The following is a 108,634-nucleotide window of genomic DNA, read 5'->3' as shown; positions in this document are numbered from 1 at the left end:
AGGACGGCCTGCTGCATGTCACCGAGGTGCGCAAGCTCGCCGGTGGCAAGCGCGTGGAGGACGTCGGAGACGTGCTCTCGGTCGGCCAGAAGCTGCTGGTGCGCATCACGAAGATCGACGACCGCGGCAAGCTGTCCCTCGAGCCCGTGCTCGAGGAGGCTCCGGCCGAGGCCGAGAAGGCCGCGGAGCCCGCTGAGGCGTGATCCGAGCGGATGCCGCTGAACCGGCATCCGGCCGAAAGAGCCCGGTGGCGTGCGAGAGATCGCATGCCACCGGGCTCTTCATCATCGGACGTGACCGGATCGTTACGAGAAGTTGCGACGCACGCCCCGGTCCCGGCCGATACCGCCTGCGCCGTCGCTTAGCCTGTCAGTACGCACGGGGGTGCGTGATCGCAGGATTCTCACGGGGGTGAGGGATGAGGCTCTTCTCGAACGGCACGGCCGAACGGCAGCCGCGCCCTGAGGCAGCCCTCGATGAGCATCCGTCCGCCCCGATCCCCGTGATCGGCCCCGGTGTGGGGGAGAGCATCCGCGTGCCGCTGGGCGAGACGGGCTTCTCGGTGTTCCCGCTCATGCTGGGCGCCGCCGAGTTCGGCTGGAACGTCGACCTGCCGACGAGCCACGTGCTGCTCGACCGCTACCTGGAGTACGGCGGCAACGCGATCCACACCGCGGACGGGTTCTCCGGGGGACGCAGCGAGCACATCATCGGCCAGTGGCTGCGCTCCCGCGGCGCCCGCGATCGGGTCGTGCTGAGCGTGCGAGTGGGATCGCACGCCGACAACCCCGGTCTCGGCTCGGTCAACCTCGTGCGGGCCGTTGAGGGCTCGCTGACCAGACTGGGCGCCGAGCGGATCGATGTGCTGTACCTGGATGCGTCCCTGGACGACGACGCCACCAATCTGGAGGACACGCTGGCCACCGTGGAGTGGCTGCGGGACGCCGGCAAGATCTCGGCCGTGGGCGGCTTCCGCTTCGCACCGGAGCGGCTGGTCGAGGCACGCATCCTGGCATCCGCCGGCTATCCGCGCCTGCACGTGCTCGACGAGCCGTACAACCTGGTGCGGCGCCAGGAGTTCGAGGGCGACCTGCGTCTCGTCGCCGACGCGCAGGGCCTGGCTGTGACGCCCTCCCATGCTCTGGAGCACGGGTTCCTGTCCGGTCAGCACCGCAGCAAGGCGGCCGTCGCGGGCGTGCGCGGCCAGCAGCTGCGCAACCAGCTGAACCGCCGCGGCATCCGCGTGCTTCGTGCGCTGGACCTCGTCGCGGCGGAGCTCTCCGTACCCGTCGCGGCCGTGTCCATCGCGTGGCTGCTCGCGCAGCGCACGATCGTCGCGCCCATCGTGAACGCCTTCGCAGAGGCGCACGTCGACGAACTGATGCAGGGCGCCGGGGTCACGCTCAGTCGCACCCAGCTCGCCGAGCTGAGCCGCGCAAGCGCCTGAGCTCGCGGCACGTGGATGCCGCGACGTCGGCAGCGTGTCCTAAGCTGGAGGCGTCGCGGTGCCGCGGCATGAAGCGAGCAGGGTTGTGACGCACTACATATATCTGGTCAGACACGGTGAACATCAGGATGCCGAGTACGGCATCGATGACGGACCCCTCTCACCACGAGGACAGCGTCAGGCCGAGCACATCGCCGATCGGCTCTCCGGCCTTCCGCTGGACGCCGTGTGGCACTCGCCGCTGCTGCGCGCGGCCGAGACGGCACGTGCGATCGCGGAGCGGCTGCCGTCCGTGGATCCGCAGCCGTCGGCCCTGCTGTTCGACTGCGTGCCGACCGGCATGACCGAGGACACTCCCGCCGCGTACGAGCCGTTCTTCGGCTCCGTCAGCGACGCGGAGATCGAGGCGGGGCGCGCGCAGATGGCGGATGCCACGGGGGAGTTCCTGCGGCGCCGTCACGGCGAGGTGCACGAGGTGCTCATCACCCACAACTTCGTCATCTCCTGGTTCGTGCGCGAGGTGCTGGGCGCACCGGACTGGCGCTGGATGACCCTGAACCAGGCGCACTGCGGCCTGACCGTGATCGCGCAGAAGCAGGGCAGGCCGTGGTCGCTGCTCAGCCACAACGACCTCGGCCACCTGCCCATGGAGCTGCGCACCGGGCTTCCCGACTACGCCTCGGTGTGAACGGCGCCGTCATGCGGCCTGGCCCTGGTCTCGGCGAATCTAGACTGGACGCATGACGACTCAGGTCGCCCTCGTCGGCGGAACAGGCAAGCTCGGGCGCATCATCCATGGGGTGATCGATGACCTCGACGGGTTCGAGGTGCGCAATGTGCTCGGCTCGGCCAGCGACCTCGGCGAGCTCGACGGCGCGGATCTGATCGTGGACGCCTCCACGCCGGCGGTCAGCGTGGAGGTCGTGCGCGCGGCGCTGGAACGCGGCATCAACATCCTCATCGGCACGTCCGGCTGGTCGCAGGAGCGCATCTCGCTGGTGCGTCCGCTGCAGGCATCCGCCGGTACCGGGGTGGTGTTCATCCCCAACTTCTCCATCGGCTCCGCACTGGGCACGGCCCTGGCGGCCACCGCCGCGCGGTTCTTCCCGTTCGCGGAGATCATCGAGACGCATCGCGACACCAAGATCGACTCGCCCAGCGGCACCGCGGTGCGCACGGCCGAGCTGATGGCCGACGCCCGCGAGGCCGAGGGCCCGTTCCACGCGCCGCACGTGGACCAGCGGGCCCGCGGGCAGCAGGTGTCGGGCATCCCCGTGCACTCGCTGCGTCGCCCCGGCGTGATCGCCCGGCAGGAGGCGATCCTCTCCGGTGCGGGCGAGACGCTCACCATCGTGCACGACACCGTCGACTCCGCGGCGGCCTATGCACCAGGCATCCGGCTGGCGCTGCCCTTCGCCCGCGACGCGCGCGAGCTGGTCGTCGGACTGGAGAACGTCATCGACCTCGGCGCGCGCTCGTGACCTCGCGCATCGGCGTCGCCGTGATGGGCGCCGCCCTGCTGCTGTACATCGTGGTCGCGGTGTGGTTCGCCGTGCTGTTCCTCCGCGGCGGCACCGCCGTGTCGATCGGGATGGGCGTGGCGCTGATCGTCATCGCGCCGATCGGCGCGTGGGCGATGATCCGCGAACTGGTGTTCGGCTACGCGGCCGACCGGCTGGGGAGACAGCTGGACGGTGAGGGCGGCATGCCTGAGGCTCCGGCCGAGCTCACGCCCAGCGGGCGTCTGCGCCGTGAGGACGTCGAGCCGATGATCGAGCAGTACACCAGCGCCGCGCAGGCGGATGCCGAGGACTGGCGCGCGCACTACCGCCTGGGCGTCGTGCAGGATGCTGCCGGACGCCGCAAGGACGCGCGTGTCAGCATCCGCCAGGCCATCCGTCTCGCCCGCGTGCGCCCCTAGAACCCGCCAGACAGCGGGGCCGGATCAGGCCAGGCTGGCCTCGAGGGTGATCTCGATGCCGGCGAGGGCCTGCGACACCGGGCATCCGGTCTTCGCGCCCTCCGCGATCTCCTGGAACTTCTCCGGGGTGATGCCGGGCACGGTCGCGTTGACGTTGAGGTGGCTGCCGGTGATGCCGGTGCCGGGCTTGAACGTGACGGATGCCGAGGCGTTGACGCGCTCGGGCGGGGTGCCGTTCTCGGCCAGCGCGTGCGAGAGCGCCATGCTGAAGCACGAGGCGTGCGCGGCGGCGATCATCTCCTCGGGCGTCGTGGTGGTGTCCGAGCCCTCGCTGCGCGCCTTCCAGTCGATGGGGAAGGTGCCCAGGTTGGAGCTCGAGAACGCGACGGTGCCCGAACCCTCCATCAGTGATCCGGTCCAGGTGGCGGCGGCTTCGCTGGTGATGGCCATGGTTCCTCCAGAGGTGGAATTCTGCGGGGCGCGGGTTCGCGTCGCTCCGCAAGCCTACCCACCCGGAGGGTCCTCCGGTACTGTGCTCAGGCTGCCGGAGCGGCGCGGCCGACCAGGCCGGCGCGCTGCAGCAGCAGGTACAGCTGGCAGCCCAGGCAGAAGCCGAAGGCGGCGTTCAGGAAGGCGGCGATGAACGCCATGGCTGTCGCGATCGGAAGGGCCAGCGGCACCCCCGCCAGATGCAGGATCAGGCCCACGGCGACGACGAAGAGCCCCACGCCCTGCGCGAAGCGCGGCGGACGCGGATCCTCCAGCTCGGCCGGCGGCGCCAGACGCGGGCGAACCGCCTTGCGGAACAGCACGCCCCACGGCGCGGTCCTGGGAGAGAGCACACTCCACAGGAACAGCGCGGCGATGACGAGAGCCAGCCAGAACGCCGCGCTGAAGCGGGAACCGCCGATCTCGACCAGACCCAGGAATGTCGCCACCAGCAGCAGCACCGACGTGGTGGTCGCGCCGAAGCGCGGAGCACGCGGGTCGATGCCGCGGGCGGGTGCGGAGTCGGTCATGATGCCTCCTGAAGGGCGGGGAGCTCGGTCAGCACGGCCTCGACGTCGGCGCGGCGCGGTGCGCCGTTGAACCGCGCGACGAGCGCGGCGTCCGCACTGATCACGAACGTCGTCGGGGTGCTCAGCACGCGGTGCCGTGCAGCGAGATCCGGGCGGTGGGTGAGGTCGACGTCGACGTGCTCGACGCCGGGATGAGCGGATGCGATGCCCTGCAGCATCCTGCGCACCTGCGGGCAGCGCGCGCAGGTCTCGGTGCTGAACTGCACGAGCGCGACCCGGCCGACGGTGACGCCGAGGTCTGTCAGATCCACAGCATCCGAACCGCGACGGCGGCGGCCGTCTCGGGCACGCCAGATCACCCCGGCCACGACGGCGACCGCGATCAGCGCCGCCAGCGCGATCAGGGCGGAAAAGAAGGGCATGCCCCCACGATAAGTCGGTCTGCCGGGGGCGGGGCCGGATGTGACAGAGCATGACGATCCACCCCCTGCCGCGCTGTCGCAGGTATCGTTGCAGGCATGAGCGCCGCCGTCCCCACGCCCTATGAAGACCTGCTCCGCGACGTGCTGGAGCACGGCACGCACAAGGACGACCGCACCGGAACCGGAACAACCAGCGTGTTCGGCCGGCAGATCCGTTTCGATCTGTCCGCGGGGTTCCCGCTGATCACCACCAAGCGCGTGCACTTCAAGTCCATCGCGTACGAGCTGCTGTGGTTCCTGCAAGGCTCCTCCAACGTGCGCTGGCTGCAGGAGCACGGCGTCACCATCTGGGACGAGTGGGCGGATGCCGACGGCGACCTCGGCCCGGTGTACGGCGTGCAGTGGCGCAGCTGGCCCGCGCCCGACGGTGCGCACATCGACCAGCTCTCGCAGGTGATCGACCAGATCCGCGCCACACCCGACTCCCGTCGGCTGATCGTGTCGGCGTGGAACCCGGCCGACATCCCGGACATGGCGCTGGCGCCGTGCCACGCGCTGTTCCAGTTCTATGTCGCCGACGGGAAGCTGTCCTGCCAGCTCTACCAGCGCAGCGCCGACCTGTTCCTCGGCGTGCCGTTCAACATCGCCTCCTATGCGCTGCTGACGCTCATGGTGGCGCAGCAGACCGGTCTCGAACCCGGCGACTTCGTCTGGACCGGCGGCGACTGCCACATCTACGATAATCACGTCGAGCAGGTGCGCGAGCAGCTCACCCGCGAGCCGTACCCGTATCCGACGCTGACGTTCGCTCGCACGCCGGACTCGATCCTCGACTACGCCTACGAGGACTTCTCCGTCGAGGGCTACCAGCACCACCCGGCCATCCGCGCGGCGGTCGCGGTATGACGCTCGGCCTGATCTGGGCGGAGGCGCACGGCGGGGTCATCGGCGCCTCGGGCGGGATGCCGTGGCACGTGCCCGAGGACCTCGCGCACTTCAAGCAGATCACCCTCGGAGCCCCCGTCGTCATGGGCAGGCGCACCTGGGACTCGCTGCCGGAGCGGTTCCGTCCGCTGCCGGGCCGGGAGAACATCGTCATCACGCGGCAGGCTGCGTGGACGGCCGACGGCGTGCGCCCTGCGGCGGACGTCGAGGAGGCGCTGGCGGGCCTGGACGATGTCTGGGTGATCGGCGGCTCGCAGATCTTCGGCGCGGTGATCGATCGTGCCGATCGGCTCGAGGTCACCGAGCTCGATCTGGAGGTCGACGACGGCGACGCCTTCGCACCCTCGCGAGCAGGCTGGCGTCTGGTGGACGAGGGGGAGTGGCAGCTCTCCCGCACCGGCATCCGCTTCCGTTTCCTGGGGTACCAGCGCTGATGCCCACCGCACTGATCACCGGAGCCAGCGCGGGCCTGGGCGCCGAGTTCGCCCGCCAGCTGGCGGCGAAGGGCGCCGACCTCGTGCTGGTCGCCCGTGGCGCGGATGCCCTGGAGACCCTCGCCGCGGAGCTGCGCACGCGGCACGGTGTGGCTGTCGAGGTGGTCACCGCCGATCTGTCGGTCGAGGCCGAGGTCGTTCGCGTCGCCGATCGGGTCGCGGATGCCGGGCATCCGATCGACCTGCTGGTGAACAACGCCGGATTCGGACTGCCGCTGCAGTTCGCCGACAACGACATCGATGACGAGGTGCGTCATCTCCGCGTGCACGTGGAGGCGTCCATGCGGCTCATGCACGCCGGCATCCGCGCGATGCGTGGACGGGGCGGGCGCATCGTCAACGTGGCATCCGTCGCCGGCTTCATCTCCCGCTCGACGTACTCGGCCTGCAAGGGCTGGCTGATCGGCTTCAGCCGCTGGGCGAACAACGAGTACTCCGCGGACGGAGTGACCGTCACGGCCGTGTGCCCCGGTTTCACGCACACCACCTTCCACTCCAGGATGGGGCTGGAACCCGGGCACGAGGGCGTTCCCGCGCTGATGTGGCTGGACGCCCCGCTCGTCGTGCGGGAAGGACTGCGGGACGCCGCGCGCGGGAAGGCGGTGTCGATCCCGTCGCTGCGGTACAAGGTCATCGTCGCTCTGACGCGCGTGCTGCCGAGCTCTCTCACGGCGGGCGTGGCCCGTCGCGGACGGGTCTGACACGGATTATCGCGGTCACCGGCTCATCACGGCGCCCGCGACGGGATAATCTGGATGCCATGACGCACACGGACAACCCCTTCGGGCAGGTCATCGTCGCGCTGGTCACTCCGATGACCGCCGACGGCGAGGTCGACTGGCCCGCCGTCGAGAAGCACATGGACGACGTGATCACCGCGGGCGTCGACGGCATCCTCGTCACCGGGACCACCGGCGAGACCTCCACGCTGACCGACCCGGAGAAGATCCGCCTGGTCGAGGTCGGCAAGGACGTCGCCGCGGGCCGGGCCAAGATCATCACCGGCGGCGGGTCCAACGAGACCGCGCACGCCATCCAGCTGTACCGCGACAGCGCCAAGGCCGGCGCCGACGCCATCCTCGTCGTCACGCCGTACTACAACAAGCCGACCCAGGCCGGCGTCCTGACGCACTTCCGCATGGTGGCGGATGCCACGGATCTGCCGATGATGCTCTACGACATCCCCGGGCGCACCGGCGTGCCGATCGAGTACGAGACCATCCTGCGCCTGGCCAAGCACCCGAACATCCTCGCCGTCAAGGACGCGAAGGGGAAGTTCAGCGAGGTCAGCCGGGTGCTGAACCAGACCGACCTGATGTACTTCTCCGGCGACGACGCCAACGTGCTCCCGCACCTGGCCATCGGCGCGACGGGCCTGGTGGGCGTGACGGCCAACATCGCCGCAGCCCCGTACCGCACCATCGTGGATGCCGTGAACCGCGGCGACCTCGCCGCGGCCACCGCCGAGCACCAGCGCCTCGAGCCGCTGGTGCGCGCGGTGATGACCCACATCCCCGGCACCGTCTCGACCAAGTACATCCTGCACGGCCTCGGCCGGATCGGCAGCCCGCGTGTGCGGCTGCCGCTGGTGGGCCCGGAGGAGTGGGAGGCGGCGATCATCGAGGATGAGCTGTCACTGGTCCGCGACGTCCCCGGCGCCGATTTCTCGAACTTCCGCCCCGACCGCAACGCGGCCGCCGGCGGCGCACTGCCGAAGGTGCCAGGCACCACACGATGAGCGCACCACTGCGCTGAACTGCACTATCGGGCACGGGGTGTCCGATTGAGGAGACTGAATGTCCATCCCCATTTCCGCTCCCGAACCGCTCGCCAAGGGCACGCTGCGCGTGTTCCCGCTCGGCGGTCTCGGCGAGGTCGGGCGCAACATGACCGTGTACGAATTCGACGGGAAACTGCTGATCGTCGACTGCGGCGTGCTGTTCCCCGAGGAGTACCAGCCGGGCGTCGACCTGATCCTGCCCGACTTCGAGCCCATCAAGGACCGGCTCGACGACGTCGTCGGCGTCGTGCTCACGCACGGCCACGAGGACCACATCGGCGCGGTGCCGTACCTGCTGCGCCTGAAGAACGACATCCCGCTGATCGGCTCCGGGCTCACCCTCGCACTGGTGGAGGCGAAGCTCAAGGAGCACCGCATCAAGCCCTTCACCCTCACGGTCAAGGAGGGGCAGAAGGAGAAGGTCGGCCCGTTCGACCTGGAGTTCATCGCCGTCAACCACTCCATTCCCGACGCGCTGGCCGTCGCCATCCGCACCCCTGCCGGCCTCGTGCTGGCCACCGGCGACTTCAAGATGGACCAGCTGCCGCTGGACGGACGCATCACCGACCTGCGCGCCTTCGCACGTCTCGGCGACGAGGGCGTGGATCTGTTCCTCGTCGACTCCACAAACGCGGACGTGCCGGGCTTCACGCCCACCGAGCGCTCCATCGGGCCGGTCCTGGACCAGGTCATCGCGAAGGCGCCGCGCCGCGTGATCGTGGCGAGCTTCTCCAGCCACGTGCACCGCGTGCAGCAGGTCATCGACGCCGCGGCCGCCCACGGCCGGCGGGTCGCGTTCCTGGGCCGCAGCATGGTGCGCAACATGACGATCGCCGAGCAGCTGGGCTATCTGCACGTGCCGGACGGCGTGCTCATCGACTACAAGAAGGCCCGCGACCTGCCCGACGACAAGATCGTCTACATGTCCACGGGCTCGCAGGGCGAGCCGATGGCCGTGCTCAGCCGTATGGCCAACCTCGACCACGCCATCGAGCCGGGCCCCGGCGACACCGTCATCCTGGCGTCCAGCCTGATCCCCGGCAACGAGAACGCCGTGTACCGCGTGATCGACGGACTGACCAAGCTCGGCGCGCACGTGGTGCACAAGGCCAACGCCAAGGTGCACGTCTCCGGACACGCCGCGGCCGGCGAGCTGCTGTACTGCTACAACATCCTCACGCCCAAGAACGTGCTGCCCGTGCACGGCGAGTACCGTCACCTGTTCGCCAACGCCGCGCTCGCGCAGAGCACCGGCATCCCGGCCGAGAACACGATCATCGGCTCCAACGGCACCGTGGTCGACCTGAAGGACGGCAAGGCGACCGTGGCCGGTCAGCTGGACATCGGGTTCGTGTACGTCGACGGCTCCTCCGTCGGCGGCGTGACGGATGCCGACCTGAAGGACCGTCGCATCCTCGGCGAGGAGGGCTTCGTGTCCGTCATCGTCGTGGTGGACTCCGCCACCGGGCGCATCATCTCCGGCCCGGAGATCCACGCCCGCGGCGTCGCGGAGGACGACAGCGTCTTCGACGACGTCACCCCGAAGATCGTCGCAGCGCTCAAGGAGGCCGCAGGCAACGGCGTGCGCGACAATCACGCCCTCTCGCAGATCGTGCGCCGCACGATCGGCCGCTGGGTCAACCAGAAGCTGCGTCGTCGCCCGATGATCGTCCCGCTGATCATCGAGGCCTGAGCGACGTCCGCAGAGGCCCGTCGACCTGATGGTCGGCGGGCCTCTGCGCATCCGGAATCCGCGGAAACCCGCGTCATTGCGGGCGGATGTCGGCACCTGGCCGTACCGTGGACACATGGCCAGGAGCACCACGAAGTCTGAGCGCGCGTCGACGACGCCCGCGTCGCGATCCAAGCGGCAGACGACCTCGCGCGCCTCCAAGCCGAAGTCCGCCCCCGCGCCGAAGAAGTACGTCGACGCCGCAGACAAGCCGCCGGTCATCGTGCGCATGTGGCTCGGACTCGCCCATGTCGTCGGAGGCCTGTTCCGTGCATTCGGCCCCGAGGCGCTCGAGAAGGATCAGCGGCGCGACGGCTTCCCGTTCTTCCTGGTGCTGCTGGCCTGCGCGGGTGCGGTCGTGGAGTGGTTCTTCATCGGCGAGCCGGTCGCGCAGACCGTCAGCGCCTACACCTTCGGACTGATCGTCGGCCGCGTGGCGTTCGTGCTGCCCGTGCTGCTGCTGCTCCTGGCCGGCTGGCTGTTCCGGCATCCGGCATCCGTGAACGACAACGGGCGGATCGGGATCGGCTTCGGATTCTTCACCCTGGCCATGGCGGGCTTCTGCCATGTCGCCTCCGGCACCGTCGGCGCGGCCGGCGATCTCGTGCGTCCGCAGCCCAAGGACGGGATGCCCGCACTCAGCGCCGCCGGCGGCCTGTTCGGCTGGCTGCTGGGGGAGCCGCTCGCGCACCTGACGCCGGTGGTCGCGTACATCGTGCTGGCCGTGCTCACCGTGCTCAGCATCCTCATCCTCACCAAGACGCCCCCGAACCGCATCGGCGAGAGGCTGGGCGACCTGTACGCCTGGATGTTCGGCGCGGAGCGCCCGCTGCATGCGGCCGCCGTCGACGAGGCTCCGCAGGACGACGAGGACGGCAAGGACTCGCTGCCCTGGTGGCGGCGCAACAGGACCGGCCGCGAGGAGGATCCCGACGACGGGGACTCGTCGCAGGCCATCACGGCACTGTTCGAGGAGGCCACGGGAGAGGGCGCCTACGATCAGGCCGTGCTCGTCGACGACGACATCCACGACGCCGCCACCGAGGTGCTCACCGACATCAGCGCGCTGACCGGCGGGCTCGGCGAGCAGAACACGACCGCGCTGCTGGACGACGAGGGCTCCACGGGCGAGCTGCCGGGACTGGACGGCTTCGGCACGAACGGCCCGGGCGCGGGTGGCCCGCAGCCTCCCGCCGCACCCTACGTGCTTCCGCCCACCACGATCCTCAAGGCGGGTCCGCCGCCGGTGACGCGGTCGGATGCCACCGATCACACCATCGCGCAGATCACCAGCGTGCTCGAGCAGTTCAAGGTGGACGCCAAGGTCACCGGATTCTCGCGCGGCCCGACGGTCACGCAGTACGAGGTCGAGGTGGGACTGGGCGTCAAGGTCGAGAAGATCCTGCAGCTCAGCAACAACTTCGCCTACGCCGTGGCCTCCAACGACGTGCGCATCCTCTCGCCGATCCCCGGCAAGAGCGCCATCGGCATCGAGATCCCCAACGTCGACAAGGAGACCGTCGCCCTCGGCGACGTGCTGCGCTCGCCCGCGGCGCAGAAGAGCACGCATCCGCTGACCATCGGCGTCGGCAAGGACGTCGGCGGCAAGATCGTCGTCGCCAACCTCGCCAAGATGCCGCACCTGCTGGTGGCCGGCTCCACCGGGTCCGGAAAGTCCAGCTTCGTGAACTCGATGATCACGAGCCTGCTGGTGCGCGCCCGTCCGGCGGATGTGCGGATGGTGCTCATCGACCCCAAGCGCGTGGAGCTCACCAGCTACGCGGGCGTGCCGCATCTGATCACCCCCATCATCACGAGTCCCAAGAAGGCGGCCGAGGCGCTGCAGTGGGTCGTGAAGGAGATGGACATGCGGTACGACGACCTCGCGTCGTTCGGGTACCGCCACATCGATGACTTCAACAAGGCCGTGCGCAACGGTGAGATCCAGTTGCCGGCCGGCAGCGAGCGGGTGCTCAAGCCGTATCCCTACCTGCTGGTGGTGGTCGATGAGCTGGCCGACCTGATGATGGTCGCCCCGCGCGACGTCGAGGACTCGATCGTCCGCATCACGCAGCTGGCCCGAGCCTCCGGCATCCACCTCGTGCTGGCGACGCAGCGACCCAGCGTCGACGTCGTCACCGGTCTGATCAAGGCCAACGTGCCGTCCCGGCTGGCGTTCGCCGTCACCAGCGTCACGGACAGCCGGGTCATCCTGGACTCGCCGGGGGCGGACAAGCTCATCGGCCAGGGTGACGCCCTGTTCTCGCCGATGGGGTCCTCCAAGCCGTTCCGACTGCAGGGCGCGTGGGTCGAGGAGAGCGAGATCGCGGCCGTCGTCAAGCACGTCACGCACCAGGCGCGGCCCGAGTATCGTGCCGACGTGCAGGAGTCGGCCGAGGCGAAGAAGAAGCACGTCGACGAGGACATCGGAGACGATCTCGAGCTGCTGCTGGCCGCCGCCGAGCTCATCGTCTCGTCGCAGTTCGGCTCGACCTCGATGCTGCAGCGCAAGCTGCGCGTGGGCTTCGCCAAGGCCGGTCGCCTGATGGACCTGCTGGAGTCCCGCGAGATCGTCGGACCGTCCGAGGGGTCGAAGGCCCGCGACGTGCTGGTCACCGCCGAGCAGTTGCCCATGGTCATCGCCAAGCTCCGGGGCGACGATGTGCCGGCGCAGAAGCCGGCCGCACCGGCAGCGCCCGCCGCTGTCGAGCACGACCCGTACGGGCACGACCCCGTCGAGCAGCAGTTCGAGGGCATGCCGGTCGTGGAGAGCGAGGACGACGGCGACGAGGACGCCTGGGGCCTGACGGGCCGCGACTGATGGCGATCCCCCGGCAGCTCCCGAATGCGATCACGATCGCCCGCATCCCGCTGGCGATCGTGTTCTTCGTCCTCCTGCTCCTGGCGGGGACCGATGGCTCGGCCGACCTGGCCATGCGGTGGGTCGCCGGTGCGCTGTTCGTGCTGGCCATCTCCACGGACTGGGTCGACGGCTACCTCGCGCGCAGGTACGAGCTCGTCAGCGACTTCGGCAAGCTGTGGGACCCGATCGCCGACAAGCTGCTCACGGGCGCCGGCTTCCTCGGCCTCGCGATCCTCGGCGAGGTGCCGTGGTGGATCGTCATCGTCATCCTGGTCCGCGAGTGGGGCATCACCGTCCACCGGCTGATGATCGTGCACGAGCACGTGGTGGCGGCGGCCTGGACGGGCAAGATCAAGACCACCGTGCAGGGCGTCGCCCTCGGCTGGGCGCTGCTGCCGCTGCACGTGTGGATCGGGATGCCGGTCTGGACGGCCGTGACGCTGGTGCTCATGATCGCGGCCCTCGCGCTCACCGTCGCCAGCGGCATCGACTACATCGTCGCGCAGGTGCGCGGCCGGCGGAGCGCGGCATGAGCGATGCGGCGGAGCTGATCGGCGCGCTGCGGGCGCGAGGGTGGACGCTCGGCGTCGCGGAGTCGCTGACCGGGGGAGCGGTCGCCGCCGAGATCGTGTCCGTGCCCGGCGCCTCCGCCGCGCTGTGGGGTGCGGTGGTCGCGTACGCGACCCCGGTCAAGCACACGGTGCTGGGCGTGGATGCCGATCTGCTGGCCCGGCACGGCCCCGTGCACGCGGAGGTCGCCGTGCAGATGGCCGACGGCATCCGCCGGGTCGTCGCGGTCGACGGACGCGCGGCAGACGTCGGGATCTCCACCACGGGCATCGCCGGTCCCGATTCGCCTGATGGGCAGCCCGTCGGCACCGTCCATGTCGGCGTGGTCACGCCGCGCGAGCGCATCTCACGGCTGCACGTGTTCGCCGGCACTCGAGCCGAGGTCCGGCAGCAGGCGACGGATGCCGCGATCGCCCTGGCACTGGAGACTGTACGGGAATAGCCGGTGCAGATCGGCGGTTGCAGACGATGTGCTCATTCGACGACACATCAGGTCCACTGCCGAAGATTCCCTCACAACTGAAGCACAGCGTGAAACAGTAGATTCAACATCGTCCAGTCGGGTTAGACTGGCGATCCACTCGGGCGGTGCTCCGAGGGGAACCGGGGAGAGGAGGTTCCGATGATCCTTGTCAGACAGGAGATCGGCGATGTGCTGCGGGACTTCCGCCTGCAGAAGGGTCGCACGCTGCGCCAGGTGGCCAGCAAGGCGTCCGTCGCCCTCGGTTACCTGAGCGAGGTGGAGCGCGGCCAGAAGGAGGCCTCCAGCGAGATCCTCGCGTCTGTCGCGGACGCGCTGGATGTTCCCATCTCGACCATCATGCGCGAGGTCGGCGACCGCATCTCGGTGCTCGAGGGCATCAGCGGCTTCCCGGACGTCGTCCCCGACGACCTGGTCGCCTCGGTCGAGCCCGAGCTGTCGCTGCACTGAGCGGCAGCGCACCGGCATGAGACGCAGCGAGTTCCTGCGCGCCGTAGACGACGAGTTCGGCGCGCGCGCGGTCTCGGTCACGCACGACCTGATCCTCAGCGGCCTCGGACTGACGGCGCTGGAGGCGCTGGATGCCGGCGTGCCGCCGAGGGACATCTGGCTGGCGCTGTGCGAGGACGCGGACGTGCCCGCCGAGCGCCGCTACGGCGTGGGACAGCTCGAGCCGAAGCGCCGCTGAACGAATCTTCGGTATTCGCATTCGGCGTGTCGTCGAAGATGCGTTCGATGAGCGCGTATCGTTCTGCACAAGTGGTCGATGTGCGATTTCTCTCCACAGCGGGCTGTTCCGCCGACGCGATGTCGGTGGCACCTCCTACCGTGATGGATGTGGCACAAGCCATGCGCCTTGTCGCAGAGTCACCCCATCCCGGAGTGGCCGCGACAGCCTACAGGCGGCAGCATCCGAGACATTGAGGAGCACGTCATGCCATCCACCGACGACCGCGAGAAGGCACTGGATTCCGCACTCGCGCACATCGAGCGCCAGTTCGGCAAGGGATCGATCATGCGACTGGGCAGCGACGAGCGCGCCCCCGTCGAGGTCATCCCCACCGGGTCCATCGCGCTGGACTCCGCACTCGGCATCGGCGGTCTGCCTCGCGGCCGCATCATCGAGATCTACGGCCCCGAGTCCTCGGGAAAGACCACGCTCACGCTGCACGCCATCGCCAACGCCCAGCGCGCGGGCGGCATCGCGGCCTTCATCGACGCGGAGCACGCGCTCGACCCGGAGTACGCCCGGAAGCTCGGCGTCGACATCGACCAGCTGCTGGTCTCCCAGCCCGACACGGGCGAGCAGGCGCTGGAGATCGCCGACATGCTGATCCGCTCCGGCGCGATCGACCTGGTCGTGATCGACTCCGTCGCGGCGCTGGTGCCCGAGGCGGAGATCAAGGGCGAGATGGGCGACTCGCACGTCGGCCTGCAGGCTCGACTCATGTCCCAGGCGCTGCGCAAGCTCACCGGTGGCCTGAACCAGACCAAGACCACCGCCATCTTCATCAACCAGCTGCGCGAGAAGATCGGCGTCTTCTTCGGATCTCCGGAGACCACGGCCGGTGGAAAGGCGCTGAAGTTCTACGCGTCGGTGCGACTGGACATCCGCCGCATCGAGACGCTGAAGGACGGCGCCGAGGCGGTCGGAAACCGCACCCGCGTGAAGGTCGTCAAGAACAAGATGGCACCGCCGTTCAAGCAGGCCGAGTTCGACATCCTGTACGGCATCGGCATCTCCCGAGAGGGCAGCCTGATCGACTTCGGCGTCGAGCACGGCATCGTCAAGAAGTCCGGCTCCTGGTACACCTACGACGGCGACCAGCTCGGCCAGGGCAAGGAGAACGCCCGCAACTTCCTGATCAAGAATCCGGACATCGCCCTCGACATCGAGACGCAGATCAAGCAGAAGCTCGGCATCGGTGTGCCGGCGGCCGTCGAGGCGCCGGCTGACGAGCTCGCCGAGCGTCGCCCGGCGTGATGTCAGGGCACCGGGAAGGGGGCGAGGAGCACCTCGCCCCCGTGATCCCGCTCTTCGGCGGCGATCGCCGGGGGCCGTCGTCGGCTCACCCCGCTCATGCCGCGAACAGGAGCGGCCGGCGGGGTGAGGCCGAGGCCGATCAGTGGCCCTCCGGGCTGATGGACGGTTCGCATCGTTCGGGATCCGTTCGCGCTGAGCCCGCTCCGTCGAAGGCCGGTCCCGAGGCCGGGGAGCCCTCTGCGGAGGACGACTCCGAGCAGCTCCGCGCCCGTGCCGAAGAGGTGCTGGTGCGCAAGCTGCGCGGCAAGCAGCTCTCCGTCTCGGAGGCACGCACCGTACTGCGCATGACCGACGTCGACCGCGAGGTCGCCGAGTCGATCATCGACGAGTTCCTGCACCGCGGCTACCTCGACGATCGCACCCTGGCCGAGCTGCTGGTCACGTCCGGCGTGGAGCGCAAGGGACAGGGGCGGATCGCTCTGTCCCGCTCGCTCGCTCAGCGCGGCATCCCGCGTGACATCGTCGACGACGTGCTCGGCGAGCTCCCCGACGACGACGCGGAGCGCGCGCTGGACTACGCGCGCGGCAAGGCATCGAGCATGTCCGGGCTCGAGCCGGACACTGCGCTGCGGCGTCTGCTGGGCCAGCTGGCCCGACGCGGCTATGGCGGATCGGTCGCGATGAACGCGGCCCGCACGGCGCTTCGCGAAGCCGGGAGCGGTCGCAGCGGCGTGCGGTTCGTCGACTCGGACTGAACAGCAGCCGATCGAGCGCCGCCGGAGAGCCCTCCGCTTCCTGCGGATCGTAGAATGGCTGGATCATGTCTCTTCTCTCCTCCGAACCGACGATCATCGCGGCCTCACCGGCAGCGATCGATGCCGACGGTCGCCGACGCTCCTACGAGGTCCGCACCTTCGGCTGCCAGATGAACGTGCACGACTCCGAGCGGCTGGCCGGGTCGCTGGAGAGTGCGGGCTATGTAGCCGCGGGTGACGGCGAGGATGCCGACATCGTCATCATCAACACCTGTGCCGTCCGCGACAACGCCGCGGGCAAACTGTATGGCACGCTCGGGCACCTGAAGTCCCGCAAGGACAAGCATGCAGGAATGCAGATCGCCGTCGGCGGCTGCCTGGCGCAGATGGACCAGCAGGCCGTGCTCGACAAAGCGCCGTGGGTGGATGTGGTCTTCGGCACGCACAACATGGGTTCGCTTCCCGGCCTGCTCGAGCGCTCGCGTCACAACCACGAGGCCCAGCTGGAGATCCTCGAGTCACTCGAGGTGTTCCCGTCCACCCTGCCCACCAAGCGCGACTCCGCGCACAGCGGGTGGGTGTCGATCTCGGTGGGCTGCAACAACACCTGCACGTTCTGCATCGTGCCCAGCCTGCGCGGCAAGGAGAAGGATCGTCGCCCAGGCGACATCCTGAACGAGATCCGGCTGCTGGTCGAGGACGGCGCCCTCGAGGTCACGCTGCTCGGCCAGAACGTGAACTCCTACGGCGTCGAGTTCGGCGACCGCCAGGCCTTCAGCAAGCTGCTGCGGGCCACCGGCGAGATCGAGGGCCTCGAGCGCGTGCGCTTCACCAGCCCCCATCCTGCCGCCTTCACGGACGACGTCATCGCGGCGATGGCCGAGACCCCCAACGTCATGCCGCAGCTGCACATGCCGCTGCAGTCCGGCAGCGACCGCATCCTCAAGGCCATGCGCCGCTCCTACCGCAGCGCCCGCTTCCTCGGCATCCTCGACCGCGTGCGCGAGCGCATGCCCGACGCGGCCATCACCACCGACATCATCGTCGGCTTCCCCGGCGAGACCGACGAGGACTTCGAGGACACCCTGCGCGTGGTCGAGCAGGCCCGCTTCTCGGGCGCGTTCACGTTCCAGTACTCCATCCGCGAGGGCACGCCCGCCGCGACCATGGCGGACCAGGTGCCCAAGGAGGTCGTGCAGGAGCGCTACGACCGCCTGACCGCCCTGCAGGAGCGCATCTCGCTGGAGGAGAACGAGAAGCAGGTCGGCCGCGAGGTCGAGGTCCTGGTCTCGGTCGGCGAGGGCAAGAAGGATGCCGAGACGCACCGCCTCACCGGACGCGCGCAGGACAACCGCCTGGTGCACTTCGAGGTGACGCCCGGCTCCGAGCTTCCCCGTCCCGGCGACATGGTGACGGTCACCGTCACGCACGGCGCGCCGTTCCACCTGCTGGCCGACGATCCGACCGGTGCGCCCCTGCGCATCCGGCGCACCCGCGGCGGCGACGCCTGGGAGGGTGCGCAGGCGGCCAGCTGCGGCGTTCCCGCGCACGGCGATTCCGGTGCCGGGCGTCCGGTCTCGCTGGGCCTGCCGACCCTGCGCGCCGGGGTGTGACCGGCATCCCTGCGCTGCACTCGCTCGCCGAGCAGGGCGGGCAGCGATGATCGCGCGAGTCTGGGCGGTCGTCGGAGCGACCGGAACCGGCAAGAGCGAGTTCGCGCTGCAGCTCGCCGAGGCGCTGCGGGCGCAGGGGAACCCTGCGGAGATCGTCAATGCGGATGCCATGCAGCTGTACCGCGGCATGGACATCGGCACGGCGAAGCTCAGCATGCCCGAGCGCCGCGGCATCCCGCACCACCTGCTCGACGTGCGGGAGGCGACTCAGGAAGCGGCTGTGGCGTGGTACCAGCCGCTGGCGCGCGAGGCGATCACCGGGATCCACGCCCGCGGCGGTGACGCGATCCTCGTCGGGGGATCGGGCCTGTACGTCTCCAGCGTGATCTTCGACTTCCGCTTCCCGCCGCGCGATGCCGCCGTGCGCGCACGCCTGGAGGCGGAGCTCGAGGAGTCCGGTGCGGGCGCGCTGTTCGAGCGGCTGAAGGCGCAGGACCCCGCGACGGCCGCGCGCATCGACGCGCGCAACGGCCGGCGCGTGGTCCGCGCGCTGGAGGTGCTCGAGTCAGGCGGAGCCACCCACGGTGCGGCGCTCCCCGAGAAGCCCGAGCTCTGGCATCCGGCCACCGGCATCGTCGGCATGAGCACGCCGCGGGACGTGCTCGTGGAGCGACTGGACCGCCGCGTCGAGGGGATGTGGCGCGACGGGATGCTGGCGGAGGTCGCCGCTCTCCGCGAGCAGGGTCTGGAGCGCGGCGTCACGGCATCCCGGGCCATCGGCTACGCGCAGGCGCTGGCGCAGCTGAGGGGCGACGCCACCGAGCGGCAGGCCATCGCCGAGACTCAGGCGCTGACCCGCCGGTACGCACGCCGGCAGGTGTCCTGGTTCAAACGGTATCCGGGCATCCGATGGGTCGAGAGCGGCGCTGCGGATGCCGCAGCGGTCCTCGCCCGTTCATGAGGGTCTGGCCGATGTCGGCGGCCTCATGCACCATGGAGTGATGACCACCCACTACTACACGGCCTCCAGCCTGGACGGGTTCATCGCGACCGTCGACGAGTCGCTGGAGTGGCTGCTCAAGCAGGACATCGACGACGACGGCCCGATGGCGTATCCGGGGTTCCGCGAAGGGCTCGGAGCGATGGCGATGGGTGCGCACACCTACGAATGGATCATGCGCCACGACGACGACGGCTGGGGCTACACGCTGCCGGCCTGGGTGTTCTCGCATCGCGAGCTCGAGCTGCCGGACGGAGCCGACATCCGGCTCACGCAGGCCGATGTGCGACAGGTGCACGCCGAGATGACCGAGCGGGCGGCGGGGAAGGACCTCTGGATCGTCGGCGGGGGAGAGCTGGTGGGATCCTTCGCGGATGCCGGGCTGCTCGACGAGGTGTGGATCCAGTACGCGCCGGTCACCCTCGGCGCGGGCGCCCCCGTGCTGCCGCGTGCGCTCGATCTGGAGCTCATCGACGTGGCGCGCAACCGCAGCTTCCTGTGCGGACGCTACCGGGTGCTCCGCGCTGAATAGACTGGTTCCCATGGTCGCATTCACCAAGGGGCACGGCACCGGCAACGACTTCGTGATCATCGAGGATGCCGACGGCGCTCTCGACCTGACGCCCGAGCAGGTGCGCGCGCTGTGCGACCGCAACTTCGGCGTCGGAGCCGACGGCGTGCTGCGCGTGGTGCGCTCCACGGCGATCTCCGAGGGCGCGGCGGCACTCGCCGAGGAGCCCGACGCCGAGTGGTTCATGGACTACCGCAACGCCGACGGCTCGGTGTCGGAGATGTGCGGCAACGGCGTCCGCGTGTTCGCGCACTACCTGCTGCGTTCGGGGCTGGCCTCGCTGGAGCCGGGTTCGACGCTGCCGATCGGCACGCGCGCCGGCGTGCGCGATGTGCTGCGCAGCCAGACCGGCTACCAGGTGGACATGGGCCGGTGGCGCCTGGCCGGCGGCGAGCCGCTGGCTCGCGCGGCGGGGCTGTCCGTCGCGCGCCCTGGGCTCGGCATCGACGTCGGCAACCCGCACGTCGTGGTCGCGCTGGCATCCGAGGAGGAGCTGGCGGGCCTCGACCTGAACCCGACTCCGATCCTCGAGCCGGCACCCGCCGACGGTGCCAACGTCGAGTTCGTCGTGCCCGGAGAGCCGCTGGTGCGTGACGGCGTCGGGCGCGTGCGCATGCGCGTGCACGAGCGCGGCTCGGGGGAGACCCTCAGCTGCGGCACGGGCGCTGTCGCCTCGGCACTGGCCGTGCGGCACTGGGCGGGCGAGCGCGCACCGCACGAGTGGCGCGTGGAGGTTCCGGGCGGCACCCTGGGCGTGCGGATGTTCCCGGCCGAGGACGGCGAGCACGTGGCGCTCTCCGGCCCGGCGCAGCTGGTGTTCCGCGGCGAGATCGACCTCGCCTGAGGCTCTCGGCGTGCGCCCGCGCTACTCGGCGATGGCGATGGGTGCGGTCGGCGGGTTGCCGTGCCTGCGCACCTTCAGCACCCGGTAGCCGCGCCCCGTGGCGGCACGGTGCACGCTGAAGCTCGAATCGAACGTCGCCGCCATCCAGCGCTGCAGGGAGTCCGATCCGAGATTGCGCTGCACGACCAGCCACGCGTCGCTGCGCTCGTCGAGTCGCGGGATCCAGCGCTGAAGCATGTCGTGCAGGATGCTCTTCCCGACGCGGATCGGCGGGTTCGAGCGGATCGTGCGGAACACCACGTCGTCGGGAACATCGTCGGGCGTGACGGCGTTGACATTGTCGAGGCCCAGCGACGCGGCAGTGCGTCGCACGAGATCCAGGGCCCGCTCGTTGACGTCGACCGCCCACACCGTGGCGTGGGGCGATGAGAGCGCCATGGTCAGGGTGATCGGGCCCCAGCCGCAGCCGAGGTCGAGGAAATCACCGCTGGGAGGCAGGGGAGGCATGTTGGACAGCAGCACGGCCGTTCCGGCATCCAGGCGATCGGGACTGAAGATTCCACTTGCCGTGGTGACTTCCAGCTCACGCCCCGCGAGGGTGACGTTGATGGTGCGCAGGTTCTCTGCACTTGCCGGGGCCGCGCTGAAGTAGTGGTCGGACGGCATGCAGTGAGCGTACCGGACGGCGGCGCTAAGGTTAAGGCGCCTTGACCAGATTCCGCTGAGGAAAAGGACTAGATGACGAAGACGAACGACCGGGGCACCGCATCGGATGCCGTGGATCGAGTGCTCGCGCACGCCGAATCCCGCACGGAGGCGAGAGTGTTCGGCGCCGCTCAGGCCCTGCAGGACGAGGCGACGGTGTCGCACGCCGCGGGCGACGGCGACCAGTGGGAGCTGGATGATCGTCACGCGCTGCGCCGGGTGGCGGGACTGTCCACCGAGCTGCAGGATGTCACCGAGGTCGAGTACCGGCAGCTGCGGCTGGAGAACGTGGTGCTGGTGGGCGTCTACCCGCAGGGGTCTCAGGACGATGCCGAGAACTCGCTGCGCGAGCTGGCGGCCCTCGCCGAGACCGCGGGAGCGGCCGTCCTCGACGGGCTGCTGCAGCGCAGGCCGCATCCGGATCCGGCGACCTACCTCGGCCGGGGCAAGGCCCAGGAGCTGAAGGACATCGTCGCCGCGGTCGGTGCGGACACCGTGATCGCGGACACCGAGCTCGCGGCAAGCCAGCGCCGCGCTCTGGAGGACGTCGTGAAGGTGAAGGTGATCGACCGCACCACGGTGATCCTCGACATCTTCAGTCAGCATGCCAAGAGCCGCGAGGGCAAGGCGCAGGTCGAGCTCGCGCAGCTGGAGTACCTGCTCCCACGTCTGCGCGGCTGGGGCGAGTCGATGAGCCGTCAGGCCGGTGGTCAGGTCGGCGCCGGGGGAGCGGGCATGGGCTCGCGCGGACCCGGTGAGACCAAGATCGAGCTGGACCGCCGTCGCATCCGCACCCGCATGGCGCAGCTGCGCCGCCAGATCCGCGAGTTCGCGCCGGCGCGCGACGCCAAGCGCGCCGAGCGCAAGCGCAACACGATCCCGTCGGTGGCCATCGCCGGTTACACCAACGCCGGCAAGTCCAGCCTGCTGAACGCGCTCACCAGCGCCGGGGTGCTGGTGGAGAACGCGCTGTTCGCGACACTGGACGCCACCGTCCGCCGCGCCGAGGCGCACGACGGGCGGGTGTACACGCTCACCGACACCGTCGGGTTCGTGCGCAACCTGCCGCACCAGCTCGTCGAGGCGTTCCGCTCCACGCTCGAGGAGGTCGGCCAGGCCGACCTGATCGTGCACGTCGTGGACGGCTCCCACCCCGACCCCTCCGCGCAGCTGCAGACCGTCCGCGATGTGATGGGCGACGTGGGTGCGCGCGACATCCCCGAGATCGTCGTGTTCAACAAAGCCGACCTGGTCGACGAGGATGAGCGCCTCGTGCTGCGCGGGCTGGCGCCCGACGCGCACTTCGTCTCCTCCCGCACCGGCGAGGGCATCGACGAGCTGCGCGCGGCCATCGAGCGGATGCTGCCGCTGCCGGCCGTCGAGATCACCGCGCTCGTGCCCTATGACCGCGGAGACCTGGTCTCCGCCGTGCACGAGACCGGGGTGCTGCTCTCGGCCGAGCACGAGGAGGCCGGCACGCTCGTGCACGCGCACGTGTCCGAGCGCCTGGCCGCGGAGCTCGCGCCCTACGCCGTCGGCTGATCAAGATCCGATCCGTCGTCTGCGATCGACGCGTCAGCTGGCGGCGAAGCGGCCCTCCACGGTCGCGGAGACGGTGATCTCCTCGCCCTGGAACTCCAGCGACGGGCCGGAGTCCATTGCGATGGCGGCGCTGCGCGCCATCATCGCCTTGGGCATGACGGGTGCGCCCTCGGAGATGAGTCCGCGGTCGGCGATCTCCAGCGGCGTCACGGTCGTCAGCCCCAGGGCTTCGGCGTAGGCGCGTGCTCGTGAGACGGCGACGCCCACGGCCCGCGTGGCGACCTCCCGCTCCACCTCCGCCTCCGTCTCGGGCGTGAGGTGCCAGTCGATGGCGCCGATGCTCACGCCGTCCTGCGCGGTGAGCTCGGTGACCCACACCGACAGCTCGGAGAAGTCCGCGAAGGTGCCGGTGAAGTCGATCGAGGCGCGGTACACCGGGGCGAGCCGTCGGCCGTCGCTGTTCCAGGGCCGGTCCGCGTACACGCTCAGACGCTGGCTGGTCCACTCGGTGACCGCGGTCGAGCTCCTGCGGGCCTCCAGCCCCGTTCTGACAGGCTCTGCCGCCGCCAGCGTCCGCTCCACGACATCCGCCCGGTCGGGCCCGTCGAAGGCCACCGACAGGCGGACGGTGGCGCGCTCGGGGGCGACGCGCAGCTCGTGCTCGCCGCGGACGGTGATGATGACTTCGCTCATGGGTGCGACTGTACGGCACGGCGCCGACGCCGGGCGTGGAATGGCGCGAGGCGGGAATACGTTGTAACCTGTGATGCTCGGGTGCGACAGCATCCGATCTGGTAATTCCACAGAGTGACAACGGCTCCTTCGCAAGAAGGTGCACGGGGCTGATCGGTTTCGACGGCGTCTGTGTATCGACGGGAAGCGGGCCGAGGATGCAGGGTTATCTCGTGAACGCCCCCTGCGAAAAAATAGTTGCCAATGCAAAGCGCAACGACTTCGCCCTCGCTGCATAAGCGAGCCCGATAGTCCGTCAGACCGTATGTGATTCCGGTACGGATCCTGGCGTCATCTAGGAATCTCGCTGCGTGACGGCGTCTGGACGTCACGTGGGACTCTTCCCAGGCTGGGCTCGTCGACTTGGATGTCTGTGGCAAAGGTCGGAGCCGAGCAGAACGCTTTCACAGACTGCGCCCGGAGAAGACGTGGATGATCAGCGTCGGACGGGGGTTCGATTCCCCCCAGCTCCACAAGCCGTTGTCACCGCAGCAGAGCCCCGCAGGAATGCGGGGCTCTGCTGCGTCCGGGGTCAGTCGACCAGGATGCTCAGCAGCATCCATCCCTCGGGGATCTGCGCGTCGAGGGCCTCGCGGGTCTCCGCGGTGATCTCCTTGATCGGCGCGATCCGGTAGATGCTCTGCGTTCGCGCGTCCTTCACGTCCCACCCCTCGGGAGTGGCGGCGTGCACCTCGCGGATCAGATCGGTCAGGTCCATCGGCGGGAGGTCGAGGGTTCGGGTTTCGGACGGGCGGATTCGACCTGTGAGCACGGCTCCCAGACTATGCCCGCGCGGAGGGCGCCCGCGGCGCGAGCCCGCTCAGCGCGACCGCGAGGACGTCGTCGGCCAGCCGTTCCGGCTCGACGGGGCCGTCGGCGCGGTACCACTCCACGAGCGAGTTGATCATGCCGAAGATCAGGCGCGTCGCGACGCCGGCATCCAGATCCTGTCTCACGAGCCCCTCGGACTGCGCGGCGCGCACGAGATCGGTCACGGTGTGGTCGAAGCGGCGCCTGCGTGCCAGCGCCGCGGTCTCGATGTCGCTGTTGCCGCGCAGGCGCAGCAGCAGCGTCACCTGAGGCTGGCGTTCGGTGAGCACCAGCACGGCACCGCGGATGATCGCCGTCAGCCGCTGAGAGGCGGTGGGATGCCGCAGGGCATCCGCCAGCGCGTGCTCCAGGCCGCCCAAGGCATCCTCCAGCGCGACCTGCAGGATCTGCTCCTTGGAGTCGACGTGGTGGTACAGCGCCGCCTTGCTGAGGCCCAGGTGCCCGGTCAGGTCGGAGACGGATGTGGCGTCGTAGCCCTGCTCGTTGAACAGCTCGACGCCGGCGCGGATGATGTCGGCCCGGTCATAGCCCGGGCGCCCACGGCGGACGCCGCCTGCGGTGCTCGTCATCGCGTCATCCTCGCCATGTGATCAAATCTAGCCCGGCGCCGGTTCGATTCCGTCGTGGGCGCGGGCCCGGACTCGACTAGGATGGAGTGGTTATCCGACGATCGAGAGGCGTTCGACGTGGTCGACTTCATCGTGTTCATGGTTCTGTTCCTGGGCGGCTTCTACCTGTTCGGCCTGGCATGGAGCGTTCCGGAGGGTCAGGGCTTCGTCTTCTCCGCAGGCATCATCCTGGTGAGCCTCGCCCTCGCGTACGGCATGCGCCAGCGCGGTTCCGCCACCCGCCGCTCCGACAACTGGAACAAGCAGCGCGGCGACAAGTGATCGTCCGGTGCCGCGCTCAGCGCGGCACCGCCTCGTGGCGCCCGAGCGTCACTGACCCCAGGTGATCAGAACCAGTCCCTGCTTGGTGTCCGAGAACTTCACCCAGCCGTCCCCGAACTCGTAGGTCATCCCGAAGCCCTCGTCGTCCTTGGCGATCGCGTAGTCCGGATCCTCGGTGTAGAACACCGAATCGCCCTTGCTGGAGCGAACCCAGCCGTCTGCCTGCAGGCCTGCTTGGGCCGTGCGTGCCTTCGCAGGATCCAGCAGGCCCCACGCGTAGATCTGGCCGTGGTCGGATGCCGTGCTGAAGTCGGCCCAGAGGCACTCCAGGCCGTCGGTGACCGGGACGTCGCCGATCTGGAACTCCTGCTGCTTCGACGTCCAGCCCTGCGACTTCAGCGCATCGACCGTGCCCTTGGTGACGAGGGTGTCGCAGGTGGGCGCGGCGGCCCGCGGGTGCGAAGCGTCGTCGGCGGGCTGGGTCGCGACAGTGGCCTTCGGCGTCTGGGCGGGCTCTGCGCTCGATGACGCGGTGGGCGGCGGTGGGGTCGCCCCGCTGCAGGCGGCGAGGGAGAGCGCGGCCAGCAGCGCGCAGGCAGCGAGGGGGAGTCGAGTTTTCATGTGATCCGTGGGGGAGGGGTGCGTGCAGCGCTCAGGAGCGCTGCACGTCGCGGAACAGGGACAGGAACGAGGCGTGCAGGATGCCGTTGCTGGCCAGTGCCGACAACGCGGACAGGGTGTCCTCGCCGTCGAACGAGGTCATCCGTCCGCCGGCCTCGCGGACGATGGGGACAGCCGCCGCGATGTCGTACTCCTTGACGTCGAACTCGGCGACCATGTCGAGTCGCCCCTCGGCCAGCAGCATGTAGCTGAAGATGTCGCCGTACGCGCGGTCGCGCCAGACCCGGTCGGTCAGGGCCATGAGCTCCGGCAGCTTCCCGGCATCCGCCCACTGGGAGATGCTCTGGAAGCTCACGCTGGCGTCGTCGAGGGAGTCGACGCCCGACACGGAGATCCGGCGGGGCTCGCCGCTCGTGGCGGTCCAGGAGCCGTTGCCGGCGGATGCCCACCAGCGGCGCCCGAGAGCGGGCATGCTCACCACGCCCACCTGCGGGTCGCCGTCGACGGCGAGGGCGATCATGGTGCCCCAGAGCGGCACGCCGCGCAGGAAGTTGGCGGTGCCGTCGATGGGATCGATGATCCACTGCCGGCTCGTGTCGCCCTCGGTGCCGTACTCCTCGCCGAGGATGCCGTCGCCGGGGCGCTCCGCGTGCAGGATCTCCCGGATGGCCCGCTCGGTGGCGAGATCGGCATCCGTGACGTGCGAATGGTCGGCCTTGAGGGACACCTGCAGGTCGGCCGCGTCGAAGCGCGGGAGGGACTGCGCATCGGCCGCATCGGCCAGACGCAGCGCCAGCGCGAGGTCGGCGCTGAAGTCAGTGGCGGTGAGGGGAGCGGTCACCTGAACAGGATAGTCCGGGGTGCTCGTCCGTTACGGCTGGTCGTATATCGGTCTCAGAACGATGCCGCGGGTCGGACAGGATCCCTGACAACGCGCCCGGGATCCGAGAACGATTTGGTGCGGCCCGGCGCCGCTGGTAATGTAATTCCTCGGCCGGGGATGCTTCCCGGGCCACGCGCCTCTAGCTCAATCGGCAGAGCAATTGACTCTTAATCAATGGGTTCAGGGTTCAAGTCCCTGGGGGCGCACGGACAGGCTCCGGATACTCTCGCCAGTATCCGGGGCCTTTCTGCTCGTCCGGGTCCTTCTGCTCGTCGGGTCAGACGCCCTGCGCCATGAGTGCGGCGGCATCATCCACGGCGTCGACCAGGTGCACGTGCGGCTGCATGGCACGGCCGCGGGCGAGCGCCTTCAGCAGCGGCCAGGCCGGGTACGTCCGCGTCCAGTACTCCTTGCCCACCAGCACCATCGGCGCGGTGGAGGACTCGTCGGCGTAGTAGTTCTCGCAGGCGTCCTGGAAGATCTCCTGCACGGTGCCGCCGGCGCCGGGCAGGAACACGATGCCCGCCTGGCAGATCTCCAGCAGGATCGCCTCGCGCTGCGCGTTGCGGAAGTACTTCGCGATCGCGCTCGCGAACGCGTTGGGCGGCTCGTGGCCGTAGTGCCAGGTGGGGATGCCGAGCGAGTCCGCACCATGCGGGAACAGCTCGCGCACGGCGAACGCCGCCTTCGCCCAGGCGTCGATGCTGGGCCGGAAGGCCGGCGCCCCGGCCAGCGCGCGAAGCGCCTCGTCCACGGCATCCGGACTCTCGTGCGCCAGATAGCCGCCGAGGTTCACCGCCTCCATCGCGCCCGGGCCGCCGCCGGTGGCGACGGTGTGGCTCTGCGCGAGCATCCGCCCCAGCCGGGCGCCGTCGGCGTACCCGACGTCGCCGCGCACCGCATCGTGTCCGCCCATCACCCCCACCAGCCGCCTGCCGTGGACCCACCGCTCCAGCGCCAGCGCGATGCTGTGATCGTGCAGGGACTCCGCCAGCGCCCCGTCGCCGTCGGCGCCCGCGCGCTGCGACCAGGCGTAGACCCGGGCGTCGAAGCTCTGCGCGTAGTCGGCTGCGTCGTACAGCTCGTCGGGCGTGTACAGCATCGCGCGGTAGGTGTCCACGGGGGAGTCCGGCACGGTGGGGAAGACCACCGCGCCCCGCGCGCGCACGGAGACCTCGTCGTCGTCCTGCAGCGTGCACCCCAGGAACAGCGCGCCGGCCACCTCCACCGACCGCAGCGCGCGACCCCGGTCGCTCAGATCCAGGGATCGCAGCCGCCAGCCCGACAGCGATCGCGCACCCGAGGAGAGCCGATGGTCGAAGTCCTGCAGGGAGTCGACGTTGATGACCCGGCCGCGTGTACGCCTCATGCCTCGAGATTACGGGCGGAACTCTTCCGCCTGCCGCGACGCGGTGACATCATGGCGAAAAGGAGGTTGTCATGATCGAGCTCGAGGATGTCGACACCGACGAGGACGGTGCGCTGAACGCCGACGTCGAACTGCCCGGTGGCCGCCGCGTCACCGTGGAGTACGAGTTCGACGAGGAGTTCGGGCGCGACGATGACGACGATGACGACGAGAGCGACGACGATGAGGACGACTACGTCGAGCGCGAGGACCTGCCGGACCTCGACACCATGCGCGCGACCGTCCAGCACGCGCTGTCGCGCCTGAGTGGGGAGATCCTCGACGCGCGTGAACGCGAGGTCGTCGACGAACTCGTGGAGGCCGCCGCCGAGGACGACGACGACGTGGACCTCGAGCAGGCCCGCCGTGCGCTGGCCGAGGACATCGCGCTGGACGGCGTGGTGGTGTTCGGAGACGGCGGCATGACGCTGCTGTACATCGCTCCGGAGGAGTACCCCGACCTGATCATCTACTGCCTGCTGGACGAGGACCTCGAGGTCGACGACCTCATGGTCGAGTAGCGCTCACGCGACGCGGATGACCTCTCCACCGGTCAGCGAGGACAGCTGAGCGAACGTCAGCGGCATGACCGTGTGCGGCGTGCCCCCGGCCGTCCAGACCTCGTCGTAATCACGCAGCGCCTCATCCAGGTACGTGCGCAGGGGAGCGGGGTGCCCCACGGGCGCCACTCCGCCGATCGCCTGTCCGGTCGCCTCCCGGACGACGGCCGGTGAGGCCATGGCCACGGCATCCGCTCCGACGCTCTGCGCGAGCGCCGTGAGGTCGACACGGTGCGCGCCGCTGGTCATCACGAGGATCGGCTCGCCGTCGGCCGTCAGCACCAGGCTGTTGGCGATGGCGCCCACCTCGCAGCCGATGGCGGATGCCGCCAGCGCCGCCGTCCGGGCGGAATCGGGCAGCACCCGGATGATGCTGTCGATCCCGGCTGCCGCCAGGTGCTCCTGGACGATGCGGCTGCGCGCGGGCAGCTCCTCGGCTGTGGTCATCTTCGACTCCTCGACTCGGGTGCCGCTCAGGCGGCGTCACCCACGAGGATAGCGGCGGCGTCGTCGACCTCGGGCTCGCCCGCGTCGTCGATGTGCGCCAGCGCCCGGCGGCCCAGCAGGATGGTGACCGTCGCGACCAGCACGGATGCCGCGGCGAACAGGTACGGAACGGTGTCGCCGTAGGCGTGCGCGAGTGCGGCCGCCACCGGCGGCGCCATGGCCCCTCCGACGAAGCGCACGGCGGAGTACGCCGACGAGGCGACGGCGCGGGGCAGGTCTGTGGACTCCATCACGGCCTCGGTCAGCACGGTGTTCATCACGCCCAGCAGCAGGCCGCCGACGATGATGCAGATCACCAGCGACATGGCGCTCGCCACGACCAGCCCGGCGACGACGAGGTCGACGGCCAGCAGCGGGAGGACGATGAGCATGACGGTGGTGCGGGAGATCCGGCGCATGAGCGCCGGGGCGACCCACACGCTGGTGATGGCGAGAGCCACGCCCCAGCCGAAGAACGTGAAGCCGATGCCCATGGCGCCGAAGCCCAGCGGGAACGGCGAGAACGCCAGCAGCACGAAGAAGCCGATGTTGTAGAACAGCGCCGCCACGGCCAGGATCGCCAGCGCCGGGCGGCCCAGGGCGCGGAACGGGGCGGAGAACGGCATCGGCTCGCGCTTCTCGCCGTCGCCTCGCACCAGCGCCAGCACGGCGATGAAGCCGATGGCCATCAGCACCACGACGCCGAAGAACGGGCCGCGCCAGCTCATCTCGCCGAGGAACCCGCCCAGCAGCGGGCCGACCGCGATGCCCAGGCCGAGGGCTGCCTCGTACAGCACGATGGCCGCACCGCTGCCGCCGGTGGCGGCGCCCACGATGGTGGCCAGCGCCGTGGAGATGAACAGCGCGTTGCCCAGGCCCCAACCGGCGCGGAAGCCGATGACACCGTCGACGCTGCCGCTCATCGCGCACAGCAGCGCGAACACGACGATCAGGCCGAGGCCGGCCAGCAGGGTGGCCTTGGCACCGATGCGGCTGGAGACCCAGCTGGTCACCAGCATCGCCAGCCCTGTCACGAGAAGATAGCTGGTGAACAGCAGCTCGGTCTGCACGGGGGTGGCCTGCAGCGACTCCGCGATGGCGGGGAGGATCGGGTCGACCAGGCCGATGCCCATGAAGGCGACGACGCAGGCGAATGCGACCGCCCAGACCTGTGCGGGCTGCTTCCAGACCGATCCCTGTGGTGTTCCGCTCATGCGGGTTCTCCTGTCGTGGTGGGTTCCTGTGCGTGTGCGGCGAGGATGCCGGCGGCGCGCCGCAGCACGGCCCACTCGTCCTCGTCGAGGTCAGTGAAACGCGGTGCGAGCGTGTCGCGCATCTCGGCGCGCCAGGCCCGCAGATGGGCGAGGCCCTCGTCCGTCGCGTCGACGAGCGTCGCGCGGGTGTCGGCCGGATCCGTGGAGCGCGAGACCAGCCCCGACTGCTCCAGCGCGCCGACCAGACGCGTCATGCCCGGCTGCGTGGTGCGGGCGGCCAGTGCCAGTGCGCCCAGCCGCATCCCGCCCTGTCGCTCCAGGATGCCCAGGGCGCGCCACTGCGCGGACGGCGCCTCGTTGCCGGCATCCTGCGCGGCGAACCGCGCGAGAGCGTGGGCGGACATCACGATCGAGGGGATCACATCCGCGTTTTGCATACCAACGAGTATATATCAGTTGGTATGTATCGAATGCGCGGCTGCGGCGGGATTGACGAAGCGGATTCCGCGCTCTAGCATTCTGAATACCTGAATCGGGTTTCATGTTCCCGACCTTCCACCGTTGAAAGGCATCCAGATGCGGGTTACGAAGAAGTTGCTCCTCGGCTCGGTGCTCGTCACCGCAGCCCTCGTCATGACGGCATGCGCGCCGTCGCCGGGTGCGGCACCCGGCGACGGCGGCGACAAGGGACCCGCAGAGGTCCACGTCGGCGTCGTCACCAGCGAGACGGGGCCGCTCGCCGGCTACGGCAAGCAGTACCTCGACGCGTTCGCCGTCGGCCTCGACTACGCCACGGACGGCACAGGAGAAGTCGACGGGACCAAGATCGTCATCGACAAGCGCGACGACGCCGGCGATCCCGACACCGCCGTGACCGCGGCCAAGGAGCTGATCGGCGACGGCGTGAACATCCTGATGGGCAGCGCCTCGTCCGGCGTGGCGCTGGCGATGGCCGAGCAGGCCGCGCAGAACAAGGTGCTGTTCATCTCCGGGCCCGCCGCAGCAGACGCCATCACGGGCATCAACGAGTACACCTTCCGCTCCGGCCGTCAGTCCGCACAGGACGTCGCGACCGCAGGTACGTTCCTGAAGGACATCAGCGGCAAGAAGATCGCCGTGTTCGCGCAGAACAACGCCTTCGGCCAGGGCAACGTCGCGGCCGTCCAGGCCATCCTCGGCGCGAAGGGCGCGACGGTCGAGCCGGTGCTCGTGGCTGAGGACGTGACCGAGTTCACCCCCTTCGCCCAGCAGGTGCTGGCCTCCAAGCCCGACCTGGTGTTCGTCGCCTGGGCCGGTGCCACCTCCGGCGCCATGTGGCAGGCGATGAGCCAGCAGGGCGTGCTGGACGCCATCCCCGTCGTGACCGGACTCGGCGACAGCGCCACCTTCGGCGCCTACGGAGAGGCATCGCAGAAGATCAACTTCCTGAACCACTACTTCGCCGGGGCCCCCGACAACAAGGTCAACACGGCCATGGTCGACGCGCTGGAGAAGAAGGGCTCCGAGCCCGACCTGTTCAGCCCCGACGGCTTCAACGCGGCGATCATGCTCGTGCACGCGATCAAGGAGGGCAAGGGCGACGTGAACGCGATGGTCAAGGCGCTGGAGGGCTTCGAGTTCGAGGGCCCGAAGGGCAAGAACATCGTCCGCGCCAAGGACCACGCGCTGATCCAGGACATGTACCAGGCCAAGCTCACCGCGTCCGGCGGTACATTCACCCCCGAGCTCGTCGCGACCGTGCCCGGCGCCGACGTGGCACCCGCGGAGTGACGCGGCAGTGAACACCCCAGACCCGTCCACCACCGGCGCATCGCTGCAGATCGAGGGACTCGGGCTCGACATCGGAGGGGCGACGATCCTCAAGGACGTCGACCTGAACATCGAGCCCGGCGCCCTGGTCAGCGTGATCGGACCCAACGGCGCCGGCAAGACCACGCTGTTCAACACCATCTCGGGTGTCGTCCGGCCCACGGCCGGCCGCATCCTGATGGATGGTGCGGACATCACCCGCACCAGCGTGCCGCAGCGTGCGCGGGCGGGTCTGGGCAGGACCTTCCAGACCTCCAGTCTGTTCCCGCAGCTGAGCGTGCGGGAGAACGTGCGGGTGGCCGTGCAGGCCACCCAGGGCGGCAGTTATTCACTGCTGCGCTTCCCGCGTCGATCGGATGCCGCGACGGCCAGGGCCGAGGAACTGCTGCACTCGGTGGGGCTGGGGCACCGGATGGACGCGAGAGCCGGCGACATCAGCCACGGCGACAAGCGCAAGCTAGAGATCGCGGTGCTGCTGGCCACTCGCTCCCGCCTGGTCCTGCTGGATGAGCCGATGGCGGGCGTGGCGTCGGGAGACGTGGCGGGACTGGTCGACAGCATCCGCGGGTTGCACGCCGAGACCGGATGCACGGTGCTGATGGTCGAGCACCACATCGAGGTGCTGATGGGTCTGGTCGACCTGGTGGCCGTGATGTACTTCGGCACCATCATCGCCGTGGACACTCCGCAGCGGATCATGGAGAACGTCACCGTGCAGAGCGCCTACCTGGGGACCGGAGCATGAGCGCCGCCATCCTGCAGGTGCGGAACCTGCGCGCGTCGATCGCCGGCCAGCAGGTCGTGGAGGACGTGAGCTTCGATGTGCCGGCGACGGGCATCACCGCGGTCCTCGGGCGCAACGGCGCCGGCAAGACGTCCACGCTGCGCGGCATCCTCGGACTCATCGCCCGCAGGGGCGAGGTGCTGCTGGACGGGGAGCGCATCGATGCGCTGCGCACGCACCGCATCGTGCAGCGCGGGGTGGGCTACGTGCCCGAGGAGCGCGAGGTGTTCGCGGGACTCACCGTCGCCGAGAACCTCGCGCTGGCCGAACGGCAGCGCGACCCGCGCCGCGAGTTCGTGGCGCAGCTGTTCCCGGATCTGGCCGCCAGGCGCGATCAGCGCGCGGGCACCCTGTCCGGCGGTCAGCAGCAGATGGTGTCGGTAGCCCGCGCCCTGCTCAACGACAACCGGCTGCTGCTGGTCGACGAGCCCACGAAGGGCCTCGCGCCCAAGATCGTCACCGAGGTCGCGGACGCGCTCGCCGAGGCCGCCACAACCGTCCCGATACTGCTCGTCGAGCAGAACCTCGAGGTCGTCCGCCGCCTGGCCGATCAGGCGATCGTGATCGCCGACGGCCGCGTGGTGCACACCGGTTCGGCATCCGAGATCCTCGACGACGCCGACCTGACCAGGCGCCTGCTGGGCGTCAGCGCGGAGGAGCACTCATGAGCACCCTGGTGCTGACCCTCATCATCGGCCTGGGCCTGGGCGCCCTGTACTTCCTGGTCGCCAGCGGACTGAGCCTGATCTACGGGCTGATGGGGGTGCTGAACTTCGCGCACGGCGCGTTCCTCAGCCTCAGCGCCTTCGTCGGCTGGGCCGTCGCGCAGGCGATCGGGGCCGACAGCTGGGGCGGGTTCCTGCTGTCGATCCTCGTCGGCGCGGTGGTCGGCGCGGTGTTCGCCGCCCTCACCGAGCTGGCGCTGATCCGGCCGCTCTATGAACGGCACATCGAACAGGTGCTGGTCACCGTCGGGCTGTCGTTCGCCGCCGTCGCGCTGTTCGACGGCATCTGGGGAACCGACCCGATCACGGTGCGGGGTCCGGTGTGGCTGAGCCGCACCACCGCGGTGCTCGGGGCCAGCATCCCGAACAAGTACTGGGTGCTCATCATCGCCGCCGTCGTCGTCCTCGCCGGCCTGGTCGTGTTCCTGCGGCGCACCCGCTACGGCATGATCATCCGCGCCGGCGTGGAGAACCGCGGCATGGTCACCGCCCTCGGCATCGACGTGCGCCGTTCGTTCACGCTGGTGTTCGCGATCGGCGGGGCGGCAGCCGGAATCGGGGGAGTGCTGGCCATGCACGCGATGACTTACGTGTCGGCGGGCCTCGGCGGCACGCTGCTGATCTTCGCCTTCATCGTGACCGTGGTCGGCGGACTCGGCTCGTTGACCGGCGCCGCGATCGCGTCGGTGCTGGTGGCCGTGCTGCAGCAGGTGGCCAACACCTATCTGGGCGGCACGGGCGACTTCATCGTCGTGATCCTGCTCGCGGTCGTGCTGCTGGTGCGACCGGCCGGACTGATGGGGAAGGCGGCATGACAATGCGCACAGGCAGTCCGGTCCGCACCTGGACCCCGCTCATCCTCGGCGTCGTGCTGGTCGTCGTGCTGGCGATCCTGCCGCTGCTGAACCTTTCGATCCCCGGCATCCTGCCCGGCCCGACCTACACTCCCGGCTCGCTGGCGCTGATGTCGCTGTGCATGGTGTTCGCCGCGCTCGCACTCTCGTACAACCTGATGCTGGGCACGGCCGGCATGCTGTCGTTCGGCCACGCGCTGTACTTCGGCGCCGGCGCGTACGGCCTCGGCATCGTGCTGCAGGCCGCGCAGCTGCCGCTCGTGCCCGGTGTGTTCGCAGCCCTGCTGGGCGGCATCGTCATCGCCGTGGTCACGGGCGCGGTGGCCATGCGGGTGAACGGCATCCCGTTCGCGATGGTCACCCTCGCCTTCGCGCAGGCCGGCTCCGTGCTGGTTCGCCGCAACCAGGCCGTCACCGGTGGCGAGGAGGGCCTCAGCCTGAACACGGCCGGCGTGCCCGACTGGATGGTCGGCGTGATCAACACCCGCAACCTGTACTGGGTGTCGCTCGCGGTCGTCGTGCTGGTCTACCTGATCGTGCTGTGGGTGGATCGCTCGCGCCTGGGACATCTGGCCGCCGCCGCACGCGAGAACGACCTGCGCGTGCGGGTGCTGGGCCTGCATCCTGCCCGCGCCAGGCTGATGGTCTTCGTGATCGCCGGGCTGTGCGCGTCGCTTGCCGGGATCGCCTATCTGCTGCTGCAGTCCGGCACCCAACCCAGCGCCGTGGGCGCCGACCTGACGATCACCGTGCTGGTGATGGTGGTCCTCGGCGGCGTCGGCTTCCGGTGGGGAGCGATCCTCGGCGGCGTCCTGTACACGATCCTCGACCAGCGCCTGACCGTGCTGGCCCGCGCCGACGCCATCCACCAGCTGCCGGACATCCTGCGCGTGCCGCTCTCCGAGCCGCTGTTCATCCTGGGTGTGCTGTTCATCCTCGTGGTGATGTTCCTGCCCGGCGGCATCGCCGGGACCGTCGACAGCAGTCTGCGGCGTCGTCGCGGCGGCTCCGCCTCGCCCGGATCGGGGGGCGTCGATGAGGGCGCCGCGGGGGTCGCGGCGTGATGATGGATGTCATGGCCGGAGCGCACACGATCGGACGGTGGCTGCGCGAGAGCGCGGCCGCCTCGCCCACGCGGATCGCCGTCGACGACAGAGGCGTCCGCACCGACTACCGGACGCTCGCCGCACGGGCGGATGCGCTGGCGACGAGACTGTCGGATGCCGGGTACGGCGCCGGCCAGCGCATCGCCACGCTCTCGGGCAACTCCACCGACCACGTCGTCGCGCTGTTCGCCTGCGCCGAGCTGGGCATCGCGTTCGTGCCGCTGTCGTGGCGGCTCACCCCGGGTGAGCTCGCGGCGTTAATCGCGCGGACGGCTCCGGCGCTGATGCTCATCGAGGACGAGCACGCGGCCCTCGCGTCGGCCGCCCTGGAGCTGGTGGACGCGCCCGTCGCGCAGGCGACGCTGGGCGTGTCCGGCGTGGAGCACGAGGTGCCGGAGTGCGCGGATGCCGTGCCCCGGCGCCCCGCGCGCGACGACGACCCGCTGCTGGTGATCTACACCTCGGGCAGCGAGGCGGCGCCCAAGGGCGTCGTGCTCACCCACGAGAACTGCTTCTGGAACAACCTCGCGCTGGATCGCGCCATGCCGCTGGGCGCCGATGACGTCGTGCTGGCCATGCTGCCGCAGTACCACGTGGCGGCGTGGAACGTGCAGCCGCTGCAGGCGTGGTGGCGCGGCGCGACCGTGGTGCTCGAGCGCTCCTTCGACCCGGGGCGCGTGCTGCAGCTGATCGCCGAGCGCGGCGTCACTGCCATCATGGGCGTGCCCACGCAGTACCGCATGCTGCAGCAGCATCCGCTCTGGCGCTCGGCCGACCTGTCCTCGCTGCACAGGGTCGTCGTCGGCGGCGCGACTGTTCCCGAGGATCTCGTCGCGAACTGGGCCGAGCGCGGCCTGGCCTTCACCCAGGGCTACGGCCTCACCGAGGCGGGGCCCAACGTGCTGTACCTGGCCCCTGAGCTGGTCGCAGGTCATCCCGGCGCTGTCGGGCGCCCGTATCCGGGCGTGGATGCGCGATTGGTGGATCCCGCGTCCGGCCTGGAGCTGCAGGGCGCGGCGACCGGCGAGCTGTGGGTGCGCGGCGCGAGCGTGTTCGGCGGCTATCTCGACGATCCCTCGGCGACCGCCCGCGCCAAGCAGGGGGAGTGGCTGCGCACCGGCGACCTGCTGCACCGCGATGCCGACGGCATCCACCGCGTCGTGGACCGGTTGAAGGAGATCTACGTCTCCGGCGGGGAGAACGTCGCCCCGGCCGAGGTGGAGCAGGCGCTCGACGCGCATCCGCTGGTGAGCTCCTCCGCCGTCGTCGGCGTGCCGGATGTGGTGTGGGGCGAGCGCGGCATCGCCTTCGTGGTGGCCGCCGGCCCGGTCTCCGCAGACGAACTCCGCGCCTTCGCAGCGCAGCGGCTGGCGTCGTTCAAACTCCCCGCCCGCATCGTCTTCGTCGACGACCTGCCCCGCTCGACCATCGAGAAGGTCGCCCGCGGCCGGCTGCGCGTCATGGCGCGCGACCTGCTCGCCGAGTCCCCCGTGAACGAGCAGCCTGTGAAGGAGCGTCATGACCACGCAGACCGATGATCCGCCTGTCTCTCCGGCGACGGGGCGGCCGCTGACCAAACGAGGTCAGCAGACCCGCCGCAGACTGCTGGAGGGCGCCGAGCAGGTGTTCGCCGACCTCGGATACCACGAGGCGTCGATCGTGAAGATCACCGAGCACGCCGGCGTCGCCCTCGGCACGTTCTACCTGTACTTCGACAGCAAGCAGGCCATCTTCGAAGCGCTGGTCGTCGACCTCAACAGCCGCGTGCGGCACTCGATGTCCGAGGCCATGGCGGGCGCCGCCGACCGTATCGCGGCCGAGCGGGCGGGATTCGAGGGCTTCTTCCGGTTCACGGCGCAGCATCCCGCGCTGTACCGCGTCGTGCGCGAGGCGGAGTTCGTCTCGCCCGCCATGCTCAAGCTGCACTACGAGCGCATCGTCGAGGGCTATCAGGCGGGGCTGGCCGCGGCACAGCGCGACGGCGAGGTCGCGGCGCAGCTGGACACCGAGGTGGTCGCCTGGGCGCTGATGGGCGCCGGCGAGCTGATCGGCATGCGCTACCTGCTCTGGGAGCGGGATGCCGACGGGCGACCGCCCGCCGAGATCGACCCGGCCGTCCTCGACGGCATGACCGGATTCATCACCCGGGCGCTGCGCCCGGACGCCACGGAAGGGGCAGCACGATGATCGAACAGGATCTCGCCGGACGGCGGGCCATCGTCACAGGAGGCGCCAGCGGGATCGGCCTGGCATGCGCGCGGGAGTTCGCGCGCCGCGGGGCGCACGTGACCATCGCCGATCTGAACGCGCAGGCGGCCGCGGCCGCCGCCGAGGAGATCGGCGGCGAGGCCTGGGAGGTCGACCTCTCCGACACGAAGGCTCTGGACACGGTGTCGCTGGATGCCGACATCCTGGTCAACAACGCGGGCATCCAGCGGGTCAGCCCGATCACGGAGTTCGACCCGGACGCGTTCCGACTCATCCAGCGGATCATGCTCGAGGCGCCGTTCCTGCTGATCCGCGCAGTGCTGCCCGGTATGTACGAGCGCGGCTGGGGCAGGGTCGTCAACATCTCCAGCGTGCACGGCTTGCGTGCGAGCGCCTTCAAGTCGGCGTACGTCGCGGCCAAGCACGGGCTGGAGGGCTTGTCCAAGGTGACGGCGCTCGAGGGCGGGCCGCACGGTGTCACCAGCAACTGCATCAACCCCGGGTACGTGCGCACCCCGCTGGTCGAGAAGCAGATCGCCGACCAGGCGCGTGTGCACGACATCCCGGAGAGCGAGGTGGTGGAGCGGATCATGCTCACAGAGAGCGCCATCAAGCGACTCGTGGAGGCGACCGAGGTCGCGTCGCTGGCAGGCTGGCTGGCATCGGACGCCGCAGGCATGGTCACCGGCGCCTCCTACACGATGGACGGCGGATGGAGCGCCCGATGAGCTCGCACGTCTATCGCACGATCGATGTGCCCGTCTCCGGCGGTGCGCTGCGAGTAGGCGTCTGGGAGCCGGAGGGCGAGGCCACCGGCAGCGCGCTGCTGATCCACGGCGTCACGTCCTCGCACCTGGCCTGGCCGTTCGTGGTGAGGCAGCTGCCCGGCATCCGCCTGATCGCTCCCGACCTGCGCGGCCGAGGGATGAGCAGCACCGTGCACGGGGCGGCGGGCATGGCCGCGCACGCCGACGACATGGCCGCGGTGCTGGATGCTGTGGGCATCGGATCCACGACCGTGGTCGGGCACTCGATGGGCGCGTTCGTCGCCGTGGCGTTCGCCCACCGGCATCCGGACCGTGTCCGCGACCTGGTGCTCGTGGACGGCGGATTCCCGCTCGACCTGCCCGCCGGCGTCGACCCCGACCAGCTGGTGCAGGTGGTGCTGGGGCCGGTCGCCGAGCGGCTGTCGATGCGGTGGTCCGGCGTGCAGGAGTACACCGACACCTTCTGGCGCCACCACCCCGCGCTGGTCGATGACTGGAGCGACGAGGTGGAGCAGTACATCGCCTACGACCTCGTGCCCGACGGCGACGCATTCCGCGCGGCGACCACGTACGAGTCGATGGCGGATGACACGCGGGACATGAACGTGGGCACTCTGCTGCCCGAGGCGCTGGCGGCGCTGTCGAAGCCGACGCTGTTCATCACCGTGCCGCGCGGCCTGCAGAACGAGACGCCGGGCCTGTACCCGCCCGCGCATCTGGCGGATCTGCTGACGGCATTCCCCCAGGTGCGGCACGTGCACCTGGACGACCTCAACCATTACACGGTGGTGATGTCCGAGCGGGGCGCGGCGATGCTCGCGCCGCTGATCCGCGCCGAACTCGGCTGACTCAGCGCCTGGCTGGACTGACTCAGCGCCTGGCGCCGGCGATCCGCGAGGACAGCTGGTGCGCGTGCGCGAGGAGCGTTCGGCCGAGCTGCGGCATCCGGTCCGGGCCGAAGCGGAACTCCGCACCGGTGAGGCTCAGCGCCCACTCGGCGCGGCCCTCCCTGTTGAACACCGCGGCGCCGATGCCCCAGGATCCCTCCACGATCAGGCCCGGGTTGATGGCGTAACCGCGGGCCTTGGTCTCGGCCAGGCGCCGGCGCAAGGGGACGGGGCCGTGCGGGGCCCCCCAGCGCTGCTCCAGCTCGGGGTGCCGCTCCAGGTAGGCATCCATATCGTGGGCGGGCAGGAACGACAGGATGGCGATCCCGGCGCTCGCGACGCCGAGCGGGAAGCGGATGCCCTCGCTGAGGACGAACGAGCGGATCGGGAAAGGCCCCTCCTCGCGGATCAGGCACACGGTCTCATCCGCCCGGCGCGCGGAGAGGAACGCGCTCTCCTCGGTCTGCACGGCCAGCGACCGCACGATGTCCCGCGCGAGCTCGGTCACGTCGTAGCGCGAGGCCGCGACGGTTCCCATGAGGTAGAGCTCCGGGCCGGGAGTCCAGCGCGAGGTCACCGGGTCCTGATCCACCAGCCCCTCCACGCGCAGCGCGGTCAGCAGCCGATGCGCCGTGGAGCGGCTGAGCCCGGCATCCGCCGCCAGCCGGTGCAGGGGAGCGCCGTCGGCCGTCGCCGACACCAGCCGCAGCAGCGACGATGCGCGGGCGATGGCCTGCGCGCCGGGTACCGTGCGGCGACCGGGGGAGGAGGATTCCATAATGTGGACGCTAGTCGGATCCGTGACCACATCGCAAGCATCCGCTTGCCGCTCCCACGCGATGCGACGGATGCTGGAGGGGAACCATCACGAAGGAGTGACCTGTGATCGACAAACAGTTCGCAACAGCGGCCGAGGCGGTCGCCGACATCCCCGACGGCGCCTCTCTCGCGGTCGGAGGCTTCGGGCTCTCGGGCAACCCGATGATCCTCATCGAGGCGCTGCTCGCCCAGGGGACCAAGGACCTGAGCGTCGTCAGCAACAACTGCGGCGTGGACGACTGGGGGCTGGGCGTGCTCCTGGGCGCCCAGCGCATCCGCAAGATGACGTCGTCGTACGTCGGCGAGAACAAGGAGTTCGAGCGGCAGTTCCTCGAGGGCGACCTCGAGCTGGAGCTCACCCCGCAGGGCACCCTGGCCGAGAAGCTGCGCGCCGGCGGATCCGGCATCGCCGCGTTCTACACGCAGACGGGTGTGGGCACGCAGGTGGCCGAGGGCGGTCTGCCGCGCCGGTACAACGCCGACGGCACGATCGCTGTCGCCTCGCCGGTCAAGGAGACCCGCACCTTCGACTTCCACGGCGAACCGCGGGAGTTCGTGCTGGAGGAGTCCATCACGACCGACTTCGCCCTCGTGCATGCGCTCAAGGGCGACCGGCACGGCAACCTGGTCTTCAACATGGCCGCCCGCAACTTCAACCCGCTGGCAGCCATGGCCGGCCGCGTGTGCATCGCGCAGGTCGAGCAGCTGGTCGAGCCCGGCGAGCTGCCGCCGGATGCCGTGCACCTGCCGGGCGTGTTCGTGCATCGCGTCGTGGAGGTCGGCACCGACATCGAGAAGCGCATCGAACGGCGCACCGTCAAGGGAGGGAACTGATCATGGCACTCACCCGTGAGGAGATGGCGGCCCGCGCCGCGCAGGAGCTGACCGACGGATCATACGTCAACCTCGGCATCGGCCTGCCCACCAAGGTGCCGAACCACGTGCCCGACGGCGTCACCGTCGTGCTGCAGTCCGAGAACGGCATCCTGGGCGTCGGGCCGTACCCGACCGAGGAGAATGTCGACGCCGACCTGATCAACGCCGGCAAGGAGACCGTCACGCTGCTTCCCGGTGCGGCGTTCTTCGACTCCGCCACCAGCTTCGGCATGATCCGCGGCGGCAAGATCGACGCCGCGATCCTCGGCGCCATGCAGGTGTCCGCGACCGGAGACCTGGCCAACTGGATGATTCCCGGCAAGATGGTCAAGGGGCCCGGCGGTGCGATGGACCTCGTGCACGGGGCCGGGCGCGTGATCGTCCTGATGGAGCACGTCGCCAAGGACGGCTCCGCCAAGATCGTGAACGAGTGCTCCCTGCCGCTGACCGGGCGAGGAGTGGTCGACCGCATCATCACCGACCTCGCCGTCATCGACGTCACCCCCGAAGGGCTCGTGCTCATCGAGACCGCACCGGGCGTGAGCGTGCAGGAGGTCATCGACGCCACCGAGCCGGCGCTGACCGTCTCGGAGAATCTGAAGGAGAACTCATGAGCGACATCGTCATCGTCGCAGCCGCCCGCACCCCGCAGGGACGGCTCAAGGGACAGCTGGCATCGTTCACCGCGCCGCAGCTGGGATCGTTCGCGATCCGCGGCGCCCTCGAGCAGGGCGGGGTCGCGCCCGGTGACGTGGATGCGGTGATCATGGGCCAGGTGCTTGCGGCGGGATCCGGCCAGAATGCCGCCCGCCAGGCCGCCATCGGCGCCGGCATCGGCTGGGACGTGCCCGCCAGCTCGGTGAACAAGGTGTGCCTGTCGGGCATGACCGCCATCATCGACGCGTACCGGATGATCCGGCTCGGAGACGCCACGACCGTCGTCGCCGGCGGCATGGAGTCCATGACCCGCGCCCCGCATCTGCTGATGGGCTCGCGCGACGGCTGGTCGTACGGCACCGTCGAGGTGCTCGACCACATGGCGTACGACGGGCTCACCGATGCGTACGACCGCGAGAGCATGGGCGCCTCCACCGAGCGGCAGAACCCGCGCTACGAGATGACCCGCGAGCTGCAGGACGCCGTCGCGGCGCTCTCGCATCAGCGTGCCGCCGCCGGTCAGGCAGAGGGGGCATTCGATGCGGAGATCGTCCCCGTCACAGTGCAGCCCCGCAGGGGCGACCCGATCGTGCTCACCGAGGACGAGGGCGTGCGGCCGGACACCACCGTGGAGACGCTCGCGAAACTGCGCCCGGCCTTCGCCGAGGGCGGCTCGATCACCGCCGGCAACTCCTCGCAGATATCCGACGGCGCGGCCGCGGTGATCGTCACCACCCGTGAGAACGCCGAGGCGAAGGGATGGCCGGTGCTGGCCGTCATCGGCGCCAACGGTCAGGTCGCGGGCCCGGACAACTCGCTGCAGGCGCAGCCCGCCAGGGCCATCGAGAAGGCGCTGTCCAAGCAGGGGATCACCACTGCCGATCTCGACCTCGTGGAGATCAACGAGGCGTTCGGCGCGGTGGTCGCGCGCTCGCAGCAGGAGCTGGGACTGTCCAGCGACATCGTCAACGTGCACGGCGGCGGCATCGCCATCGGGCATCCGATCGGCGTCAGCGGCACCCGACTGATCGTGCATCTCGCGCACGAGCTCGCGAAGCGCGGCTCGGGCACCGCGGTCGCGGCACTCTGCGGCGGCGGTGGCCAGGGCGAGGCGCTGGTCCTCACGCGCTGATCGACTGCGACGATTCGACGGGCTCAGCGGCCCAATCACATGGGTCCCTGAGCCTGTCGAAGGGGCGGGTCCGTCGGAGAAGCGCCGGGTTCAGCGCTTGGTGGCCTTCGCTGCCTTCTCGGCGGCCTTGCGCTGCTTCTTCGCGCGCTTGGACTGCTTCGGAGCCAGCGGCGAGTCCGGGGCCACTGCGATGCCGTGCGCGTCGCGGCGCATGTCCACGGCGGCGCCGATGGCCAGCGCCAGGGTGATGCCCCAGCTCAGCCACGCCAGCATGGCGCGCCAGGTGATGGGGGCGTCGCGGGTGCCGCGCAGCAGTGACATTCCGGCCGTGATGGCGCCGATGAGTCCGGTGCTGAAGAGATACCGCATGGAATCACGTTAGCCGAGGTCCCCGCCGGCACGGGTAGACTGTGGGGCAGTTCCAGCTGTGTATCTACCGGCCGCCGGCTTCCCGGCGGACAGCGGCGGCACCCGACCCGGCGTCGGTCAGACGCCCGAGAGCCATGACACAGATCTCCTCCTCACCGAGCCTGCTCCGACTTGCGGGCCTGCCGTACTTCCTGATCGCGTTCGTCGCGAGACTGCCGTTCGCGATGATGGTCGTGGGCGTGCTGACGATCGTCGTCAGCGTGCGCGAGTCGCTCACCCTGGGCGGTCTCACCTCCGCCGTCGTGGGTCTCGGCACTGCGGTGGTCGGCCCGTTCCTGGGCGCCGCCGCCGATCGCTACGGCCAGCGGCTGGTGCTGGTCGCCACGGCCGTGCTGAACTCCGCGATGCTGGCGGCGTTCGCGCTGGTGGTGTACAGCCCGGCGGGCGACGCCCCGGTGCTGCTGGCGGCGTTCGCGATCGGCGCCACCGCGCCGCAGGTCTCGCCGATGTCCCGTTCGCGACTGGTCACCATCATCGACGAGCGGATGCCGGAATCCCGGCGTGCCCGCACGACCTCGTCCACCATGTCCTACGAGTCGGCTGCGGACGAGTCCGTGTTCGTCTTCGGCCCCTTCCTGGTGGGCGCGCTGGCGTCGTTCATCGCACCCTGGGCGCCGATGGCGCTGGCCTCCGTACTGACACTGCTGTTCGTCGGCGCCTTCGCCCTGCATCCCACCGGCAGGCACGTGTCCATCACGCGCGCCGCCGACGGCAGCGCGCCCTCGGCGGCATCCGAGCTGTTCCGGCCGGTGCTGCTGGTGGTGGTCGCCGGCATCTTCGGCGTGGGGCTCTTCTTCGGCGCCACGCTCACCGCGCTGACCTCGTTCATGGCCGATCGGGGGCTCCCCGAGCAGGCCGGTCTGCTGTACGGCGTGATGGGCATCGGATCTGCGATCCTCGCGCTCGGGGTGGCATGGCTGCCGCCGCGGTTCACCCTGCACGCCCGGTGGCTGTTCTTCGGCGCCATCCTGCTGGCGGGGTCGGTGCTGGTGGCCACGGCATCCGAGGTCTGGATGATGACGCTCGCACTGGCCATCCTCGGCATCGGCGTGGGCCCGACCCTGGTCACGCTGTACAGCCTGGGCGCCGCACGCAGCCCGCTGGGGCGCTCCGCCACGGTGATGACCATGCTGGGGTCCGGCGTCGTCGTGGGTCAGGCCGCGGCGGCAGCCGTCACCGGCGCGCTGGCCGAGGGCGTCGGCACGTCCGCGTCGCTGCTCATGCCGCTGGCGGCATCCGCGGTGGTGGTGATCTGCGGCATCCTCAACCGCGTCCTGTCGCGCACGCGGCACTGACGGCTCTTCGCTCGGTAGCCTGGAGGCACCGAGCAGAGGAGCCTTCATGGTCGCCGCAGAATTCGTCGTCGTCGCCAACAGGCTGCCGGTCGACCGAGTCGTCACCGCCGACGGCGAGGAGATCTGGCGCACGTCGCCGGGCGGACTGGTGGCGGCGCTGGAGCCGATGATGCACACCGTCGACGGCGCATGGGTGGGCTGGGCGGGCATGCCCGACCTGGAACTCGCGCCGTTCACGGCCGACGGCATCCGCCTGCTGCCGGTGCCGCTGTCCGCGAGCGAGATCCAGCTGTACTACGAGGGCTTCTCCAACGACACCATCTGGCCGCTGTACCACGACGTGATCGCTCCGCCGCAGTTCCACCGGGAGTGGTGGGACGCCTACGTCACCGTGAACCTGCGCTTCGCCGAGGCCGCCGCGACGGCCGTCGCGAAGGGCGGCACCGTCTGGGTGCACGACTACCAGCTTCAGCTGGTGCCGGAGATGGTGCGCAACCTGCGGCCCGACGTCACGATCGGCTACTTCCACCACATCCCTTTCCCCGCGCACAGCCTGTACGCGCAGCTGCCGTGGCGGGACCAGGTGCTGCGCGGCCTGCTGGGCGCCGATGTCATCGGCTTCCAGCGCGCGCAGGACGCCGCCAACTTCATCGCCGCGGTCAAGCGCAGGCTGGGATACGAGACGAAGGCCGCCCTGGTGGCCATGCCCGACGGCCGCCACGTGCACGTGAAGGCGTTCCCGATCTCCATCGACACCACGCCGTACCGCGAGCTGGCGCGCCGCCCGGACATCCGCGCGCGCGCCGCGGAGATCCGTGCGGGCCTGGGCAACCCGAAGCGCATCCTGCTGGGCGTGGACCGGTTGGACTACACCAAGGGCATCCGTCACCGGATCAAGGCGTATGGCGAACTGCTGGACCAGGGACGCATCTCGGTCGAGGATGCGACGTTCATCCAGGTAGCCAGCCCCAGCAGAGAGCGCGTGGACGCCTACGTGCACCTGCGCGACGAGGTGGAGCTGGCCATCGGACGCATCAACGGCGATCACGACACGCTCGGGCACACCGCCATCCGCTACCTGCACCAGGGCTTCCCCCGCGAGGAGATGGTGGCGATGTACCTGGCAGCCGATGTGATGCTCGTCACCGCCCTGCGGGACGGCATGAACCTCGTCGCCAAGGAGTACGTCGCCACGCGCGCCGACAACCGCGGAGTCCTCGTCCTCAGCGAGTTCACGGGGGCGTCGGACGAGCTCAAGCAGGTGGTGCGCGTGAACCCGCACGACATCGAGGGCATGAAGGATGCCATCGTCGCGGCGCTGGAGATGCCGCGAGAGGAGCAGGCCAGGCGCATGCGATCGCTGCGCAAGCGCGTGCTCGAGCACGACGTGGACGCCTGGTCGCGCTCGTTCCTGAAGGCGCTCGAGCACGCCGCAGCCCACCGCCACCACACCCATGAGCAGGAGCACGCATGACCCGCCGCTGGACCGCAGCCACGCCCGACACCGCCGTCACCGCCATCGCCCGCACGACCGTGCTGCTGGTGGCGCTGGACTTCGACGGCACCGCATCCCCGCTGGTGCCCGATCCGATGCAGGCCAGGGCGCTGCCCTCCGTCACCGCGGCGGTGGCGCGGCTGGCGCTCCTGCCCGACACCGAGGTCGCGTACGTGTCCGGTCGCAGCCTGGTCCATCTGCGCGAGATCGCCGAGCACGACGACGACTCGCCGGTGATCCTGGCGGGATCCCACGGCGCGCAGTACTGGTTCCCCGGCGAGGGCGAGGCGGATGCCGGTGAGACGGCCCAGGAGCGCGAACTGCGCGAATCGCTGTTCGATGAGCTGGAGCCGCTGCTCGAGCAGTACCCCGGCGTGGAGCTGGAGCGCAAGACCTTCGGCGTGGGCGTGCTCGGCAGACCCGCCGATCCGGCCGTGGAGCGGGCGGCGTTCTCCGCCGTCGACGAGGTGATGGCCCGGAGGGCGGCGCGCTGGCGGCGGCGCACCGGGGATCGCATCCTGGAGTTCTCCTCGAGACAGGAGGGCAAGGATGCCGCGATCCGGACGCTGCGCGACCGCACCGGTGCCACCGGCATCCTCTTCGCCGGGGATGACGTGACCGACGAGGACGCCCTGCGGGTGCTGGAGGACGGCGATCTCGGCGTGCGTGTGGGGGAGGGGGAGACCTCGGCGACGCTGCGCGTGGACTCCCCGCAGCAGATCGCCGAGCTTCTCGACGTCATCGCGGCCGAACGCGCCACGGGGCGGGAATAGACTGCCGTCATGTCCACCCGAGAAGACCCCCCCGGCGCGCCCGGCGCGCATCCCGAAATCGACATCAAGCCGCGCAGCCGCGTCGTCACCGACGGCATCGAGGCGACCACATCCCGCGGAATGCTCCGTGCCGTCGGCATGGGCGACGCGGACTGGGACAAGCCCCAGATCGGCATCGCGTCGAGCTGGAATGAGATCACCCCCTGCAACCTGAGCCTGGACCGGCTCGCGCAGGCGGCGAAGGAGGGCGTGCACTCCGGCGGCGGCTACCCGCTGCAGTTCGGCACCATCTCCGTCTCGGACGGCATCTCGATGGGTCACGAGGGCATGCACTTCTCGCTGGTGTCGCGCGAGGTCATCGCCGACTCCGTCGAGACCGTGATGATGGCCGAGCGCCTCGACGGCAGCGTGCTGCTGGCCGGCTGCGACAAGTCCATCCCCGGCATGCTGATGGCCAGCGCCCGCCTGGGCCTGTCCAGCGTGTTCCTGTACGCCGGCTCCATCGCCCCGGGCTGGGTCAAGCTCTCGGACGGCACCGAGAAGGACATCACCATCATCGACTCCTTCGAGGGCGTCGGCGCGTGTCGCGCCGGCCGCATGACCGAGGAGGACCTCAAGCGCATCGAGTGCGCGTTCGCTCCCGGTGAGGGCGCCTGCGGCGGCATGTACACCGCCAACACCATGGCGTCGATGGCCGAGGCACTCGGTCTCAGCATCCCCGGCTCCGCCGCCCCGCCGGCGGCCGACCGCCGCCGCGACTACTTCGCGCACCGCTCCGGTGAGGCCGTCGTCAACCTGCTCCGCCAGGGCATCACCACCAAGGACATCCTCACCAAGGAATCGTTCGAGAACGCCATCTCGCTGCTGATGGCGCTGGGCGGTTCCACGAACGCGGTGCTGCACCTGCTGGCCATCGCCAACGAGGCCGGCGTCGACCTGAGCCTGCACGACTTCAACCGCATCGGCGACAAGGTCCCGCATGTGGGCGACCTCAAGCCCTTCGGCCAGTACGTCATGAACGACGTCGACCGGCACGGCGGCATCCCCGTGATCATGAAGGCGATGCTCGACGAGGGCTACCTGCACGGCGACGCGCTGACCGTCACCGGCAAGACCCTCGCCGAGAACCTGAAGGAGCTGGACCCCGCCCCCATCGACGGCGAGGTCATCCGCACCTTCGACAACCCCATCCACGGCACCGGCGGCATCACGATCCTGCACGGGTCGATGGCGCCCGAGGGCGCTGTGGTGAAGACCGCGGGCTTCGACGCCGCGGTGTTCGAGGGCCCGGCACGCGTGTTCGAGCGCGAGCGCGCGGCCATGGATGCGCTCGCCGACGGCGACATCAAGGCCGGCGACGTGGTCGTCATCCGCTACGAGGGTCCCAAGGGCGGCCCCGGCATGCGCGAGATGCTGGCGATCACCGGCGCCATCAAGGGCGCGGGGCTCGGAAAAGATGTACTACTCTTGACAGACGGTCGATTCTCAGGCGGCACAACCGGCCTGTGCATCGGCCACATAGCACCCGAAGCGGTGGACGCAGGTCCCATCGCCTTCGTGCGCGATGGTGATCTGATACGGGTCGATATCGCGGCTCGCTCCCTCGAGCTACTCGTCGAGGAGGCAGAGCTGAGCTCCCGCCATGAGGGCTGGGAGCCCCTTCCTCCGCGCTATACCCGTGGCGTCCTCGCCAAGTTCGCTCGCCTCGTGCGCTCTGCCTCGCAGGGCGCCGTCACCGGCTGATCCTCGATCGCCGCCCCCGCCGAGCCGGCTTCGAAATCCATCAGATCATCTAGGAAAGACATGACTCCTCCCGACTCCGCAACCGCCGTGCCGCGGCCGCCGGCTCGCTCCGCTTCCGCTCCCGAGATCTCGGGAGCGGAGGCGGTCGTCCGGTCGCTCGAGAATCTGGGCGTGACCGACGTGTTCGGCCTCCCCGGCGGGGCGATCCTCCCGGTCTACGACCCGCTGATGGACGCCTCGAACCTGCGGCACATCCTCGTCCGGCACGAGCAGGGCGCCGGGCACGCGGCGGAGGGATACGCGTCGGCATCCGGGAAGGTCGGTGTGTGCATCGCCACCTCCGGTCCTGGAGCGACCAACCTGGTCACCGCGATCGCCGACGCGTACATGGATTCCGTGCCGATGGTCGCGATCACCGGTCAGGTCTTCTCCACGCTGATGGGAACGGATGCCTTCCAGGAGGCCGACATCGTGGGCATCACGATGCCGGTCACCAAGCACTCCTTCCTGGTCAAGCGCGCGGCGGACATCCCCGGGGCCATCGCGGCGGCCTTCGAGATCGCCTCGACGGGTCGCCCCGGTCCGGTGCTCGTGGACATCACGAAGGACGCGCAGCAGGCGCTGGCGCCCTTCCACTGGCCGCCGAAGATGGACCTGCCCGGCTACCGCCCGGTGACCAAGGCGCACGGCAAGCAGATCCAGGCCGCGGCCACCCTGCTCGCCGAGGCCAAGAAGCCGGTGCTGTACGTCGGCGGCGGCGTGATCCGCGGTCACGCCTCCCAGGAGCTGCGCGTGCTGGCGGAGTCCACCGGCGCCCCCGTGGTCACCACGCTGATGGCCCGCGGCGCGTTCCCCGACTCGCACCCGCAGCACCTGGGCATGCCGGGCATGCACGGCACGGTCCCGGCCGTGCTGGCACTGCAGGAGGCCGACCTGATCGTCTCGCTGGGCGCGCGGTTCGACGACCGCGTCACCGGAAAGGTGAAGCTGTTCGCCCCGCACGCCAAGATCGTGCACGTGGACATAGACCCCGCCGAGATCTCCAAGATCCGCACGGCCGACGTTCCCATCGTGGGCGATGTGAAGGACGTGCTGGTCGACCTGGACACCGCGTTCCGCAGCGTGCTCTCGGGCGGCAGCCCCGACACCGAGGAGTGGTGGTCGTACCTCGACGGGCTCAAGTCAGAGTTCCCGCTGGGCTTCACGGCTCCCACCGACGGCCTGATGTCGCCGCAGTACGTCATCCAGCGCATCGGCGAGCTGACAGGGCCCGAGGCCGTGTACGCGGCGGGCGTCGGCCAGCACCAGATGTGGGCCGCGCAGTTCATCAAGTACGAGCGCCCCAACTCGTGGCTGAACTCCGGCGGTGCCGGCACCATGGGCTACTCCGTGCCGGCCGCAATGGGCGCGAAGGTCGCGGAGCCGGACCGCGTGGTGTGGTCGATCGACGGCGACGGATGCTTCCAGATGACCAATCAGGAGCTCGCGACCTGCGTCATCAACAACATCCCCATCAAGGTCGCCATCATCAACAACTCCTCGCTGGGCATGGTGCGCCAGTGGCAGACGCTGTTCTACGACGGCCGCCACTCCAACACCGACCTGAACACGGGAGCGGGGACGGTCCGCATCCCCGACTTCGTCAAGCTCGCCGAGGCGTACGGCTGCCTCGCCATCCGCGTGGAGAGCGAGGACGAGGTGGACGCCGCGATCAAGCTCGCTCTGGAGACGAACGACCGCCCGGTGGTGATCGACTTCGTCGTCAGTGCGGATGCCATGGTGTGGCCGATGGTGCCACAGGGAGTCAGCAACAGCTACGTCCAGTACGCGCGCGACCACGCGCCGGCCTTCGACCAGGAGATCTGAATCATGGCATCGCATGTGCTGAGCCTGCTGGTGGAGGACACCCCCGGCATCCTGACCCGCGTGGCGGGGCTGTTCGCCCGCCGCGGCTTCAACATCGAGTCGCTCGCCGTGGGCGTGACCGAGGTGCCCGGCATCTCGCGCATCACCGTCGTCGTCGACGTCGAGGACCTGCCGCTCGAGCAGGTCACCAAGCAGCTGAACAAGCTCATCAACCTGATCAAGATCGTCGAGCTCGAGCAGTCCTCGTCGGTGCAGCGCGAGCACATGCTCATCAAGGTGCGCACCGACAACAACACCCGCTCGAACGTGCTCGAGGTCGTCAACCTGTTCCGCGCCTCGGTCGTCGACTACGCGCCCGACGCACTGGTGGTCGAGGTCACCGGCGACCAGGGCAAGGCGCAGGCGCTGCTGCGGGCGCTGGAGCCGTTCGGCATCAAGGAGCTGGCCCAGTCGGGCCTGGTCGCCATCGGCCGCGGCGGCAAGAGCATCACCGAGCGCGTGCTGCGCGGCTGACCCCCAGAACTTCAAAACCACAACCAAGGAGAAACAACACCGTGAGCACCGAGATCTTCTACGACGACGACGCTGACCTCTCGATCATCCAGAGCAAGAAGGTCGCCATCGTCGGCTACGGCTCCCAGGGCCACGCGCACGCGATGAACCTGCGCGACTCGGGCGTCGAGGTCGCCATCGCCCTCAAGGAGGGCTCCAAGTCGATCGCGAAGGCGGAGGAGGCCGGCTTCCCGGTCAAGTCCGTCGCCGACGCCGCCGACTGGGCCGACGTCATCATGATCCTCGCGCCGGACCAGACCCAGCGCACCATCTACAACGAGTCGATCAAGGAGCACCTGAAGCCCGGCAAGGCGCTGGCCTTCGCGCACGGCTTCAACATCCGCTTCGGCTACATCGACGCGCCCGAGGGCGTGGACGTCATCCTCGTCGCCCCGAAGGCCCCCGGCCACACCGTGCGACGCGAGTTCGTCGCCGGCCGCGGCACCCCGGATGTCGTGGGCGTCGAGCGCGACGCGTCCGGCAACGCCTGGCCGCTGACGCTGTCCTACGCCAAGGGCATCGGCGGCACCCGCGCCGGCGTCATCAAGACGACCTTCACGGAGGAGACCGAGACCGACCTGTTCGGCGAGCAGGCCGTGCTGTGCGGCGGCGTGAGCCACCTGGTGCAGGCCGGCTTCGAGACCCTCGTCGAGGCCGGCTACCAGCCGCAGATCGCCTACTTCGAGGTGCTGCACGAGCTCAAGCTCATCGTCGACCTGATGTGGGAGGGCGGCATCGCCAAGCAGCGCTGGTCGATCTCCGACACCGCCGAGTTCGGCGACTACGTCTCCGGTCCCCGCATCATCGACGCCGGCGTCAAGGCGCGCATGAAGGAGGTGCTGGGCGACATCCAGTCCGGTGCGTTCGCCAAGCGCTTCATCGACGACCAGGACAACGGCGCCAAGGAGTTCCTGGCCCTTCGCGAGAAGGAGCAGGGTCACCAGATCGAGGCCACCGGCAAGGAGCTGCGCGCGCTGTTCGCCTGGAAGCAGAACGACGAGGACTACGTCGAGGGCAGCGCTGCGCGCTGATCATCGCACCTCACACGAAGGGCGCCCCGGATTCCACCGGGGCGCCCTTCGGCGTTGTCGGAGCGGTGGATGCCGCGATCGCTACTGCAGCACGACGCCCTCGCCGACCACGCGCAGCGCGACATGGCGACCCGGGCGTGTGAGCGCCGTGTTCCAGTGCCGGATCGTGATGCTGGGGGCGTCCGGGGGCAGCCGGGGATCGGCATCCGCCCTGGGTTCCAGATGGATGCGCACCGAGCTCTCCGCGCCGAAGTAGATGCCGTCCTCGACGGTGCCTCGGACGGGGGAGTTCGCGACGATCTGCACCTGCTCGGGGCGCAGCATGAGCTGCACGCGTCCCTGCACCGGCGGGTTGCGCACCGGCACGAAGCCGAGGGCGCACGACGCCAGGGAGCCGTCCAGCCAGGCGTCCAGCACGATGGCCTCGCCGAGGAACTCCGCCACGCCGCGGTCGACCGGGCGGGTGTACACGACGAACGGATGCCCGGTCTGCACCAGCTCGCCGTCGCGCATCACCGCGACCTGATCGGCGAAGCTCAGCGCCTCGGACTGGTCGTGGGTGACGAGGATTGCCGTGGTGCCGGCCAGGGCGAGGATCTCCGACACCGCACGGCGGGTGGCGGCGCGCAGCCCGGTGTCCAGCGCGGAGAACGGCTCGTCCAGCAGCATCAGCTCGGGCTCGCGGGCCAGCGCGCGAGCGATGGCCACGCGCTGCTGCTGGCCGCCGGAGAGCTGGTCGGGCCGGCGGGTCGCGAAGTCCTGGGGCAGGGAGACGAGGTCGAGGAGGTCGTGCACGCGGTCTCGGCGCGCGGTGCGGCTCAGATGGTCCAGACCGAACGCGATGTTGCGTGCGACGGTCAGATGCGGGAACAGACCGCCGTCCTGCGTGACGTACCCGATGCCGCGACGATGCACGGGCACCCACGGCGCCCCGGGGCCGGCGACCTGCGTGTCGCCCAGGCGCACCTGGCCGCTGTCGGGTCGTGTGAAGCCGGCGATCACCCGCAGCAGAGTCGTCTTGCCCGACCCCGAAGCACCGACGATCGCCGTGGTGCCGCCCTGCTGCACGGCCAGGTTCACACCGTGCAGCACCTCGCGACCGCCATAGGAGGCGGTGACGCCCTCGACCAGCAGGTGCGCCGTGGGGATGGAGCCGGTCCCCGGTGTGGGCACGGCGCCGATGGATCCGAGATTGCGCGCGGTCATCAGCTGGTCGCCTTCGTGTTCGAGATGGTCGTGGACTGCCGGAACAGCAGGTACGTCATGGGTGCCGACAGCAGGATCAGCAGCAGCGCGTAGGGTGCGGCGCCGGCGAAGTCGATCTCGCTGGACAGGCTCCAGAACCTGGTGGCCAGCGTCTGCACGCCGATGGGGGACAGCAGCAGAGTGGCGGTCAGCTCGCCGGCGATGGCCAGGAACACCAGCGCCAGCGCGGCAGCCGTCGAGGGGGCGACCAGACGCAGCGTCACGCTGAGGAACGCGCGTGCCGGCGTGCGCCCCAGCGCCTGCGCGGCCTCCTCCAGCTGCGGCGGCGCCTGCGCGATGCCGGCCTGCAGCGGTACCAGCGCGCGCGGCAGATACAGCAGCGCGTAGGCGATCATCAGCAGCAGTGCGGTCTGGTACACCGCCGGCACGAATGCCAGCGACACGGTCACCAGGGCGAGGGCCAGCACGATGCCGGGCATGGAGCTGGTGAAGTAGTTGGTGCGCTCCAGCATCCTGCTCATCCGCCCGGGATACCGCACTGCCAGCCACGACAGCGGAAACGCCGCGATGACCGTCAGGATGCCGCCGCCGAGAGCGAGACCCAGGGTCTGCATCAGCGAGGAGACCAGCTCGGGCGCCTGCCAGACTCCGGCGCCGCCGTGGACCAGCCACCCGCCGATGACCACGGCCGGCACACCCAGCGAGAGGCCCGCGACGATCACCATCCCCAGCTGAGCCGGAGCATGCCACGGACCCAGCCGCGCGAGCGTGGGCGGCGCCACCGTGCCGGAGCCGATCCTCGCGTACCGTGCTCGCCCGCGGGCCCGGCTCTCCAGCACCAGCAGCGCCAGGCACAGCAGGGTGAGCACGCCGGCGAGCATGCTGCCCGCCGAGCCGTTGAACGTGGAGCGGTACTGATCCATGATCGCCGTGGTGAAGGTGTCGAAGCGGATCAGCGCGAAGGCGCCGTACTCGCTCAGCAGGTGCAGGCCCACCAGCAGCGCCCCGCCGAGCAGCGCCAGGCGCAGCTGCGGGATCACCGTGCCGAAGAACACCCGCACCGGGCCGCGGCCCAGGCTCGCAGCGGTCTGCTCGAGAGCGGGGTCCAGTCCTGCGAGGGCCGCCCGCACGGGGAAGTACACCAGCGGGAAGTACGACAGCGTCGACAGCAGCACGCCCGAGGCCAGACCCGCCATGGACGGGATGACGCTCACCCAGGCGTAGGAGTTCACGAACGCGGGGATGGCCAGCGGCATCGCCAGCACCGCACCCCAGACTCCGCGGCCGGCGAGATCCGTCCGCTCGACCAGCCACGCGCCGCCCACGCCCAGCACGATCGAAAGCGGCACCGCCAGCGCGACCAGCAGCACGGTGTTGGTCAGAAGCTCGCCGACCCTCGGGCGGAAGATGAGCGCGACCGACTCGTCCCAGCCGATCTGCACGGCCGTCGTGATCACGAAGATCAGCGGAAGCAGCGACAGCGCGGCGACGACGACGCCGGCGAGCATGACGCCGAGGGGTGGGCGGCGCACTCCGGCGCCGTCCGCCCTCTCCGCGGCGGTGGTGGTGATGAGCGTGCGCCTTAGATCAGACCGGCCTGGGTCATCAGGTCGGTCACCTGCTTGGAGTTCAGCGTCGCCGGGTCGATCGTGGGAGCATCCAGATCGGCCAGCGGCACGAGCTTGGAGTTGGCGGGCACATCGGAGCCGACCGGGTACTCGAAGGACGTGCCGTTCTCCAGCACCTCCTGGCCCTTCTTGCCGGTGATGAACGCGAGGAACTCCTGTGCGGCGGCCTTGTGCTGGCTGGACTTGAGCACGCCACCGCCGGAGATGGAGACGAAGGCGCCCGGGTCCTGGTTCTTGAAGTAGTGCAGCTTGACGTTGTTCGAGTTCTCGCCGGTGGCAGCCTGGTCGCCGAACCAGTAGTAGTGGTAGATGATCGCCCCGTCGACCTCACCGGCGTTGACGGCCTTCATGGCGGTGGAGTTGCCCTTGTAGGCGACGGAGTTGGTCTTCATGGCCTTCAGCCAGCTCTCGGCGGCGTCGGCGCCCTTCAACTGGACCAATGCGGACACGATGGCCTGGAAGTCGGCGCCGGAGGGGGATGCCGCCCAGCGGCCCTTCCATGCCGGGTCGGACAGATCCATCAGTGACTTCGGCAGCTGCGCCTCGGTGAGCTTGGTGGTGTTGTAGGCGAACACCGTGGAGCGGGCGGCGATGCCGACCCACTTCTCGGAAGAGGGGCGGTACTGCTCGGGCACGTTCTTCAGCGCCGCATCGCCCGGAGAGGTGAACAGCCCGGCCTTCTCGACGGCTGTCATCGAGGGGGAGTTCTCGGTGAGGAACACGTCGGCGGGGGAGTGCGATCCCTCGGCGATGATCTGGTTCGACATCTCGGTGTCGTCGCCGTTGCGCACGTTCACGGTGATGCCGGTCTCCGCGGTGAACGCGTCGATCCATTCCTTGGTCAGCGTCTCGTGCTGTGCGTTGTACACGGTGATGGTCTCGTCTGCCGCGGGAGTCGAGGATCCCGGAGCGGCGGGCGAGGCACTGCACGCCGCGAGGGTCAGGGCGGCGACGGCTGCCGCGGCGGTGGCGGAGAGCATGCGAAGACGACGGTTCACGTTGTTCCTTCGGTGAGGGGAGCGGCGCGACTGCGCCGTATCAAGTGTAGGTAAGGCAAGCCTAAACCTGAAGTCGTCGCTTTCGGCATCGCGCAGACGAGAGCGCGCCTCCCGGGTGCCCGGGAGGCGCGCTCGTCGTCCTGGCGATCGCCGGGGAGTGTCAGTTCGCCGCGGGCGCGGCATCCTTGATGTCGATCGGCGGGGTGACGCCTTCGCCCCAGACCGGAGCCGGGAGTGTCGCCGTCTGACCGTCCTGCGTCTGCCGGAGCGCGTCGGTGATCTCCGCGACGTTCTCCGGCACCGGCAGGCCGCACTTCTCGAGCTCGCTCTTGAGCTTGAGCGTCAGTCGGGTCTTGCCGGCCTCCACGGCCTTCGCCGTGGTTCCGGTCTCGATGGCACTGCCGGTCTGGATGTCGGAGACCTGGTCGCACACGTGGTAGACCGAGCCGCCGGCGACCCAGGAGACCTCGTCGTGGCCGAGCAGCTGGATGACGGCCGACTGGTCGGCGGTGTACTGCTCGACGGATGCGGGCTTCAGGTCGATGCCCATGTAGGTGGCCAGCAGCGCCAGCACGATGCCGACGATACCGGCGGTGGTCTTCTGCCCCTTGCTCATGTCCTTGTTGAGGAAGACCATCACGATCAGCGGCACGAAGGCGATGATCGCGATGATGGCGCCGAGCTGGTTCTGCACGAAGAACCGCACGGTGTCGGACCTGCGGGCGGGGTCGAGGCGGTTGGCCTTCTTCCACAGGATCGAGCCCGTGATCGACAGTGCGGCGATGACGACCAGCAGCACCAGCAGAGAGATGAACGCCCACTGCGGGAAGGTCGTGGTGCCCTGCGGCTCCAAGAGGCCGGTGTCGGTGTTGCGGACGAGCTCGCCGGTCTTGCCCGTGACGACGCGCTGGCGCAGCAGCCAGAAGATCCCGACGGCCTCACCGGCGATCGCCAGCACCCACAGCGCGACGGCGATCCAGCGGAACGTGGTTGCCTTCTGCTTGGCCTCCGCGGTCGGCACCCAGCCGGCCGGCGCCTCGGCAGATGCCCCAGCATCCGGCTGCACGGCCTTCTTCTTGCTCTCTGCCACGATGTCCTCCCGATGTGGTGTCGACCCCGAGCCTAGTGGGAGGGGTCGGCGCGCGTCGGTACGCTGGAGACATGAATTCCGATGGCGACGACGACGCCCTGAGCTGGGACGGTGACGACGCGCTCGAGGCACGGCGTCCCGAGGCGCGCCGCCGCGAGCCCGCGCCGGCGCTGAAGCCCGCAGTCCCCGCATCCGCCGACTCTGCCGCCGACGTCGTGGCGGATGCCGAGGCGGATGCCGGTGATGAGCCGGGCGGTGTGGGAACGGTGACGCTCCTGCTGCTGGGTATCCTCGGCGGCATCTACCTGCTGTTCACGATCGGCTGGCTCATCGGCGGCGTGCGGATGCAGGCGCCTGTGATGTTCACTCTTCCCGCGGTCCTGTACCAGGGCGCGCTGTGGCTGGCGGTGCTGGCGCCTGCGCTGTGGTTCGCCGCCGTGCTGGTCGCCACGCGAGGCTCGAAGGACTGGGTGCGCATCGTCTGGCTCATCGCCGGCGCTGCGCTGCTGGTGCCTTGGCCGTTCGTCGCAGGAGGTGCGGCATGAGCGCCGACATCGTCGAACCGAAGCCCCTCGCGCGTGCGCTGCGCGGGTTCCTGACGGGGCTGGCCGGTGTGCTGTACGCCTTCCTGATCTGGACGGCCGTGTTCTACGCAATTCAGCTGTCCTCGGGTGGCATGACCCCCTACGGCTGGGTGGTTCTGCTGCTTCCGGCCGTGGTGACCGCCCTCGTGTTCGCGGTGGCGCTCGTGATCGCGCGGCGCCGTGCCATCGGAGCCTTCGTGCTGGTGCTGCTGGCGGGGTTGGGACTGAGCGCGGTGTTCCTGCTGAACACCTTCAGCTTCGTCATCCGCAATCTCGCGGCGCTCACCGGCGCCTGACCGACGTCACACGGTCGGGAAGGCCTGCAGCGCTCCGGTAAAGTGTGTCGCGATCGCGCCCCGACGGCGTGCGGCGCATCGACTGCCCATCCACCGTGCGCTGCCCCGAAGGATATCTGTGTCGAACCAGTCCGCAACAAAGCCCGTCGTCCTCCTCGCCGAGGTCCTCTCACCCGCGACGATCGAGGCTCTCGGCCCCGATTTCGACGTGCGCAACGTGGACGGCACCGACCGTCCCGCGCTCTTCGCGGCCCTGGCCGAGGCGGATGCCGTGCTGGTGCGCTCCGCGACGAAGGTCGACGCCGAGGCGCTCTCGCACGCGCCGAAGCTGAAGGTCATCGCCCGTGCCGGCGTCGGGCTGGACAACGTCGACATCAAGGCGGCCACGGCCGCCGGCGTCATGGTCGTCAACGCGCCGACCTCCAACATCGTCTCCGCTGCCGAGCTCACCATCGGCCACATCATCAGCCTCGCCCGCCGGATCCCGGCCGCCAACGCCTCGCTGTCCTCGGGCGCGTGGAAGCGCAGCTCGTTCACGGGCGCGGAGCTGTTCGAGAAGACCATCGGCATCATCGGCCTCGGCCGCATCGGCGCCCTGGTGGCCACCCGCCTGAACGCCTTCGACATGCGCGTGATCGCCTACGACCCCTACGTCACAAGCGCCCGCGCTCAGCAGCTGGGCGTGCAGCTGGTATCGCTTGACGAGCTGGTCGCACAGGCCGACTTCGTCACCATCCACATGCCCAAGACGCCCGAGACCACGGGCATGATCGGCGCCGCACAGTTCCAGGCCATGAAGTCCACGGCATACGTCGTCAACGTCGCCCGTGGCGGCCTGATCGATGAGGCTGCGCTGCACGACGCGCTGGTCGCGGGCGAGATCGCCGGCGCCGGCATCGACGTGTTCACGTCCGAGCCCCCGGCAGAGGGTTCCACGGCGCACGCGCTGCTGGGCCTGCCGAACATCGTCGTCACCCCGCACCTGGGCGCCAGCACCGCGGAGGCGCAGGAGAAGGCCGGGGTCTCCGTCGCGCGCTCGGTGCGGCTCGCGCTGGGCGGCGACCTGGTGCCGGATGCCGTGAATGTCGCCGGTGGTGTCATCGACCCGTACGTGCGCCCGGGCATCGCGCTGGTCGAGAAGCTCGGCCAGATCTTCTCCGCCCTCGCGCAGTCGCCGCTGACCAGCCTCGACGTCGAGGTGCACGGCGAGCTGAACGGTTACGACGTGAGCGTGCTCAAGCTCGCCGCCCTCAAGGGCGTGTTCACCAACATCGTCAGCGACAATGTCTCGTACGTGAACGCGCCGCTGCTGGCCGAGCAGCGCGGTGTGGCCGTGCGCCTGCTGAAGGACGAGGTCAGCGAGGAGTACCGCAACGTCATCACGCTGCGCGGCGCCCTCTCCGACGGCACGCAGGTGTCGGTCTCGGGCACGCTGACCGGCCCGAAGCAGGTGGAGAAGCTGGTCGGCATCAACGGTCACGCCATCGAGCTGCCCATCGAGACCAACCACGTCGTGATGACCTACACCGACCGCCCCGGAATCGTGGCGGTGTTCGGCCAGAAGTTCGGCGATGCGGGGATCAACATCGCCGGCATGCAGGTGGCTCGCGAGGCGGCCGGTGCGCAGGCGCTCAGCGTGCTGACGCTGGACTCCCCGGTCGACGACGAGCTGCTGGCCGATGTCGCGGCGGCCATCGACGCCGACCTGTTCCGTCAGGTGGAGATCACCGAGGCCTGAGATCGGCGCCTCTTCACGCGGGCTCTGGATCCTCCAGAGCCCGCGTCGTCGTGCTGCCGAGCCGGACGCGGCAAGACTGACATGCGGACGGGTGGTTCCGCGCGCGCCGGTACGCTGGTGTGGAGTGTCCGCGACGACCCGCGCTGCGGACGAGCAGTGCCTGCAAGGAGACTCATGTCGCGCGTCGTGAAACTGGCTGTCATCCCCGGCGACGGGATCGGCCGTGAGGTCATCGCCGAGGCCGAGCGCGTGCTGGACGCCGTCACCGCGTCCAGCGACCTGACCTTCGAGAAGACCCGGTTCTCGCTGGGCGCGGCCCGGTACCTGGAGACCGGCGACACGCTGACGGATGCCGATCTCGACGCGATCAAGGCGAACGACGCCATCCTGCTGGGCGCCGTCGGGGGAGTGCCCGGCGACCCGCGGCTGAAGGACGCCAACATCGAGCGCGGGCTGCTGCTGAAGCTGCGCTTCTCGCTGGATCACTACGTGAACCTGCGTCCGTCCAAGCTGTTCGCGGGTGCACCTGGCCCGCTGGCGGACCCCGGCGAGGTCGACTTCGTGGTCGTGCGCGAGGGCACCGAGGGACCGTACGTGGGCAATGGCGGCAGCATCCGCGTCGGCACTCCGCACGAGGTCGCCAACGAGACCAGCGTCAACACCGCCTACGGCGTGGAGAGGGTCGTGCGCTACGCCTTCGACCTGGCCGAGCGCCGACGCAAGAAGCTCACGCTCGTGCACAAGACCAATGTGCTGGTGAACGCGGGCTCGCTGTGGAAGCGCGTCGTCGACCTGGTCGCCGCCGAGCATCCGGACGTGACCGTCGACTACCTGCACGTCGACGCCGCCACGATCTTCTTCGTGACGAACCCTGCGCGCTTCGACGTGATCGTCACCGACAACCTCTTCGGCGACATCCTCACCGACCTGGCCGGCGCCGTCACCGGCGGCATCGGCCTCGCAGCCTCCGGGAACATCAACCCGTCGGGCGAGTTCCCCTCGATGTTCGAGCCCGTGCACGGCTCGGCTCCGGACATCGCGGGGCAGCAGAAGGCCGACCCCACGGCCGCGATCCTCTCGGTCGCCATGCTGCTGGATCACCTGGGCCTGCGAGACGAGGCAGTCCGCGTCCAGCGGGCAGTCGAGCAGGACATCGCGGCCCGTTCCGGGGTCCGCACCACCAGCCAGACGGGCGACGCTGTGATCGCCCTTCTGCAGGCGTAATCTGACAACTGAGCGCGCAAAGCCGCCGCCTTCGATCAAGGACGGACATGACCGACACCACCACCGCACCCCTGACTTTCGCCGTGACGAAGAACCTCGCGGCCAAGAGCCCCGCCGCACGCGAGGAGATCCTGCAGAACCCCGGCTTCGGTGTGCATTTCACCGACCACATGGTCGACATCTGCTGGTCCGAGCAGGGCGGCTGGCATCGCCCGCGCGTGCAGCCCTACGGTCCGATCACCCTCGACCCGGCGGCCGCCGTGCTGCACTACGGGCAGGAGATCTTCGAGGGCATCAAGGCCTACCGGCACGCCGACGGTTCGGTGCACACCTTCCGCCCCGACCGCAACGCCGCCCGCCTGCAGCGCAGTGCGCGTCGACTGGCTCTGCCGGAGCTGCCGACCGAGTACTTCATCCAGGCGTTGCGCGAGCTGATCGCCGTCGATGGCGCCTGGGTTCCCTCCGAGGACGACGAGAGCCTGTACCTGCGTCCGTTCATGTTCGCCAAGGAGGCGTTCCTCGGCGTCCGTCCGGCCAAGAAGGTCGCGTTCTACCTGATCGCCTCGCCGGCCGGCGCGTACTTCTCCGGCGGTGTGAAGCCCGTGCGCATCTGGCTCAGCGAGAACTACGCCCGTGCGGGCAAGGGCGGCACGGGTGCTGCCAAGACCGGCGGCAACTACGCGTCCAGCCTGCTGCCGCAGGCCGAGGCGTACGAGCAGGGCTGCGACCAGGTGGTCTTCCTCGACCAGCACCGCAATGTCGAGGAGCTCGGCGGCATGAACGTCGTGTTCGTGTTCAAGGATGGCCGCATCGTCACCCCGGAGTCCGACTCGATCCTCGAGGGCATCACGCGCGATTCGATCCTGCAGCTGGCCGAGGACCGCGGCCTGACCGTGGAGCGCCGGCCGATCTCGCTGGACGAGTGGCGAGCGGGCGTGGCCTCCGGTGACATCGTCGAGGTGTTCGCCTGCGGCACCGCGGCCGTGCTCACCCCGATCGGCGCGCTGGTCGGCGAGGGCTTCGAGGACGCTCAGCCGCTCGGCGAGCTGGCGCTGTCGCTGCGCGAGGAGCTCACCGACATCCAGTACGGCCGCCGCGAGGACACGCACGGCTGGCTCCTGCGCCTGGACGCCTGACCCCCGCAGCCCTTTTTCGCAGCCGAGACCCCTCAGCAGCGTCGAGACCCCGGTTTCGCGTCCACACCCCGTGCTGTGGACGCGCAGAAGCCGGGGTGTCGGCGATTGTCCGGGGTGTCGGCGCAGGGCGATTCCTCCTGCACAGATGGACGATCGCGCATGGGCCTGTGGATAGCGCGAGCGACGGGGTGCGGGATCGCATCATGGGGTGATGCGCAGGCACATCACACGTGAAGATGCCCACTCGATGGTGCGCTCCCGCGCGCAGCTTCTGGACGCCGGCATCTCGGAGCGGGAGCTGCGTGGCGATGTGCGGAACGGGAGTCTGGTTCGGCTGCACAGGGGGTCGTACGTGGCTGCCGGGACATGGAGCGGGCTCTGGTGGGAGGGCCAGCATCTGCTGAAGGTGGTGGCTGTGCGCCGTGCGAGTCCCGGCAGTGGACCGCTGTTCACACACGAATCCGCCGCAGTACTGTGGGGACTTCCGCTGTACCTGATGGGTGAGAAGCCGGTGCAGGTTCGTCTGGATGGGGAACGGCACAGTCGGCTCGAGGCAGGAGTGGTTCGGCGTGATATGCGCGTTGCGGATGCTGACATCGTCGAGCTGGACGGATTCCGCGTCACATCGCTGCGACGCACGGTGTTCGACATCGCACGCACTGCGACACTGGAGATGGCCGTCGGCTGTGCGGATGCCGCGCTGCGCAGCGTCTGCGTGAGCAGGCATGTGTACGACGCGGATGCCGCTGAGCAGTGGCGCGAGGATGCGATGACGCTCGCGAAGCCCGGGTTGCGCGGTGTGAGGCAGGCGCGAGACGTGCTGCGCTTCGCGGACGGTCGCGCGCAGCTGCCGGGGGAGAGCGTGAGCAGAGTGCAGCTGCGGCGACTGGGATTCTCCCGGTATGAGCTGCAGACGCATGTCGTCGGAGCGGACGGCGATCACTACTGGCTGGATTTCGCGTTCCCCGGTGCGCGCCGCTTCGGAGAGTTCGATGGTGAGGGGAAGTACGTCGATCCGGAGATGCGATCGACGCCGGACGCCGAGCAGGCCGTGCTGGCGGAGAAGCGCCGCGAGGACGACATCCGCGGCGTCACCGGCTGGGGTTTCGCGCGGTGGGGGAAGGATCACATCCGCACGCCGGATGCTTTCGGCGACCGTCTTGCCGCCTTCGGCATCCGCCCGCCCGGCTGATCCACCATGGGCGGCTCGTGCCTGAGACCGCTGACACCCCGGCTTCTCGCCCACACCCCGCGCTGCGGACGGCCATATCCCGGGGTGTCGACGGCGAACCGGGGTCTCGGCGAAAAGGGACGGGGCGGATAGGCTTGCCGGGTGAAGATCGCGCGTTTCAGTCACAAGGACGGCATCCGGTTCGGCATCGTCGATGAGGGCGACCTGGTCGTGCTCGACGGCGACCCGATGTTCGCGGGCTTCGAGACGACCGGGGAGCGCGTCCCCCTGGCGGGTGCCGCGCTTCTCGCGCCGGTCATCCCGCGCTCGAAGGTCGTGTGCGTGGGCCGCAACTACGCCGAGCACGCCGCCGAGTTCGGCAACGTCGCGCCCGAGGAGCCGCTGCTGTTCCTCAAGCCCAACACCGCGGTGATCGGCCCCGGCGATGCCATCGTGCGCCCGGCCGTGTCGGAGCGCACCGAGTTCGAGGGCGAGCTGGTGGTCGTGATCGGCCGCATCGCCAAGAACGTCGCCGCCGAGGACGCGTTGGACTACGTCTTCGGGTACACGGTCGGCAACGACTTCACCGCGCGGGACATCCAGCGCAAGGACGGTCAGTGGACCCGAGGAAAGGGCTTCGACACCTTCTGCCCGCTGGGGCCGGTCATCGAGACCGAGTGGGATGCCGCGGATGCCCGCATCCAGACCCGCGTGAACGGCGAGGTGCGCCAGCAGGCGCCCATCTCCGACATGATCCACTCCGTCGCCGACATCATCGCGTACGCCTCCGCGGCGTTCACACTGCTGCCGGGCGATGTGATCATGACCGGCACCCCCGCAGGAGTCGGTCCGGTTGTGGCCGGCGACGTCATCGAGGTCGAGGTCACCGGCATCGGCAACCTCCGCAATCCCGTGCGCGACGCCGCACCCGTCGTGTGACCGCGCTCACCTTCGACGAGCTCGTCGCCCTCCAACGGCGCACGGTCCGCATCCTGTCGGTCGGGCAGGTGCTGGGCGGTATCGCCTTCGGAGCCACGGTGTCGCTGGGCGCTCTGCTGGCTGCGGATCTCTCCGGCAGCGACGCGCTGTCAGGGCTGGCCACCGCATCCGTCACGCTGGGAGCCGCAGCCTTCGCGATCCCGCTGGCGCGCTTCGCCGCGCGTCGCGGCAGGCGGTTGTCGCTGACTGCCGGGAACCTGCTGGCGCTGATCGGCATCGCCATCGTGGTCATCTCCGCCGCCCTCCGGGTGTTTCCGCTGCTGCTTCTCGGCGTGATCCTGATCGGCATGGGCAATGCGGGCAATCTGCAGTCCCGGTTCGCGGCCACCGACCTGGCATCGTCCGAGCACCGCGCGCGCGACCTCTCGGTGGTGGTGTGGTCCACGACCGTCGGCGGCGTGTCCGGCCCGCTGCTGATCACCCCCGGCGAGATCGTCGGGCACGCGATCGGGATGCCGCCGTTCACCGGCTCGTTCCTGTTCTCCCTGGTCGCCCAGGTCGCCGCTCTGGTCCTGTACCTGGTGGCGCTGCGACCGGATCCTCTGCTGACGGCGCTGCACCTGGCGAGGAACGCCGCGGCGGCGTCTCCGCTGGGCACGGGCGTCGACCGTCCGGTGGTCGCCCGATACGCGATCTTCGCCGTCGCCGGTTCCCACGCGGTGATGGCCTCGGTCATGGCGATGACGCCCATCCATCTCAAGCACATGGCGATGGACATGCACGGATCAATGACCAGCGACACCGATGTCACCACGCTGGTCGGCATCACCATCGCGCTGCACGTGGCGGGCATGTACGGGCTGTCGCCGGTGTTCGGCATCCTCTCCGACCGCTGGGGACGTCTGCGGATCGTGCTGCTGGGCCAGGGCATCCTGCTGGCATCCCTGCTGACGGCGGTGTTCGCCAGCAGCAGCCCGATCGGCGTGATGATCGCACTGATCCTGCTGGGACTGGGCTGGAGCGCCGCGACCGTCGCCGGTGCAGCCCTGCTCACGGAGTCGTCGACCGAGATCATGCGCCCTCGGCGGCAGGGCATCAGCGACTCGCTGATGAGCCTCACAGCGGCCGCCGGAGCGACTGCGGCCGGCTGGGTGCTCACGCAGTTCGGCTACCCTGGGCTCGCGATCGTCGCACTCGTGTTCGTCGTCGCCATCGTGGTGCTCTCGCCGCTCGGGCGGATCCGCGATCACGCACTCGCGCCCGTCTCCTGAGCAGTCTCAGGGCCGGCATCCGTCCCCGGTAGAATCGAGGGGATATGGCTACTGTGCACCCTCTCACCACCACCGCCACCGGATCCGACATCCGCGTGCGCTTCTGCCCTTCACCGACCGGCCTGCCGCATGTCGGCATGGTGCGCACGGCGCTGTTCAACTGGGCCTACGCGCGGCACAACGGCGGCAAGCTCATCTTCCGCATCGAGGACACGGATGCCGCTCGCGACAGCGAGGAGAGCTTCCGGCAGCTGGTGGACGCGCTCACCTGGATGAAGATCGACTGGGACGAGGGCGTCGAGGTCGGCGGGCCCGACGGCCCCTACCGCCAGTCGCAGCGCAGCGACATCTACCAGCGCGTAATCGCGCAGCTGGTCGAGGCCGGCGCGGTGTACGAGAGCTTCTCCACGGCCGAGGAGATCGACGCCCGCAACGAGGCGAACGGCCGTGCCAAGCAGCTCGGCTACGACAACCACGACCGCGACCTCACCAACGAGCAGAAGGCCGCCTTCCGCGCCGAGGGGCGACAGCCCGCACTGCGGCTGCGCGTGCCCGACGAGGACCTGACCTTCGTCGACCTCATCCGCGGCGAGATCACCTTCCCGGCCGGCTCGTTCCCCGACTACGTGCTGGTGCGGCCCAACGGGCAGCCGCTGTACACGTTCGTGAACCCCGTCGACGACGCGCTGATGGGCATCACCCACGTGCTGCGCGGCGAGGACATCATGCCCTCCACCGCCCGCCAGCTGGTGCTGTACGACGCGCTGACGAAGATCGGCGTGGCGAAGTTCGTGCCGCGCTTCGCGCACATGCCGCTGGTGCTGGGCGCCACCGGCAACAAGAAACTTTCCAAGCGCGACCCGCAGGCCGACCTGTTCCTTCACCGCACGCACGGCTTCATCCACGAGGGCCTGCTGAACTACCTGGCGCTGCTGGGCTGGTCGATCGGTCCCGATCGCGACGTGTTCTCGCTCGAAGAGTTCATCGAGGCGTTCGACATCGCCGACGTCAACCCGAATCCGGCGCGCTTCGATGAGAAGAAGGCCATCTCGATCAACGGCGACCACATCCGTCAGCTGGACGGCAAGGACTTCGCCGAGCGGATGCTGCCGTACCTGGCGAATGCCGGCGTGTTCGGCGCCGCCGAGCCCACGCACGAGCAGATCGTGCTGGCGTTCCGCGCAGCGCCCCTGGTGCAGGAGCGCATGCAGCTGCTGGGCGAGGCGCCCGACCTGCTGGGATTCCTGTTCACCGACGAGATCGAGTACCAGGCCGACGCCATGAAGGGCCTCCCCGCGAATGCGGTCGAGGTGCTGAACGCGTGCGTCGCAGCGCTCGAGCCGGTGGAGGAGTTCACTCCGGAGAACATCAAGGAGGCTCTCTCGGAATCCCTCGTCGAGAACCTGGGTCTGAAGCCGCGCGTGGCCTTCGGCCCGCCGCGCGTCGCCCTCAGCGGTCGTCGCGTCTCGCCGCCGCTGTTCGAGTCGATGGAGCTGCTCGGCAAGGACGAGACGCTGCGCCGACTGCGGGCGCTGGCCGACACCCTGGGCTGACTCCGGTGACGGATGCCGCGATGCCGGCAGCCGAGACGGATGTCATCCTCGGCGATCTCGGCGTGCTGCTGCTGGAGTGCGGCATCTCGGTGACCGACGTGCGCGGTTCGCTGGAGCAGGTGGGCAGGCGTGCCGCGCCGGAGGCGGCTCATGAGTTCGCGATCCTGCCGGAGATGGTGATGGTCAGCCGCCCCGGTGCGTCGTCGGCGACGACGACGGTGATCGGCAAGGGCGAGGTCCGCACGTTCCGGCAGTCCGCCAAGGCCAGCAGGCTCGTGCACGGGCTGGAGTCCGGTGCGGTGCCGTTGGCGGCCGCGCCCGCCCGGATGGCGTCGATCCGCGCCACTCCGCGGCACCATCCCGGCCTGCAGAGCGTGATCGGATGCGGGCTGCTGTCGCTGTCCCTGGCGTGGCTGTACCGCTGCCCATGGTGGGCCGTCGCGCTGGCGCTGGTCGTGGGGCTGCTGGTGGGCGGGCTCACGATGCTGATGCTGCGCGTTCGCGCGGCGGCTGCTGTGGCGCCCTTCGTGTCGGCGTTCGTGTCGACCCTGCTGGTGGGAGCAGTGGCGGGCTGGCTGGATCTCGGGCCGGTGCCGCTGTTCGCGGTGTGCGCGCCGGTGGCGATCCTGGTGCCCGGCGCGCTGATCACCAACGCGCTGCTGGAGCTGACCTCCACCGACATCGTCACCGGGGCCTCCCGGCTGATGTACGGGCTGATCATGCTGGCGTTCATGGCGGCGGGCGTCTACTCGGGCGCCTACCTGACCGGGTTGCGTGTGGATTCGGAATCCGCTGCTCTGGTGGGAGAGGCCGTGCAGCTGACCACCCGGAGCAGCGGCTGGGAGGCCCTGCCGCCACTGTGGTCCGCGTGGGGCGCCGTGATCGTCCTGGCCGTCGGGATCGGCCTGGCCTTCGGGTCGGGCTTTCGTCTGACGCTGGTGTGCGTGGTGGTCATGGCGGGCACCTACGCGGTGCTGGCACTGTTCAGCCCGTGGGTCGGCAGCATCGTGGCCATGGGCGTGACGGGAGCGGTGCTCTTCGTCGCCGCCCGCGTGCTGGAGAGGCTGACCATCGCCATCCCCGCCACCGTCTCGTTCCAGCCGGCGTTCCTGCTGCTGGTGCCCGGCACCATCGGCCTGGTGTCGCTGGCCAGCTTCGACGCGCAGGCGCTGGTCTCGGCGCCGATGATGTTCCTGAGCCTGTGCATCGGCACGAAGGTGGGCGCACTGCTGGCAGATCTCGCTCGCATCACCCGCTCGACGGTGTTCCAGCGCTGGACGCGTCCGGCGAGGATGGGGGAGCTGTGAGCACGCCACGCCCGGGCAGTGCGCCTCGATTCGCGCTGAACGTCTCGCTCCGGTAAGCTTGACTCTCGGTGCGAGGCTCTGGTTTCGCCCTTGGGGTATGGTGTAATTGGCAACACAGCGGTTTCTGGTACCGCCATTCTTGGTTCGAGTCCAGGTACCCCAGCCATAGTGTTCTTGTTCAAACCAAGAGCAAAGTGAACCGGCATTTTCTCTGAAAATTCCAAGCTCCCCGCAGTTTTGCGGGGAGCTTTTGCTTTGCCAGAGGCGGCTGTGAGGCGCCCTGCCCGCGCTGCAGCGGCGACGTCGCGGAAGGACTGGTTCACCGCCGTCCGTTCGGCTTCCAAGCGCACAGTCTCGCCGTCCTCGTACACGCGGAGGCGCGTGAAGAAGGCCTCGAGGAGGTCGCGCCGCACGCTGTCTGGGGCGTTCTTGTACAGCTCGCCAGGATTGCGTAGAAGCTGGAGGTACGAGAGTGCAGTTTCGGCGCTGTATCGCAGCCGGTCGATAGTTCGTCCGAGCTTCTCTTGGACCAGCCCCTTCTGGAGGATCGTGTCTTCCAGCTTCTCGCGGAGCCGCGGGATTGCGTAGGCGCCGCCGGCGGCCAGGTCGATGAGACGCTCTTCCTGCGCCTCGAGCTGCTTGAGCTGTCGCGCGAGCCCTGCTTTGGTCTCCTTGTCGGCGGCGAGGAGCATGTCGACCGTTTCGGCGATTAGGTCGGTCAGGTCGTCGACCGTCTGGGGATCGAACTGTTCGGCCTGCATCAGCTTGACGATCTCATCCTCGAGCAACTCTGCTCGGAAGCCGATTGTGCCGCAGAATACGCGCGTGCGTGCCGAGCAGATGTAGTACTCGTAGGTGCCGCCATTGCCCTTTGACTGGCTATAGACGAGACGGCTGCGCCGTCCTTCGTCGATGCATTGTCCGCATGCCAGCAGTCCCTTGAGGTAGTGCCGATGCACCATGTCCCGATCGCCGTCCCTGTTTCGTGCATCGAGGATCGCCTGCACCTTCAAGAACGTCTCTTTGGATACGAGCGCCTCGTGTCGTCCTACGAACAACTTGCCCTTGTAGCGCATGACCCCGGTGTAATACGGGTTCCGGAGCATCGCGGCCAGGCTGCTCTTATTGATCGGACGCTCTGGTCGGCTCGGAGAGGGCCGCATGGTGAGCCCGCGCTCTTTCATCTGGGTTGTGAGCTGTGCGATTGAGTACTCACCGGTTGCGTAGGTCTCGAATGCCTCGGTGACGAGTGGTGCGCGTTCCGGATCGATCTCAATGGTGTTGACGAAGCGCCCGCTGAAGTTCTTGCGGACGTTGAGGTAGCCAAGCTTGGCGACGCCGATCGAGCCGCCCTGCTCCACCTTGTGGGCCATCTTCACCTTGACGTCCTCGCCATTCATGCGGACTTGGACTTCGTTCATAACGTCGGTGATGGCTTCCATGGCGTCCGCCATGTAGCCCTCACCGAATTCCTCCTTGGCCGAGATCAGCCGGACGCCTTTAGCGAGCAGCTCGCGCTTGACGACTGCCGCGTCAGTGAAGTTTCGGAAGACACGAGACCGCATATAGATGACGACGTACTTCACCTGCGGGTGCTCGTCGATGTAGCGCAGCATCTTCTTGAACTCGGCGCGCTTGGCGATGGTCGTTGCGGACTGCCCCGGCTCGATGAACTCGCGGGCGACGGTGATGCCCATCTCCCGTACTTTGCGTAACGTTTCGACGCGCTGCGTGGCGATGCTGTTGCCGTCCTCATCTACATCGGCTGCCGTGTGGAGCTGGCGAGGGGTCGACACGCGTAAGTAGACGACGGCCTCGGCGAGCTCTTGCTCGACTGGTGCGGCCCCCGGCGTGTTCTTGAACAGGTACTCGAGACCATCGAGTGAGTTGGTCGGGGCGGGTACTGTGGCTGGCTCCATGGGGTTTCCTCCGTTTAGGTCCTCCGGATTAACCCTCTCTTCGCCGCGGAAGTCCAGTCCTTTCGGCCAGTTGACGGCGACTTCGGCGGGGTGCACCTCTGACGGGGTGCCGATGTACTTTTTACCTCGATCTTGCGGATGGTTCACGAACTACTCCCAGATGTTCGAGCCGGGGTCATCACTCGCAGGGCGACGATGACTACTGGCTCCGGACGGCGCGGAATCGGGATGACGTGCGTCGTACTCTGCCTGTGCGAGGTGCAGTAGCGCCCTTGCCAGCTTCCGGTGGTCAATGAACTCGCGCCGCTCTGGCACGATGCGGATGCTGCGCCGTTTGGGCGGTGCGCCTGTGCCTCGTCGCCTTCGCCTACTTGTTGAAGACATAGACCCGCCCCTTCCACTGCACCAGGTCGTACGCCTCGCGGACGTGTTCTTCGATGAGGCCGTAGTCGATGGTGACGGATCCGTCAGGGAGCGAGCGTCCCTGCACGGCTTCGTCGATGGCTTCTTCGAGCCCGTCGAGTTCGGCGAGCTCGCGGCCGGCATCCTCGGCGAAGGAGTACTCACCGACGTAGTTCTCGTGGAAGGCCTCCATGAGCATCGGGGCGCTGGCGTCGACGTCGGGCAGGCTGAGGAAGGCTTGCAGTGCGTCGTCCTCAGGGATAGAGAGGTCAGCGAGATCTTCAGCGAGCGCGTTGATGGCGTCAGAGTCGAGGGATGCGGGCAGATGAACGTAGAACGGTTGCCCCTCGAATTGAATCTCGGTCTCGACGAGGATGCGTTCGAGCTGTGGGGATGCGTATTCGTTCATGAACCAGCGTGTGTTGGTGCGTCCTTCACGGTCGACGAGGTAGGTGCCGAGCCAATTGATCCACTCCTTGATTGCCGGATGGACGTCCGCGTCGTTGTAGAGACCCAGGTATTCGTCGCGGAGGTCGAGGCTGGTGCCTTCGCCGGTGCGGCCGAAGTCTGCGAGGTGGGAGTCGCGGCCATAGGCGCGGCCAAGGACGTGTCCGATGCAACGAGCCGTTTCGACAGAGATCTCGCTGCGGGAATCGCGGGCGAGCTGGATGCCTTCTTCGATGCGCGGGCCGAAGCGGTTGGCGGTGACTTCCAGCCGTCGAAGATCGGGCGAGGTGCGCTCTGGCGCTGGGCGCGTTTCGCTCGTCGGGTGTAGTTCGGCGTTGTGGTCGTTCATGATCGGCCTCCGACGTTGATGATGTAGTGGCCGAGGAGATCGACCCAAGGTTCACGCTCCAGAGGAACGACGACCGCATTGAGCTCGACCAACGCTTCGCCGGCGTCGAGCCGTGCAGTGGCGGCGAAGATGCCGAGTGCTGTTTCCGGGCCGTCGTGGAGCGTTGCGGCGATGAGCTGCGCGAGGAAGGTGTTTTGCGAATGCGGATCGAGCGCGATCCACGCGTCGATGACGAAGCTTGCCTTCTCGGTCTGATCGATACGTTGCATCCATTTCGGCAGCGGCTTCAGCTCAGTGTGTGTCGTCGAGAGGCGGTCGTGTGGAGCGGCCGTGATGGTTGATGAGTTCATAGGATTCCTCCTTTCGGTTAGGTGGTGTGTTCGCTGCTGTACGGCGCGAGCTGGGGGACGGCCTGGTCGAGCAGCGTGATCCAGAACAGGTCGGGATCGAGGCTCGGGTCGGCATGGATGGCCTTCTGGATCGCCGTAGCTCGCTTCGGGGCGGGCACGAGCCAGACGACTGCGGGGAACAGGCCAAGCGCGTTCTGCTCAATACCGGTCTGGAAGTACTGCTGGTAGAGGCGACACTTTCGGATGATGACCGGCAGGTGCTCGGTGGCGAGGTCGACCTCGACGAGCGAGTGGGTCTCCGTGAACTGGTCGGCGGTCGCGATGGCCAGGTCGGGCTTGAGCGTGATCGCCGCGCCGGTCGGGCCTGTGAATGGTCGCCAACAGGCAGGCTCGGCTTGGATATGCAGGACGTCGTATCCATTGAGATGGCTGTGCTCTCGGAGGGCGACCGCGACGTCGGCAGTGGCCAGTGTGTGGTCGACGAACGTCGGGCTTGGTTCGCTGTAGCGGCGGCGGGTGCTGTCGCCTCGCCGGGCTCGGAGGTAGCGTTCTCCTGCTCCGCCGAGTTGCCAGGTGGTGACGGCGGAGCCGTGTTTTGAGCCACCGATCCGTCGCTCGAGCCGAGCAATTGCGCCGAGCGTTTCGAGTCGGGTCAGGATGCGGGTCGTGCCGCGCGTCGCGGCGCTGACGGTGGCGTGTTCGCCGAACGGTTTCGCAGGCAGATGCAGGCGTTGGATTTGGCGGGTGGTCAGCAGGCGGTACTGCTCGAGGTCTTCCAGGATGCGCACGTCGCGGTCGGTAAGGTACAGGTCGAGTGTGTCGAGGCGCAGTGCGGTCATGGTCGTACTCCTTCCGTTCGGTGTTCCGCTGCTGTGCAGCGGGAGTCCCCTCCTGAAGTGGCCGAAGGTGGCCAGAACAGGGGGAAGAAAGGAGGAGGGTGTTCGTTGTGAACGGAAGGTCGAACGGAACACCGGCCGGACGCTCCCGTCATAGGCTCGAGCCATTCAGTACGGCGGCTCATGCTTGCCTCGCCTTCTGGTGTGATCGCCGTGGCGACGGAGCTTCGAGCGGCTGACTGCCCTCGAGCGTGAGGGCATCCTTTGCTGGCGGGGCTGGCGTCTCGATCTGGGCGAGCGCGCCGAAGAGCTCGCGGCTGGCTTCACGAATCCGACGGGCGTTCTTCTGCTTTGGCGCGGGCGGGAGGGCTCGTGCGGAGCACCACTGTGTCGGCACCCCACCGGCGAGCAGGTGCGTGTAGATGTTCCGCAGTGGGAGCGTCTGGAAGTCGTCGGCCGTCAGGAGTGGGGCGAGCCGCGCCATGTCGCTGGCGTCTTTCGCGCCGAGCGGGAAGCAGATCTTGTTGCGGGCGTTGGTGTCAAACCCTTCACGCATCGCATCGGGTAGTTGCTTGCGGTACTGGTGGGCGACGTGCAGGCCGACACCGTAGGAGCGGAACACGCTCATCGCGTCGTCGACCGGTGTGGGCAGGTGCAGGTAGTTCTGTACTTCGTCGATGAAGATCATGCCGGGACGCTTCATTGGGTTCTTCTCTCTCGCCCGCTCTGTGGTGGCGAGGAACAGCTCGGCGACGATCAGCGATCCGAGGAGCTTGGCCGCTCCTGCACCGAGCAATGCGTCGTTGAGGGGGACGAGCACGGTCTTGTGTTCGCGGAAGATGTCGCGCAGGCGGAAGCGTGGTTGGGATTGGCCGAGCACCCGGAGGAGTGGCTTTCGGAGCACGATCTTGCGCAGTTTGTTCAGCGGTGATGCGATGGCGGCGGCGCGTTGGCCGGGGCTCAGGGCTTCGAAGTCCGCCCAGAATGCCGCCAGGGTGGGGTCGTCCTGCACTGCGCCGATGATCGGGCGGCGGAAGGCCGCATCGGTGAACAGACGTGGCAGGTCGATGAGCGTGTACGGCTCCGCTCGCCTCTGCCCTGCGCGGGCAAGGGACAGTAATGCTCCTTGCACGAGGTACTCGGTGCGTGGTCCCCAGCCGTCGTGGAAGACGGCACCAAGTGCGGCGAGGATCCCGTCGACGACGATGTCCGGGTCGCGGTCACCGGCATCGAGCGGATTGAACCCGACCGGTGCCTCCTGATCGGTGGCATCGAGTACAACGATTTGTCCGATGGCCTCTTTGGGGGCGGTCTTCAGGATGCGGTCGATGAGCTGGCTCTTGGGCTCGATGACGCAGCAAGCCCGCCCGGCGGTGATGTCGGAGAGGATCAGGTGCTCGAGCAGGGTCGACTTCCCTGACCCGGTTGGGCCGATGACGACCATATGCTGGAGGCGGCTCTGCGGATCGATCCCGATCGGTCGCTCTGGGCCCGGTGCAGTGCCGATGGCGAATACCGACTCGGTACGGCTGACGATCTCGGGAACGGTCAGGAGTCGCGGATGTACACCTGGGACACCCGGGTAGTCTCGTTCTCCGAGCGGCCAACACAGCAGCGGCACGAGTTCTTTCGCGCTGAGGCGGAGCTTACTGCCGGGGCCGGGCTGGCCGGCCTTCCAGCGATTGGCGGAGTCGCGGATGAGTGACAGCCGGACGCCGGGGCTCTGAAGTGGTTGCAGCGCACCGAACACTTCCCAGATCAGTGCATGGCGACGCTGCGCAACTGCATTCACGCCGATACGGAGCGCGACGTCTACGCGAGCATCGGCAGCGTGGGCGTGCAGGCGCTTCTTCGTGTCGGTCGGCGCGGGGCGGATGCCGTCGAGGAGCTTCGAGCCGAGAGGCTGGAGCGGATCCAGCGGCGTCGCGGTGAGTAGCTGTGGACGGTGAGCCCGACCGAGCACAATCTGGAGTCCGATGACTTCATCGCCACGGCGAGCGGCGAGCGCCTGGTACACGGCAGCGATGACCTGTTCGGGCTCGACGGTGCTGAGGGGCAGGCCGCCAGGACGGGCGGATACTCGGCTGACAGCGGCCACGTCCGGCCGTGTGGCGGGTCCAAACCGGAGCCCTGGCACCAGCCCGCCCAGAAGGCGCTTCAGGCGGCGGACGGCGGTTGGGGCGCAGCCGAACACGGCGCCTACTCCCTCTGGACTGGCGGTCACCTCGAACGTCAGCGGACGCGGCACGTCGCTACCGAGTAGCCGGGTGAGAAGCACCTCGCCGCTCGCCGCATCGAAGGGTCGCGGTACGTAGAGGTGGGTGAACACGAACACGTCAGGCATGATCGTTCTCCTGCGAATCTCTGGACTGTTCCCTGTTCACGCGGGGCGTGTCCTCAGATTGCGCAGCGGCTTCGAGCTGCGCTTGTTCCAGTTCTGCAGACGTGATGATGTGAGCGATGCGCTCGGGCTGAAGCTCGCGGTTGATCTCCGAGAAGACCCTGATGCGACAGCCAGAGGATCGACGCGATCGTCGGTGCTGGTTACGTGATTTGGACATGACGAACCTCCCTCCTTGAAGGGTTGATGTGCACCTCGGGAAAGGCAGATAAAGGGGGTATGCCCACTCGCTGGGGCGTGTTATGAACTCGAACGCAAGGCTTGTCAAGCGTTTTGATGCCCCGATGTTGATTTCACAACGACATAACAGGGGTGAACGTGCTTGAGCTTTCATCGCCCACCCCACCAGTAGCGGTACGCCCACACCGCGGCACACAACATGAGCGCGATGGTGGCGACCAGCAGGATCCAGCCCCAGAACTGCGCGAACAGCTCCAGCGCTACCCACAGGCAGACGATGCCGCCGAGGATGAGCAGGCACGCGCGGAAGAAGCGTTGCACGATGCTGGGCGGCTGTGACTCGGACATCATGCATCCTCCCGTCCTCCGTCGGCCGGCACTGCATGCCGGGTGAAGTCGCTGGGTACCGGGTAGCCGGGGATTGTGACGTCGGAGTCGATCTCGTTACCCCAGACCGACCAGTCCGCGTGACTGTTCGGGCGGCGCCTGGCGAACAGCTCCAGGTACGGGCCGTCGACCAGCCGCTCGATCAGCGGGATCATTTCTTCTGGCTTGTGGGAGTGGCCCTGGCGTGGGAACTGGGCGATCGAGCGCTGCGCGTGGAACTTGAACGGAGCCTTGCCACGAATGCCGTGCAGTAGTAGTTCGTGGGCACCGCGGAAGTAGTTGCCGAGCCCTTGGTAGTACTTGTCCCAGACGAAGTTGCCCATGTACCGGAAGCCCCACGCCTCCATCACATCCAGGGCCTGGGGGAGCGCGGCGTTGGTCGTCCAGAGCAACAGCGTGGAGTTGTCATCCATCAGGTCGGCGACAGGCATGGCCTTGATCCGATCGATGGTCATCAGGTCGTAGTGCTGTGCAGCGCCTCGGGCACCCTTCTGCTGGATGTCCCAGGGAGGGTCTGCGTAGCAGGTCTTGAACTTCTTCTGGCTGCGGAACGTCTCCGAGACGCCCTGGGCGATCTTGGTGGTCATGTGAAGGAACTCCTTTCTCCGGCCCGCTGAGTTTCGGCGAGCGATGGCGAGGACTGGTTATGCGGCATCGATGCGCAGCCGTCAATGTTCTGTTCGCGGTTGTTGTAAAAAGCACGGCAAGTAGTGGTCGGTGCTACCGGGGTGGTCGTGCCCACCGCTGCTGCCAACGGCGGGCACGACCTGACCTCACTCGTCGTCGCAGACGGTCAGGACAACTCCGTGCATCAGGAGCACCACGTGGTGCTTCATGCGCTCATCCTCAGAGTCGTGTGCGTACACGGCGCCTGGGACGTAGAGGTATCTGACCGGCATCTGCTCGAGCATCCGAAGCATGATGGCCAAGCGTTGGTCCGAGTCGCCTGCGGTCGGGCCGACGCCGTAGAGGATGCGCTCGAGCGTGAGTTCGTCTAGTGCGATGTGCTCACGTACGATCCGCTCTTGCTCTTCGGCGCTCTGCCCGCCCAGGTCGTCTGGGGCGCGCGTGTCGTCGATGCTCCGGATCCAGAGGAGCGCGCCGACCATCGCCTCCTCGTTTGCTGGTGTTGATGTCGTGGACATGTCTCCTCCTGCCATGAGGTCTGACAGCCGTAGCGGCTGCCTATTCAGTTGTTTGATTCCTCGCGCGTGGCGAGGTCTTTGCCCGCCTCTACGCCGGCGCTCGGGAGGCGCGCGACCGAGGCGGAAGTCGTGAAGATCGCGGCGGTGGGCGATCAGCCGGATCGCGTGGGCGGGACATCCGAAGTACTGATCGGCGTGCACCGCGTCTTCCGGTGGCCAGCGAGTGCATGAGCGCAGCAGCTGTCAGCCCTGGCGGGCTGTCTGACGCAATGTGCGTGGTGGTGACGTTGTTCAGCCTCGTGAGCCGGTGCGGCGGGCTGGCGTTGAGGACGATGGCGTGGATGAGGCCCGGGAACTTGGCGGCCTCCTCGTAGGGCTGATTCGGGTTCGCGTCCATGAGTTCGAAGTCCGAGAAGATCGTGCAGCGGCAAATGCCACCGTGCTCGCGGGCAAGCTTGTTCGCCGCGGTCATTGCCGGGGTGAGTGCGCTGGATCCGAGTGCATTCCGCGGTTCATGCAGAGCCGCCAGTACCCGCTGACGAGGTGCGGAGCGGTCGAGTCGGTGTGGGCCGGTGACGGCGACCGCCGGGTAGTCGAAATGGATGGTGGCGACCTGCTGGCGCGATGACCTTGACCAATGTGAGAGCAACCGCACGGCCCGGCCCGCTTCGGCATAGCGGTTGCCGACGGGGTCGTTTCCTCCCTGCCCCGTAAGTGAGCCGGAGTCGTCGAAGATGAGAATGTCGAGGGTCGGCCTCAGAGGATCTAGCCCGGGCCAGCGCAGTCGCACTTCCGGAGCCTCGTTGCCTCGGACGGTGCCAAGAGTGCCGCCCACTCCGAGACCCGGGGGCTGCAGAAGCGGGCTCATGAGTGCGCCTCCAGCCGAGGCGTTTGACCGCCGAGCCGAGCAGCGGGCCCGTGTCCAGCGTGGCTAGGGTTGCGTCGCAGGATGCTCCATTTGAAGGAGCGGATGCGCCTCTCAGCAGCCTCCGCACGTGCACGGTGCTCCTCGATGATACTGTTCGCCTGAGCGGTCGATGCGGCAATGGTCTGGATCGCTGGGGTATCGCTGAGCGCGAGGTGCTTGGCGATCGCGCGGTCGTAATCCGCTTCGACGTGATCGAGCAGGTCGGCGACTTCATCCGCTCCCGCGTAGGAGACCAGGAAGGAGCCTCCGGCTACGGCGAGTGAGATACCGCCGAAGATGATGCCGATGACAGGGTCGTCGACGGCTGAGCGGAGTGCGGCGATGCCAACGCCGATCGTCCCGGCCGTACCTGCCGCGACCGTCAGCACCCGCTTCAGTGATCCGCCGACTGGTTCGAGGAACAGATGAGGGAACTCCTGCAGTGCGTCGGACGGCTCATGGACAGCCTGCTGGCGCTGGCGCCGTTGCTCGCGGTCGCGAACCTCGACCCCGATGAGCCCGGCAGCGATTGTCGCGACGGCTGCGCTTACGGCGAGGGCGATCGCGATGGCCGGCAACTCGCCGAGCCAGATCGCGGCGGTGCCGAACCCGGCGATGTCGCCGCAGAGCAGTCCTGCTTTCCCCGCCTGGTACCAACGCTTCGTGTGCCCGGCGCGGCGACGGAACGGAGCCAGCACCTGGGTGGTGCGCTCCAGCCGGGTGCGGGCTCCGTCCACGACGGTGCGGTTGGCAGCCACCAGTGCTTCGGCTTCCGAGGCGGTGAGTTTCAGCCTGGCGGCTTCGATTCGCGACTCACGGGCGGCGCTTGTTGCGGATGCGTCCCACAGATGGCGCTGCTCGACTTGCAGTTCGTCGTACTCGTCCTCGACCCACAGGTGTCCGATAGCTTCCGGGCGCGCGAGGACGTGCGTCTGCTCGGCTTGGGGGAGTGTCACCTTCGCAGCGGTCTCCTCGACCTCGCCAGCGATGACCAGCGGATCCAGTGGCGCAGGGCTGTTTGGTGTGGGCATCGCCCTCACCTGCTCTCGGTCGAGACGTGGCACTGTGCCGCCCCGGTGTTGTGGCAGATGCGCTCCCAGAACGTCGTCAGGTGGGCGATTAGCGACGAGGGGATCTCTCCGCCGGCCTGCTTGCCGATGCCCAGGAGCGAAACGTCGGCGCCGGACAGATCCGGCACGGGCTGCTGATCGGCGAGCTTCGTCGCGGCCTCGGTCGAGGTGAGCTGGGAGATGTCGAAGTCGATGTTCGTGAGGCCATCGGTGAGGAGCACGTTGATTGGTTCGAGATCCGGATACTGCACGTTCGTCTGGCTCAGGAGCGAAAGCATGCCGAGCACATCAGTGCCGTTGCCGGTCAGGCTCTCGAGCGCCGTGTCATACTTCTCCGCGATCCTGGCGCTGGTCTGGTCGGCAAGCTTGCCGGCTTTGCGGAGCTTGGCGTTCTCGGTCGGAGCATCGACCGCCAGGTCGCCATCGAAGAGCGGCACGGTCGCACCGGTGGAGGACGCAAAGAAGAACACGCGCAAGTGCCCACCACAGATCGCAGTTCGGCGCACGTGGTTGTCGACGATGCGGAGGGTGCTCGCCTTCGTCCGTCCGGACTGAAACGTGCTCGTGCCGTCGAGTCCGATCGTCGTCGCAATACGGTTGGACGGACAAGCGGCGGCGATCTGCGTGTCGGAAGCGAGCGTTCCGCCCGAGGCTGTGCCACAGGACGTAAGCGTCAGCGCGGTGGCGAGGACGAGGGCAGCGCTGAGCGCGCGACCGCGTACGGTGGGAGAGGTCATCAGAATGCTCCTTGTTCGTTTCGCATGAGAGGGAGATGCTCAGGTGGCGGAGCGGGCTTCGTTGGCGCGAAGCCCGCTCGTCGTTGGGATGTTGCTTGGTGCCCCGGCTTTCCGGAGATGTTTCGAGCCTAGAAACGCCGAAGAACCGCTTCCGAAAGTCGGAATAAAGTGGGAATCAGCCCCAACAACTGCTGGAGGTAGCCGTGAGACTCGACTGGGACGATGCCGAGTCTCTTCGCGATGAACTGGGGCTTCTGCGCAAGAACGAGGGCTTCATACAGCGGCGTCTGCTGAAGACGCCGATCGTCGACGAAGTCCTTCGCTATTCAGGCGACGACACCTACGAACGCCTCAAGAGCCGCTTCGTATCAGCGATCCACTCACTTGAAGACGAAGACGAGGCGGCGCTTCTGCTGGACGTCTTCGCCTTGAGTTCTGAGACCGAAAAGGTTGGCCGGCTCCAAGCCCGACGCAAGATCCACGGCGACAAAATCGGCCGCGGCATCGACACCGTCGCCGGCCGCGAGGAAGCCGCCCTCACGCACCTGCACTCGCGGCTCGTGGCCGGCACGTATGCTCAATCGCCGCTCGTGCTGCACGTTCCGGAGATGCACGGCGGCATCATCTACGAGCACACCAGCACGCTCGTCGCCATCGAGAATCGTCGCTGGAAAGAGACCCGCGAGTACTACCGATTCGCCAACATGCACGGCGAACTCGACTTCGTGACGGTTTCCCGCTCGTACCGCGGATGGGTGAACCCCGCCGCGGGCGGCGACTTCAAGGTCAACACCCGCGAGGTTCCCGGAGCTGGTTGGAACGATCATTTCTGGCACCTCGATGACGCCAAGACGAAGACCGAGCCGATGTTGCACGGGGAGGTTTATGACCTCCGCTTCAGTGTCACACCTGAAGACGGCGATGACGACGCGCAGCAGCCAGTGAAGCTCGCTAGCCGAGCCTTCCACCAACGTTCACTTCTCGCCTCGATTCAGGTCGGTTTCATCGGGCCGCGACCACGCAGTATCTGGAAGTTCGAGCAGGTCAGCCCGTTCGCGCGCCCGACTGAGGCGAACGAGTACAACAGCCTCAGCCTCGACGAGCGTGGTGTCGGAACACTCCGCCTGCGCGACGTTCACGGTGGGTTGTTCAGCGGCATCGCATGGGACTGGTGACCTTGACGCTTTTTAACTGGCCACTTCCGCTAAGAGATCGAGTCGGTCACTTCTCTATCCGCACCGCGAGGCCAGCCGCGACGAGTTCATCGATCGCGTTCGCGATGTCCTCGGGACTCTCGTATGCGTCGTCGCATGGGTTGACTGGCCTGCCCTGCTCAGCGACGAGCAGTGCGAAGAGCCCTTTCGCCATGAGCGACAGGTTGGGGTCAGCAAGGATGTGATCTGGGATCGTCGCGTCGGACACATCGGCGTGCACCGGCCATAGCCCGGTCACTGCGATCCACTCGCTGTTGGATTCCCCTGTCATAGCTTCACCGTAGTCAACTTCCGGGGTGCTTCGGCGGCACCACTGCGGTTTGCAGATTGCTGAGATTCCACTCGGAGAGGTGCCCGCACTGGGTGAGTTCGTCATCTTCGACAACTCGAAGTACGCCGCGATTCTGGAGTTATCCACAGATTTCCTAGCGAGCAAGATGCTCACGAATTACATCCGTGTAACTCCAACATGGTCGGTCGATGCCGAACATGCCCACAAACGGCCCTAGGCGGTCCCGTGGAGCCCGAAATACTGCACAAGTACTCCACACCCCTATCCACAGGGGTACGTGGCTTACAGGGGCGAATGTCGGAGTGGGTCGGTAGACTGAGAGGACACAAAGCAGGGCCCCGGTCTGATCCCAGAGCGGAGCTCTTCATACGGGACAGGCCGGGGCCATGTTGTCTTTGGATGGACTACTTGACTCTAGACGCTCAGATAGCTCGATGCGACCTCATTTGGGGCTGCGGGGCCTGTCCTCCCTCTCTAGTAGGAAGGAACGCGCTATGGCGAAGGCATCGTCGCGGTCGTCCGGAAAGCCCTCGAAGGCAGCGCTGAGCAAGGCGGGACGGACGCTCGCGTCTGATTCGTCGAGCAAGCCCGCTAAGTCGAAGGCCGGATCGACGCTCGGCAAGGGCTGAGCAACGAGGAGGGTCGGCGATGTATTCGCCGGCCCTCCTTTCAAGTCCTTCGTTTCCGTGAACGTGACGAACCTCTTCTCCATGGCACGCTCCTTCTGCGCAATCGTCCCGAGATGGGATGAGAAGGCAGTGACAACAACATGAACTTCGACTTCAACGAAGACGGTATGCGTCGCGTGGCGGAGAAAGCTGTTGCGAAGTTGGCTGTGCGGCAGACTCAGGATCTGGAGCGGCTGCGCCAGCAGTACACCGGTAGGCCGGTCGCTGAGATCAAGCCAGTTCTCCAGCAGCTTTTCCGCAACTACGACGGCAACATCACCGATCCGGAGCTCTCCGAGTGGGCACAACTGATTTCTGATGGGACGCGCATCGAGATGACTCCCGAGCCGATCGATTGGAGTCTCTGATGACGATCGATCCGGAGTACACCAAGCACCAATTCGTCTATGTCCCCTGGGTCGACGGCAGTGAGATCGACACCGTCACGGCCGGCAAGGCGGTCGGGCTCTACGTGGCGCAGCAGTTCAAGGTGCGCCCGACCATTCTCTGCGCGACGAAGTCCAACGCGAACTATCACGATGAGTTCAAGAAGCTCAACGTAATCACCGAGCGCTCCGGCTACGTCGGCGAGAACGGCGTCGTGATCGCGTGGTGTCCGACGCGCAAGGTGATGCAGAAGCTTTACGACCACAAGAACATTGTCGTGTTGGTGGAATGGCCGGGCACACGGTTCGATGCATGGGCGAAGCTTGTCGGCGCCTACAACGTCGTCACGCGCGAAGTCATGAGCGCGAACCTGAATGAAGTTGCGATCAAGGCACTCGAGGGCATCGTGTGGGAGGGGTACAACGGCTGGTCGAAAGACACGGATCGAATCCTTACTTTGGCCAGGCTCCGTGAGCTCGAGGAGGCGGGCGGCTACGACCGCAACATCGTGCTGCAATATGCGGAGATGAAGCGCCCCTACGGTATCGACCGGCTCATCAAGATCGTCGACGACTTCGAGCGGGCACGTATCACGGCGGCATGAGGGCGAAGCGGCGAGGGCATTGCGAAAGCGTGCCCTCGCCGTCTTGCATGTCTGCGCTTTGCCCTACGCTCGCGGCTATGGCGAAGAATCCACAGCAGCTCAACCAGAAGCAGGTCGATGTACTGACATGGGTCGGCGCCGGATGCCCCACCGACGTCTATACCGAGGGATGGGAACATCGCATCATCGCTCGCGCCTTGGAGCGGCGTGGGCTCGTCAGCGTCGGTGGACGTGGCCCGACCTGGGTTGCCACGATCACGACTGCGGGGCGTGCTTGGTTGGAGTCTCCACCCGCTCCAGGCGAAGTCATCCCAGAGGACTCAGAAGCTGACCGTCTCATCGCAGAAGTGATTGAGGCCGGTGGATCCATACGGCTCAGCGCATCAGAGTACGAAGCTCGGCCGTGGGACAAGCTGGTGCGACTCGCGGTGAGGTCCGCCAAACGTCCGCACGGCAAGCAGCTCGTCATCGAGCGAGTCGGCGGTTGGTACAGCAACGAGCGTGAGATCTGGTTTGGGGAGCGATTCGAGGACTACGTCACGGCGACACCCGTGCCCGTGCCGCAGAGGGTTGGCAAGTACCATCCGGTTGTGAAGAAGTACCTCGGTAACAAGAACGCGCACTACGTCAGTGCAGAGCACTTGACGAGAGCCGGCCACATCCTGCAGGCGATCGCCACCGAGGCGGAGCGTCGGGGCATGAAGGTAGTCGACTCGGACAAGGCCAAGAAGAATCAAGGGCAACCGCCGTTCAAGCGTGAAGCTAAGCATCTCTGGTTGGCTACGACGCTGGGGGAGTACTCCATCATGATCAAGGAGATCCCGGGGTCTGGCGGAGCCAAGCGCAACTACTACACGGACTATCCGAAGGGAACGCCGCGCTGGATACGGGCTCGGCAGACGGAGTTCATCAGCACAGGGAAGCTCGAGCTGATCCTCGATGGGCCACGTACGCAGTACAAGGGTGAGCATTTCCGCGATGCGCGGAGCAAGACGGTCGAGGTCAAGCTGCCCGAGGTCTTCGCCCTCCTGGATAAGTACGTTCTCGAAGCTGAGTGGGCCGAGCGGGAGCGGCAGCGCAAGGAAGCAGAGCGACAAGTGCAGTGGGAAGCCGCCATGGCGAAAGCCAAGCTGGACTATGCCCGGCACGCCCGCTGGGAGCATTTCAAGAATCTTGCGGAGGGCAGCGACGCGCTGCGTGGGTACCGCGTCTTTCTCGAATCCGCTCAGAACGCCGTTGCGGCGCTACCAACTGAGGCGCGGGTGGCCGCAACCGACTACCTGGAGGAGATGCACTCGATCATCGACGAGCTGGATCCCATCGCCTCGCCGAGCCTCATCGTCCCAGTTGTGCCTGACCCGACGCCCGAACAGCTCAAGCCGTTCCTTGGGGCGTGGAGTCCTTATGGGGCGAAATCATGACTCAACTGCTGGGTGCTATGGACGGTGCTACTTCGCGACCCGAAACCCGAGGTTCGCGCCCGAGCCGGACGGCGTGCCGCTCAGAGTGAGCGCAAGCACACCCGCGCCCGAGTCGGCGGTCCAGGTACCACCCCGTAGAAACGCGCGGACGCCCGATTCGTCTGCATTGCTGTAGAGCTGCCCGATACCCTGTGTACTGCTCCAGCCGGAGGCACCGGGGATAGCGCTGGGTCGGCTGGCGCTTGGTAACGTGTGCAAACTAGAGAGGCCAGGGTACTGGCGCCAGGCATAACCAGAGCCACCCGGTTGCGCACCAGAGATGGTGGCGTCGGTCCACTCGTAGACGTTGCCGGCCAAATCCCAGATGACGGCACCGTTGGTCAGGGTCAGGGTGCGACGCTGGTTGCTGCCGGTGGCGTTGCCGGTGCCGTTGTAGCCGTCGCTGTCGTTGGTGGTAGCAGCCAGTGCGTTGGCTGGACTGTTGTCGTTGTGTCCGCTGTAGATGAAGCCACTCCCAACTGCATTGCCGCTCCAGTTGCTCGGCACGCTCAGAACGTTGGCGGCAATCGTCATCCATTCAGCCTCGGTGATGAGGTGGCAGCCCGCGCAGGCAGCGGCCGCAGTCGAGAGCGCAGAGGTCTGTGAGATGGAGACCCACGGCGTACCGGCTGCTTGGCTGGTGGCAACGCCGCCGACGTTCTTGGCTTCATACTTCATGACGCAGAAGCTCTTGGTGCCGAAGGTGCTGTTACCGGGCACCACAATGTAGCCAGCCGGGCAGCTACTGCCATCGTCGAGGGTGGTTGGTGCCATGCCGGTATGCCCTGGGCATGGGCCGGGTGTTGCTTGATTGACTTCGTTCGAGAAGCCGCCAACGCTGCTGCTGATACCCCCGACCGTCACGGTGACGCAGTAGTTGCCGCCAACCTGATTGGGTGTGTACTGATAGCTGGTATCGCCGCTATCCGTGAAGCCGAGCGGTGCAAGTGAGGCTGGGTACTGGTCGCCGTTTTGCAGCGCATAGGCGACGATCTTCTTCCCGGCCTGCTGGGCAGCCGACGAGGCAGCAGACTTCTTGGCATTCTGGGTGATGCCGTTGTACGCGACAATCGTGATGGCTGCCAAGATAGCAATAACGACAATAACAATCAGGAGCTCCACGATGGTGAAGCCGAATTGATCTGAACCGGTGCGTGATGCCTTTCGCGCCATAACTGCCCCTGACTATGAACCATAAGCGCAATCTGTTCAAGACTTCCTCCGCCGTACTATTTACAACAATCGCGAACGGAAGATTGACGTTCAGAATGAGAAGCGCATAATCGCTCTCGTTCCTCATCGGCATGCGGCTTGCAGGAGAACCAGCCAGGTTCGCCGGCCGCTCCCGATGAGGAGGCTCACCATGAGTGAGAACACGAAGGACGAAGTGCCGATGTCGGCCCTCGGGCCTACGCGGACGCTTGCCGTTCGCATCACCGACGGATTGCGGGCGCAGCTGGACGTCATCGCCCAGCTCAACGACCGCTCCGTCACCGAAGAGATCCGAATCGCCCTCGAGACCTGGGTCGAGACCAGCAAGTCCGACCCGAAGGTGCTCCAGCGGGCCGAGACGGTGCGTGCCGAGATCGAACGCGAGGCCAAGACCAAGCAGTCCGCGATCGAGGCCATCTTCGGCGGCACGAACGGGGCTAAGGCCCCTCGTGCCAAGTCAGGTTCGGCCTGACGCCAAGGCTCCCTCTCACTGGAGGAGAGGGGCGGCTGTCCCGAGGATCGAGCGTTACGTGCGCTCTCCTCGGGCAGCTGCCCAATCGATAGGGCCAAACGCCTACGCGCCGGGTACGTACTTCACGCCGGTTGATGGAGCAACTTCGACTATCCAGTCCTCGTGACGAGTGACCTGTGCGCTGAGTGCTATGCGTTCGTCATCGTCTGTATCGATAACGTTAGCGATTCCGTCAAGCGTGGAACGAAGGGAGTCGACGTCATCTTTCGTGGACATCCGAGACTCGAGGTTTCCGAGTCGGGTTTCTACGCCCTCCATGCGGAACTTGACCTGCGAGACGTCATCCTTGGTTGCCATGCGGCTCTCGATACTGCCGAAGCGTTCGTCGATCTTGGCAAACCGTTCGTCCACCTGGCTGAAGCGTTCATCGACTTGTGTCGCAAAGCCATTAAACATCTCCGAGAACTCCACCATTGCTTCTTTCATGGCTGAGGAAACAGCCGTGGTGACTGCGCTGGTTATTGCGTTCTGTAGATCGTCGTTCATATCTGCGCCTCATTATGGGCGCTGTCGCAGACGCCGGGAAGCCGTAGAAAATACAACGCTCCCACCCTCACCTACCCCTCGTTGCTGCCCCGCGGCTTGGAGAGAACCAATCAGTTCTCGGCCGCGACAACAGTAAGGAGGTGGGAACGATGGTTCACGCAATCGTCATCCCACGAGACGGCGGTGGAGATCTGTGGATCGCAGAACTCGCCGGCCTCAAGGACTTCCAAACCGTCATAGGCGGCTGGATCGAGCCGATAGAACTTGACGGCAGTGACACCACGCTCTACGCCAACGGCGGCATCCAGTGCTCACGTGGCCCGTTTAACTCGCGGGCAACGGCGCTGTACTGGTACCACGGTCAACATCGTAACCGTCCGCTCATCCTCGGCGACGTCGTCCTCGTCGGCACCGACCCCGGTGTCACGGAAGCTGCCGAGCCCCGGCTCATCCACGGATTGCTCGCACATCACGAGTTCGTGGTGCAGCTCTGCCCGGACGGACTCACCTGGTGCGACACGTCACTGCGATTCCCGTCCTGGTTCAGCGCGGCCCTGTGGGCCATGGTTATCGACAGCACCCTCCCCGACAGTGTCGGGCTACGAATCGAAGCGCTCGACGACTGTGCCGAGTCTCCCTCCGAGGAGATGCGGTCATGGTGAGCGGTGTGGTTATCCCGGCCGATGCTGAGGAGCGCGTTGAGCGTCGCGACTTCGCATCACTCGAGGACTACCAAGCAGCTGTCGGTGGGCAGATTGAAGCTATCGATCTGCATTCGCTCGGCGTCACCCTCTTCGTTAACGAGGAAGGCATGCTGCAGCGGCTACCGTTCAACTCCCGCGCCTCGTCCCTGTGGTGGTACCACGTCCCCGACGCGCGACACCGCACGATGCTCGTCGGCGACGCTGTCGTCGTCGGGCTACCCGACCGTAACGGCGACAGCACCGATGTCCCAGAGATGGCCACCGACCTTCTCACTGGTTACGGGCCGTGGAAGGTCGAGGTACGCACCGTTGGGGATACGAAGTGGTATAGCAACCAGCTGGTCTACATCGACTACTTCGAGGCAATCACGTGGGCAATGCTCACGCTTGAACGATGGACCGCCGCCGAGGATGTACGCGTTGTCCCTGCTGACCTTGTCAATCCTTCCAGGGTGGCAGGGGGAGCAGCCCCACCCGTCGCCTGACGGAATCAGGCACAACAGGCGACGACCGGCCGGACTACGAGAACTGAGAGTTTCCGTCCGGGATGGTCGTCGCCTATTTCCTTTCGAGGCGCTCAGCGGTCGGCCGGTTCGATCCCGCGTGCTTGCTCGACCCCGAGTGAACGAAGCGACTCTGGGTGCCGCTCAGGGGCTATCTTGCTACGCGAAACCCGATGGTAGCGTCCGGGCTCGACGGAGCATAGTTCAATTTGAGCATCAGAACACCAGCCCACGACCGGCTAGTCAAGCTGCTGCCACGGAGAAACGCACGAGAGCCTGTGTCCGCATAGTTAGCGTAGATGCCACCAATACCTTCAGCCGTGTCCCAACCCGTCGCACCTGAAAGCGTTACTCCTGTAATGGGATTGGTGTACGAGGTTAACGCGCTCGGACGCGAGATAGCGGGGAGATTGCCAAGACTTAGCGAGCCCAGCGTCCATTCGCGCCAGTTGAAGGTCGAATCACCCGGGACACCGACTTGGCTCATTGTCATGGCTGGCGTGCCAACCGCTTGTTGCGTCCATTCCCAAACATTGCCCGAGAGATCCCAGATTGCATCACCACTGCTGAGCCAGAGCACACGACTACTGTTGGTGCCGACGGTTGTGCCGGTACCGCCCGTGATGCCATTCAGCGGGTCGAAGTCATCAACGCTCGCCGCAAGGGCGCTGGCAGGGTTGTCGTTGACGTGGCCCTGGTAGAGATAGCCAGCCCCGACTTCACCGCCGCTCCAGTTGTATTTCACGGACAGGACATCCGCAGCGATGGTCATCCACTCCGCTTCGGTGATGAGGTGGCCACCTGAAGCGGTTGAGGCGGTAATTGCATCAGTTTGTGAGATAGAGACCCATGGTGTTCCCGCAGCTTGACTCGTTGCGACACCACCGACGTTTTTGGCTTCGTACTTCATCACACGGAAGTCGCTGGTGCCAAGCACGCTGTTGCCGTAGACGAACGAATAGTTTTCCGGGCAGGTAATGCTCTTCTCGACCTTTTGAAGTTCAGACTTCTTTTTCCACTGGCTTAGCGTAGAGGCCATAGCGGATGCCTTAGCCTGTTTGGTGATGCCGTTGTAGCTCACGATGGTGATGGCTGCCAAGATAGCGATGACGACGACGACGATGAGCAGCTCCACGATAGTGAAGCCGTATTGATCTGAACCGGTGCGTGATGCCCTTCGCGCCATAACTGCCCCTGACTATGAACCATAAGCGCAATCTGTTCAAGACTTCCTCCGCCGTACTATTTACAACAATCGCGAACGGAAGATTGACGTTCAGAATGAGAAGCGCATAATCGCTCTCGTTCCTCATCGGCATGCGGCTCGTAGGAGAACCACCGAGGCCGGGTAGCCGTACGGAATCCAACGCTCCCACCCTCACCTACCCCTCGTTGCTGCCCCGCGGCTTGTCGGAGAACCAACTGGTTCTCGGCCGCGACAACAGCAAGGAGGTGGGATCGATGGTCACAGGAATCGTCATCCCCACAGCAGGAGATCAGCCCCTCGAACTCCGCGAGTTCGCGAAGCTCGAGGACTACCAATCCGCGGTTGGCGGCTGGATCGAAGCGCTCGACCTGCCGGACATCGGCATCACGGTCTACGTCAACGACGAAGGCCGAATCCGGAAGCTCCCGCACAACGCGCGGGCCTCGTTTCTCCGCTGGTACTGGTCACCGCTCACCCGGGCGTCCGGGATGCTGGCCGGCGACGCAGTTCTCGTCGGGATGCCGAACGGCGCGGGCGAAAGCACCGATGTGCCTGTGCACGTGCGTGAGCTGCTGCTCACCTCTGCCCTCTTCGCCTTAGAGATGCGAACCGAGGCACACCCGGAATGGCAGCGCAGCACTACGGCACTGCCCGACTACTGGTCGGCACTTGTCTGGACGATGATGCTCACTGAGCACTTCACCGGCCTGCGTGACGTGCGGATCGTGCCGCTCGCTCCCACCATCGACGACGTCTGAACGGACGCCGTCTCCACCACCAACCAGGCGGTGATCGCTTCAGCTTCGAGTGCTCCGTGCGCTCGGCTTGAGCGGTCGCCGCCTCTTTCACTTCGGACTCATGCAGCCGATCTCTTCATCAGCTACCATCGCCGGCTGAAGGGATTGCCGAGGTTGTGTTCTTGGAACTGGCCGGGGCCCTGCCAGAAGGTGCCTGGGGTCTGCATGTATTTCTTCGCGTCGGGGTGATCAGCGGGGAGGCCGTGCGTGCGTCCCGATCGCATGCGCTCCTTCTCTCGGTTCTCCCACTTATCGAGTTCATCTACAAAGGGCGCCAGCAGCTTGAGGATCTCGCAACGGTCCGCTGGTGTGCCGCACTTACAGGCGCTCTTTGACTTCGTCTCGAAGGTGTTGTGGAGCCGATCGATTCGCCACAGGACGACCATCGCCCTGGACCTGATGCGGTATGCGGACTCAGCTTTGTGCTGCTCTTCGGTGACCAGTTCGCTCTCGAGCGCGTTCCGCAGATCACCGATGGGTGCCTTGTGATAGTCACTGCTGATCGTGCTGATGGCATCCGTCAGGGCAGAGCTGAGGTCTGCCTTTTCCTGATCGGACTTGTCCAGGAGATCGCGCATGTTCGCCAGACGGGTTTCGTAGCTGGTGGTAGTCGCGGCGTGCTCTGCCCGCCAGTCACGGAGATGCTCCTTGTCCCGGCGATCGGCATCACTGAGGTGATGGATGCACTCGGCACATACTTGGGGCCGCTTATCGGTGAGGGAATACCGCTCCGGCGCGTACCGGAGAAAGCAGCAGGTACAGACTTCGCGCTCCATGGTCGTTCCTCTCGGCTCTGACCACTTGAAGGTAGTCCGAGCTACCGACATTGGCGGCGGCTTCCACGGTGTGTGCGTTTTTGGTCGTGTCACTCGGCCGGCCAAAGCTCCCACTGTTTGCCGCGACCCTGCTTGACTATCGCACCGGGGTACGTCTTCTGGAGCTCGGAGAGCTGGTCGATGACCTCCGCGATCGGAAGACTCCCCGGGAGCGTCGCCAGTGGCTGTGGTGGTGCCGGTGCGACGGGCTTCGCGTTGTCCAGCGTTGAGCGCAGGTACTCGTACAACCGATCCATGTGGGTGGCGAAGATCGGCCAATGGCCGCACGGGCGTGATTCGTAAGGACCACCGCCAGAGGCGTGCTGATACTGCGGGGTAGCGCAGTCCGCGCACATGTCCTCGGCAGTGAGGATAGGTACGTGGAGGAGCGCCTGGAGGTGACGATCCTTGAACTGGAGTTCTGTTCGGAGCTTCGACTTCTCCGACCGATCTTTGGTGCTGCCGATACGTTCGCGCAGTTCGGACGTCAGCTGCTGCAGCTCCTCCACCTTGTCCTCACGCGCCATGCGGTACATAACGAAGTTTCCGATGCGTCGGTCACCGGGGAGAAGTCCTCGCTCGTCGACGACGTCTTCGCGATCACCGACGACGACAGATAGTCGTGCAATCTCCGCGTCGCAGCGCTGCAGCTTCTCCTCGAGCTTGGCCATCTTCTGCGCGCGGTGATCAGGGTCCATCCGGGGGTAGCGTTCGCCGCTGCGATATGCCTCGAGCTCCGCTACCTGGCCGACGTGTATCGACTCTTGTTCAAGGAGCGCATATCGGGCTTTCTCTCGCTCCGGGTCGTAGCGTTGCCGGTTCTGCTCCCAGCGTGTGTCGTCCGTCTTCTGCTGTGCCTTGTGCCGCCGCTTCATCGCGCCCATCATCGCCCCGACTTGCCGGTTGGTCATGGGGCGGAAGTCTGGCTCCGCGCGCGTCCACTCGCGCATCACGCGGTACGTGCCGTCCTTCTCGGCTCCGAGCTCTTCGGTGCGCCACGGGTTCCACCTGGTCTCCTGGAAGATCTCCATCCAACGGTTCCGGGAGTGCATGAAGTCCTCAAAGGTGGAAGCGCATCCAGGCAGCGGCTTCCACAACAGCCCCTCAAGCTCGTAGACCTGTGGTTCGGGCGTTGTCGTCGGTGACATGCGTACATGGTTCACCCGGATGAGCGTCCAGCGCCAGAGTCATCCTCACCAGTGAGCTCGCAGGAGCTGATACTCAATTCTGGGCGTGGAGTCTGGGCGTTGTCCTTCATACTGGTTCTATGGCCCGTGTACCTTCGCCCGCAGCTGTGCTCATCGGCAGCCGGATCGCTGAGCGACGGCAGGCGCTCAATCTCAAGGTGGATCAGCTGGCGGTGCGTGCTGACGTCGACTCGTCCAACGTCAGAGGCTATGAGTCCGGACGCTCGACGATGAACCTGCGAACGCTCGTGCGGATCGCAGATGCGCTGAAGATCTCACCGGGAAAACTGATCAGCGGTGTGACGTCGGAGATGTTCAACGCACCCGAATAGGGTTCATTGCTGGTCGCGGCCGGCGGCAGGTGCACCGTCGTGGACATAGTGACGAGCAGTAGGTGTGAATGGCGGTTCCCTGTAGCCTGCAACGATCGGCATCGGGTCAGAGTAGTCGCTCACTCCCGCCGCCCAGTCCAGGGCTTCCTCCGCGACGTAGATGACGCGGCGTGGTGTCGGTTTCAAGAAGCGTGGGCCCACCGCCCGGAAGCGCAGGTCGCGTATTCGCCAGAGGGGCAAATCCGGGATGAGCTCAAGCACCTGCGCCTCGGTGACATACGTCCGCGCTCGCAGCACGGAGAGTTCGGCGTCCTGGTACGCGTAAAGGCGTTCTTCGCTCGGATGGGGCCTGTAGGCACCGAAATGGCCGTGCATCCACTCGGACGAGACGGTGCTCTCCAGCCAGCGGCGGAAGGCCAGTTCGTCGTAGACCACTTCTCCGTCGCTCAGGATCTGGACGGGGGGAGCAGTGATTCGTGACGAGTATGGCGCTTCACGGCGGATGTAGTCGAGGTGCCGCGACGTGAGGCCAGGGGCGATCTGCCCAGCCTCGGCGCGGGTAATCCAGGCTGTGTTCTTCCGTCGTGTTGATGACTGGGTGACGTACTCGCTGGCCAAGAACCCAACTCCTCTTCAGCCGGACTCACTACTTCGCACCCGTGACCCGGCGCGATTTGCGTCACACGCGGGCCCGCGTCAGCGTGTCGGGGACCGCTGGCAGGATGGATACATGGACGTCGAAGCCCTTGCAGTCACGAAGATACAGGGCACGATTGCGCTCTGTCCCCATCTGAAGGCTTACATCGCGTCGAACGATAAGACTCCGTTCACTGACGGTCACATTGACGTATACAGAGGACTCGGCCAGAGCAAGGGCGACTGGCTCGGGCGCGTATCGGTTCAGGTCAAGGGTCGGACGGTATCCGGGCCAGTGCCGGTCGCACCTAGCTTTCGCATAAGCCGCACCGACCTGGTGGCGTTCCAGAAAGACGGGGGAGTGTTCTACTGTCTCGTGCTGGTTGGCGACGACGGCGTCTGTACCGCCTACTACGCCCTCCTCTCGCCCTTCGTCATTGAGCATCACATCCGTCAGGTTTCGAAAACGCAGAAGTCGGTGCTTGTCCCGTTCCAGCTTCTTCCTGACGATGCTGAAGAGCTCGAGCCGCTTATGGGCCTCGCCCTCAGAACGAAACATCAGCTGACGACTCTGGGGTTTGACTCGGCGCTTTTCGAGCACACGCAGTCGATCACGTTGCACTCTGCAAGAGATCTGGACCTCACGGCGCCGCTGCTGCTCATTCCCGGAGAGGTTGACTTTGCTCTGGAGATGAACACCGAGGGTGGTCTATCCATCCCACTTGGTGGTGCGTTGCGAATCATCCCTCAGGATTACGTCGAACACGAGAGCGACGTCGTCATCGGCAGCGAGTCGATCAGCTATGACAAGGTGGTCAGTCGACGACTCAACGCGGCTGCTGTCGAGTTCAAACTTGACCAAGGTCTATCCCTGACCTTCACCTCCACGCCTGGTCAACAGCAAGTACTCATCAACTTTGATGCACCAAGCAACTTTGCCGCGCGGTGGAGAGCCACGAGGTTCCTTGGCGAGATGACGTCAAGTGCAGAGATCCGCGTGAATGGTGCGAATGTATCGATCGGCGCCACCCCCGATGATGCCTGGGTTGCAGGCCTCGACGCTCAGGTCAACTTTCTCGGTCAACTCGACGAACTCTTTGGATTAATGGCTGTTGACTCCTCGCTCGTGGAGTTCGACGACCTTGACGGTGCTCAAATACTTAACCTTCAGAACCTGCATCGCGCACTCATCAAGGGCGAAGAGCCGTACAACGAGCAGGGCGAGCTCGCGCGAGGGCTGATGGACATTGGCCCATGGGCGCTCATGATCCTCGTGTTGCCTGGTAGTGAGCCAAACAGATGGAAGTACGTGGACCCGTTCGCTTTGGCCGCTCCACAGATGTACCGATGGAGCGCGGACACCGACGAGCCGGAGGACGCGGCGCCAGTGACGGCGTACGACATTGTCGAGCAGGAGGTACTGCCGCGCGTCCTCAACCTGCGCCTCGATGACATCGTGCCAGCGTATGAGGCGTTGCTCGGCTCTCCTCAGACAACAAGTCTTGCGAATCGGAGGGTACTGGCTCTGATCTCGGCGGCTGACGCAAGCGAAATGCGCGAGGAGGAGTTCCTACGTGCCGCTGAAACTCTCAATGAGTGGTTGATCTCTGTGGAAGGCGAGCTCCCACCCCATCTCATCAACCGATGGCAGATCCTGTGGCGTCGGGGGTGCCTCACAGCTGCACAGCGACGAGCCATTCACGACCTGAAGCGTCAGATTTCAAGAAGCGACTACAACATGGCCGCGGAGGCGGAATTGTCGTGTGCCCTGTTGCTAGGCGATGCCGATGAGATCGAGTACCTCATCGGGCAGCTTGACGACGGGCAGCTACTCAACGTGCAGGATTGGCCGATCTGGAAACTGCGCCCTGCAACATCCGTCTGAACTGCGTCTCTCTCGGTTCGTGGAAGTGGGGTCGACCCAAGAGTCAGCAACCAAACTTCACGAAAATACCAGTTCATGCCATAATTATTCGAAAGCGCAGTCTGGCGGTTCGAGCGGCTCGCTCCCGCTGATGTGTCTTCTAACGGTGCCTTTCGCGTTCGATGTCGGTGTTCACCGATACCTTGATGAGAGCACTACCAGCAACTAAATCGCGCCCGTGATGCGCAGGAGACGACGAGACATGGCACCGACCACCAAAGAAGGACAGCGCGCTGAGCTGCACAAGACGATCTGGCGCATCGCGAATGATCTGCGGGGCAGCGTCGATGGTTGGGACTTCAAGACCTATGTGCTCGGCATGCTCTTCTACCGCTTCGTTTCCGAGAATCTGACTGCATACATCAACAAGGGCGAGCGCGCTGCGGGCGACGAGCAGTTCGACTACTTGACCCTCCCTGATGCGGCCGCCGAGTTCGGTCGTGAGGAGACTGTCTCTGAGAAGGGCTTCTACATCCTGCCGTCCGAGCTGTTCGCAAACGTCAGGGCTCGTGCAGCCCAGGACGACAACCTGAACGAGACGCTGGAGCGGGTTTTCAAGAACATCGAAGGGTCCGCGCTCGGTACGGACAGCGAGGATGACCTCAAGGGGCTCTTCGATGATCTCGACGTCAACAGCAACAAGCTCGGGGCAACGGTCGCCAAGCGCAATGAGAAGCTAGTGAAGCTCCTTGACGCGATCGGCGACCTCCCGCTCGGCGACCTGCAGGACAACTCGATTGACCTCTTCGGTGATGCTTACGAGTATCTGATGCAGATGTATGCGGCGAATGCCGGCAAGTCCGGTGGTGAGTACTACACGCCCCAAGAAGTCTCGGAGCTGTTGGCGCGGATCACGGTACTCGGCAAGCAGGCCGTGAACAAGGTCTACGACCCCGCGGCAGGCTCAGGTTCGCTGCTGCTGAAGTTCGCCAAGGTGCTCGGCAAGGAGAACGTCCGCCAGGGCTTCTATGGTCAGGAGATCAACCTGACCACGTACAACCTCGCGCGGATCAACATGTTCCTGCACGACATCAACTACGAGAAGTTTAACCTTGCACACGGCGACACGCTCATCGACCCGGCCCACTGGGATGACGAGCCGTTCGAGGCGATCGTCTCCAACCCGCCCTACTCGATCAAGTGGGAGGGAGACGCCAACCCCATCCTGATCAACGACGAGCGCTTCGCGCCCGCCGGCGTGCTGGCGCCGAAGTCCAAGGCAGACCTGGCCTTCACCATGCACATTTTGAGCTGGCTGGCCGTGAACGGAACTGCGGCCATCGTTGAGTTCCCTGGCGTGCTGTATCGAGGGGGTGCGGAGCAGAAGATCCGCAAGTACCTCATCGATAACAACTACGTCGACGCCGTCATCCAGCTGCCGCCGGACCTCTTCTTTGGCACGACCATCGCGACCTGCATCATCGTGCTGAAGAAGTCGAAGAAGGACAACTCGGTGCTGTTCATCGATGCTTCATCGGAGTTCAAGCGCGTCGGCAACAAGAACAAGCTGATGCCCGACCATCAACAGAACGTCCTGATGACCCTCGACGGACGCGTCGAGGAAGCGCACTACTCCGCGCTCGTCTCGAACATCGACATCGCGGCCAACAGTTACAACATCGCGGTGTCCTCGTATGTCGAGGCTGAGGACACTCGCGAGGTGGTCGACATCACGTCGTTGAACGCGGAGATTGCCGAGATCGTGGCACGGCAGGCTGAACTCCGGGCTTCGATTGACGAGATTGTTGCGGGACTGGAGGGGGCCAAGTGAGCCGAGTCGACGGCCTGATCCCGGAGCTGACATCCGCTGGAGTGCGGCATGCGTTGCTGTCTGACGTTGCCGATTATTCATCGACTCGCGTCGACGCTGCGGAGCTCGATGAAACAAGCTTCGTCGGTGTCGATAACCTCGTCGCAGATAAAGGGGGGCGAATTGACGCGACATACCTGCCGAACACGGCGCGCCTGACAGCGTACGAGCCGGGCGACATTCTGCTCGGCAACATTCGTCCGTACTTGAAGAAGGTCTGGTGCGCGACGAACGAAGGCGGCTGTAGCGGCGACGTCCTGGCGATTCGAGTCAACGGACAGAGCCGTGAGGAACTCGACTCCGAGTTTCTCTACTATGTACTCTCATCGGACGGCTTTTTTACCTACAACATGCAGCACGCCAAGGGTGCGAAGATGCCGCGGGGTAACAAGACGGCGATCCTGAACTATCGAATTCCCATTCCACCTATTGAACTTCAGCGCGAGATCGTGATAATATTGGATCAATTCCGTGCGCTCGTCGATGCCCTGGAATCTGAGATCCAGGAGAGACGAGCGCAGCGAACTGCCCTTGCAATCAATTTCGCGGTAAAATCCCGTGACGCCGAGGCGGGTAAAAACGCAGTAACGAAAGTGAGCCTTGGCACACTCGCACGCGAAGTTGTGGATCCAATCCGAGTTAGGCCGGATGAGTCATACGTCAACCTCGGCGTAAAATGGAATGGCGAGGGCGTGTTGACTCGCGAACCTCGGAGCGGCGCAGAGATCAAGGCAACGACTCTCTATGGCGTGTCCCCTGGTCAACTTGTCTACAATCGCATGTTTGTAGTTGAAGGCTCGTTTGCATTGATTCCACCGGAATGTGGTGGAGCTGTTGTTTCCAACGAGTTCCCAGTCTTTGACATCGACAGTTCGGCGGTCGAGCCAGAGTGGCTGCTTCACTATCTTTGCGATCCTTACACGCTCGCCCGCATAGAGGCGGAAGTGACTGGGACTGAACGCGGAACAATGAAGAGTCGCCGCCGTTGGAAGCAAGAGCAGTTCGCGAGATTTGTTGTGGAGATGCCGACGCTCAAACGTCAGCGCGAGATCCTACGCGTCTTGCGCGTATGCGATGACCTGATTGGCTCGCTGAGCGACGAACTTGTTGCGCGCCGTAAGCAGTATGAGTACTACCGCGACAAGCTCCTCACCTTCGAGGAGGCCTCGGCATGAGTGACGCACTTGGCCGCAAGTACGATCCGATCGCAGTCTCGGGGGAGAGCACGGTTGTTGCCGAATACATCCCCGAGTCGTCTCATTCGACGAGCTACCAGTCTGAGGCGCACCTCGAGCGCGAGATGATCCGCCTGCTCCAGTCGCAGGCGTACGAGTATCTTCCGATCACCTCAGAGGCGCAACTCGTCGCCAACCTTCGCGTGCAACTCGAGGCGTTGAACAACATCACCTTCAGCGAGACTGAATGGGATGACTTCTTCAAGGACAAGGTTGCGAGCCAGAACGATGGCATCATCGAGAAGACGACCCGCATCCAGGAGGACCACGTCCAAATCCTGACGCGCGATGACGGCTCGACAAAGAACATCACGCTGATCGACAAGAAGAATATCCACAACAACCATCTGCAGGTCATCAACCAGTACGAGATCGGCCAAGGTGAAGGTGGCGCGAAGTACGCCAACCGCTACGACGTGACGGTGCTCGTGAACGGGCTGCCGATGGTGCACATCGAGCTCAAGCGCCGCGGAGTGGACATCCGTGAGGCGTTCAACCAGATCAACCGTTACCAGCGCGATAGCTTCTGGGCGGGGTCTGGACTGTTTGAGTACGTCCAGTTGTTTGTGATCAGCAATGGCACGCTGACAAAGTACTACTCGAACACGACTCGTAACCGTCATATCGACGAGGGTAAGAAGACCACCGGCGCCAGGAAGAAGACCAGCAACAGCTTCGAGTTCACGTCGTGGTGGGCTGACGCGCAGAACAAGCCGATCACCGAACTGACGGCGTTTGTGAAGACATTCTTCGCCAAGCACACACTGCTCAACATCCTGACCAAGTACTGCGTCCTCACGGTCGACCGTGACCTGCTGGTCATGCGTCCCTACCAGATTGTCGCGACCGAGCGGATCCTGCAGCGCATCGACATCGCCACCAACTACAAGCGTCTCGGCACCGTAGAAGCCGGCGGGTACGTCTGGCACACCACGGGCTCGGGGAAGACTCTCACCTCGTTCAAGGCTGCACAGCTCGCAAGTCGGCTTCCAGACGTCAGCAAGGTGTTGTTCGTCGTGGACCGTAAGGATCTGGACTACCAGACGATGCGCGAGTATGACCGGTTCGAGAAGGGTGCTGCGAACTCGAACGCCTCGACGGCGGTGCTCAAGAAGCAGCTCGAAGACCCGAACGCGCGGATCATCATCACGACGATTCAGAAGCTCTCGAACTTCATTCGCGCCAACAAGGGGCACGAGATCTATTCCGGCCACGTCGTGATCATCTTCGATGAGTGCCACCGCTCACAGTTCGGCGACATGCACACGGACATCACTCGGGCGTTCAAGCGTTACAACCTCTTCGGATTCACCGGCACCCCGATCTTCGCAGCCAACGCTGGCAACGGCGGCAACCCGCGGCTTAAGACGACGGAGCAGGCGTTCGGCGACAAGCTACACACCTACACGATCGTCAACGCCATCACCGACAAGAACGTCCTGCCCTTCCGGATCGACTACATCAACACCGTCAAGGTCGGTTCACCTGATGACAAGCAGGTGCTGGGCGTCGAAGCCGAGAAGGCCCTTCTCGACCCGCGCCGCGTGGCGCAGATCGCCAAGTACACGCTTGAGCACTTCGATCAGAAGACCAAGCGTGCTTCTAGCTATGAGCACTCGGTGGTCATCAACGTCGGTGAGGCGGTGCGCAGCCGGCGACGCGCCGAGGCTCTCCGTGAGAAGAAGCGCGTCCGGGGCTTCAATGCGCTGTTCGCGACCGCTTCAATCGACGCTGCCCAGCGCTACTACCTCGAGTTCAAAGCGCAGCAGAAGGAGCTGACGCCAGACCGTCGTCTCAAGGTGGGGGTGATCTTCTCCTACGGTGCCAACGATGCGCCCGATGAGGACATCCTTGACGACGAAGCCTTCGACACCGAGGGACTCAGCGGCGACGCGCGTGAGTTCCTTGAGGTAGCTATCAAGGATTACAACGCGTACTTCGGTACGAGCTACGACACCAGCCCTGACAAGTTCCAGAACTACTACAAAGATCTGTCGCAGCGCATGAAGAATCGCGACATCGACCTGGTGATCGTCGTCAACATGTTCCTGACCGGCTTCGATGCAACGACGCTGAACACGCTGTTCCTGGACAAGAACCTTCGCTCCCATGGGCTCATCCAGGCGTACTCGCGCACGAACCGCATCCTGAACTCGATCAAAACGTATGGCAACATCGTCTCGTTCCGTAACCTTGACGACGCCACCAACTCCGCGCTCGAATTGTTCGGCAACAAGGACGCCCGCGGCGTCGTGCTGCTCAAGCCGTATCAGGACTACTACAGCGACTACCTCGAGAAGGTCACCGAGCTGTTGCAGCAGTATCCGCTGGGGCAGCAAATCATCGGTGAGTCCGCACAGAAGGACTTCATCGCCCTCTTCGGCGCGATCCTGCGCCTCCAGAACATCCTGACCTCTTTCGACGAGTTCGCTGGCCAGGATCCGCTGAGCGAGCGTCGGGCACAGGACTACCGCAGCTGGTACCTCGACTTCTATGCCGAGTTCCGCAAGGACCGCGACGGCGACAAGGAACTGATCAACGATGACGTCGTGTTCGAGATCGAGCTCATCAAGCAGGTTGAGATCAATGTCGACTACATTCTGATGCTGGTTGAGAAGTACCGCGCCAGCTTCGGTGACGGCGAGGACAAAGAGATCCGCGCCGAGATCTCTCGTGCTGTGGATGCCAGCCCGAGCCTACGCAGCAAGAAGGACCTCGTTGAGGACTTCGTTGATTCGATCTCTGTAACCGGTGCGGTCGACGAGCAGTGGCAGACCTTCGTCGCTGCGAAGCGTGAAGCGGAGCTTGAGTCGCTCATCACGGATCAGCAGCTCCGTCCAGAGCAGACTCGCGCGTTCATCGAGGCAGCCTTCCGCGATGGTCAGCTCCGGGCAACAGGAACCGCGATCACCAAAATCCTCCCACCTGTTTCGAGGTTCGCGGCGGACGGTGGGCATCGTGAGAAGAAGCGTGCTGCCGTTGAGGCGCTCACGCGGTTTTTCGAGCGGTTCTTTGGCTTGGGCTCGGGAGGAACCAACTAATGGCGACGGTGCTTGGGTTACTGGCGTCCTTCACTGCGTACCGCGTGTCGGTCGAACGTGGCAAGCTGATCGAGAATCCGGTGGCCGCGCCTCGACCCGGGGGGTACTCGTAATCATGCGATTCTCCGAGCACTTCGGTGTCACTCAGACAGCTGATGACGATTGGTTCGATCCGCATCTCACGATTGATACCAAGCTATTCGTTGATCCGTTGTTGCTCCTCGAAGCAGGAGGAGAGTGGGCCGACGCCCACGAGCAGCTCATTGAGCACTTCGTCCATTGTTACGGTCTGGTGGCGAAAGCGACCAGCTCGACCTCCGTTTCTGCGCAAGCAGCTCGGCGACTCCTGACCTTTCCGGAGCCGTTCGAGGTTGGCTTGGGATATACAGCTAGCGGTACGAGTGGCTCCGGCTCGGGCGACCGATTTGCCGCGACCATGGCTGACGGCATCGCGACCGCTATCGCAGCCGGACTTGCGCAACCTGAACACATCGAGGAAATCGGCATCCTCAACGTCGGCATCGGGCCCGACCGGATCTCCGACGCCACGGTCAACGTGCTCAAGGCGCGCTTCATCGCATACACCCAGGCGATTGCCGAGCGCCATGGCATCCCACTTGATGCGCACCGCGTGAAGTCGGCACGTGTCTCACTCGACGCAGCCCGCTGGATCGCCGAAGACGTGCTGCTTCCAACAAACCCGAATGATGGCCGACCGGTCATCCTGCTACCACGAGCATTGCTCAATGACCTTCCGACGCTGAACGCCGATGACTGGTTCGACTCGCACTTCAATGAGGACATCCGGCTCACGCTTAACCTGCAGGTTGGGGAAGCCGTGCGGAAGGCGGACATCGTTAGCTGGGCGCGCCGTCATCCCGATCGAGTACGCGAATGGGCTCGAGAACAGACGAGCAGGCAGGATCTCCACGGCTACGATTTCAGCGCGGATCCCTTGGGCGTCGTGCAATGGGACCAAGCGCCGGTTGCCTATGCAGTCGAGCATCCGCTCGCGGCGCGGACTGTCATGTCACATGAGGACTTGCTCATACTGGTTGGCGAGCTCGTCGATCGATTCCAACACTTCGTCGAGCAGCAGCGCGGATGGAGCTTGCTTTGGAACTCGGACGGGTCAGAGAAGCCTGAAGAAGCGGCGCAGCTACTGTTCCTCGGACTCGCGCAGCCTTACCTACGTCAGTTCAACGTCGAGATCGATCGTGAGGTCGAGCTTGGACGCGGACCGGTCGATTTCAAGGCGGCATCCGGAACCACGGCGCGAGTCTTGATTGAGGTCAAGAAAGTGCACAACGGCAAATTCTGGAATGGACTTGAGGCGCAACTTCCGAGCTACTTGACGTCCGACGGTGCCACGCATGGGTGGTTTCTGGCGCTCCAATATCGCAGCACAAGAAGCTCCGTTGATCGTGTCCGCCGGCTCCCCGCCGTTGTGGCACTGACAGCATCATGCATCGGGATGACTTTGCGGTCATCGGTCGTCGACGCGCGTAAGCCCTTGTCCGCCTCAAACATCGAAACTGGCAACGAACTCCCCATTGACCAGGGGACGGAGACAGATTCGTGATCAAGCGAGTGCAGGACTACTTTAATGGCTGGCGCGCGAGGAAGGCGGAGAACGCTCTCAGTGACGAGCCCGCGGCTCCGGCCTGGGACTTGACCGCTCTGACGCCCGAGTTCATCGAAAGCGAACACGCGCAGTACGTCGTGGCCATCGCGGAGAACCTGAAAAAGGACGATGTCCTGAACATCGCGCTCTCCGGCAACTACGGCGTCGGTAAGAGCAGCATCTTGGGACGCGTCGCCGAGGATCACGATGGCCGTGTGGTGGAGCTCTCGCTCTCGACGCTTTCGCCGATCGACAACTCCAAGGTTGATGATTCGGTTCCGGCTCAGGCGAGGACACCAACGAATCGTATCCAGCAGGAGATCGTCAAACAGCTGCTTTATCGAGAAGCACCGAAGTCCGCCCGCGCTTCGCGCTTTCGCCGAATCGAACGGTTCAGTTGGGGACGCGAGATCGCGCTCGCTCTCATCGGTGGCGTGATCGTTTCGGTTGCCTTCATGATTTTGGGATGGGCAGGGACGATCGAACGAACTCTCCGACCGCTCCTTGAGTTGGCTCTTTGGGTGTACCCGATCATCGCTCTTCTCGCGGCAGGCGCAATCATCGCTGCTCGTTCTCTTCTGCATGGCCGGATCCATATCCGTCAGTTTTCGGCGGGGCCTGCCGCCGTGACGCTGGATGAGAAGTCAGTCTCGTATTTCGATCAGTACCTGGATGAGATCGTGTACTTCTTCGAGACCTCGAAGCGCGACATAGTGATCTTCGAGGACATCGACCGCTTTAACGATTCACACATCTTCGAGACGTTGCGTTCCCTCAATGCGCTTCTCAACGCATCACCGCAGATCAAGAAGCCGATCCGCTTCATCTATGCCATCAAGGACAGCATCTTCGACAGGTTGAGCCTCGAGCACGAAAACCGGAAGGTCGACGTGGCGCTCGTAGAGATCACCGATCCGGCGCAGGCTGAAATCGTGCGCGCGAACCGCACCAAATTTTTCGACCTGGTCATTCCAGTCGTCCCGTTCATCACGCATCGAAGCGCGCGCAACTTGACCACTCAGATCCTGCGCGGCATTGAGCACGTCGTGTCACCAGACCTGATCGACCTCGCAGGCCGATTCGTACCAGACATGCGTCTGCTTAAGAACGTGCGCAACGAGTTTGTTGTCTTCCGGGACAGGATCTTTGCTGGGGACGGGAAGCAGCTCGAACTGAGCGAGACGCAGCTGTTCGCGATGATGCTCTACAAGAGCACACACCTCAGTGATTTTGAGGTCATACGGCTCGGCAAGAGCAAGCTCGACAAGCTGTACGAGGTCAGTCGAATACTGGTATCGAAGAACATCCGGCGCGTTGAACGCGAACTTCGGTCTGCTCGCGTGGAGATCTCGCGACGCACAGGCGCGAAGCAGCGGGCGTCACGGCTCGGAAAGCTATTGGTCGCTCGGATTGACCTCTTGGTGCGTTCATCGAATAGCGCCCGGGCTCAAAACGGGCAGTACATGCTGAACGGACGAGGTGCCGACGCCACGGAGTTCGAGTCGATCGAGTTCTGGCATGAGCTGGCAGAGTCCGAGGACCGCACTGTGGGGTGGAGCAATCCGTACTACGGCAGCGGGTCGTTCACGCTGTCGCGGAACGATATCGCTGCACTCGTTGGCGACACACTCGACGTGGAAGCGTGGCGCGAACGCGACGACGAGACGGAGTCCGAGCAGATCCGGGAACTGCAGGAACAGCTCGCGTTTCTGCGCACGTCCGACATGGGCGAGCTGATGAGTCGGCCCGATTTCCTGGTCGACTACGAGGACATCTCGCAGTCACTCGCTGCGGTGGCAGAGAGGCTGCTCACGAAGGGGCTCGCGTTCAACCTGATTCGTGCGGGCTACATCGACCGCAACTTCACGCTCTACACATCGACGTTCCACGGGGACCGTGTTAGTCCTGCGGCCACGAACTTCATCATCCATCACGTCGAGCGTGGACTCATGGATGCACAGTTCGTCCTGACAGCCGAGGACGCAGAGGCTGTGATCCGTGAGCGCGGAGCCCGGTCGCTCGCGGATCCAGCTCTTTTCAATATCGCGATCCTGGATTACCTTCTGGGCGCAAACAACGCGGACGCTGACATCATGATCACGGCTCTGGCGCGCCTCGACGCAGACAGCAGGAAGTTCCTCGAGAGCTACTTGAGCAGTGGTGCGTCGAGTGAAACGCTGGTGGAGAAGCTCACGTCACGGAGCCCGCGTGTGCTGAACTACTTGATCGCGGACATCGATCTCGACGATGAGATGAGGACCGAGCTAGTGAGCGCGTGCCTCGCGAACTTGGCTGCTAGGCCGAAGCAAACCGTGACAGAGAAGGCGATGGCCTTCCTCGCGGCGAACTATGCACAGCTGCCCGCAATCGCGAGAGTTGCGTTGCCTGCGGCGAGAGCCGAACGCATCGCACTCCTGTTCAAAGATGCTGGACTGTCGTTGCCCGACCTGTCGGGAACGAGCGACGTCGTGCGGCTGGCTTTCGTGAAGCTCGGTCTCTATGAGATGAGTCTGTCGAATCTTCAAGCGGCGGTCGGCGACGAGGCCGGTCTTGGCCTCGACCAGCTCAGGGCTACTCACCGTGCCGACGTCTATGCCAAGGCGGTTGCCGAGTTGCAGGGCTACCTCGACGCTGTCGACGGTTACGCCGCAACGAACCATGCGGCCGACCTGTTCCATGTGGTTATTGGTGAAGTGCACGAAGCCGCGCCGGATCTGCTCGAGCGCTTCATCGAGGCCGCCTCGGACGAGAGCCGCATTGCGGATGTCGGGGATGTGCCCGAGGAGGCCTGGCCAGTGCTTGCAGCGCACGATAAGTTCCCGGCCACGTTCTCGAACGTGACGAGATACATAGCGCAGATCGGCAGTGTGGATGTGAATCTCGCCGTGGTGCTCGCGTCGGGTGAGGAGATTATCGAGCACGAAGATGTCGACGAGAACGAGAAGCGCAGTCTCGCCGTCGCCCTGATTTCCACCCCGTCCACACTTGGTGCTGAGCTCCGAGCAAAACTGGCGGAAAGTCTCGGGCTGAAGGCGTGGCTCGAGGCCGCTGATCTACCCGTCGAGTCGGGCGCGCTGTATCCCGAGCTGGTCGCTCGTCGGGTGATCTCCGGCAACGCCGCGACCTATGAGCATCTCGCTTCGACGGACTGGGCGACGCGAGAGCGCATCATCGAAGTGTCGCCGAAGTTCGCAGAGTGGCTAACGCCGGAACTCGTCGGTGCCGACGTGGCGAAGGTGCTTGCAAGCGCGTCGGTCACGGACGAAGCGAAGCGGATAATCATCGAGAACGCTGACGAGTACACGTCAGTCGGTGGGGTCGTTGGCCTTGTCGAAATCGGGAAGGCTGCTCGAAGGCTAGGAATCCTCGTGAGTTTCTCGGTCGTTGAACAGATGGCGAATCATCCGATCGGAAAGAGCGAGGTGCTACATCATCTCATGCCGTATCTGAACTCGACGTCTGATGCGGAGCTCTTCGGCGTTCTGAATTCCCTTGGTGGTGACTACGCTCAGCTGACGCGATTCGGCCGCGATAAGCCGAAGGTGCCGAATACTGCCGACAACCTCAGGCTGCTCGAGTCCCTGAAGCAGCGGGGCATCGTTACGAAAGTTGAGAATGATCGCAATCCGATGAAGGTGCACAAGCGATACGGGCGTTGAGAGACACATGGGGTGATCAAAGCCAGCAACAGGCTTGTCATTGCGGCTTTTGGCGCGGCGCCTTCGCCCTCATCTCCACCCCACTCCCGTGCAAGCTCCGCAGTACCGCTCCGTGTGACAACTCGTGTTTCGCTTCGAGCTCACGCATCGTGGCCCCGGCCTCGTATTCCTTGGCCAGGTCGGCCGCCTCCTCGGTGCTCACTTTCCGCTTCGAGATCTCGACACCTTGCGCTTTCAGCATGCGCGTCATCGCGGAACTTGCAACATCGAGCTCCCGGGCGAGTGAACGGGCGCTCTCGCCTGCCCGGGCTCTGCGTATGAGCATTTGGAGTCTTGAGGGCCACTGATTATTGCGGTTGGGTGCCAGTCGATATTCACTTTCGGGGCCGCTGGTATTGCCGGTGAGCGCCACTGCCGTGGGTGTGACGCTCACCGGCCCGGTTTCAGCTGGCTGCGGCGGCGGTCTGCTCGCGCATGTTGACCTCGCCGGTCTCGATCCAGATGGTGTTGTGGACGATGCGGTCCATGATCGCGTCGGCGTGGACACCGCCGCCGAGGCGCTGGTGCCAGTCCTTCTTCGCGTACTGGGTGCAGAACACCGTCGAGGTGGCGTCGTAGCGGCGTTCGAGGAGCTCGAGCAGCATGGACCGGACATCGTCGGTGGGCGGGTCGAGCAGCCATTCGTCGATCACGAGGAGCGTGAACGTGGAGTACTTCCGCAACCACTTCTCCCTGCCCGCCGGTTTGTCCTTCGCGGTCGCCCAGGTCTCTTCGAGGTCGGGCATGCGGATGTAGTGCGCCCGGTAGCGGTGCTGACAGGCCTGCTTGGCCAACGCCGAGCCGAGGTAGGACTTGCCCGACCCGGTGAAGCCTTGGAACACGACGTTCTGCTGGCGGGTGATGAACTGGCAGGTGCCGAGTTGCGCGATCACCCCGCGGTCCAGGCCTCGTTGTTCGAGCATGTCGACGCGGCGGAGGTCCGCGTTCGGGTAACGCAGCCCCGCCCGGCGGATCAGGCCCTCGACTTTGGAGTGGGTGAACGTGGCGTGAGCGTCATCGACGGCGAGTTTGATCCGCTCCTCGAACACCATCCCCAACGTGAGGCCCTCGTCCTGGACGTCGAACGCGTCGACCAGCGGGCCCACACCCATCTCACGGAGCTTCCGCTTCGTCTCCGCATCGAGCCGGCTCATCGGGCGCCTCCCGCGTAGTAGTCGGCGCCGCGGACATACCCGGCAGGCTCCTCCCACGCACTCGGCTCGAACCTCGGCTGCCGCCTGCCGGTCTGGTCCTGGCCCGACTCCAGGATCGGCCGCAGATGCGCATACCTGGGCGAGTTGATGCGCGACTTCAGCGCGATACCGGCGGCCGCTTCGACCCGGGCCGCGGAGTAGCGGCGGGTCAACTTGAGCACTGCCAGCGCGGCGCCCAGCCCCTGCTCGGCGACAGGCACGGACTCGAAGATCCGGGCCACGATCGTGGTGGTGTTCTCCCCGACCCGAGCCGCCCACTCCCGTGCCCGTTGTGGGTCCATCTGTTGGTAGCGGTGCCCGTCAGGCAGATCGCTGTCATGCGTCCGATACTCGTTGACCACCCCGACCGGGGCGAGCAGATGGCTGGTCAGCCGCTGATCCCCGGCGAACACCTCCAGCATCGTGTCGGTGACGCGCAGATCGACGGACCGGCCTATGTGCGTGTAGGGGACGGAGTAGAAGTTCCGCTCGAACACGACATGCCCGTTCTTCTGAACCTTGCGGCCGTAGAGCCACTGGGAGATCTCGAACGCGACGGCCGGCAACGGCCGCAGCAGTTGTTTCTCCTCCGCCTCGAACACACTCAACCGTGACCCGGCGCGTTTCTGGAACGGCTCCGCGTTGTAAGCGGCGACCCGCTCACGGATCACCGCGCGTAGCTCCGGCAGGCTCGCGAACCGCTGGTTGCGGAGCGCCCCGATCACCCATGTTGCGACGTTCCCGACGGTGTTCTCCACGCTCGCCTTGTCCTTCGGCTTCCGGGGCCTGCCCGGCAGCACCGCGGCGGAGTAGTGCGCGGCGAGTTCCCGATAGGCGTCGTTGAGCACGACTTCGCCTTCGGCGGGGTGCTTGATGACTCCGGTCTTGAGGTTGTCCGGGACGATCCGCGGGACGGACCCGCCGAACCATTCGAACATCGCGACGTTCACGCGCAGCCAGGTGTCCTGCCGCATGTCCAGAGCCGGCTCGACGAACGAATACCTCGAGAACGGCAGCGTCGCGACGAACAGGTAGACCCTCGCCGTGGCGCCAGTGACCGGGTCGGTCAGGCCCATCGTCTTGCCCGACCAGTCGACCTCGACCGTCTGCCCGGCCTTGTGACCGACCCGCGACGCCGCGCCGATCACCAGCACGTGACGCTGGTAGGTCTTGCAGAACCGGTCGTAGCCCATCGCCGTCTCGCCCTTGGCGCGGCAGGCGTCGACGTACTCGCCGTGCAGCAGCTTCAACGTCACCCCGACCCGGGCAAGCTCCCGATGCACCTGATCCCAGTCCGGCTGCATGTGAACACTCTCATACTCACCCCGCCCAGGGAACAGCCGCGCATACACGTCCGCTTCGCCGAGCTCCGCGACGTCGTCCCAGCCGATGCCCTCCCGGTCAGCGGCATCGAGCACCATGGCCACGCTGGTGCGGGACATACCCTGCGCGGCGATCTGCCGCCCCGTGAACCCCTCCGTGCGCAACCGAAGCACGAGCTTCGCCTTGATCTTGCGTACCATCCGAATCACTCCTTCTGCCGCGTGATAGGCCACACGGCAGAAGGAGCCTAGGCGGCCCCGAACCCGAATATTCGGTGGCTCTCAACGACGAGATCGCATCGACAGGACAGCGGCCCTGAACCCCAATATCAGTGGCACTCAGAAGAGCGAATACTCAG

Annotated in this window: 109 protein-coding genes, 2 tRNA genes, 1 other RNA gene and 1 pseudogene; 73 read left to right on the top strand and 40 right to left on the bottom strand. The window is 66.6% G+C overall.

Going from position 1 to position 108,634, the window contains the following annotated elements; genetic code table 11:
• The 5 genes from Q0568_RS16940 to Q0568_RS16920 all read left to right on the top strand — a co-directional run.
• The coding region (locus Q0568_RS16940; RefSeq protein WP_298868665.1) for a hypothetical protein at positions 1-203 on the top strand (203 nt) is incomplete at its 5' end.
• A 215-nt stretch (positions 204-418) separates the two neighbouring features.
• Positions 419-1,447 (top strand): aldo/keto reductase, encoded by a 1,029-nt coding sequence (locus tag Q0568_RS16935; protein ID WP_298868664.1) that lies wholly within the window; start codon positions 419-421, stop codon positions 1,445-1,447.
• Between the two features lie 85 nt (positions 1,448-1,532).
• Positions 1,533-2,135 (top strand): histidine phosphatase family protein, encoded by a 603-nt coding sequence (locus Q0568_RS16930; RefSeq protein ID WP_298868663.1) that lies wholly within the window; start codon positions 1,533-1,535, stop codon positions 2,133-2,135.
• Positions 2,136-2,187: 52 nt separating this feature from the next.
• Positions 2,188-2,928, top strand: coding sequence for a 4-hydroxy-tetrahydrodipicolinate reductase (gene dapB / locus Q0568_RS16925; protein ID WP_298868651.1), 741 nt, complete (start codon positions 2,188-2,190; stop codon positions 2,926-2,928).
• A complete protein-coding gene (locus Q0568_RS16920; RefSeq protein ID WP_298868649.1) occupies positions 2,925-3,368 on the top strand; it encodes a hypothetical protein in 444 nt (147 codons plus the stop codon). The genes dapB and Q0568_RS16920 overlap by 4 nt, the downstream gene beginning before the upstream one ends.
• Positions 3,369-3,392: 24 nt before the next feature.
• On the opposite strand, the gene Q0568_RS16915 is transcribed toward Q0568_RS16920, so the two are convergent.
• The 3 genes from Q0568_RS16915 to Q0568_RS16905 form a co-directional block, all read right to left on the bottom strand.
• Positions 3,393-3,818, bottom strand: coding sequence for an OsmC family peroxiredoxin (locus Q0568_RS16915; RefSeq protein ID WP_298868647.1), 426 nt, complete (start codon positions 3,816-3,818; stop codon positions 3,393-3,395).
• Positions 3,819-3,904: 86 nt separating this feature from the next.
• A complete protein-coding gene (locus Q0568_RS16910; protein ID WP_298868644.1) occupies positions 3,905-4,387 on the bottom strand; it encodes a DUF4395 domain-containing protein in 483 nt (160 codons plus the stop codon).
• Positions 4,384-4,809, bottom strand: coding sequence for a thioredoxin family protein (locus Q0568_RS16905; protein WP_298868642.1), 426 nt, complete (start codon positions 4,807-4,809; stop codon positions 4,384-4,386). The genes Q0568_RS16910 and Q0568_RS16905 overlap by 4 nt, the downstream gene beginning before the upstream one ends.
• Positions 4,810-4,905: 96 nt before the next feature.
• Between Q0568_RS16905 and Q0568_RS16900 the strand changes: the two genes are divergently transcribed.
• The 16 genes from Q0568_RS16900 (at position 4,906) to dapF (ending at position 20,441) form a co-directional block, all read left to right on the top strand.
• Positions 4,906-5,715, top strand: a complete 810-nt coding sequence (locus Q0568_RS16900) for a thymidylate synthase (RefSeq protein ID WP_298868640.1) — start codon at positions 4,906-4,908, stop codon at positions 5,713-5,715.
• Complete coding sequence (locus tag Q0568_RS16895) at positions 5,712-6,188, top strand: dihydrofolate reductase (RefSeq protein ID WP_298868638.1); 477 nt, start codon at positions 5,712-5,714, stop codon at positions 6,186-6,188. Before Q0568_RS16900 ends, Q0568_RS16895 begins: the two co-directional genes overlap by 4 nt.
• The gene (locus Q0568_RS16890; RefSeq protein WP_298868636.1) at positions 6,188-6,949 is read left to right on the top strand and encodes an SDR family NAD(P)-dependent oxidoreductase; all 762 of its coding nucleotides are present in this window, start codon (positions 6,188-6,190) and stop codon (positions 6,947-6,949) included. Before Q0568_RS16895 ends, Q0568_RS16890 begins: the two co-directional genes overlap by 1 nt.
• A 59-nt stretch (positions 6,950-7,008) precedes the next feature.
• Positions 7,009-7,986 (top strand): 4-hydroxy-tetrahydrodipicolinate synthase, encoded by a 978-nt coding sequence (dapA, locus tag Q0568_RS16885; RefSeq protein WP_298868634.1) that lies wholly within the window; start codon positions 7,009-7,011, stop codon positions 7,984-7,986.
• Between the two features lie 58 nt (positions 7,987-8,044).
• The gene (locus tag Q0568_RS16880) at positions 8,045-9,721 is read left to right on the top strand and encodes a ribonuclease J (RefSeq protein WP_298868632.1); all 1,677 of its coding nucleotides are present in this window, start codon (positions 8,045-8,047) and stop codon (positions 9,719-9,721) included.
• A 115-nt stretch (positions 9,722-9,836) separates the two neighbouring features.
• Positions 9,837-12,581 (top strand): DNA translocase FtsK, encoded by a 2,745-nt coding sequence (locus Q0568_RS16875; RefSeq protein ID WP_298868631.1) that lies wholly within the window; start codon positions 9,837-9,839, stop codon positions 12,579-12,581.
• A complete protein-coding gene (pgsA, locus tag Q0568_RS16870; protein ID WP_298868629.1) occupies positions 12,581-13,156 on the top strand; it encodes a CDP-diacylglycerol--glycerol-3-phosphate 3-phosphatidyltransferase in 576 nt (191 codons plus the stop codon). Before Q0568_RS16875 ends, pgsA begins: the two co-directional genes overlap by 1 nt.
• Positions 13,153-13,635, top strand: coding sequence for a CinA family protein (locus tag Q0568_RS16865; RefSeq protein WP_298868627.1), 483 nt, complete (start codon positions 13,153-13,155; stop codon positions 13,633-13,635). Before pgsA ends, Q0568_RS16865 begins: the two co-directional genes overlap by 4 nt.
• Positions 13,636-13,815: 180 nt before the next feature.
• Positions 13,816-14,124: a helix-turn-helix transcriptional regulator gene (locus Q0568_RS16860; RefSeq protein ID WP_298868625.1), complete on the top strand. Its 309-nt coding sequence runs from the start codon at positions 13,816-13,818 to the stop codon at positions 14,122-14,124.
• 16 nt (positions 14,125-14,140) lie between these two features.
• Entirely contained in the window at positions 14,141-14,362 is a 222-nt protein-coding gene (locus Q0568_RS16855) for a DUF3046 domain-containing protein (RefSeq protein ID WP_298868623.1), read from the top strand.
• 246 nt (positions 14,363-14,608) lie between these two features.
• On the top strand, positions 14,609-15,658 hold the full coding sequence (gene recA / locus Q0568_RS16850) for a recombinase RecA (protein WP_298868621.1): 1,050 nt from the start codon (positions 14,609-14,611) through the stop codon (positions 15,656-15,658).
• Positions 15,659-15,699: 41 nt separating this feature from the next.
• Positions 15,700-16,413, top strand: a complete 714-nt coding sequence (locus Q0568_RS16845) for a regulatory protein RecX (protein WP_298868619.1) — start codon at positions 15,700-15,702, stop codon at positions 16,411-16,413.
• A 65-nt stretch (positions 16,414-16,478) separates the two neighbouring features.
• The gene (gene miaB / locus Q0568_RS16840; RefSeq protein ID WP_298868617.1) at positions 16,479-18,026 is read left to right on the top strand and encodes a tRNA (N6-isopentenyl adenosine(37)-C2)-methylthiotransferase MiaB; all 1,548 of its coding nucleotides are present in this window, start codon (positions 16,479-16,481) and stop codon (positions 18,024-18,026) included.
• Between the two features lie 46 nt (positions 18,027-18,072).
• Positions 18,073-18,987, top strand: a complete 915-nt coding sequence (gene miaA, locus Q0568_RS16835) for a tRNA (adenosine(37)-N6)-dimethylallyltransferase MiaA (protein ID WP_298868614.1) — start codon at positions 18,073-18,075, stop codon at positions 18,985-18,987.
• Positions 18,988-19,027: 40 nt separating this feature from the next.
• Positions 19,028-19,558 (top strand): dihydrofolate reductase family protein, encoded by a 531-nt coding sequence (locus Q0568_RS16830; protein WP_298868612.1) that lies wholly within the window; start codon positions 19,028-19,030, stop codon positions 19,556-19,558.
• A 10-nt stretch (positions 19,559-19,568) separates the two neighbouring features.
• Positions 19,569-20,441, top strand: coding sequence for a diaminopimelate epimerase (gene dapF / locus Q0568_RS16825; RefSeq protein WP_298868610.1), 873 nt, complete (start codon positions 19,569-19,571; stop codon positions 20,439-20,441).
• A 21-nt stretch (positions 20,442-20,462) separates the two neighbouring features.
• Here dapF and Q0568_RS16820 read toward each other — a convergent pair whose 3' ends face one another.
• Positions 20,463-21,107, bottom strand: coding sequence for a methyltransferase (locus tag Q0568_RS16820; RefSeq protein WP_298868608.1), 645 nt, complete (start codon positions 21,105-21,107; stop codon positions 20,463-20,465).
• Positions 21,108-21,179: 72 nt separating this feature from the next.
• Here Q0568_RS16820 and hflX point away from each other — a divergent pair, with 72 nt between their 5' ends.
• On the top strand, positions 21,180-22,688 hold the full coding sequence (hflX, locus tag Q0568_RS16815; protein WP_298868606.1) for a GTPase HflX: 1,509 nt from the start codon (positions 21,180-21,182) through the stop codon (positions 22,686-22,688).
• Between the two features lie 33 nt (positions 22,689-22,721).
• Here hflX and Q0568_RS16810 read toward each other — a convergent pair whose 3' ends face one another.
• A complete protein-coding gene (locus Q0568_RS16810) occupies positions 22,722-23,381 on the bottom strand; it encodes an SIMPL domain-containing protein (protein WP_298868604.1) in 660 nt (219 codons plus the stop codon).
• Between the two features lie 145 nt (positions 23,382-23,526).
• Here Q0568_RS16810 and ssrA point away from each other — a divergent pair.
• Positions 23,527-23,896: a transfer-messenger RNA gene (gene ssrA, locus Q0568_RS16805) on the top strand.
• 56 nt (positions 23,897-23,952) lie between these two features.
• Here the strand turns inward: ssrA and Q0568_RS16800 are convergent.
• Both Q0568_RS16800 and Q0568_RS16795 read right to left on the bottom strand, forming a co-directional pair.
• Positions 23,953-24,192, bottom strand: coding sequence for a hypothetical protein (locus Q0568_RS16800; protein ID WP_298868602.1), 240 nt, complete (start codon positions 24,190-24,192; stop codon positions 23,953-23,955).
• 10 nt (positions 24,193-24,202) lie between these two features.
• The gene (locus Q0568_RS16795) at positions 24,203-24,820 is read right to left on the bottom strand and encodes a TetR/AcrR family transcriptional regulator (protein WP_298868600.1); all 618 of its coding nucleotides are present in this window, start codon (positions 24,818-24,820) and stop codon (positions 24,203-24,205) included.
• An 81-nt stretch (positions 24,821-24,901) separates the two neighbouring features.
• Between Q0568_RS16795 and Q0568_RS16790 the strand changes: the two genes are divergently transcribed.
• Positions 24,902-25,141 carry a hypothetical protein gene (locus tag Q0568_RS16790; RefSeq protein ID WP_298868598.1) on the top strand — a complete coding sequence of 80 codons (240 nt, stop codon included), beginning with the start codon at positions 24,902-24,904 and terminating at the stop codon, positions 25,139-25,141.
• Between the two features lie 48 nt (positions 25,142-25,189).
• Here the strand turns inward: Q0568_RS16790 and Q0568_RS16785 are convergent, their stop codons facing one another.
• Complete coding sequence (locus tag Q0568_RS16785) at positions 25,190-25,762, bottom strand: hypothetical protein (RefSeq protein ID WP_298868596.1); 573 nt, start codon at positions 25,760-25,762, stop codon at positions 25,190-25,192.
• A 31-nt stretch (positions 25,763-25,793) separates the two neighbouring features.
• Positions 25,794-26,603 carry an inositol monophosphatase family protein gene (locus Q0568_RS16780; protein WP_298868593.1) on the bottom strand — a complete coding sequence of 270 codons (810 nt, stop codon included), beginning with the start codon at positions 26,601-26,603 and terminating at the stop codon, positions 25,794-25,796.
• A gap of 175 nt (positions 26,604-26,778) precedes the next feature.
• Between Q0568_RS16780 and Q0568_RS16775 the strand changes: the two genes are divergently transcribed.
• Positions 26,779-26,851, top strand: a tRNA-Lys gene (locus tag Q0568_RS16775).
• Between the two features lie 71 nt (positions 26,852-26,922).
• Here Q0568_RS16775 and Q0568_RS16770 read toward each other — a convergent pair.
• Positions 26,923-28,014, bottom strand: coding sequence for an LOG family protein (locus tag Q0568_RS16770; protein ID WP_298868591.1), 1,092 nt, complete (start codon positions 28,012-28,014; stop codon positions 26,923-26,925).
• Between the two features lie 71 nt (positions 28,015-28,085).
• Between Q0568_RS16770 and Q0568_RS16765 the strand changes: the two genes are divergently transcribed.
• The gene (locus tag Q0568_RS16765) at positions 28,086-28,574 is read left to right on the top strand and encodes a hypothetical protein (RefSeq protein WP_298868589.1); all 489 of its coding nucleotides are present in this window, start codon (positions 28,086-28,088) and stop codon (positions 28,572-28,574) included.
• 3 nt (positions 28,575-28,577) lie between these two features.
• On the opposite strand, the gene Q0568_RS16760 is transcribed toward Q0568_RS16765, so the two are convergent.
• From Q0568_RS16760 to Q0568_RS16750, 3 genes are read right to left on the bottom strand one after another with little or no spacing between them, the layout of a single operon-like run.
• Positions 28,578-29,060: a YbaK/EbsC family protein gene (locus tag Q0568_RS16760; RefSeq protein ID WP_298868587.1), complete on the bottom strand. Its 483-nt coding sequence runs from the start codon at positions 29,058-29,060 to the stop codon at positions 28,578-28,580.
• A 26-nt stretch (positions 29,061-29,086) separates the two neighbouring features.
• On the bottom strand, positions 29,087-30,313 hold the full coding sequence (locus Q0568_RS16755) for an MFS transporter (protein WP_298868585.1): 1,227 nt from the start codon (positions 30,311-30,313) through the stop codon (positions 29,087-29,089).
• Positions 30,310-30,750, bottom strand: coding sequence for a MarR family transcriptional regulator (locus tag Q0568_RS16750; protein ID WP_298868583.1), 441 nt, complete (start codon positions 30,748-30,750; stop codon positions 30,310-30,312). The genes Q0568_RS16755 and Q0568_RS16750 overlap by 4 nt, the downstream gene beginning before the upstream one ends.
• A gap of 139 nt (positions 30,751-30,889) precedes the next feature.
• Between Q0568_RS16750 and Q0568_RS16745 the strand changes: the two genes are divergently transcribed.
• Genes Q0568_RS16745 through Q0568_RS16705 form a run of 9 tightly spaced genes read left to right on the top strand, consistent with a single transcriptional unit; the run spans position 30,890 to position 39,414 of the window.
• Positions 30,890-32,083 (top strand): substrate-binding domain-containing protein, encoded by a 1,194-nt coding sequence (locus Q0568_RS16745; protein WP_298868581.1) that lies wholly within the window; start codon positions 30,890-30,892, stop codon positions 32,081-32,083.
• A 7-nt stretch (positions 32,084-32,090) separates the two neighbouring features.
• Positions 32,091-32,867 carry an ABC transporter ATP-binding protein gene (locus Q0568_RS16740; RefSeq protein WP_298868579.1) on the top strand — a complete coding sequence of 259 codons (777 nt, stop codon included), beginning with the start codon at positions 32,091-32,093 and terminating at the stop codon, positions 32,865-32,867.
• The gene (locus Q0568_RS16735) at positions 32,864-33,574 is read left to right on the top strand and encodes an ABC transporter ATP-binding protein (protein WP_298868577.1); all 711 of its coding nucleotides are present in this window, start codon (positions 32,864-32,866) and stop codon (positions 33,572-33,574) included. The genes Q0568_RS16740 and Q0568_RS16735 overlap by 4 nt, the downstream gene beginning before the upstream one ends.
• Positions 33,571-34,446 carry a branched-chain amino acid ABC transporter permease gene (locus Q0568_RS16730; protein WP_298868575.1) on the top strand — a complete coding sequence of 292 codons (876 nt, stop codon included), beginning with the start codon at positions 33,571-33,573 and terminating at the stop codon, positions 34,444-34,446. The genes Q0568_RS16735 and Q0568_RS16730 overlap by 4 nt, the downstream gene beginning before the upstream one ends.
• A 2-nt stretch (positions 34,447-34,448) precedes the next feature.
• Entirely contained in the window at positions 34,449-35,549 is a 1,101-nt protein-coding gene (locus Q0568_RS16725) for a branched-chain amino acid ABC transporter permease (protein WP_298868668.1), read from the top strand.
• A gap of 11 nt (positions 35,550-35,560) precedes the next feature.
• Positions 35,561-37,129: an AMP-binding protein gene (locus Q0568_RS16720; protein ID WP_298868572.1), complete on the top strand. Its 1,569-nt coding sequence runs from the start codon at positions 35,561-35,563 to the stop codon at positions 37,127-37,129.
• A complete protein-coding gene (locus Q0568_RS16715; RefSeq protein ID WP_298868570.1) occupies positions 37,110-37,778 on the top strand; it encodes a TetR/AcrR family transcriptional regulator in 669 nt (222 codons plus the stop codon). The genes Q0568_RS16720 and Q0568_RS16715 overlap by 20 nt, the downstream gene beginning before the upstream one ends.
• Complete coding sequence (locus Q0568_RS16710; RefSeq protein WP_298868568.1) at positions 37,775-38,527, top strand: 3-hydroxybutyrate dehydrogenase; 753 nt, start codon at positions 37,775-37,777, stop codon at positions 38,525-38,527. Before Q0568_RS16715 ends, Q0568_RS16710 begins: the two co-directional genes overlap by 4 nt.
• Positions 38,524-39,414, top strand: a complete 891-nt coding sequence (locus Q0568_RS16705) for an alpha/beta hydrolase (RefSeq protein ID WP_298868566.1) — start codon at positions 38,524-38,526, stop codon at positions 39,412-39,414. The genes Q0568_RS16710 and Q0568_RS16705 overlap by 4 nt, the downstream gene beginning before the upstream one ends.
• Positions 39,415-39,436: 22 nt before the next feature.
• Here the strand turns inward: Q0568_RS16705 and Q0568_RS16700 are convergent, their stop codons facing one another.
• Positions 39,437-40,231 carry an IclR family transcriptional regulator gene (locus Q0568_RS16700; protein ID WP_298868564.1) on the bottom strand — a complete coding sequence of 265 codons (795 nt, stop codon included), beginning with the start codon at positions 40,229-40,231 and terminating at the stop codon, positions 39,437-39,439.
• 104 nt (positions 40,232-40,335) lie between these two features.
• On the opposite strand from Q0568_RS16700, the gene Q0568_RS16695 reads away from it, so the two are divergent.
• Genes Q0568_RS16695 through Q0568_RS16685 form a run of 3 tightly spaced genes read left to right on the top strand, consistent with a single transcriptional unit; the run spans position 40,336 to position 42,937 of the window.
• Positions 40,336-41,106: a CoA transferase subunit A gene (locus Q0568_RS16695; RefSeq protein WP_298868562.1), complete on the top strand. Its 771-nt coding sequence runs from the start codon at positions 40,336-40,338 to the stop codon at positions 41,104-41,106.
• Positions 41,107-41,108: 2 nt separating this feature from the next.
• On the top strand, positions 41,109-41,762 hold the full coding sequence (locus Q0568_RS16690) for a CoA transferase subunit B (RefSeq protein ID WP_298868560.1): 654 nt from the start codon (positions 41,109-41,111) through the stop codon (positions 41,760-41,762).
• Positions 41,759-42,937 (top strand): acetyl-CoA C-acetyltransferase, encoded by a 1,179-nt coding sequence (locus tag Q0568_RS16685; RefSeq protein ID WP_298868558.1) that lies wholly within the window; start codon positions 41,759-41,761, stop codon positions 42,935-42,937. The genes Q0568_RS16690 and Q0568_RS16685 overlap by 4 nt, the downstream gene beginning before the upstream one ends.
• A gap of 90 nt (positions 42,938-43,027) precedes the next feature.
• On the opposite strand, the gene Q0568_RS16680 is transcribed toward Q0568_RS16685, so the two are convergent.
• Positions 43,028-43,306: a hypothetical protein gene (locus Q0568_RS16680; protein WP_298868556.1), complete on the bottom strand. Its 279-nt coding sequence runs from the start codon at positions 43,304-43,306 to the stop codon at positions 43,028-43,030.
• Positions 43,307-43,440: 134 nt separating this feature from the next.
• Here Q0568_RS16680 and Q0568_RS16675 point away from each other — a divergent pair, with 134 nt between their 5' ends.
• From Q0568_RS16675 to ilvC, 7 genes are read left to right on the top strand one after another with little or no spacing between them, the layout of a single operon-like run.
• A complete protein-coding gene (locus Q0568_RS16675; RefSeq protein WP_298868554.1) occupies positions 43,441-44,661 on the top strand; it encodes an MFS transporter in 1,221 nt (406 codons plus the stop codon).
• 46 nt (positions 44,662-44,707) lie between these two features.
• A complete protein-coding gene (locus Q0568_RS16670) occupies positions 44,708-46,135 on the top strand; it encodes a trehalose-6-phosphate synthase (protein ID WP_298868552.1) in 1,428 nt (475 codons plus the stop codon).
• Positions 46,132-46,929 (top strand): trehalose-phosphatase, encoded by a 798-nt coding sequence (gene otsB / locus Q0568_RS16665; protein ID WP_298868550.1) that lies wholly within the window; start codon positions 46,132-46,134, stop codon positions 46,927-46,929. Before Q0568_RS16670 ends, otsB begins: the two co-directional genes overlap by 4 nt.
• A gap of 9 nt (positions 46,930-46,938) precedes the next feature.
• The gene (gene ilvD, locus Q0568_RS16660) at positions 46,939-48,672 is read left to right on the top strand and encodes a dihydroxy-acid dehydratase (RefSeq protein WP_298868549.1); all 1,734 of its coding nucleotides are present in this window, start codon (positions 46,939-46,941) and stop codon (positions 48,670-48,672) included.
• Positions 48,673-48,732: 60 nt separating this feature from the next.
• A complete protein-coding gene (locus tag Q0568_RS16655) occupies positions 48,733-50,538 on the top strand; it encodes an acetolactate synthase large subunit (RefSeq protein WP_298868547.1) in 1,806 nt (601 codons plus the stop codon).
• Positions 50,539-50,541: 3 nt separating this feature from the next.
• On the top strand, positions 50,542-51,051 hold the full coding sequence (gene ilvN, locus Q0568_RS16650; RefSeq protein WP_298868544.1) for an acetolactate synthase small subunit: 510 nt from the start codon (positions 50,542-50,544) through the stop codon (positions 51,049-51,051).
• Positions 51,052-51,092: 41 nt separating this feature from the next.
• Positions 51,093-52,121: a ketol-acid reductoisomerase gene (gene ilvC, locus Q0568_RS16645; protein WP_298868542.1), complete on the top strand. Its 1,029-nt coding sequence runs from the start codon at positions 51,093-51,095 to the stop codon at positions 52,119-52,121.
• A gap of 81 nt (positions 52,122-52,202) precedes the next feature.
• On the opposite strand, the gene Q0568_RS16640 is transcribed toward ilvC, so the two are convergent.
• The 4 genes from Q0568_RS16640 to Q0568_RS16625 all read right to left on the bottom strand — a co-directional run bounded on the left by Q0568_RS16640 (position 52,203) and on the right by Q0568_RS16625 (position 57,043).
• A complete protein-coding gene (locus tag Q0568_RS16640) occupies positions 52,203-53,327 on the bottom strand; it encodes an ABC transporter ATP-binding protein (RefSeq protein WP_298868540.1) in 1,125 nt (374 codons plus the stop codon).
• Positions 53,327-54,835: an iron ABC transporter permease gene (locus Q0568_RS16635; RefSeq protein ID WP_298868667.1), complete on the bottom strand. Its 1,509-nt coding sequence runs from the start codon at positions 54,833-54,835 to the stop codon at positions 53,327-53,329. The genes Q0568_RS16640 and Q0568_RS16635 overlap by 1 nt, the downstream gene beginning before the upstream one ends.
• Positions 54,836-54,909: 74 nt before the next feature.
• Positions 54,910-55,935: an iron ABC transporter substrate-binding protein gene (locus Q0568_RS16630; protein ID WP_298868666.1), complete on the bottom strand. Its 1,026-nt coding sequence runs from the start codon at positions 55,933-55,935 to the stop codon at positions 54,910-54,912.
• A 178-nt stretch (positions 55,936-56,113) separates the two neighbouring features.
• Positions 56,114-57,043 carry a hypothetical protein gene (locus Q0568_RS16625; protein ID WP_298868538.1) on the bottom strand — a complete coding sequence of 310 codons (930 nt, stop codon included), beginning with the start codon at positions 57,041-57,043 and terminating at the stop codon, positions 56,114-56,116.
• Positions 57,044-57,114: 71 nt separating this feature from the next.
• Between Q0568_RS16625 and Q0568_RS16620 the strand changes: the two genes are divergently transcribed.
• The 12 genes from Q0568_RS16620 (at position 57,115) to Q0568_RS16565 (ending at position 68,975) form a co-directional block, all read left to right on the top strand.
• Positions 57,115-57,588: a hypothetical protein gene (locus Q0568_RS16620; protein ID WP_298868534.1), complete on the top strand. Its 474-nt coding sequence runs from the start codon at positions 57,115-57,117 to the stop codon at positions 57,586-57,588.
• Complete coding sequence (locus tag Q0568_RS16615) at positions 57,585-57,923, top strand: hypothetical protein (RefSeq protein ID WP_298868532.1); 339 nt, start codon at positions 57,585-57,587, stop codon at positions 57,921-57,923. Before Q0568_RS16620 ends, Q0568_RS16615 begins: the two co-directional genes overlap by 4 nt.
• Positions 57,924-58,041: 118 nt before the next feature.
• On the top strand, positions 58,042-59,661 hold the full coding sequence (gene serA / locus Q0568_RS16610) for a phosphoglycerate dehydrogenase (protein ID WP_298868530.1): 1,620 nt from the start codon (positions 58,042-58,044) through the stop codon (positions 59,659-59,661).
• Between the two features lie 174 nt (positions 59,662-59,835).
• Complete coding sequence (locus Q0568_RS16605) at positions 59,836-60,885, top strand: 3-isopropylmalate dehydrogenase (RefSeq protein ID WP_298868528.1); 1,050 nt, start codon at positions 59,836-59,838, stop codon at positions 60,883-60,885.
• A 47-nt stretch (positions 60,886-60,932) separates the two neighbouring features.
• The gene (locus tag Q0568_RS16600; protein ID WP_298868526.1) at positions 60,933-62,021 is read left to right on the top strand and encodes a branched-chain amino acid aminotransferase; all 1,089 of its coding nucleotides are present in this window, start codon (positions 60,933-60,935) and stop codon (positions 62,019-62,021) included.
• Positions 62,022-62,373: 352 nt separating this feature from the next.
• The gene (locus Q0568_RS16595; RefSeq protein WP_298868523.1) at positions 62,374-63,213 is read left to right on the top strand and encodes a hypothetical protein; all 840 of its coding nucleotides are present in this window, start codon (positions 62,374-62,376) and stop codon (positions 63,211-63,213) included.
• A 141-nt stretch (positions 63,214-63,354) separates the two neighbouring features.
• On the top strand, positions 63,355-64,131 hold the full coding sequence (locus tag Q0568_RS16590; RefSeq protein ID WP_298868521.1) for a fumarylacetoacetate hydrolase family protein: 777 nt from the start codon (positions 63,355-63,357) through the stop codon (positions 64,129-64,131).
• On the top strand, positions 64,128-65,402 hold the full coding sequence (locus Q0568_RS16585) for an MFS transporter (protein ID WP_298868518.1): 1,275 nt from the start codon (positions 64,128-64,130) through the stop codon (positions 65,400-65,402). The genes Q0568_RS16590 and Q0568_RS16585 overlap by 4 nt, the downstream gene beginning before the upstream one ends.
• Positions 65,403-65,446: 44 nt before the next feature.
• On the top strand, positions 65,447-66,955 hold the full coding sequence (gltX, locus tag Q0568_RS16580) for a glutamate--tRNA ligase (protein WP_298868516.1): 1,509 nt from the start codon (positions 65,447-65,449) through the stop codon (positions 66,953-66,955).
• A gap of 20 nt (positions 66,956-66,975) precedes the next feature.
• The gene (locus Q0568_RS16575) at positions 66,976-68,262 is read left to right on the top strand and encodes a threonine/serine exporter family protein (protein ID WP_298868514.1); all 1,287 of its coding nucleotides are present in this window, start codon (positions 66,976-66,978) and stop codon (positions 68,260-68,262) included.
• 91 nt (positions 68,263-68,353) lie between these two features.
• Positions 68,354-68,428: transfer RNA gene (locus tag Q0568_RS16570), tRNA-Gln, on the top strand.
• A gap of 358 nt (positions 68,429-68,786) precedes the next feature.
• Positions 68,787-68,975 carry a hypothetical protein gene (locus Q0568_RS16565; RefSeq protein WP_298868512.1) on the top strand — a complete coding sequence of 63 codons (189 nt, stop codon included), beginning with the start codon at positions 68,787-68,789 and terminating at the stop codon, positions 68,973-68,975.
• 282 nt (positions 68,976-69,257) lie between these two features.
• On the opposite strand, the pseudogene Q0568_RS17235 reads toward Q0568_RS16565, so the two are convergent.
• The 5 genes and pseudogenes from Q0568_RS17235 to Q0568_RS16540 all read right to left on the bottom strand — a co-directional run.
• A pseudogene (locus Q0568_RS17235) lies at positions 69,258-70,181 on the bottom strand (recombinase family protein); the annotation flags it as partial.
• Between the two features lie 367 nt (positions 70,182-70,548).
• Positions 70,549-71,379 carry a hypothetical protein gene (locus Q0568_RS16555; protein WP_298868507.1) on the bottom strand — a complete coding sequence of 277 codons (831 nt, stop codon included), beginning with the start codon at positions 71,377-71,379 and terminating at the stop codon, positions 70,549-70,551.
• Positions 71,376-71,729 carry a hypothetical protein gene (locus Q0568_RS16550; RefSeq protein ID WP_298868505.1) on the bottom strand — a complete coding sequence of 118 codons (354 nt, stop codon included), beginning with the start codon at positions 71,727-71,729 and terminating at the stop codon, positions 71,376-71,378. Before Q0568_RS16550 ends, Q0568_RS16555 begins: the two co-directional genes overlap by 4 nt.
• Positions 71,730-71,746: 17 nt before the next feature.
• On the bottom strand, positions 71,747-72,568 hold the full coding sequence (locus Q0568_RS16545) for a replication-relaxation family protein (RefSeq protein ID WP_298868502.1): 822 nt from the start codon (positions 72,566-72,568) through the stop codon (positions 71,747-71,749).
• Positions 72,569-72,746: 178 nt separating this feature from the next.
• On the bottom strand, positions 72,747-74,909 hold the full coding sequence (locus tag Q0568_RS16540; protein WP_298868501.1) for a hypothetical protein: 2,163 nt from the start codon (positions 74,907-74,909) through the stop codon (positions 72,747-72,749).
• Here Q0568_RS16540 and Q0568_RS16535 point away from each other — a divergent pair.
• Complete coding sequence (locus tag Q0568_RS16535; protein WP_298868498.1) at positions 74,908-75,117, top strand: hypothetical protein; 210 nt, start codon at positions 74,908-74,910, stop codon at positions 75,115-75,117. The two genes, Q0568_RS16540 and Q0568_RS16535, sit on opposite strands and share 2 nt — an antisense overlap.
• Positions 75,118-75,296: 179 nt before the next feature.
• On the opposite strand, the gene Q0568_RS16530 is transcribed toward Q0568_RS16535, so the two are convergent.
• The 5 genes from Q0568_RS16530 to Q0568_RS16510 all read right to left on the bottom strand — a co-directional run bounded on the left by Q0568_RS16530 (position 75,297) and on the right by Q0568_RS16510 (position 79,392).
• Positions 75,297-75,494 carry a hypothetical protein gene (locus Q0568_RS16530; RefSeq protein ID WP_298868496.1) on the bottom strand — a complete coding sequence of 66 codons (198 nt, stop codon included), beginning with the start codon at positions 75,492-75,494 and terminating at the stop codon, positions 75,297-75,299.
• The gene (locus Q0568_RS16525; RefSeq protein ID WP_298868494.1) at positions 75,494-76,120 is read right to left on the bottom strand and encodes an MT-A70 family methyltransferase; all 627 of its coding nucleotides are present in this window, start codon (positions 76,118-76,120) and stop codon (positions 75,494-75,496) included. The genes Q0568_RS16530 and Q0568_RS16525 overlap by 1 nt, the downstream gene beginning before the upstream one ends.
• Before the next feature lie 186 nt (positions 76,121-76,306).
• Positions 76,307-76,678 (bottom strand): hypothetical protein, encoded by a 372-nt coding sequence (locus Q0568_RS16520; RefSeq protein ID WP_298868492.1) that lies wholly within the window; start codon positions 76,676-76,678, stop codon positions 76,307-76,309.
• Positions 76,679-77,542: 864 nt separating this feature from the next.
• Positions 77,543-78,649 carry a hypothetical protein gene (locus tag Q0568_RS16515; RefSeq protein ID WP_298868490.1) on the bottom strand — a complete coding sequence of 369 codons (1,107 nt, stop codon included), beginning with the start codon at positions 78,647-78,649 and terminating at the stop codon, positions 77,543-77,545.
• Positions 78,622-79,392 carry a hypothetical protein gene (locus Q0568_RS16510; protein WP_298868488.1) on the bottom strand — a complete coding sequence of 257 codons (771 nt, stop codon included), beginning with the start codon at positions 79,390-79,392 and terminating at the stop codon, positions 78,622-78,624. The genes Q0568_RS16515 and Q0568_RS16510 overlap by 28 nt, the downstream gene beginning before the upstream one ends.
• 203 nt (positions 79,393-79,595) lie before the next feature.
• On the opposite strand from Q0568_RS16510, the gene Q0568_RS16505 reads away from it, so the two are divergent.
• Positions 79,596-80,567, top strand: coding sequence for a hypothetical protein (locus Q0568_RS16505; protein ID WP_298868486.1), 972 nt, complete (start codon positions 79,596-79,598; stop codon positions 80,565-80,567).
• A 46-nt stretch (positions 80,568-80,613) separates the two neighbouring features.
• On the opposite strand, the gene Q0568_RS16500 is transcribed toward Q0568_RS16505, so the two are convergent.
• Both Q0568_RS16500 and Q0568_RS16495 read right to left on the bottom strand, forming a co-directional pair.
• Positions 80,614-80,877: a hypothetical protein gene (locus Q0568_RS16500; RefSeq protein ID WP_298868484.1), complete on the bottom strand. Its 264-nt coding sequence runs from the start codon at positions 80,875-80,877 to the stop codon at positions 80,614-80,616.
• 463 nt (positions 80,878-81,340) lie between these two features.
• On the bottom strand, positions 81,341-81,610 hold the full coding sequence (locus tag Q0568_RS16495; protein ID WP_298868482.1) for a hypothetical protein: 270 nt from the start codon (positions 81,608-81,610) through the stop codon (positions 81,341-81,343).
• A gap of 57 nt (positions 81,611-81,667) precedes the next feature.
• Here Q0568_RS16495 and Q0568_RS16490 point away from each other — a divergent pair, with 57 nt between their 5' ends.
• The 3 genes from Q0568_RS16490 (at position 81,668) to Q0568_RS16480 (ending at position 83,978) form a co-directional block, all read left to right on the top strand.
• Complete coding sequence (locus Q0568_RS16490; RefSeq protein ID WP_298868480.1) at positions 81,668-81,934, top strand: hypothetical protein; 267 nt, start codon at positions 81,668-81,670, stop codon at positions 81,932-81,934.
• Positions 81,934-82,557, top strand: a complete 624-nt coding sequence (locus tag Q0568_RS16485) for a hypothetical protein (RefSeq protein ID WP_298868478.1) — start codon at positions 81,934-81,936, stop codon at positions 82,555-82,557. The genes Q0568_RS16490 and Q0568_RS16485 overlap by 1 nt, the downstream gene beginning before the upstream one ends.
• 77 nt (positions 82,558-82,634) lie before the next feature.
• On the top strand, positions 82,635-83,978 hold the full coding sequence (locus Q0568_RS16480; protein WP_298868476.1) for a hypothetical protein: 1,344 nt from the start codon (positions 82,635-82,637) through the stop codon (positions 83,976-83,978).
• Between the two features lie 27 nt (positions 83,979-84,005).
• Here the strand turns inward: Q0568_RS16480 and Q0568_RS16475 are convergent, their stop codons facing one another.
• Positions 84,006-85,190, bottom strand: coding sequence for an SUMF1/EgtB/PvdO family nonheme iron enzyme (locus tag Q0568_RS16475; RefSeq protein ID WP_298868474.1), 1,185 nt, complete (start codon positions 85,188-85,190; stop codon positions 84,006-84,008).
• Positions 85,191-85,380: 190 nt separating this feature from the next.
• On the opposite strand from Q0568_RS16475, the gene Q0568_RS16470 reads away from it, so the two are divergent.
• A complete protein-coding gene (locus Q0568_RS16470) occupies positions 85,381-85,701 on the top strand; it encodes a hypothetical protein (protein WP_298868472.1) in 321 nt (106 codons plus the stop codon).
• Positions 85,702-85,803: 102 nt separating this feature from the next.
• Here Q0568_RS16470 and Q0568_RS16465 read toward each other — a convergent pair whose 3' ends face one another.
• On the bottom strand, positions 85,804-86,247 hold the full coding sequence (locus Q0568_RS16465; RefSeq protein WP_298868470.1) for a hypothetical protein: 444 nt from the start codon (positions 86,245-86,247) through the stop codon (positions 85,804-85,806).
• A gap of 149 nt (positions 86,248-86,396) precedes the next feature.
• Between Q0568_RS16465 and Q0568_RS16460 the strand changes: the two genes are divergently transcribed.
• Complete coding sequence (locus tag Q0568_RS16460) at positions 86,397-86,909, top strand: hypothetical protein (RefSeq protein WP_298868468.1); 513 nt, start codon at positions 86,397-86,399, stop codon at positions 86,907-86,909.
• Positions 86,903-87,436 (top strand): DUF3846 domain-containing protein, encoded by a 534-nt coding sequence (locus Q0568_RS16455; RefSeq protein ID WP_298868466.1) that lies wholly within the window; start codon positions 86,903-86,905, stop codon positions 87,434-87,436. Before Q0568_RS16460 ends, Q0568_RS16455 begins: the two co-directional genes overlap by 7 nt.
• A 169-nt stretch (positions 87,437-87,605) precedes the next feature.
• On the opposite strand, the gene Q0568_RS16450 is transcribed toward Q0568_RS16455, so the two are convergent.
• Complete coding sequence (locus tag Q0568_RS16450) at positions 87,606-88,640, bottom strand: prepilin-type N-terminal cleavage/methylation domain-containing protein (protein WP_298868464.1); 1,035 nt, start codon at positions 88,638-88,640, stop codon at positions 87,606-87,608.
• 275 nt (positions 88,641-88,915) lie between these two features.
• On the opposite strand from Q0568_RS16450, the gene Q0568_RS16445 reads away from it, so the two are divergent.
• On the top strand, positions 88,916-89,419 hold the full coding sequence (locus Q0568_RS16445; RefSeq protein ID WP_298868462.1) for a DUF3846 domain-containing protein: 504 nt from the start codon (positions 88,916-88,918) through the stop codon (positions 89,417-89,419).
• A gap of 122 nt (positions 89,420-89,541) precedes the next feature.
• On the opposite strand, the gene Q0568_RS16440 is transcribed toward Q0568_RS16445, so the two are convergent.
• Together Q0568_RS16440 and Q0568_RS16435 are read right to left on the bottom strand one after the other, a co-directional pair.
• The gene (locus tag Q0568_RS16440; protein ID WP_298868460.1) at positions 89,542-90,234 is read right to left on the bottom strand and encodes a hypothetical protein; all 693 of its coding nucleotides are present in this window, start codon (positions 90,232-90,234) and stop codon (positions 89,542-89,544) included.
• An 89-nt stretch (positions 90,235-90,323) separates the two neighbouring features.
• Positions 90,324-91,421, bottom strand: a complete 1,098-nt coding sequence (locus tag Q0568_RS16435; RefSeq protein WP_298868458.1) for a hypothetical protein — start codon at positions 91,419-91,421, stop codon at positions 90,324-90,326.
• Positions 91,422-91,567: 146 nt separating this feature from the next.
• Here Q0568_RS16435 and Q0568_RS16430 point away from each other — a divergent pair, with 146 nt between their 5' ends.
• Positions 91,568-91,792: a helix-turn-helix transcriptional regulator gene (locus tag Q0568_RS16430; protein WP_298868457.1), complete on the top strand. Its 225-nt coding sequence runs from the start codon at positions 91,568-91,570 to the stop codon at positions 91,790-91,792.
• A gap of 3 nt (positions 91,793-91,795) precedes the next feature.
• Here the strand turns inward: Q0568_RS16430 and Q0568_RS16425 are convergent, their stop codons facing one another.
• The gene (locus Q0568_RS16425) at positions 91,796-92,410 is read right to left on the bottom strand and encodes a hypothetical protein (RefSeq protein WP_298868454.1); all 615 of its coding nucleotides are present in this window, start codon (positions 92,408-92,410) and stop codon (positions 91,796-91,798) included.
• 112 nt (positions 92,411-92,522) lie between these two features.
• On the opposite strand from Q0568_RS16425, the gene Q0568_RS16420 reads away from it, so the two are divergent.
• The 6 genes from Q0568_RS16420 to Q0568_RS16395 all read left to right on the top strand — a co-directional run bounded on the left by Q0568_RS16420 (position 92,523) and on the right by Q0568_RS16395 (position 105,721).
• Positions 92,523-94,313 (top strand): hypothetical protein, encoded by a 1,791-nt coding sequence (locus Q0568_RS16420; RefSeq protein WP_298868452.1) that lies wholly within the window; start codon positions 92,523-92,525, stop codon positions 94,311-94,313.
• A gap of 241 nt (positions 94,314-94,554) precedes the next feature.
• Positions 94,555-96,123: a type I restriction-modification system subunit M gene (locus tag Q0568_RS16415; RefSeq protein ID WP_298868449.1), complete on the top strand. Its 1,569-nt coding sequence runs from the start codon at positions 94,555-94,557 to the stop codon at positions 96,121-96,123.
• Positions 96,120-97,337: a restriction endonuclease subunit S gene (locus Q0568_RS16410; protein ID WP_298868447.1), complete on the top strand. Its 1,218-nt coding sequence runs from the start codon at positions 96,120-96,122 to the stop codon at positions 97,335-97,337. Before Q0568_RS16415 ends, Q0568_RS16410 begins: the two co-directional genes overlap by 4 nt.
• Complete coding sequence (locus Q0568_RS16405; protein ID WP_298868445.1) at positions 97,334-100,438, top strand: type I restriction endonuclease subunit R; 3,105 nt, start codon at positions 97,334-97,336, stop codon at positions 100,436-100,438. Before Q0568_RS16410 ends, Q0568_RS16405 begins: the two co-directional genes overlap by 4 nt.
• Positions 100,439-100,553: 115 nt before the next feature.
• Positions 100,554-102,020, top strand: a complete 1,467-nt coding sequence (locus Q0568_RS16400; protein ID WP_298868443.1) for a hypothetical protein — start codon at positions 100,554-100,556, stop codon at positions 102,018-102,020.
• The gene (locus tag Q0568_RS16395) at positions 102,017-105,721 is read left to right on the top strand and encodes a DNA-binding protein (protein ID WP_298868441.1); all 3,705 of its coding nucleotides are present in this window, start codon (positions 102,017-102,019) and stop codon (positions 105,719-105,721) included. Before Q0568_RS16400 ends, Q0568_RS16395 begins: the two co-directional genes overlap by 4 nt.
• Positions 105,722-105,758: 37 nt before the next feature.
• Here the strand turns inward: Q0568_RS16395 and Q0568_RS16390 are convergent, their stop codons facing one another.
• From Q0568_RS16390 to istA, 3 genes are all read right to left on the bottom strand, one after another.
• On the bottom strand, positions 105,759-105,971 hold the full coding sequence (locus tag Q0568_RS16390; RefSeq protein WP_298868438.1) for a helix-turn-helix domain-containing protein: 213 nt from the start codon (positions 105,969-105,971) through the stop codon (positions 105,759-105,761).
• 193 nt (positions 105,972-106,164) lie between these two features.
• Positions 106,165-106,914, bottom strand: a complete 750-nt coding sequence (locus tag Q0568_RS16385; RefSeq protein ID WP_298868436.1) for an ATP-binding protein — start codon at positions 106,912-106,914, stop codon at positions 106,165-106,167.
• Positions 106,911-108,476 (bottom strand): IS21 family transposase, encoded by a 1,566-nt coding sequence (istA, locus tag Q0568_RS16380; RefSeq protein ID WP_298868433.1) that lies wholly within the window; start codon positions 108,474-108,476, stop codon positions 106,911-106,913. The genes Q0568_RS16385 and istA overlap by 4 nt, the downstream gene beginning before the upstream one ends.
• Positions 108,477-108,634: the final 158 nt, after the last annotated feature.

The organism is uncultured Microbacterium sp. (assembly GCF_937927635.1).
Classification (GTDB): domain Bacteria; phylum Actinomycetota; class Actinomycetes; order Actinomycetales; family Microbacteriaceae; genus Microbacterium.
Note: the sequence above shows the minus strand (reverse complement) of the source record. Positions and strands in the feature narration are given on the sequence as shown.

What these genes read in the sequence shown, in the direction of transcription:
- Q0568_RS16935 (WP_298868664.1), top strand. Translation starts at nt 419, where the DNA reads ATGAGGCTCTTCTCGAACGGCACGGCCGAACGGCAGCCGCGCCCTGAG.
- dapB (WP_298868651.1), top strand. Translation starts at nt 2,188, where the DNA reads ATGACGACTCAGGTCGCCCTCGTCGGCGGAACAGGCAAGCTCGGGCGC.
- Q0568_RS16915 (WP_298868647.1), bottom strand. Translation starts at nt 3,818, where the DNA reads ATGGCCATCACCAGCGAAGCCGCCGCCACCTGGACCGGATCACTGATG.
- Q0568_RS16910 (WP_298868644.1), bottom strand. Translation starts at nt 4,387, where the DNA reads ATGACCGACTCCGCACCCGCCCGCGGCATCGACCCGCGTGCTCCGCGC.
- Q0568_RS16905 (WP_298868642.1), bottom strand. Translation starts at nt 4,809, where the DNA reads ATGCCCTTCTTTTCCGCCCTGATCGCGCTGGCGGCGCTGATCGCGGTC.
- Q0568_RS16900 (WP_298868640.1), top strand. Translation starts at nt 4,906, where the DNA reads ATGAGCGCCGCCGTCCCCACGCCCTATGAAGACCTGCTCCGCGACGTG.
- Q0568_RS16895 (WP_298868638.1), top strand. Translation starts at nt 5,712, where the DNA reads ATGACGCTCGGCCTGATCTGGGCGGAGGCGCACGGCGGGGTCATCGGC.
- Q0568_RS16890 (WP_298868636.1), top strand. Translation starts at nt 6,188, where the DNA reads ATGCCCACCGCACTGATCACCGGAGCCAGCGCGGGCCTGGGCGCCGAG.
- dapA (WP_298868634.1), top strand. Translation starts at nt 7,009, where the DNA reads ATGACGCACACGGACAACCCCTTCGGGCAGGTCATCGTCGCGCTGGTC.
- Q0568_RS16880 (WP_298868632.1), top strand. Translation starts at nt 8,045, where the DNA reads ATGTCCATCCCCATTTCCGCTCCCGAACCGCTCGCCAAGGGCACGCTG.
- Q0568_RS16875 (WP_298868631.1), top strand. Translation starts at nt 9,837, where the DNA reads ATGGCCAGGAGCACCACGAAGTCTGAGCGCGCGTCGACGACGCCCGCG.
- pgsA (WP_298868629.1), top strand. Translation starts at nt 12,581, where the DNA reads ATGGCGATCCCCCGGCAGCTCCCGAATGCGATCACGATCGCCCGCATC.
- Q0568_RS16865 (WP_298868627.1), top strand. Translation starts at nt 13,153, where the DNA reads ATGAGCGATGCGGCGGAGCTGATCGGCGCGCTGCGGGCGCGAGGGTGG.
- Q0568_RS16860 (WP_298868625.1), top strand. Translation starts at nt 13,816, where the DNA reads ATGATCCTTGTCAGACAGGAGATCGGCGATGTGCTGCGGGACTTCCGC.
- Q0568_RS16855 (WP_298868623.1), top strand. Translation starts at nt 14,141, where the DNA reads ATGAGACGCAGCGAGTTCCTGCGCGCCGTAGACGACGAGTTCGGCGCG.
- recA (WP_298868621.1), top strand. Translation starts at nt 14,609, where the DNA reads ATGCCATCCACCGACGACCGCGAGAAGGCACTGGATTCCGCACTCGCG.
- miaB (WP_298868617.1), top strand. Translation starts at nt 16,479, where the DNA reads ATGTCTCTTCTCTCCTCCGAACCGACGATCATCGCGGCCTCACCGGCA.
- miaA (WP_298868614.1), top strand. Translation starts at nt 18,073, where the DNA reads ATGATCGCGCGAGTCTGGGCGGTCGTCGGAGCGACCGGAACCGGCAAG.
- Q0568_RS16830 (WP_298868612.1), top strand. Translation starts at nt 19,028, where the DNA reads ATGACCACCCACTACTACACGGCCTCCAGCCTGGACGGGTTCATCGCG.
- dapF (WP_298868610.1), top strand. Translation starts at nt 19,569, where the DNA reads ATGGTCGCATTCACCAAGGGGCACGGCACCGGCAACGACTTCGTGATC.
- Q0568_RS16820 (WP_298868608.1), bottom strand. Translation starts at nt 21,107, where the DNA reads ATGCCGTCCGACCACTACTTCAGCGCGGCCCCGGCAAGTGCAGAGAAC.
- hflX (WP_298868606.1), top strand. Translation starts at nt 21,180, where the DNA reads ATGACGAAGACGAACGACCGGGGCACCGCATCGGATGCCGTGGATCGA.
- Q0568_RS16810 (WP_298868604.1), bottom strand. Translation starts at nt 23,381, where the DNA reads ATGAGCGAAGTCATCATCACCGTCCGCGGCGAGCACGAGCTGCGCGTC.
- Q0568_RS16795 (WP_298868600.1), bottom strand. Translation starts at nt 24,820, where the DNA reads ATGACGAGCACCGCAGGCGGCGTCCGCCGTGGGCGCCCGGGCTATGAC.
- Q0568_RS16790 (WP_298868598.1), top strand. Translation starts at nt 24,902, where the DNA reads ATGGAGTGGTTATCCGACGATCGAGAGGCGTTCGACGTGGTCGACTTC.
- Q0568_RS16785 (WP_298868596.1), bottom strand. Translation starts at nt 25,762, where the DNA reads ATGAAAACTCGACTCCCCCTCGCTGCCTGCGCGCTGCTGGCCGCGCTC.
- Q0568_RS16770 (WP_298868591.1), bottom strand. Translation starts at nt 28,014, where the DNA reads ATGAGGCGTACACGCGGCCGGGTCATCAACGTCGACTCCCTGCAGGAC.
- Q0568_RS16765 (WP_298868589.1), top strand. Translation starts at nt 28,086, where the DNA reads ATGATCGAGCTCGAGGATGTCGACACCGACGAGGACGGTGCGCTGAAC.
- Q0568_RS16760 (WP_298868587.1), bottom strand. Translation starts at nt 29,060, where the DNA reads ATGACCACAGCCGAGGAGCTGCCCGCGCGCAGCCGCATCGTCCAGGAG.
- Q0568_RS16755 (WP_298868585.1), bottom strand. Translation starts at nt 30,313, where the DNA reads ATGAGCGGAACACCACAGGGATCGGTCTGGAAGCAGCCCGCACAGGTC.
- Q0568_RS16750 (WP_298868583.1), bottom strand. Translation starts at nt 30,750, where the DNA reads ATGCAAAACGCGGATGTGATCCCCTCGATCGTGATGTCCGCCCACGCT.
- Q0568_RS16745 (WP_298868581.1), top strand. Translation starts at nt 30,890, where the DNA reads ATGCGGGTTACGAAGAAGTTGCTCCTCGGCTCGGTGCTCGTCACCGCA.
- Q0568_RS16735 (WP_298868577.1), top strand. Translation starts at nt 32,864, where the DNA reads ATGAGCGCCGCCATCCTGCAGGTGCGGAACCTGCGCGCGTCGATCGCC.
- Q0568_RS16730 (WP_298868575.1), top strand. Translation starts at nt 33,571, where the DNA reads ATGAGCACCCTGGTGCTGACCCTCATCATCGGCCTGGGCCTGGGCGCC.
- Q0568_RS16725 (WP_298868668.1), top strand. Translation starts at nt 34,449, where the DNA reads ATGCGCACAGGCAGTCCGGTCCGCACCTGGACCCCGCTCATCCTCGGC.
- Q0568_RS16720 (WP_298868572.1), top strand. Translation starts at nt 35,561, where the DNA reads ATGGCCGGAGCGCACACGATCGGACGGTGGCTGCGCGAGAGCGCGGCC.
- Q0568_RS16715 (WP_298868570.1), top strand. Translation starts at nt 37,110, where the DNA reads ATGACCACGCAGACCGATGATCCGCCTGTCTCTCCGGCGACGGGGCGG.
- Q0568_RS16710 (WP_298868568.1), top strand. Translation starts at nt 37,775, where the DNA reads ATGATCGAACAGGATCTCGCCGGACGGCGGGCCATCGTCACAGGAGGC.
- Q0568_RS16705 (WP_298868566.1), top strand. Translation starts at nt 38,524, where the DNA reads ATGAGCTCGCACGTCTATCGCACGATCGATGTGCCCGTCTCCGGCGGT.
- Q0568_RS16700 (WP_298868564.1), bottom strand. Translation starts at nt 40,231, where the DNA reads ATGGAATCCTCCTCCCCCGGTCGCCGCACGGTACCCGGCGCGCAGGCC.
- Q0568_RS16690 (WP_298868560.1), top strand. Translation starts at nt 41,109, where the DNA reads ATGGCACTCACCCGTGAGGAGATGGCGGCCCGCGCCGCGCAGGAGCTG.
- Q0568_RS16685 (WP_298868558.1), top strand. Translation starts at nt 41,759, where the DNA reads ATGAGCGACATCGTCATCGTCGCAGCCGCCCGCACCCCGCAGGGACGG.
- Q0568_RS16680 (WP_298868556.1), bottom strand. Translation starts at nt 43,306, where the DNA reads ATGCGGTATCTCTTCAGCACCGGACTCATCGGCGCCATCACGGCCGGA.
- Q0568_RS16675 (WP_298868554.1), top strand. Translation starts at nt 43,441, where the DNA reads ATGACACAGATCTCCTCCTCACCGAGCCTGCTCCGACTTGCGGGCCTG.
- Q0568_RS16670 (WP_298868552.1), top strand. Translation starts at nt 44,708, where the DNA reads ATGGTCGCCGCAGAATTCGTCGTCGTCGCCAACAGGCTGCCGGTCGAC.
- otsB (WP_298868550.1), top strand. Translation starts at nt 46,132, where the DNA reads ATGACCCGCCGCTGGACCGCAGCCACGCCCGACACCGCCGTCACCGCC.
- ilvD (WP_298868549.1), top strand. Translation starts at nt 46,939, where the DNA reads ATGTCCACCCGAGAAGACCCCCCCGGCGCGCCCGGCGCGCATCCCGAA.
- Q0568_RS16655 (WP_298868547.1), top strand. Translation starts at nt 48,733, where the DNA reads ATGACTCCTCCCGACTCCGCAACCGCCGTGCCGCGGCCGCCGGCTCGC.
- ilvN (WP_298868544.1), top strand. Translation starts at nt 50,542, where the DNA reads ATGGCATCGCATGTGCTGAGCCTGCTGGTGGAGGACACCCCCGGCATC.
- Q0568_RS16640 (WP_298868540.1), bottom strand. Translation starts at nt 53,327, where the DNA reads ATGACCGCGCGCAATCTCGGATCCATCGGCGCCGTGCCCACACCGGGG.
- Q0568_RS16635 (WP_298868667.1), bottom strand. Translation starts at nt 54,835, where the DNA reads ATGCTCGCCGGCGTCGTCGTCGCCGCGCTGTCGCTGCTTCCGCTGATC.
- Q0568_RS16630 (WP_298868666.1), bottom strand. Translation starts at nt 55,935, where the DNA reads ATGCTCTCCGCCACCGCCGCGGCAGCCGTCGCCGCCCTGACCCTCGCG.
- Q0568_RS16620 (WP_298868534.1), top strand. Translation starts at nt 57,115, where the DNA reads ATGAATTCCGATGGCGACGACGACGCCCTGAGCTGGGACGGTGACGAC.
- Q0568_RS16615 (WP_298868532.1), top strand. Translation starts at nt 57,585, where the DNA reads ATGAGCGCCGACATCGTCGAACCGAAGCCCCTCGCGCGTGCGCTGCGC.
- Q0568_RS16605 (WP_298868528.1), top strand. Translation starts at nt 59,836, where the DNA reads ATGTCGCGCGTCGTGAAACTGGCTGTCATCCCCGGCGACGGGATCGGC.
- Q0568_RS16600 (WP_298868526.1), top strand. Translation starts at nt 60,933, where the DNA reads ATGACCGACACCACCACCGCACCCCTGACTTTCGCCGTGACGAAGAAC.
- gltX (WP_298868516.1), top strand. Translation starts at nt 65,447, where the DNA reads ATGGCTACTGTGCACCCTCTCACCACCACCGCCACCGGATCCGACATC.
- Q0568_RS16575 (WP_298868514.1), top strand. Translation starts at nt 66,976, where the DNA reads ATGCCGGCAGCCGAGACGGATGTCATCCTCGGCGATCTCGGCGTGCTG.
- Q0568_RS16555 (WP_298868507.1), bottom strand. Translation starts at nt 71,379, where the DNA reads ATGAACGACCACAACGCCGAACTACACCCGACGAGCGAAACGCGCCCA.
- Q0568_RS16550 (WP_298868505.1), bottom strand. Translation starts at nt 71,729, where the DNA reads ATGAACTCATCAACCATCACGGCCGCTCCACACGACCGCCTCTCGACG.
- Q0568_RS16545 (WP_298868502.1), bottom strand. Translation starts at nt 72,568, where the DNA reads ATGACCGCACTGCGCCTCGACACACTCGACCTGTACCTTACCGACCGC.
- Q0568_RS16535 (WP_298868498.1), top strand. Translation starts at nt 74,908, where the DNA reads ATGATCGTTCTCCTGCGAATCTCTGGACTGTTCCCTGTTCACGCGGGG.
- Q0568_RS16540 (WP_298868501.1), bottom strand. Translation starts at nt 74,909, where the DNA reads ATGCCTGACGTGTTCGTGTTCACCCACCTCTACGTACCGCGACCCTTC.
- Q0568_RS16530 (WP_298868496.1), bottom strand. Translation starts at nt 75,494, where the DNA reads ATGTCCGAGTCACAGCCGCCCAGCATCGTGCAACGCTTCTTCCGCGCG.
- Q0568_RS16525 (WP_298868494.1), bottom strand. Translation starts at nt 76,120, where the DNA reads ATGACCACCAAGATCGCCCAGGGCGTCTCGGAGACGTTCCGCAGCCAG.
- Q0568_RS16520 (WP_298868492.1), bottom strand. Translation starts at nt 76,678, where the DNA reads ATGTCCACGACATCAACACCAGCAAACGAGGAGGCGATGGTCGGCGCG.
- Q0568_RS16510 (WP_298868488.1), bottom strand. Translation starts at nt 79,392, where the DNA reads ATGACCTCTCCCACCGTACGCGGTCGCGCGCTCAGCGCTGCCCTCGTC.
- Q0568_RS16500 (WP_298868484.1), bottom strand. Translation starts at nt 80,877, where the DNA reads ATGACAGGGGAATCCAACAGCGAGTGGATCGCAGTGACCGGGCTATGG.
- Q0568_RS16495 (WP_298868482.1), bottom strand. Translation starts at nt 81,610, where the DNA reads ATGGAGAAGAGGTTCGTCACGTTCACGGAAACGAAGGACTTGAAAGGA.
- Q0568_RS16490 (WP_298868480.1), top strand. Translation starts at nt 81,668, where the DNA reads ATGAACTTCGACTTCAACGAAGACGGTATGCGTCGCGTGGCGGAGAAA.
- Q0568_RS16485 (WP_298868478.1), top strand. Translation starts at nt 81,934, where the DNA reads ATGACGATCGATCCGGAGTACACCAAGCACCAATTCGTCTATGTCCCC.
- Q0568_RS16480 (WP_298868476.1), top strand. Translation starts at nt 82,635, where the DNA reads ATGGCGAAGAATCCACAGCAGCTCAACCAGAAGCAGGTCGATGTACTG.
- Q0568_RS16475 (WP_298868474.1), bottom strand. Translation starts at nt 85,190, where the DNA reads ATGGCGCGAAAGGCATCACGCACCGGTTCAGATCAATTCGGCTTCACC.
- Q0568_RS16470 (WP_298868472.1), top strand. Translation starts at nt 85,381, where the DNA reads ATGAGTGAGAACACGAAGGACGAAGTGCCGATGTCGGCCCTCGGGCCT.
- Q0568_RS16465 (WP_298868470.1), bottom strand. Translation starts at nt 86,247, where the DNA reads ATGAACGACGATCTACAGAACGCAATAACCAGCGCAGTCACCACGGCT.
- Q0568_RS16460 (WP_298868468.1), top strand. Translation starts at nt 86,397, where the DNA reads ATGGTTCACGCAATCGTCATCCCACGAGACGGCGGTGGAGATCTGTGG.
- Q0568_RS16455 (WP_298868466.1), top strand. Translation starts at nt 86,903, where the DNA reads ATGGTGAGCGGTGTGGTTATCCCGGCCGATGCTGAGGAGCGCGTTGAG.
- Q0568_RS16450 (WP_298868464.1), bottom strand. Translation starts at nt 88,640, where the DNA reads ATGGCGCGAAGGGCATCACGCACCGGTTCAGATCAATACGGCTTCACT.
- Q0568_RS16445 (WP_298868462.1), top strand. Translation starts at nt 88,916, where the DNA reads ATGGTCACAGGAATCGTCATCCCCACAGCAGGAGATCAGCCCCTCGAA.
- Q0568_RS16440 (WP_298868460.1), bottom strand. Translation starts at nt 90,234, where the DNA reads ATGGAGCGCGAAGTCTGTACCTGCTGCTTTCTCCGGTACGCGCCGGAG.
- Q0568_RS16435 (WP_298868458.1), bottom strand. Translation starts at nt 91,421, where the DNA reads ATGTCACCGACGACAACGCCCGAACCACAGGTCTACGAGCTTGAGGGG.
- Q0568_RS16420 (WP_298868452.1), top strand. Translation starts at nt 92,523, where the DNA reads ATGGACGTCGAAGCCCTTGCAGTCACGAAGATACAGGGCACGATTGCG.
- Q0568_RS16415 (WP_298868449.1), top strand. Translation starts at nt 94,555, where the DNA reads ATGGCACCGACCACCAAAGAAGGACAGCGCGCTGAGCTGCACAAGACG.
- Q0568_RS16405 (WP_298868445.1), top strand. Translation starts at nt 97,334, where the DNA reads ATGAGTGACGCACTTGGCCGCAAGTACGATCCGATCGCAGTCTCGGGG.
- Q0568_RS16400 (WP_298868443.1), top strand. Translation starts at nt 100,554, where the DNA reads ATGCGATTCTCCGAGCACTTCGGTGTCACTCAGACAGCTGATGACGAT.
- Q0568_RS16390 (WP_298868438.1), bottom strand. Translation starts at nt 105,971, where the DNA reads ATGACGCGCATGCTGAAAGCGCAAGGTGTCGAGATCTCGAAGCGGAAA.
- Q0568_RS16385 (WP_298868436.1), bottom strand. Translation starts at nt 106,914, where the DNA reads ATGAGCCGGCTCGATGCGGAGACGAAGCGGAAGCTCCGTGAGATGGGT.
- istA (WP_298868433.1), bottom strand. Translation starts at nt 108,476, where the DNA reads ATGGTACGCAAGATCAAGGCGAAGCTCGTGCTTCGGTTGCGCACGGAG.